At 68.3% G+C, this 110188-nt stretch carries 109 protein-coding genes and 1 riboswitch (2 of these 110 only partly in view); of the genes, 50 read left to right on the top strand and 59 right to left on the bottom strand.

Going from position 1 to position 110188, the window contains the following annotated elements:
* On the bottom strand, window positions 1–391 hold the beginning of the coding sequence (locus NOV65_RS14405; RefSeq protein ID WP_257307266.1) for a CsgG/HfaB family protein. It extends 794 nt beyond the left edge of the window; only the first 391 of its 1185 coding nucleotides appear in the window; it begins with the start codon at window positions 389–391; the stop codon falls past the left edge of the window.
* Window positions 392–469: 78 nt separating this feature from the next.
* On the opposite strand from NOV65_RS14405, the gene NOV65_RS14400 reads away from it, so the two are divergent.
* The 8 genes from NOV65_RS14400 to NOV65_RS14365 all read left to right on the top strand — a co-directional run bounded on the left by NOV65_RS14400 (window position 470) and on the right by NOV65_RS14365 (window position 9208).
* Window positions 470–916, top strand: a complete 447-nt coding sequence (locus NOV65_RS14400) for an OsmC family protein (RefSeq protein ID WP_257307264.1) — start codon at window positions 470–472, stop codon at window positions 914–916.
* Between the two features lie 19 nt (window positions 917–935).
* On the top strand, window positions 936–1511 hold the full coding sequence (nrdR, locus tag NOV65_RS14395) for a transcriptional regulator NrdR (RefSeq protein WP_257307263.1): 576 nt from the start codon (window positions 936–938) through the stop codon (window positions 1509–1511).
* An 80-nt stretch (window positions 1512–1591) separates the two neighbouring features.
* A complete protein-coding gene (gene lon / locus NOV65_RS14390; protein WP_257307262.1) occupies window positions 1592–4057 on the top strand; it encodes an endopeptidase La in 2466 nt (821 codons plus the stop codon).
* 7 nt (window positions 4058–4064) lie between these two features.
* Window positions 4065–4916: a tetratricopeptide repeat protein gene (locus NOV65_RS14385; RefSeq protein ID WP_257307260.1), complete on the top strand. Its 852-nt coding sequence runs from the start codon at window positions 4065–4067 to the stop codon at window positions 4914–4916.
* 49 nt (window positions 4917–4965) lie between these two features.
* Window positions 4966–5343: a hypothetical protein gene (locus tag NOV65_RS14380; protein WP_257307258.1), complete on the top strand. Its 378-nt coding sequence runs from the start codon at window positions 4966–4968 to the stop codon at window positions 5341–5343.
* A 73-nt stretch (window positions 5344–5416) separates the two neighbouring features.
* Entirely contained in the window at window positions 5417–6346 is a 930-nt protein-coding gene (ftsY, locus tag NOV65_RS14375; RefSeq protein ID WP_257307256.1) for a signal recognition particle-docking protein FtsY, read from the top strand.
* Window positions 6339–7466 carry a bifunctional diaminohydroxyphosphoribosylaminopyrimidine deaminase/5-amino-6-(5-phosphoribosylamino)uracil reductase RibD gene (gene ribD, locus NOV65_RS14370; RefSeq protein ID WP_306672143.1) on the top strand — a complete coding sequence of 376 codons (1128 nt, stop codon included), beginning with the start codon at window positions 6339–6341 and terminating at the stop codon, window positions 7464–7466. Before ftsY ends, ribD begins: the two co-directional genes overlap by 8 nt.
* 65 nt (window positions 7467–7531) lie before the next feature.
* Window positions 7532–9208, top strand: a complete 1677-nt coding sequence (locus tag NOV65_RS14365; RefSeq protein WP_257307252.1) for a hypothetical protein — start codon at window positions 7532–7534, stop codon at window positions 9206–9208.
* A 9-nt stretch (window positions 9209–9217) separates the two neighbouring features.
* Here the strand turns inward: NOV65_RS14365 and thiS are convergent, their stop codons facing one another.
* From thiS to rpmH, 9 genes are all read right to left on the bottom strand, one after another.
* On the bottom strand, window positions 9218–9418 hold the full coding sequence (gene thiS / locus NOV65_RS14360; RefSeq protein ID WP_257307250.1) for a sulfur carrier protein ThiS: 201 nt from the start codon (window positions 9416–9418) through the stop codon (window positions 9218–9220).
* Window positions 9415–10608: a trans-sulfuration enzyme family protein gene (locus tag NOV65_RS14355; protein ID WP_257307248.1), complete on the bottom strand. Its 1194-nt coding sequence runs from the start codon at window positions 10606–10608 to the stop codon at window positions 9415–9417. Before NOV65_RS14355 ends, thiS begins: the two co-directional genes overlap by 4 nt.
* Window positions 10609–10680: 72 nt before the next feature.
* A complete protein-coding gene (locus tag NOV65_RS14350; RefSeq protein WP_257307246.1) occupies window positions 10681–10968 on the bottom strand; it encodes a hypothetical protein in 288 nt (95 codons plus the stop codon).
* Between the two features lie 21 nt (window positions 10969–10989).
* Window positions 10990–12450, bottom strand: coding sequence for an Asp-tRNA(Asn)/Glu-tRNA(Gln) amidotransferase subunit GatB (gene gatB / locus NOV65_RS14345; RefSeq protein ID WP_257307245.1), 1461 nt, complete (start codon window positions 12448–12450; stop codon window positions 10990–10992).
* A gap of 34 nt (window positions 12451–12484) precedes the next feature.
* Window positions 12485–13789, bottom strand: coding sequence for a tRNA modification GTPase (locus NOV65_RS14340; RefSeq protein ID WP_341849970.1), 1305 nt, complete (start codon window positions 13787–13789; stop codon window positions 12485–12487).
* Window positions 13790–13798: 9 nt separating this feature from the next.
* Complete coding sequence (locus NOV65_RS14330; protein ID WP_257307243.1) at window positions 13799–14263, bottom strand: hypothetical protein; 465 nt, start codon at window positions 14261–14263, stop codon at window positions 13799–13801.
* 10 nt (window positions 14264–14273) lie between these two features.
* Window positions 14274–15830 (bottom strand): YidC/Oxa1 family insertase periplasmic-domain containing protein, encoded by a 1557-nt coding sequence (locus NOV65_RS14325; protein WP_257307241.1) that lies wholly within the window; start codon window positions 15828–15830, stop codon window positions 14274–14276.
* Window positions 15827–16195 carry a ribonuclease P protein component gene (locus tag NOV65_RS14320; RefSeq protein ID WP_257307239.1) on the bottom strand — a complete coding sequence of 123 codons (369 nt, stop codon included), beginning with the start codon at window positions 16193–16195 and terminating at the stop codon, window positions 15827–15829. The genes NOV65_RS14325 and NOV65_RS14320 overlap by 4 nt, the downstream gene beginning before the upstream one ends.
* A gap of 10 nt (window positions 16196–16205) precedes the next feature.
* Entirely contained in the window at window positions 16206–16340 is a 135-nt protein-coding gene (gene rpmH / locus NOV65_RS14315) for a 50S ribosomal protein L34 (protein ID WP_026852422.1), read from the bottom strand.
* Window positions 16341–16573: 233 nt separating this feature from the next.
* Between rpmH and dnaA the strand changes: the two genes are divergently transcribed.
* The 4 genes from dnaA to gyrA all read left to right on the top strand — a co-directional run bounded on the left by dnaA (window position 16574) and on the right by gyrA (window position 24578).
* Window positions 16574–17950, top strand: coding sequence for a chromosomal replication initiator protein DnaA (dnaA, locus tag NOV65_RS14310; protein WP_257307237.1), 1377 nt, complete (start codon window positions 16574–16576; stop codon window positions 17948–17950).
* Window positions 17951–18164: 214 nt separating this feature from the next.
* Window positions 18165–19298, top strand: coding sequence for a DNA polymerase III subunit beta (dnaN, locus tag NOV65_RS14305; protein ID WP_257307236.1), 1134 nt, complete (start codon window positions 18165–18167; stop codon window positions 19296–19298).
* Window positions 19299–19352: 54 nt separating this feature from the next.
* Window positions 19353–21917, top strand: a complete 2565-nt coding sequence (gyrB, locus tag NOV65_RS14300) for a DNA topoisomerase (ATP-hydrolyzing) subunit B (protein ID WP_257307234.1) — start codon at window positions 19353–19355, stop codon at window positions 21915–21917.
* A 54-nt stretch (window positions 21918–21971) separates the two neighbouring features.
* The gene (gene gyrA, locus NOV65_RS14295) at window positions 21972–24578 is read left to right on the top strand and encodes a DNA gyrase subunit A (protein ID WP_257307233.1); all 2607 of its coding nucleotides are present in this window, start codon (window positions 21972–21974) and stop codon (window positions 24576–24578) included.
* Between the two features lie 141 nt (window positions 24579–24719).
* On the opposite strand, the gene NOV65_RS14290 is transcribed toward gyrA, so the two are convergent.
* Window positions 24720–25151: a gamma-glutamylcyclotransferase family protein gene (locus NOV65_RS14290; protein WP_257307232.1), complete on the bottom strand. Its 432-nt coding sequence runs from the start codon at window positions 25149–25151 to the stop codon at window positions 24720–24722.
* Between the two features lie 75 nt (window positions 25152–25226).
* On the bottom strand, window positions 25227–26465 hold the full coding sequence (locus tag NOV65_RS14285) for a serine hydroxymethyltransferase (RefSeq protein ID WP_257307230.1): 1239 nt from the start codon (window positions 26463–26465) through the stop codon (window positions 25227–25229).
* Window positions 26466–26583: 118 nt separating this feature from the next.
* Between NOV65_RS14285 and purB the strand changes: the two genes are divergently transcribed.
* The 4 genes from purB to NOV65_RS14265 all read left to right on the top strand — a co-directional run bounded on the left by purB (window position 26584) and on the right by NOV65_RS14265 (window position 31918).
* Window positions 26584–28035: an adenylosuccinate lyase gene (gene purB / locus NOV65_RS14280; protein ID WP_257307228.1), complete on the top strand. Its 1452-nt coding sequence runs from the start codon at window positions 26584–26586 to the stop codon at window positions 28033–28035.
* Window positions 28036–28052: 17 nt separating this feature from the next.
* Window positions 28053–28883, top strand: coding sequence for a hypothetical protein (locus tag NOV65_RS14275; RefSeq protein ID WP_257307226.1), 831 nt, complete (start codon window positions 28053–28055; stop codon window positions 28881–28883).
* 7 nt (window positions 28884–28890) lie between these two features.
* Window positions 28891–29538 carry a 4Fe-4S dicluster domain-containing protein gene (locus tag NOV65_RS14270; RefSeq protein WP_257307225.1) on the top strand — a complete coding sequence of 216 codons (648 nt, stop codon included), beginning with the start codon at window positions 28891–28893 and terminating at the stop codon, window positions 29536–29538.
* A gap of 565 nt (window positions 29539–30103) precedes the next feature.
* Entirely contained in the window at window positions 30104–31918 is a 1815-nt protein-coding gene (locus NOV65_RS14265; protein WP_257307224.1) for a Kelch repeat-containing protein, read from the top strand.
* Window positions 31919–32018: 100 nt separating this feature from the next.
* On the opposite strand, the gene lipA is transcribed toward NOV65_RS14265, so the two are convergent.
* Window positions 32019–32945: a lipoyl synthase gene (lipA, locus tag NOV65_RS14260; RefSeq protein WP_257307223.1), complete on the bottom strand. Its 927-nt coding sequence runs from the start codon at window positions 32943–32945 to the stop codon at window positions 32019–32021.
* Between the two features lie 432 nt (window positions 32946–33377).
* Here lipA and NOV65_RS14255 point away from each other — a divergent pair, with 432 nt between their 5' ends.
* The 3 genes from NOV65_RS14255 to NOV65_RS14245 are packed head-to-tail and all read left to right on the top strand — an operon-like array spanning window position 33378 to window position 37647.
* The gene (locus NOV65_RS14255; protein ID WP_257307221.1) at window positions 33378–33788 is read left to right on the top strand and encodes an EamA family transporter; all 411 of its coding nucleotides are present in this window, start codon (window positions 33378–33380) and stop codon (window positions 33786–33788) included.
* 16 nt (window positions 33789–33804) lie between these two features.
* Window positions 33805–35694, top strand: a complete 1890-nt coding sequence (locus NOV65_RS14250) for an APC family permease (RefSeq protein ID WP_257307219.1) — start codon at window positions 33805–33807, stop codon at window positions 35692–35694.
* Window positions 35695–35715: 21 nt separating this feature from the next.
* On the top strand, window positions 35716–37647 hold the full coding sequence (locus NOV65_RS14245) for an APC family permease (RefSeq protein WP_257307217.1): 1932 nt from the start codon (window positions 35716–35718) through the stop codon (window positions 37645–37647).
* Window positions 37648–37665: 18 nt separating this feature from the next.
* Here NOV65_RS14245 and NOV65_RS14240 read toward each other — a convergent pair whose 3' ends face one another.
* Window positions 37666–38385, bottom strand: coding sequence for a hypothetical protein (locus NOV65_RS14240; RefSeq protein ID WP_257307216.1), 720 nt, complete (start codon window positions 38383–38385; stop codon window positions 37666–37668).
* Between the two features lie 97 nt (window positions 38386–38482).
* Window positions 38483–40153 carry a M4 family metallopeptidase gene (locus tag NOV65_RS14235; protein WP_257307215.1) on the bottom strand — a complete coding sequence of 557 codons (1671 nt, stop codon included), beginning with the start codon at window positions 40151–40153 and terminating at the stop codon, window positions 38483–38485.
* Between the two features lie 189 nt (window positions 40154–40342).
* Here NOV65_RS14235 and NOV65_RS14230 point away from each other — a divergent pair, with 189 nt between their 5' ends.
* From NOV65_RS14230 to NOV65_RS14220, 3 genes are read left to right on the top strand one after another with little or no spacing between them, the layout of a single operon-like run.
* Window positions 40343–41638 carry an MFS transporter gene (locus NOV65_RS14230; protein ID WP_257307213.1) on the top strand — a complete coding sequence of 432 codons (1296 nt, stop codon included), beginning with the start codon at window positions 40343–40345 and terminating at the stop codon, window positions 41636–41638.
* Between the two features lie 34 nt (window positions 41639–41672).
* Window positions 41673–42083, top strand: coding sequence for a guanyl-specific ribonuclease (locus tag NOV65_RS14225; RefSeq protein WP_257307211.1), 411 nt, complete (start codon window positions 41673–41675; stop codon window positions 42081–42083).
* Complete coding sequence (locus tag NOV65_RS14220; RefSeq protein WP_257307208.1) at window positions 42083–42529, top strand: barstar family protein; 447 nt, start codon at window positions 42083–42085, stop codon at window positions 42527–42529. The genes NOV65_RS14225 and NOV65_RS14220 overlap by 1 nt, the downstream gene beginning before the upstream one ends.
* A 4-nt stretch (window positions 42530–42533) precedes the next feature.
* On the opposite strand, the gene NOV65_RS15520 is transcribed toward NOV65_RS14220, so the two are convergent.
* From NOV65_RS15520 to NOV65_RS14195, 4 genes are read right to left on the bottom strand one after another with little or no spacing between them, the layout of a single operon-like run.
* Window positions 42534–43172: a YceH family protein gene (locus tag NOV65_RS15520; RefSeq protein WP_306672141.1), complete on the bottom strand. Its 639-nt coding sequence runs from the start codon at window positions 43170–43172 to the stop codon at window positions 42534–42536.
* A 7-nt stretch (window positions 43173–43179) separates the two neighbouring features.
* On the bottom strand, window positions 43180–43749 hold the full coding sequence (locus tag NOV65_RS14205; protein ID WP_257307207.1) for a DUF3501 family protein: 570 nt from the start codon (window positions 43747–43749) through the stop codon (window positions 43180–43182).
* A gap of 2 nt (window positions 43750–43751) precedes the next feature.
* Complete coding sequence (locus NOV65_RS14200; RefSeq protein ID WP_257307205.1) at window positions 43752–45146, bottom strand: heterodisulfide reductase-related iron-sulfur binding cluster; 1395 nt, start codon at window positions 45144–45146, stop codon at window positions 43752–43754.
* 16 nt (window positions 45147–45162) lie between these two features.
* Complete coding sequence (locus tag NOV65_RS14195; RefSeq protein ID WP_257307203.1) at window positions 45163–45582, bottom strand: rubrerythrin family protein; 420 nt, start codon at window positions 45580–45582, stop codon at window positions 45163–45165.
* Between the two features lie 144 nt (window positions 45583–45726).
* Between NOV65_RS14195 and NOV65_RS14190 the strand changes: the two genes are divergently transcribed.
* Window positions 45727–46635, top strand: a complete 909-nt coding sequence (locus tag NOV65_RS14190) for a LysR substrate-binding domain-containing protein (protein ID WP_257307200.1) — start codon at window positions 45727–45729, stop codon at window positions 46633–46635.
* Here NOV65_RS14190 and NOV65_RS14185 read toward each other — a convergent pair.
* From NOV65_RS14185 to rhlP (NOV65_RS14170), 4 genes are all read right to left on the bottom strand, one after another.
* Entirely contained in the window at window positions 46632–47408 is a 777-nt protein-coding gene (locus NOV65_RS14185) for a thiazole synthase (RefSeq protein ID WP_257307198.1), read from the bottom strand. The genes NOV65_RS14190 and NOV65_RS14185 overlap by 4 nt on opposite strands.
* Before the next feature lie 186 nt (window positions 47409–47594).
* Window positions 47595–48077 (bottom strand): rhomboid family intramembrane serine protease, encoded by a 483-nt coding sequence (locus NOV65_RS14180; protein WP_257307197.1) that lies wholly within the window; start codon window positions 48075–48077, stop codon window positions 47595–47597.
* Window positions 48077–48937 (bottom strand): rhombotarget lipoprotein, encoded by an 861-nt coding sequence (gene rhlP / locus NOV65_RS14175; protein WP_257307196.1) that lies wholly within the window; start codon window positions 48935–48937, stop codon window positions 48077–48079. Before rhlP (NOV65_RS14175) ends, NOV65_RS14180 begins: the two co-directional genes overlap by 1 nt.
* A gap of 22 nt (window positions 48938–48959) precedes the next feature.
* Window positions 48960–49778, bottom strand: a complete 819-nt coding sequence (gene rhlP / locus NOV65_RS14170) for a rhombotarget lipoprotein (RefSeq protein ID WP_257307194.1) — start codon at window positions 49776–49778, stop codon at window positions 48960–48962.
* 84 nt (window positions 49779–49862) lie between these two features.
* On the opposite strand from rhlP (NOV65_RS14170), the gene NOV65_RS14165 reads away from it, so the two are divergent.
* The 12 genes from NOV65_RS14165 (at window position 49863) to NOV65_RS14110 (ending at window position 61703) form a co-directional block, all read left to right on the top strand.
* Window positions 49863–50468, top strand: coding sequence for a TetR/AcrR family transcriptional regulator (locus NOV65_RS14165; protein ID WP_257307193.1), 606 nt, complete (start codon window positions 49863–49865; stop codon window positions 50466–50468).
* Between the two features lie 46 nt (window positions 50469–50514).
* Window positions 50515–51039, top strand: coding sequence for an RBBP9/YdeN family alpha/beta hydrolase (locus tag NOV65_RS14160; protein WP_257307191.1), 525 nt, complete (start codon window positions 50515–50517; stop codon window positions 51037–51039).
* A 37-nt stretch (window positions 51040–51076) separates the two neighbouring features.
* Window positions 51077–51256, top strand: a riboswitch (Lysine riboswitch).
* 57 nt (window positions 51257–51313) lie between these two features.
* Window positions 51314–52348: a M20/M25/M40 family metallo-hydrolase gene (locus NOV65_RS14155; RefSeq protein ID WP_257307189.1), complete on the top strand. Its 1035-nt coding sequence runs from the start codon at window positions 51314–51316 to the stop codon at window positions 52346–52348.
* Window positions 52349–52351: 3 nt separating this feature from the next.
* Window positions 52352–53407, top strand: a complete 1056-nt coding sequence (gene asd / locus NOV65_RS14150) for an aspartate-semialdehyde dehydrogenase (RefSeq protein WP_257307188.1) — start codon at window positions 52352–52354, stop codon at window positions 53405–53407.
* Window positions 53404–54744, top strand: a complete 1341-nt coding sequence (gene lysC, locus NOV65_RS14145; protein WP_257307186.1) for a lysine-sensitive aspartokinase 3 — start codon at window positions 53404–53406, stop codon at window positions 54742–54744. The genes asd and lysC overlap by 4 nt, the downstream gene beginning before the upstream one ends.
* Entirely contained in the window at window positions 54741–55463 is a 723-nt protein-coding gene (locus tag NOV65_RS14140) for a 4-hydroxy-tetrahydrodipicolinate reductase (RefSeq protein ID WP_257307185.1), read from the top strand. Before lysC ends, NOV65_RS14140 begins: the two co-directional genes overlap by 4 nt.
* Window positions 55460–56362 (top strand): 4-hydroxy-tetrahydrodipicolinate synthase, encoded by a 903-nt coding sequence (gene dapA / locus NOV65_RS14135; RefSeq protein WP_257307182.1) that lies wholly within the window; start codon window positions 55460–55462, stop codon window positions 56360–56362. Before NOV65_RS14140 ends, dapA begins: the two co-directional genes overlap by 4 nt.
* Window positions 56362–57183, top strand: coding sequence for a 2,3,4,5-tetrahydropyridine-2,6-dicarboxylate N-succinyltransferase (locus NOV65_RS14130; RefSeq protein ID WP_257307181.1), 822 nt, complete (start codon window positions 56362–56364; stop codon window positions 57181–57183). The genes dapA and NOV65_RS14130 overlap by 1 nt, the downstream gene beginning before the upstream one ends.
* Before the next feature lie 28 nt (window positions 57184–57211).
* Window positions 57212–58327, top strand: a complete 1116-nt coding sequence (locus NOV65_RS14125) for a pyridoxal phosphate-dependent aminotransferase (protein WP_257307179.1) — start codon at window positions 57212–57214, stop codon at window positions 58325–58327.
* Window positions 58328–58388: 61 nt separating this feature from the next.
* Window positions 58389–59615, top strand: coding sequence for a DUF2314 domain-containing protein (locus tag NOV65_RS14120; protein WP_257307177.1), 1227 nt, complete (start codon window positions 58389–58391; stop codon window positions 59613–59615).
* Between the two features lie 31 nt (window positions 59616–59646).
* Window positions 59647–60804, top strand: a complete 1158-nt coding sequence (locus tag NOV65_RS14115) for a type III PLP-dependent enzyme domain-containing protein (protein ID WP_257307175.1) — start codon at window positions 59647–59649, stop codon at window positions 60802–60804.
* 62 nt (window positions 60805–60866) lie between these two features.
* Window positions 60867–61703 carry a bifunctional transcriptional activator/DNA repair enzyme AdaA gene (locus NOV65_RS14110; RefSeq protein WP_257307173.1) on the top strand — a complete coding sequence of 279 codons (837 nt, stop codon included), beginning with the start codon at window positions 60867–60869 and terminating at the stop codon, window positions 61701–61703.
* Window positions 61704–61705: 2 nt separating this feature from the next.
* Here the strand turns inward: NOV65_RS14110 and NOV65_RS14105 are convergent, their stop codons facing one another.
* The 5 genes from NOV65_RS14105 to NOV65_RS14085 all read right to left on the bottom strand — a co-directional run bounded on the left by NOV65_RS14105 (window position 61706) and on the right by NOV65_RS14085 (window position 66435).
* Window positions 61706–62335 carry a flavin reductase family protein gene (locus NOV65_RS14105; protein WP_257307171.1) on the bottom strand — a complete coding sequence of 210 codons (630 nt, stop codon included), beginning with the start codon at window positions 62333–62335 and terminating at the stop codon, window positions 61706–61708.
* 111 nt (window positions 62336–62446) lie between these two features.
* Complete coding sequence (locus NOV65_RS14100) at window positions 62447–64255, bottom strand: tetratricopeptide repeat protein (RefSeq protein ID WP_257307169.1); 1809 nt, start codon at window positions 64253–64255, stop codon at window positions 62447–62449.
* A gap of 36 nt (window positions 64256–64291) precedes the next feature.
* Complete coding sequence (locus tag NOV65_RS14095; protein WP_257307167.1) at window positions 64292–64930, bottom strand: FHA domain-containing protein; 639 nt, start codon at window positions 64928–64930, stop codon at window positions 64292–64294.
* A gap of 34 nt (window positions 64931–64964) precedes the next feature.
* Window positions 64965–65645, bottom strand: coding sequence for a LolA family protein (locus tag NOV65_RS14090; protein ID WP_257307165.1), 681 nt, complete (start codon window positions 65643–65645; stop codon window positions 64965–64967).
* 10 nt (window positions 65646–65655) lie between these two features.
* On the bottom strand, window positions 65656–66435 hold the full coding sequence (locus NOV65_RS14085) for an MBL fold metallo-hydrolase (RefSeq protein WP_257307164.1): 780 nt from the start codon (window positions 66433–66435) through the stop codon (window positions 65656–65658).
* A gap of 28 nt (window positions 66436–66463) precedes the next feature.
* Here NOV65_RS14085 and NOV65_RS14080 point away from each other — a divergent pair, with 28 nt between their 5' ends.
* Complete coding sequence (locus NOV65_RS14080) at window positions 66464–66964, top strand: GNAT family N-acetyltransferase (RefSeq protein WP_257307162.1); 501 nt, start codon at window positions 66464–66466, stop codon at window positions 66962–66964.
* On the opposite strand, the gene NOV65_RS14075 is transcribed toward NOV65_RS14080, so the two are convergent.
* From NOV65_RS14075 to NOV65_RS13985, 19 genes are all read right to left on the bottom strand, one after another.
* Complete coding sequence (locus NOV65_RS14075; protein WP_257307160.1) at window positions 66930–67796, bottom strand: CPBP family intramembrane glutamic endopeptidase; 867 nt, start codon at window positions 67794–67796, stop codon at window positions 66930–66932. The two genes, NOV65_RS14080 and NOV65_RS14075, sit on opposite strands and share 35 nt — an antisense overlap.
* 19 nt (window positions 67797–67815) lie before the next feature.
* Complete coding sequence (locus NOV65_RS14070; RefSeq protein WP_257307158.1) at window positions 67816–68937, bottom strand: hypothetical protein; 1122 nt, start codon at window positions 68935–68937, stop codon at window positions 67816–67818.
* A 60-nt stretch (window positions 68938–68997) separates the two neighbouring features.
* On the bottom strand, window positions 68998–70536 hold the full coding sequence (locus NOV65_RS14065; RefSeq protein WP_257307156.1) for an acyl-CoA carboxylase subunit beta: 1539 nt from the start codon (window positions 70534–70536) through the stop codon (window positions 68998–69000).
* A 149-nt stretch (window positions 70537–70685) separates the two neighbouring features.
* Window positions 70686–72545, bottom strand: a complete 1860-nt coding sequence (locus tag NOV65_RS14060) for an aspartate ammonia-lyase (protein WP_257307154.1) — start codon at window positions 72543–72545, stop codon at window positions 70686–70688.
* Window positions 72546–72606: 61 nt separating this feature from the next.
* Complete coding sequence (locus tag NOV65_RS14055) at window positions 72607–73836, bottom strand: beta-ketoacyl-ACP synthase (RefSeq protein WP_257307152.1); 1230 nt, start codon at window positions 73834–73836, stop codon at window positions 72607–72609.
* On the bottom strand, window positions 73836–74582 hold the full coding sequence (gene fabG, locus NOV65_RS14050) for a 3-oxoacyl-ACP reductase FabG (protein ID WP_257307151.1): 747 nt from the start codon (window positions 74580–74582) through the stop codon (window positions 73836–73838). Before fabG ends, NOV65_RS14055 begins: the two co-directional genes overlap by 1 nt.
* Window positions 74579–75007 carry a hotdog family protein gene (locus NOV65_RS14045; protein WP_257307149.1) on the bottom strand — a complete coding sequence of 143 codons (429 nt, stop codon included), beginning with the start codon at window positions 75005–75007 and terminating at the stop codon, window positions 74579–74581. The genes fabG and NOV65_RS14045 overlap by 4 nt, the downstream gene beginning before the upstream one ends.
* Window positions 75004–76200 (bottom strand): beta-ketoacyl-ACP synthase, encoded by a 1197-nt coding sequence (locus NOV65_RS14040; protein WP_257307147.1) that lies wholly within the window; start codon window positions 76198–76200, stop codon window positions 75004–75006. Before NOV65_RS14040 ends, NOV65_RS14045 begins: the two co-directional genes overlap by 4 nt.
* Window positions 76197–76613, bottom strand: a complete 417-nt coding sequence (locus tag NOV65_RS14035) for an acyl-CoA thioesterase (RefSeq protein ID WP_257307145.1) — start codon at window positions 76611–76613, stop codon at window positions 76197–76199. Before NOV65_RS14035 ends, NOV65_RS14040 begins: the two co-directional genes overlap by 4 nt.
* Before the next feature lie 9 nt (window positions 76614–76622).
* Window positions 76623–78332, bottom strand: a complete 1710-nt coding sequence (locus NOV65_RS14030; RefSeq protein ID WP_257307144.1) for a glycosyltransferase family 2 protein — start codon at window positions 78330–78332, stop codon at window positions 76623–76625.
* On the bottom strand, window positions 78329–78676 hold the full coding sequence (locus NOV65_RS14025) for an ApeI family dehydratase (RefSeq protein ID WP_257307142.1): 348 nt from the start codon (window positions 78674–78676) through the stop codon (window positions 78329–78331). The genes NOV65_RS14030 and NOV65_RS14025 overlap by 4 nt, the downstream gene beginning before the upstream one ends.
* Window positions 78673–78915: an acyl carrier protein gene (locus tag NOV65_RS14020; protein ID WP_425250863.1), complete on the bottom strand. Its 243-nt coding sequence runs from the start codon at window positions 78913–78915 to the stop codon at window positions 78673–78675. Before NOV65_RS14020 ends, NOV65_RS14025 begins: the two co-directional genes overlap by 4 nt.
* Before the next feature lie 23 nt (window positions 78916–78938).
* The gene (locus tag NOV65_RS14015; RefSeq protein ID WP_257307139.1) at window positions 78939–79211 is read right to left on the bottom strand and encodes a phosphopantetheine-binding protein; all 273 of its coding nucleotides are present in this window, start codon (window positions 79209–79211) and stop codon (window positions 78939–78941) included.
* A complete protein-coding gene (locus NOV65_RS14010; protein ID WP_257307137.1) occupies window positions 79159–79965 on the bottom strand; it encodes a lysophospholipid acyltransferase family protein in 807 nt (268 codons plus the stop codon). Before NOV65_RS14010 ends, NOV65_RS14015 begins: the two co-directional genes overlap by 53 nt.
* A gap of 4 nt (window positions 79966–79969) precedes the next feature.
* Window positions 79970–80662, bottom strand: coding sequence for a beta-ketoacyl synthase chain length factor (locus tag NOV65_RS14005; RefSeq protein ID WP_257307136.1), 693 nt, complete (start codon window positions 80660–80662; stop codon window positions 79970–79972).
* A gap of 39 nt (window positions 80663–80701) precedes the next feature.
* On the bottom strand, window positions 80702–81328 hold the full coding sequence (locus NOV65_RS14000; RefSeq protein ID WP_257307135.1) for a hypothetical protein: 627 nt from the start codon (window positions 81326–81328) through the stop codon (window positions 80702–80704).
* Window positions 81329–81488: 160 nt separating this feature from the next.
* Window positions 81489–81989 carry a histidine triad nucleotide-binding protein gene (locus NOV65_RS13995; RefSeq protein ID WP_257307134.1) on the bottom strand — a complete coding sequence of 167 codons (501 nt, stop codon included), beginning with the start codon at window positions 81987–81989 and terminating at the stop codon, window positions 81489–81491.
* Entirely contained in the window at window positions 81986–82633 is a 648-nt protein-coding gene (gene fsa, locus NOV65_RS13990; RefSeq protein WP_257307133.1) for a fructose-6-phosphate aldolase, read from the bottom strand. The genes NOV65_RS13995 and fsa overlap by 4 nt, the downstream gene beginning before the upstream one ends.
* A 242-nt stretch (window positions 82634–82875) precedes the next feature.
* On the bottom strand, window positions 82876–84876 hold the full coding sequence (locus NOV65_RS13985; protein WP_257307132.1) for a fibronectin type III domain-containing protein: 2001 nt from the start codon (window positions 84874–84876) through the stop codon (window positions 82876–82878).
* 136 nt (window positions 84877–85012) lie between these two features.
* Between NOV65_RS13985 and thyX the strand changes: the two genes are divergently transcribed.
* The 3 genes from thyX to NOV65_RS13970 all read left to right on the top strand — a co-directional run bounded on the left by thyX (window position 85013) and on the right by NOV65_RS13970 (window position 87485).
* Window positions 85013–85693 carry an FAD-dependent thymidylate synthase gene (gene thyX / locus NOV65_RS13980; protein ID WP_257307131.1) on the top strand — a complete coding sequence of 227 codons (681 nt, stop codon included), beginning with the start codon at window positions 85013–85015 and terminating at the stop codon, window positions 85691–85693.
* Window positions 85690–86904, top strand: a complete 1215-nt coding sequence (locus NOV65_RS13975; RefSeq protein WP_257307130.1) for an aminotransferase class V-fold PLP-dependent enzyme — start codon at window positions 85690–85692, stop codon at window positions 86902–86904. The genes thyX and NOV65_RS13975 overlap by 4 nt, the downstream gene beginning before the upstream one ends.
* Window positions 86905–87002: 98 nt before the next feature.
* On the top strand, window positions 87003–87485 hold the full coding sequence (locus tag NOV65_RS13970; protein ID WP_257307129.1) for a DUF192 domain-containing protein: 483 nt from the start codon (window positions 87003–87005) through the stop codon (window positions 87483–87485).
* A 7-nt stretch (window positions 87486–87492) separates the two neighbouring features.
* Here NOV65_RS13970 and NOV65_RS13965 read toward each other — a convergent pair whose 3' ends face one another.
* Window positions 87493–88263: a metallophosphoesterase family protein gene (locus tag NOV65_RS13965; RefSeq protein ID WP_257307128.1), complete on the bottom strand. Its 771-nt coding sequence runs from the start codon at window positions 88261–88263 to the stop codon at window positions 87493–87495.
* Window positions 88264–88323: 60 nt separating this feature from the next.
* Here NOV65_RS13965 and NOV65_RS13960 point away from each other — a divergent pair, with 60 nt between their 5' ends.
* The 3 genes from NOV65_RS13960 to NOV65_RS13950 are packed head-to-tail and all read left to right on the top strand — an operon-like array spanning window position 88324 to window position 90339.
* Window positions 88324–89169: a CE1 family esterase gene (locus tag NOV65_RS13960; protein ID WP_257307127.1), complete on the top strand. Its 846-nt coding sequence runs from the start codon at window positions 88324–88326 to the stop codon at window positions 89167–89169.
* Window positions 89166–89954 carry a sulfite exporter TauE/SafE family protein gene (locus NOV65_RS13955; protein WP_257307125.1) on the top strand — a complete coding sequence of 263 codons (789 nt, stop codon included), beginning with the start codon at window positions 89166–89168 and terminating at the stop codon, window positions 89952–89954. Before NOV65_RS13960 ends, NOV65_RS13955 begins: the two co-directional genes overlap by 4 nt.
* 37 nt (window positions 89955–89991) lie before the next feature.
* A complete protein-coding gene (locus NOV65_RS13950) occupies window positions 89992–90339 on the top strand; it encodes a hypothetical protein (protein ID WP_257307123.1) in 348 nt (115 codons plus the stop codon).
* A 98-nt stretch (window positions 90340–90437) separates the two neighbouring features.
* Here NOV65_RS13950 and queA read toward each other — a convergent pair whose 3' ends face one another.
* From queA to NOV65_RS13900, 10 genes are read right to left on the bottom strand one after another with little or no spacing between them, the layout of a single operon-like run.
* Window positions 90438–91508: a tRNA preQ1(34) S-adenosylmethionine ribosyltransferase-isomerase QueA gene (gene queA / locus NOV65_RS13945; RefSeq protein ID WP_257307121.1), complete on the bottom strand. Its 1071-nt coding sequence runs from the start codon at window positions 91506–91508 to the stop codon at window positions 90438–90440.
* A complete protein-coding gene (locus tag NOV65_RS13940; RefSeq protein ID WP_257307118.1) occupies window positions 91508–93313 on the bottom strand; it encodes an ABC transporter ATP-binding protein in 1806 nt (601 codons plus the stop codon). Before NOV65_RS13940 ends, queA begins: the two co-directional genes overlap by 1 nt.
* Window positions 93314–93362: 49 nt before the next feature.
* Window positions 93363–94181 (bottom strand): tetratricopeptide repeat protein, encoded by an 819-nt coding sequence (locus NOV65_RS13935; protein ID WP_257307116.1) that lies wholly within the window; start codon window positions 94179–94181, stop codon window positions 93363–93365.
* Window positions 94178–94867 (bottom strand): hypothetical protein, encoded by a 690-nt coding sequence (locus NOV65_RS13930; protein ID WP_257307114.1) that lies wholly within the window; start codon window positions 94865–94867, stop codon window positions 94178–94180. Before NOV65_RS13930 ends, NOV65_RS13935 begins: the two co-directional genes overlap by 4 nt.
* Window positions 94864–95457: an RNA polymerase sigma factor gene (locus tag NOV65_RS13925; protein ID WP_257307112.1), complete on the bottom strand. Its 594-nt coding sequence runs from the start codon at window positions 95455–95457 to the stop codon at window positions 94864–94866. The genes NOV65_RS13930 and NOV65_RS13925 overlap by 4 nt, the downstream gene beginning before the upstream one ends.
* Window positions 95454–96464, bottom strand: coding sequence for a hypothetical protein (locus tag NOV65_RS13920; protein WP_257307111.1), 1011 nt, complete (start codon window positions 96462–96464; stop codon window positions 95454–95456). Before NOV65_RS13920 ends, NOV65_RS13925 begins: the two co-directional genes overlap by 4 nt.
* Window positions 96465–96506: 42 nt before the next feature.
* A complete protein-coding gene (locus NOV65_RS13915; protein WP_257307109.1) occupies window positions 96507–98291 on the bottom strand; it encodes a hypothetical protein in 1785 nt (594 codons plus the stop codon).
* Window positions 98292–98302: 11 nt separating this feature from the next.
* On the bottom strand, window positions 98303–99019 hold the full coding sequence (locus NOV65_RS13910) for a HisA/HisF-related TIM barrel protein (RefSeq protein WP_257307107.1): 717 nt from the start codon (window positions 99017–99019) through the stop codon (window positions 98303–98305).
* Window positions 99020–99063: 44 nt separating this feature from the next.
* Window positions 99064–99771: a ribonuclease III family protein gene (locus NOV65_RS13905; RefSeq protein ID WP_257307105.1), complete on the bottom strand. Its 708-nt coding sequence runs from the start codon at window positions 99769–99771 to the stop codon at window positions 99064–99066.
* Between the two features lie 2 nt (window positions 99772–99773).
* Window positions 99774–101444: a serine/threonine-protein kinase gene (locus NOV65_RS13900; protein WP_257307103.1), complete on the bottom strand. Its 1671-nt coding sequence runs from the start codon at window positions 101442–101444 to the stop codon at window positions 99774–99776.
* A gap of 159 nt (window positions 101445–101603) precedes the next feature.
* Between NOV65_RS13900 and NOV65_RS13895 the strand changes: the two genes are divergently transcribed.
* Window positions 101604–103019: a tetratricopeptide repeat protein gene (locus NOV65_RS13895; RefSeq protein WP_257307101.1), complete on the top strand. Its 1416-nt coding sequence runs from the start codon at window positions 101604–101606 to the stop codon at window positions 103017–103019.
* Window positions 103020–103062: 43 nt separating this feature from the next.
* Here the strand turns inward: NOV65_RS13895 and upp are convergent, their stop codons facing one another.
* On the bottom strand, window positions 103063–103689 hold the full coding sequence (upp, locus tag NOV65_RS13890) for a uracil phosphoribosyltransferase (RefSeq protein ID WP_257307099.1): 627 nt from the start codon (window positions 103687–103689) through the stop codon (window positions 103063–103065).
* 488 nt (window positions 103690–104177) lie between these two features.
* On the opposite strand from upp, the gene NOV65_RS13885 reads away from it, so the two are divergent.
* From NOV65_RS13885 to accD, 7 genes are all read left to right on the top strand, one after another.
* Complete coding sequence (locus tag NOV65_RS13885) at window positions 104178–105632, top strand: indole-3-glycerol phosphate synthase TrpC (RefSeq protein ID WP_257307098.1); 1455 nt, start codon at window positions 104178–104180, stop codon at window positions 105630–105632.
* 82 nt (window positions 105633–105714) lie between these two features.
* The gene (gene eno / locus NOV65_RS13880; protein WP_257307097.1) at window positions 105715–106995 is read left to right on the top strand and encodes a phosphopyruvate hydratase; all 1281 of its coding nucleotides are present in this window, start codon (window positions 105715–105717) and stop codon (window positions 106993–106995) included.
* A gap of 12 nt (window positions 106996–107007) precedes the next feature.
* Window positions 107008–107310, top strand: a complete 303-nt coding sequence (locus NOV65_RS13875; RefSeq protein WP_257307095.1) for an FtsB family cell division protein — start codon at window positions 107008–107010, stop codon at window positions 107308–107310.
* Between the two features lies 1 nt (window position 107311).
* Window positions 107312–108103, top strand: a complete 792-nt coding sequence (locus NOV65_RS13870) for a diaminopimelate epimerase (RefSeq protein ID WP_257307093.1) — start codon at window positions 107312–107314, stop codon at window positions 108101–108103.
* Window positions 108104–108217: 114 nt separating this feature from the next.
* Window positions 108218–108997, top strand: coding sequence for a ParA family protein (locus tag NOV65_RS13865; RefSeq protein ID WP_257307091.1), 780 nt, complete (start codon window positions 108218–108220; stop codon window positions 108995–108997).
* Complete coding sequence (locus NOV65_RS13860; protein ID WP_257307090.1) at window positions 108997–109866, top strand: ParB/RepB/Spo0J family partition protein; 870 nt, start codon at window positions 108997–108999, stop codon at window positions 109864–109866. The genes NOV65_RS13865 and NOV65_RS13860 overlap by 1 nt, the downstream gene beginning before the upstream one ends.
* Before the next feature lie 8 nt (window positions 109867–109874).
* Window positions 109875–110188, top strand: partial view of an acetyl-CoA carboxylase, carboxyltransferase subunit beta gene (gene accD / locus NOV65_RS13855; protein WP_257307088.1) — the 5' portion only. The gene runs 541 nt beyond the window's last position; only the first 314 of its 855 coding nucleotides appear in the window; its start codon is at window positions 109875–109877; its stop codon lies beyond the right edge, outside the window.

Raw genomic sequence — 110188 nt, 5'->3', positions numbered from 1 at the left:
CCTTGCTGGACTGGTTCCGGCTCACGTCCGAGCGGTTCACGTTCACGATCACCAGCACGCTGGGGCCTAGCAGCTTGCCCAGGCGCGCGATGGTGGCGGGTTCCACATAGCCGCTGGCCCCCAGTTCCTGTTCCTTCAGTACGGCGTCCAGGTGGGCCCGGTCCACCACCTCCACCTGCCGGCTCTGCACCAGGTCGGCCGTGAGGGCGTCCACCAGCTCCCGGGAGTTGAGGTCGCGGGAGGGCGCAAAGGCCAGACGCTCCACCTTGAGGCCCAGACCCGGCGGATGGACGACCACCACTTCGACCTTGGGGTTGGCCAGCTCACTCCAGAACTGGGCCTGGACGGGCAGCGACAGCAGGGCCAAGGTCGCGGGGATCAGTAGCCGCATGGAAACTCCGGAACGTGGATCCAGGTTAGCAGGAGGGGTGTGTGGCATCCTGGGCGCAGGCTTCCCGAGGAGAACCCCATGGCCCACCGCTATCCCCTCACCCTCTCCTGGACCGGCAGCACCCACGACGCCAGCTACACCCGCAACGCCACCGTCACCACCACCGGCAAGCACTCCCTGGCCGTGAGCAGCGCGCCGGAGTACGCGGGCGATCCCGCCCGCTGGAACCCCGAGGACCTCCTGGGTTCGGCCCTGGCCACTTGCCACATGCTCACGTTCTTGGCCCTTTGCGCGAAGGCCAAGGTGGAGGTGCTGGGCTACGAAGACCATGCCGAAGCGGTGCTCGACACCGTGGACAAGGTCACGCGCATCACCCAGGTGCACCTGCGCCCGGCCATCCGCGTGCCCCGCGGCACAGGCATGGCCAAGGTGATCGAGCTCTTCGAGAAGGCCCACAAGTACTGCTTCGTGGCCAATTCCGTCACCTGCGAAGTCGTGATGGAACCGCGGGTGGTCGAGGTCTAGGACCGGTCCGGGAGCCACTGTGCGCTGTCCCTTCTGCGGGCACATCGAGGACAAGGTGGTGGACTCGCGCGAGTCCCGGGAGGGCGACTCCATCCGCCGGCGCCGGGAGTGCCTGTCCTGCGCCCGGCGCTTCACCAGCTACGAGCGGGTGGAGGAGGTGCCGCTCGTGATCCTCAAGAAAGACGGGCGGCGGGAGCCCTTCGACCGGCAGAAGCTCATGAAGGGGCTCCTGCTGGCCTGCCAGAAGCGGCCCGTCTCCCTGGCCCGCATCGAGGAGCTGGTGGCGGATGTGCAGGCCCGGCTCATGGAGCGGCCGGACCGCGAGATCCGCAGCCGCGAGTTGGGGGAGCTGGTCATGGACGAACTGAAGGCCCTGGACCAGGTGGCCTATGTGCGCTTCGCCAGCGTCTACCGCGACTTCAAGGACCTGCCCGACTTCGTGAAGGCCCTGGAGGGCCTCATGCACAAGGAGGCCCATAAAGAAGCGGTGGAGCGGGGCGGGGCGGTGGCGGCGCCGGAACCCGCCAAACCCATCTCCCCGGCCCTGTTTCCCGGCGAGGCCGAGGTCCCGGTGCTGAGGACCCGCAAGAAGTAAGAGCATCTAACGACATCGCACGACGCCGCGCGTGAGGTCTTGTTGGGCACTCTGGGGGTATCCTGGAGAACGAGGTTTCCGTGGCCGACGACGTTCTTTTGCCCACCCCCACCGAGGAACAGCCCAAGCTGCCTGAAGAATTGCCGGTCCTGCCCCTGCGGGACGTGGTGGTCTATCCCTACGTGATCCTCCCGCTCAGCGTCAGCCGGGAGAAGTCCATCCGCGCCGTGGATACGGCCCTGGTGGAGAACCGCATGATCCTGCTGCTGTCCCAGAAGCAGACGGAGATGGACAACCCGCGCCCCGAGGACCTGTACCAGGTGGGCACGGCGGCCCTCATCATGCGCGTGCTGAAGCTGCCGGATGGCCGCATCCGGGCTCTGGTGCAGGGCCTGCAGCGGGTCCGCGTGGAGTACTTCACCGAGACCGAGAACCTCTTCAAGGCGCGGGTGGAGCCGCTGGGCGAGCCCGACATGAAATCGCCGGATCTGGAGCAGGACGCCCTGCTGCGCAGCGTGAAGCAGACACTGGAGAAGGCCGTGGCCCTGGGCAAGACCCTGCCCCAGGAGGTGCTGGTCATCGCCGGCAATTTGGACAACCCGGGCCGGCTGGCGGACCTGGTGGCTTCCAACCTGGACCTCAAGCTCCAGCAGACCCAGGAGGTGCTGGAGATCGCCCATCCCGGCCTGCGGCTGAAGCGCGTGAACGAGCTGCTCCAGCGGGAGATCCAGCTGCTGGAAGTGCAGCAGAAGATCACCATGGAGGCCCGCGGCGAGATGGACAAGAGCCAGCGGGAGTACTACCTGCGCCAGCAGCTCAAGGCCATCCAGCAGGAGCTGGGCGAGGGCTCGGAGCTGGCCGAGGAGATCCAGGCCTTCCGCGACAAGCTGGCCAAGCTGACCGTGCCCGAGGATCCCCTCGTGGAGATCGAGCGCAACCTCAAGAAGCTGGAGCGCATGCATCCGGATTCCAGCGAGACCGCGGTGACGCGGACCTACCTGGAGTGGATGACGGAGCTGCCCTGGGGCACCTTCACCGAGGACAACCTGGACCTCAAGCAGGCGCAGACCGTGCTGGACGAAGACCACTTCGGCCTGGCGAAGATCAAGGACCGCATCCTGGAGTTCCTGGCCGTCCGCAAGCTGAAGCCCGACCTCCGTGGCACCATCCTCTGCTTCGTGGGCCCCCCGGGCGTGGGCAAGACCTCACTCGGCAAATCCATCGCCCGGGCCCTGGGCCGCAAGTATTCACGCATCTCGCTCGGCGGCGTCCACGATGAAAGCGAGATCCGGGGCCACCGGCGCACCTACGTCGGCGCCATGCCGGGCCGCCTCGTGCAGGCCCTCCACCAGGTGAAGAGCATGAACCCCGTGATCATGCTCGACGAGGTGGACAAGATCGGCCGCGACCAGCGGGGCGATCCCAGCGCGGCCCTGCTGGAGGTGCTGGATCCCGAGCAGAACCACACCTTCCGCGACCACTACCTGAACGTGCCCCTGGACCTCAGCCAGGTGCTCTTCCTGGCCAACGCCAACGAGCTGGAGCCCATCCACCCGGCCTTCAAGGACCGCATGGAGATCATCTACCTCAACAGCTACACGCTGGAGGAGAAGCTGGGCATCGCCGAGCAGCACCTGCTCCCCAAGCAGCTGGAGAAGCACGGCGTCACGCGGCAGCAGCTGTCCATTCCGAAGAAGGCGCTGAGGGCGATCATCACCGGCTACACCCGCGAGGCGGGCCTGCGCCAGCTCGAGCGCGAGATCGGCGCCGTCTGCCGCAAGGTGGCCCGCCGGGTCGCCGATGGCGCGCTGAAGAAGAAGCTCGTGCTCACGGACGAGGCCATCCACGAGCTGCTGGGGCCCGTGAAGCTCCTGCAGGACGAGCGCCTGAAGGCTCCCCGCGTGGGGGTCGTGACGGGCCTGGCCTGGACCTCCGTAGGCGGCGACGTGCTCTTCGTGGAGGCCCTGAAGATGCCGGGCAAGGGCCTGCTTACCCTCACGGGCCAGCTGGGCGACGTCATGAAGGAAAGCGCCCAGGCGGCCCTGAGCTACATCCGGAGCCGGGGCGAGGCCTTCCAGATCGATCCCGAGGTCTTCCAGAAGCAGGATCTCCACATCCACTTCCCCGAGGGCGCCATCCCCAAGGACGGCCCCAGCGCGGGCCTGGCCATCGCCACCGTGCTGCTGTCCGTGCTCAAGGACATCCCGGTGAAGAACACCCTGGCCATGACCGGGGAAATCGATCTCCGCGGCGAGGCCCTGGCCATCGGCGGCCTCAAGGAGAAGGCCCTGGCGGCCCTCCGGCTGGGCATCAAGGACATCCTCATCCCCCACGCCAACCAGAAGGATCTGGAGGAGATCGATCCCGAGCTGCGCAAGCAGCTGCACTTCCACCCCGTGAAGCACGTGGAGGAAGTCTTCGAGTTGGCCCTGGTGGGTTGGAAAAGACCCGAGACCGTGATATCAAAATCCAAGTCCGGGCTGAAGGTTAAGGCCAGTTCCAAGTCCAAAGCCAAGCCCAAATCCAGGTCCAGATCCAGGCATTGAGGTCCCCATGTTCTTGTTGTTCGCCGCGGTCCCCCCGCCCAAGCCTCCGGCTGTCCAGACCCAGGTGCTCGAGATGGGCTCCCAGGGGCTGCCCTCCGCCATGGAGACCCTGATCCAGGCGGACAACTGGCCGGGCCTGGCGGACTGGTTCGAAAAGGCCTCCCCCAAGGTCCGGCGGCAGTACTACGAGTACTGGCTCCAGTCCCTGAACCGGAGCCAGCGCTGGGCTCGCCTGGCCGAGGCCTGCAAGACTCTCACGCCCCAGCTCGAGGGCCAGGGGAAACCCCGCCTGGGCACCTACCGGCTCTACCGGGCCCAGGCCCTCAGCCAGCTCGGCAGACACCGGGAGGCCATGGCGGCCCATGCGGAGAATGGCCGGCTGGGACAGCCCGAAGGCTACGCCAACGCCTGCGTCGAGGCCCGGCTGGCCGGGGACTGGAAGGCCCTCCTCGCCCATGCGGGGACGCTGCTCGCCCGCAAGCCCCAAGATGCCGACGCCCTCGGCTGGAAGGGCGAAGCCCTCGCCCACCTGGGGCGCTTCGATGAGGCCACCACGGTGCTCCGGCAGGCGGTCCAGGCCAATCCCAAGGCCGCCTATGCCTGGAACAACCTGGGGCGCGCGGCCCTGCAGCACAAAGCCTGGGCCGACGCCCAGGCGGCCTTCGACCAGGCCCTGAAGTTGGAGCCGGGCCAGATGGAGGCCTTGTTCAATCGCGGGATCGCGCGGTTCAACCTGAAGCAGTACGCCGCCAGCCGGGACGACTTCAAGGCCGCCCTGGCCCTGCGCCCCGGCGACCCCGTCCTCCAGGAGAACCTGCGCCAGGTGGAAAAGATGGCCGCCGCCTACCCGCAGCCCTGAGGTCCTTGTCCGCTCTGATTCGGGAGCCCATGCTTCCGCAGGGTGGTCCATGCTCACCGAAGCCTTCGCCCTCGTCCTCCAGCTTCCACCCCTGGCCTTCAATCCAGACGCTCCCCCCGCCTTCCGGCCGCCGCGGGAACTGACCTGTCCGGTCGCGCAGCTGGGCCGGCCCTGGTTGCCGCCTTCGCCGAGACCCCTGTGGACGGCCCGGCTTTCCGTGGATCCCCGCGACCTGCGCCTCCGGGAACCCGCGCACCTCGTGAACCCCCTGGCGGACCTCCTGCTGCTCTTCGCCCTGGCGGGCTGGGCCTCGAGCACGGGCGGAACGGTGGATTTCCGCACCTGGCCCGAGCGGAATCCGGGCCTGGCCGTCCCTCCGGTCCCGCCCTTCTCGCCCGCGACCTCCTGGGCAAATCCTCGACTCTAGGCCGGTTGTTCCACGTGGAACGCTGTTCTGGGGGCCGGGAAACCCGCCCCCTTCGGTAGACTGGAGCCGCGAGGTGGACGTGGGTCTTCTGGGTGGCCTGTTCGACAAATTCAAGCAGGGGCTGAAGCGCACCCAGGATCTGGTGTTGGCGCCCATGGGCCGCCTGCTCGGCCTGCGGCGCCTGGACGAGGACCAGCTCCAGGAACTGGAGGATCTGCTGCTCCAGGCCGACCTGGGCGTGAAGGCCGTGGACCAGCTCATGGTCCGTCTCCGCGCCGAACTAAGGGGCGGGTCGGACATTGATCCCAAAGCCATCCTCAAGGACGAGCTTCTGAAGCTCCTACGCCAGCATCCGGCCCGGCCCTTCGCGACCCCTCCCACGGGCGACCCCACCCAGGTGGTGCTCCTGGTGGGCGTCAACGGGGTGGGGAAGACTACCACTTTGGGCAAGCTGGCGGCCTACCTCAAGGCCCGGGGCGAGGGCGTGCTGGTGGTGGCGGGGGACACCTTCCGCGCCGCCGCCATCGATCAGCTCGAGCGCTGGGGGGAGCGGGCCGGGGTACCGGTCATCCGCAACCACATGGGCGGCGATCCGGCGGCCATCGCCTTCGACGGGGCCACCAGCGCCAAGGCCAAGGGCACGCCCTGGGTGCTCATCGACACGGCGGGGCGGCTCCACACCAAGGACCACCTCATGAAGGAGCTGGACAAGATCCGCCGCAGCCTCCAGAAGGTGATCCCGGACGCACCCCACCGGGTGCTGCTGGTGCTGGACGCCACCACGGGCCAGAACGGCCTGCAGCAGGCGGAGGTCTTCGCCCGGACCGCCGGTGTCACGGATCTGGTGCTCACCAAGCTGGACGGCAGCGCCAAGGGGGGCGTGGTGGTGCCCATCCTGGACCGGCTGCGCCTCCCCATCACCTTCGTGGGCGTGGGCGAAGGCGTGGACGACCTCATCCCCTTCGACGCCGAGGCCTTCGTGGACGGGCTGCTGGATGCGTGAACTGGACTTGACCCCCGAGGTCGCCTGGGCCCTGGCCACCGGCGGCCCCTGGCCGGATCCGGAGGTCCTGGCGGGGGATGCCCGGTTCATGGCCCTGGCCCTGCGGGAGGCCCTCAAGGGCGTGGGCCTGTCAAGCCCCAACCCTCCGGTGGGCTGCGTCCTGGTGAAGGAAGACCGGGTGATCGGGGCCGGAGTCCACACCCGGGCCGGGGATCCCCACGGCGAGATCATGGCTCTGCGCGACGCCGAGTCCCGGGATGAGGATGTCCGCGGCGCCACAGCCTACGTGACCCTGGAGCCCTGCTGCCACCAGGGCCGCACGGGGCCCTGCACCCTGGCCCTCCTCCAGGCGGGCGTCTCCCGGGTGGTGGTGGGCGTGCGCGACCCCAACCCCCGGGTGGACGGGGGCGGCCTGGCCATCCTGCGCGCCCAGGGCGTGGCGGTGGACGAGGGCGTGCTGGGCGAGGCCTGCGCCCGGTTCCACGCCCCCTTCTTCAAGCTCATCCACCTGGGCCTGCCCTGGGTGAGCCTCAAGCTGGCTGTGGGGTCGGATGGGGCGCTGGGCCCGGCGGGCCGGACCACCTCCATCACGCCGCCGGAAGTCCAGCGCCTGGGCCACGCCCTGCGCAGGGCCTCGGAAGCCATCGTGGTGGGGCGCCACACCGCAGAGGTGGACGATCCCCAGCTCACGGACCGCTGGGCCGCGCCCACGGCCCCTCATCGGACCTTCCACCGGGTGGTCATGGACAATGCGGGGCTGGTGCCGGCCCAGGCCCGGGTCTGGCAGCCCGTGGCGGGGCAGCCCGCCCTCCGGGCCGTCACGGGGGATCCCGAGCCGCTGCGCGGGGTGGAGGATCTCCGGCTGCCCCCGGAACCCCAGGGATGCAGTTTGCGTCACCTGTTGCACGAACTCGCCGCCCGCGGCGTGAGCCGGGTGCTTGTGGAGGGAGGCGGGACCCTGGTCCGGGCCTTCCTGGAGCAGGGGCTCGGCAACGAATTCCACCGCTTCGTCAGCGTTGCCCCGGCCGGGGGAACCCCGCTGGACCTGCCTCTCCCCCCCACCTGGCAGATCCAGGCTCTGGCCCGCTGGCCAGGCGGGCGCTGGGAGGTCTGGCGCTAGGGTGGCACCCGTCCCCTCCTGGCACGACCCTTGATCCATACGGGGTTCCCTCCCCTGGAGTTCCCATGCGCCTTCCAACTTGGCGATTCCTCATCGGCTTCACTGGCCTCCTGCTCATGGCGGCCTGCGGCGGGGGCGGGTCCAACTCTTCCTCTTCTCAAAACGCCCAGATCACCCTCCAGGCCCAGTTCGAGAAACGCGCGCTCAGCATCTCGGGATTGGGTGCCACCAGCCTGCGCCCCGCCCGCTACTGCTGGGCCGAGGTGCGGGACGTGGCCTCGGGCGCCCTGCTGGCCTCGGGCTACCTGGGTAGCGATGGCACGGGCGTGACCAGCGTGCCCCGGGGCTCGTCGGTCTATGTGCAGGTCTTCGCCCAGTACCAGGTGCCCAGCGCGGATCCCAACAGCTTCTTCATGCAGGGCAGCGTGAAGAACGCACCCATGCCATCCACCTACGTCAGCGGCGCGGCCTTCGATGCGATTCCCGCCTGGAGCGTCACCAGCAGCGCCTTCCTGGCGGATCAGGACGGCACCCTGTCCGTCAAGGCCCTGGCCAGCAACCGCATCGCGGGGGCCTTCAACATCGCCGACCAGGCCGTGGCCTTCGCGGCTACCGTGCGCGACATGGACGGTTCTGGAACCCTGCGCTTGCCGAGCCTCCACACCTTCTGGACCACCAGCACCAACCCGGTGGACCAGCAGCGGACCTACCCGGTCGTGACCCGGAGTTCCTCGAGTTCCATCCTCACCGGCAGTGGCCGGGCCCTCTTCAGCCAGCAGGTGTACGGCCTGGACACGGGCGCCGCCAATACGGAAACGGACGAATGGGACGATGGCGTGCTCCAGGAGACCTTCGCCCGCCTGCTCTTCGCGGACTACAGCTACCAGGCGGACGGGAGCAGCAGCCTCTCCCTCCTCCGCCGGGATAACGACAACGCCTGGGTGGATCGCGGCGTGCAGAGCGAATCCACCCTCGCCTTCGTGGCCGGGTTCTCGGACTTCCTCTCTGCCGCCGTCCGCAACAACAGCCAGATCCTCGACAGCTATGTGGACACCGGCGGCGTGCCCCGGGTGGATGTCTTCGACCTCACCGACCACACCTACGTGCCCACCGCCACCAAGGGCGAATTCGCCCGCGGTTCCGTCGCCGTGAGCCTTTGGGGCATCTGGAAGAACGTGCTGGGCGGTGGTTCCACCGGTCTGAATACCCTTTGGGCGGCCGTGCGTTCGACCGCAGCCTACCCCAATGGCACAGGCGAGTATGAGCAGGCCACCCTGGGCTGCTACCCCACTTACCTGCAGGGCGTGGCCAGCCGGGTCTCGGCCCTCACGTGGCAGTCCGCCCTCAATGAGCTGGCGCTTGAATTCGTACCGAGCCCCGACGCCACCTACTTCGCCGGTACGGCCCTCTGGCAGACCTCCACCCTACCCCTGAACGCCAGCGGCACCCTCCAGACCTACGTCTCCAGCGCCAACATCTACTACGACCGTGACCAGAGCCAGGCCTGGCGCTTCGTCCACATCGGCGGCGCACGCACCATCACCATGACGCCCACCGGCGGCCAGGACTTCTACCTGGAGCTCCTCGGCCCGGGCGGCTGGGTGGCGGGCAGCTATGGCACCCCCGGCAGCACCCGGACCTTGAGTCTTGGCAACCTGCCCGCAGGCACCTACGCGGCCCGCGTTCGCGCGGGTGCCACCACAGCCACGGGAAGCTACGGGTACACGATCACCATCAACTGAACCGTCGGGTCAGCCTCCGCCCACCAGCCGCACCACCTCCAGCCGGTCACCCTCCTTCAGGGGGGTGGCGGCATGGTCGGCGCGCCGGATGACTTCGCCATTCAGCTCCACGGCGCTGCCGTGGACGGGCAGGTCCAGCCAGGCGGCCAGGTCGGCCAGGGTCACCAGATCCGGTGTCTCCCGGACCTCGCCGTTGAGGTGCAGTTTCACCGGCCCCCCGCGGCGGCCTGGAAGCCCTGCTCCAGGTCCGCGACCAGGTCGGCCTGGTCCTCGATGCCCACGGAGAACCGCAGCAGACCGTCCGTGATGCCCAGCCGGGCTTTCACCTCGGGTGGGGTCTTCAGGTGGCTCATGCTGGCCGGGTGCTGGATGAGGCTTTCCACACCGCCCAGACTCACGCCCCGGGTGATGATCTCCAGGGCCTCGCAAAAGCGGCGGCCCGCCTCCAGCCCCGCCCGCAGCTCGAAGCCGATCATGGCGCCGAAGCCGGTGTCCATCTGCCGGGCCGCGATCTCGTGGCCCGGGTGGGTGGGGAGGCCGGGGTAGTCCACCCGCGCCACGTGCGGCTGCCAGAGCAGCCACTGGGCCAGGGCCTGGGCGTTGTCCGAGGCGCGGCGGACCCTCAGGGCCAGGGTCTTGAGGCCCCGGTGCAGCAACCAGGCCGCCATGGGATCCAGCGTGGGGCCCATGACCTTGGTCAGGTGCCAGCAGGCCACCACGTCGGCATCGGAGCCGGCGATGACGCCCGCCACCACGTCCGAGTGGCCCGCGAGGTACTTGGTGGCCGAAGCCACGCTGAGGTCGATGCCAAAGCGCAGGGGCTTCGTATGGATGGGGCTGGGGAAGGTGTTGTCGGCCACGGTGCGGATGCCGTGCTTCCGGCCGAGAGCCGCCACGCCAGCCAGGTCGGTCAGGGCCAGGGTGGGGTTGGAGGGGGTCTCCACCCAGAGCATGCGGGTGGTCGGCCGGATGGCCGCCTCCCATTCGCCCAGATCCAGGGTGTCCTGCACCCAGGTGACCTGCAGGCCCCGTTCCGCCTCCCAGCGACGGATGAGTTGCTCCGTGCCGAGGTAGATGGCGGCGGGGGCCACCACGTGGTCGCCGTTCTTCAGGAAGGCTTCGAACACGAGGGCGAAGGCCGCCATGCCCGAGGCGGTCACCAGGGCCCGCTCGGCACCCTCCAGTTGGGCCAGCACGGCCTCGACTTCGCTGCTGTTGGGATTGCCCCAGCGGGTGTAGAAGGCCGGGGGTTCGATGCTCGCGGCGAACTCGGCGCCCTCCCGGTTCTCCATGAGCTGGAACACGGACGTCTGGAAGATGGGCGTGGTCACGGCCCGGGTGGGGTTGAAGCGTCGTCCGGCATGGATGGCGGTGGTGGTGGGTCCCCAGGATGTGGGCATGTGGGCCTCAACGGGAACGGCGGAACGCCGTGGCTCCCGCCATCCAGCATAGGCGCGGAAGCCCTGCCTGGCCTACCACTTCCAGAAGACCAGCGCGAGAGCCACGACCGCGAAGGCGATGACCGCCACCAGCCGCCACACCGTGGGCTGCCCCTTGGGCGGCGCGGTGGGCTCCTGGTCCGCCAGGGCCGCGCGGGTCAGTTCCTCTTCCGGGGCCGGATTGGAGGGTCGACAGTCCGGGCACCGGAACGCTTCGCCGGGGACTTCCACCGCGTCCACGATCACCCGGCCACAGCCCTGACAGACATGACCCACGCCTGGGAGGTACGCCGAAAGGGAAGGGGGGATCTCGTTGCTCATGGGCCCAGCATGCGGTGGGAATCACTCCCTGGCCAGCCCCTCGGTCAACACTTCATGGACCACCTTGGGATCCAACCGCCCACCCCCGGCCTTCAGCACCTGGCCCACCAGGAAGCCCTGGAGGCTGGTCTTCCCGGCCCGGAACTGGGCCACGGGGCCGGGGTTCGCCGCCAACACCTGGGTCACCAGGAGCTCGATGGCGCCGCGATCACTGACCTGGGCCAACCCCTTCCGAACCACGATGGCTTCGGCGCTGCCGCCGCCCGCCAGGAGGTCGGGATAGACCTGGTCCTTGGCCGCGCCGAAGCTGATCTGCCGCGCCTCCACGAGGCGCACCAGCTCGGCCAGGGCCTCCGGGGGCACCGGGAAGGATCGGATGCCTACGCCGCGCTCGTTCAAGGTGCGGCTCACCTCCCCCAGCATCCAGGTGGCGGCCGCTTTGCCATTCCCGCAGGCGGCGGCCAGGGCCTCGAAATAGTCGGCGAAGGCCGGGTCGTGAAGCAGTGTGGCGACCTCCTCCTCGCCAAGCCCGAAGGCCGAACCCCAGCGGCGGCCCCGGGCCTCCGGCAGCTCCGGCAGGGCCGCCCGGATGGCGGCAACCTCGGCCTCGGTCACTTCGAGGGCCGGCAGGTCCGGCTCGGGGAAGTAGCGGTAGTCCATGGCGGCTTCCTTGGTCCGCTGGGACCGGGTCTCGCCGGCCTCGGCATCCCAGCCCCGGGTCTCCTGGGCCACGCGTTTCCCAGCGGCCAGGAGGGCGGCCTGCCGCTCGATCTCGAAGGCCAGGGCCTGCTTCACGAACCGGAAGGAGTTGAGGTTCTTCACCTCCACCCGGGTGCCGAAGGTTGTCTCTCCGGTCCGCCGGAGGCTCACATTGGCGTCGCAGCGGAAGCCGCCCTCCTCGAGGTTGCCTTCGCAGATGCCCAGGAAGACCACCAGGCGGTGCAGGGCCTTCAGAAAATCAGAGGCCTCTTGCGGGCTTCTCAAGTCCGGTGCTCCCACCACTTCCAGCAGAGGAACTCCGGCCCGGTTTAGGTCCACCAGGGTGGCGTCCGGCCGCTGATCGTGGCTGCTCTTGCCGGCATCCTCCTCCAGGTGGGCCCGCTCCAGGCCGATGCGTACGGGTCCAGTGGCCCCGCGCACGGCGGGATCCCCGGGCACCTCCAGGGCCCCCCCTTCCACCAGGGCCACCGGCCCCTGGGTGATCTGGTACCCCTTGGGCAGGTCCGGATAGAAGTACTGCTTCCGGTAGAAGGTGCTGCGGTCGCTGATCCGGGCTCCGACCGCCAGGCCCAGGGTGATGCCCAGGCGGACGGCCTCGTCGTTGAGAACGGGCAGGGCCCCGGGCAGGCCGAGGCAGACGGGGCAGGTCTGGGTGTTCGGCGGAGCGCCGTAGGCATTGCGGCAAGCGCAGAAGAGCTTGGACTGGGTCCGCAGCTGGATATGGACCTCGAGTCCGATGATGGCTTCCAACCCAGGCTTCACGCGCCCCCCTTCGGGCCAGTCTACTTCGGCGGCCCTATTTCCCGAGACAGAAGCCGCTGAAGAGTTCATCCAGGGTGCGCTCGGCCCGGTCCTCCCCCGTGAGCCGGGCCAGGAGGCCCCAGGCCCCCTGCAACAGGGAGGCGGGCAGTTCGGGAGGGCCCCCGGGTTCCAGCTCGGCCAGCAGATCCAACTGACGGGCCAGCTCGTCCAGGAGGGCCACCTGCCGGTCGGTGGCCAGGGCCCCCAGACAGGCATCCGGAGCTAGGCCCCCCAGGATCCGTTCCTTGAGGGCCACCTCCAGGGCATCCAGCTCCCCCCGGTGCGCGGCGATGGCCACGCCCGGGACTTCCGCCAGATCCGCGAAGGTGCGCACCTCCAGGACCTTTCCCGTGAAGGGGGCCAGGGCCGCCTGGAGGACCGGGTCCGGGTCCTGGTCCTGGGTCGGCCAGAGATGCAGGACTAGGTCCGCGCCTTCCAGGACGGGGCGCACCCGGGCCACGCCGAGGCGCTCCACGGGATCCTCCGTGCTGCGCAATCCGGCGGTGTCGTACAGGCGGAGGGGCAGGCCCCGCCACTCGCAGCGCACCTCCAGCACATCCCGCGTCGTCCCGGGGATATCGGTGACGATGGCGCGATCCTCCCCGGCCAGAGCGTTGAAGAGGGTGCTCTTCCCGGCATTGGGGCGGCCCACCAGGGCGAGGCGGAGACCATCCTGCAGGTGCCGGGCCGCCCGGGCACGGGATTGTTCCACGTGGAACCGCTGCCGAACGGCGGCCAGACTTTGATTCAAGGTCAAGAGATCCAACAAGATGCCCTCTTCCTCGCCATAGTCCACCGCCGCCTCGGCCCGAGCCACCCAGGGGGCCAGCACCTGGCGCGCATCCTGGAGCCAGGACGGCAGGGCCCCGGCCCGGGCCTGGGCCAGTCGGATCTGCGTGTCGGTCTCGGCGGCCACCAGGTCCCGCAGGGCCTCGGCCTCCAGCAGCCCCTGCTTGCCGTTCAGGAGCGCGCGTCGGGTGAACTCGCCCGGTTCCGCCAGGCGGATCCCCAGGGTGCCGAGGTGGGCCACCAGGCGCCGCACCAGCAGCGGATTCCCGTGCACCTGCAGCTCCACCAGATCCTCGCCCGTATAGCTGGCGGGGGCAGGAAAGGACAACACCAGGGCCTTCTCTTGGAACCCGCCCCAGCGCAGGGTGCGCAGCGAGGCCACGCGGGGCTCGGGGAGGCTCAGGAGGGGCCGGAGAACCGCCGCCAAGCCGACGCCGGAGATGCGCACCAGCGCCACCGCCGACGGGATGGGCGGGGTGGCCGGAGCGCAGATGGGATCGGTGGTGGGCACCGGGCCAGTCTACTTCCGGAACACCTTCACGGGTTTGAAGGTGCCGGTGCCTTCGCTCTCGGTGCCCAGGCCCTCTTCGCGGCTCACCACCAGGTGCACCCAGCGGCGTTCGCGGGCGCTCAGGGCACCCAGGGTGTGGCTGCCTAGTTCGCGGGCCTTGTCGGCGGCAAAGCGGCCCATGGCCATGACCTCCTGCATGCGGAAGAGGCGCGCGCCCTTCACATCCAGGTAGGCCAGCCGGGTGTCGTCGCGCTCGCCCTGGGCTTCGTGGACCAGGAACTGGAGGGCGTCCAGGCCCGCGCCCCGGTCGGCGGCGAGCCAGCCGGCATCGGGACCGGAGACGGCCAGGCGGTTGGGGAAGGCCTCCTCGTCGCCCGAGGGCGCGGGCTTCGCCTCCACGGACAGGCCGAGCTGGGCCATCCAGCGGGTGATGAGTTCGGGTACGGATTCCAGGCTGGCGCTGCTCTTCCGCATGGCTGGACTCCTAGACCTTGATGGGCTGGGGCTGGTAGGTCCGCATGATCCACCAGGTCTGGCCGAGGCCGATCATGTTGAACACGAAGTAGTAGATCGTAAGCCCGGCGGGGCTCTGCGCGAAGAAGAAGGTCATCATCGCGGGCATGAGCACCAGCATCATCTTGCGCTGGGCGGGATCGCCCACGGCGGGCGTCATGGCCTGCTGGGCGAACATGGACGCGCCCATGAGCACCGGGAAGATGTAGTAGGGATCCTTGGCGGACAGATCGGTGATCCAGCCGAAGAAGGGCGCGTGGCGCAGCTCGAAGACGGCGTTCAGCATGGACCAGAGAGCCAGGAAGATGGGCATCTGCAGCAGCATGGGCAGGCAGCCGCCCATGGGGTTGTGGCCATTCTTCTTGTAGAGGGCCATGAGCTCCTTCTGCATCTCGGCCTTCTTCGTCATATCGCCGCCGAACTTCTCGTACTTGGCCTGGAGGGCCTTCTGGTGCGGCTCGAAATCCTTCATGCGCAGCATGGAGATGGTCTGCTTGGTGTTCAGGTGCCAGGTGGCCAGGCGGATGATCACCGTGAAGAGCACGATGGCCCAGCCCCAGTTGCCCACCACGCGGAAGACCATGCGGAGCATCCAGAAGAGCAGCTGCGCCACGGCCCCGAAGAAGCCGTAGTCGATGACGCGCGTGAAGGGCTTCTCGAAGGCGAGCAGCGGCTCCGCCTGCTTGGGGCCCAGGTAGAGGGAGGCTTCCAGGCGCCCGTTCTGGGGCAGCAGCTGGTAGCCGGAGGCGTCGCGACCCGCCGGGACGGGCAGCTTCCACAGGGCGGCGAAGTAGTGGTTGCGCTGGCTCTTGGCATCCTTCTCCACGCCCGCGTCCAGGCCCAGACGGGCGGCGGTGGGCGGCAGTTCCTTGCGCTTGGCGCCCAGGAAGCTGAAGAAGGGGTCGTGCAGCGTCTCGGCCCAGGTCACGGCGTTGACGGATTTCTCGGAGAGGGTGAAGACGCGGCCTAGGTGCTTCACGGGCTCGTCGCTGGTGGGGTTGGCCACCAGCTGGAGGGCGGCCTTCCCCGGGGAAAGTCCCTCCACGCGGAGCTCGAAGCCCTTCTGGGGCACGTGGTAGGCCAGGCGATCCCCGCTGGCGTTTTCGAAGACGACCGCGGTGCTCTCGGCGCCCTTCTCTTCGCGCACCGTCTCGAAGCCCGCGCCCTGGAAGGCGCCGAGGCCCGCGAAGGCGTCCGGGAAGAACTGGGTGCCGTCCTGGAGCCAGGTGGCCTGCTTCAGGGCGCCCGTGGCCACCTGCCAGGTCAGGCGGAAGTCCGTCGTGACCAGGGTGTGCACGGCGGCCGGATCCGCGGCCTTGGTCCCGGGCTGGAGGGAACCCTGGGCGGCAGGAACGGCGGGGGTCGGCGCGGGGACCTGGGGCTTGGCGGCCTCGGCGGGGGTCGGCTGGGTCTGTGTTTGCGCCTGCGCGGCCGGCACCGGCTTGGCGTAGCGCGAGCTGAGCCAGAACTGGGCGGCCAGCAGGATCACGCTGCCGATGACGAAGTAGAGGACATTGCGGTTTTTCATGGCGTGTCCGTGGGGGGGAGACGGCGCAGGGCCAGCGCAAGCTGGCCCTCGATATCCCGGAGGGTGAGCCGGTCAAGGGGCGGGGCGCTGCGTGCGGGGCGCACCCAGACGACCCAGGGCTGGTCGGCGAGGCGCCCGGAAAGCGACAGGAAGGCCATGCGGACCTGGCGGCGGAAGCGGTTGCGGCGGACGGCCGGACCGGTCTTCCGGGGGGAGGTCACGAGCAGCAGGGGCCCGGTTCCACTGGACTGGCGCCAGGCGCGGATATCCAGATACGCATCATGCCCCAGCAGGGGCCGGGGCAGGGGCGTGGGCACCGCATGGTCCTTGTGGCGGACCGTGCGGAAGTGGCCCTTGAAGATCACGGGACCCGCGTTAGACCGCCAGGACGTGGCGGCCCTTTGCGCGGCGGCGCTTGAGCACCAGACGGCCGTTCTTGGTCTTCATGCGGCTCAGGAAGCCGTGGGTCTTCGCGCGGCGGCGATTGTTGGGCTGAAAGGTGCGCTTCATGGTTCCACCTCGGGGGTCCCCTCCCGGGGAGGAGGACGAACCTTCGAGGGTATCAGCGGAGGACCCGCCGCTCAAGGGCATTTCCATCCTCCCATCCACCCCTGGGGGTGCTAGATTTGGGGTCCCCCCCGCGAGTCTCCCGTGGCCGGTGGCGAGCGAAGCCCGCCCCCGAGGTTGCGTGCCTGCGCCCCCCTTGCCACGTCTGTCGCTCCACCACCGCACCCGGTGAACTCATGCGCTCCGCCGATCCCACCGCCCTTTGGGACACCATCCGCCTTGGACTGTCCAAACTCCTCCCCGAAGCCAGCTTCAAGGAGTGGATCGCGCCCTGCTCGCCCGTGAAGGTGGAGGACGGAACCCTGTGGATCCAGGTTCCGAGCGCGGCGGCGAAGCTCTGGATCGAGCAGCAGCTGCCCGAGGAGTTCAACGATGCCCTGGCGCAGGGCGGCCTCGCGGATCTGCACCTGGTGTTCCTGGTCTCGGGAGCCCCGGCTGTGGAGGCGCGGCCCCAGCCGAGGAAGCACGAATCCGGCAGCCATCCCGCGGTGGAGGCGCCCACCGCCTTCCCCTACCTCTTCAACCGGTACACGCTGGACCGTTTCGTGGTGGGCCCGGGCAGCCAGCTGGCCTTCGCCGCGGCCAAGGCCGTGGTGGACAGCTATGGCAAGGCCGCCACGCCCCTCAGCATGAACCCGCTGTTCATCTACGGCGGCGCCGGCCTCGGCAAGACGCACCTCATGGTGGGCATCGGCAAGGGCCTGTTGGCGCGGGATCCCCGGCTCCGGGTGGCCTACCTCAAGGTGGACAATTTCTTCAACGAACTCACCGTGGCCATCAAGGCCAAGAACACCGAGCCGATGCGCAAAAAGTACCAGCAGAACGATGTGCTGCTGCTGGATGACGTGCAGACCCTCGGAAAGATGGAGCGGACCCAGGAGGAGATCTTCTACGTCCTGGAGTACCTGCTCCAGCACGGGAAGCAGATCGTCCTCACGTCGGACAAGCCCCCGCAGCGCCTGGAGGGCTGCCACGAGCGGCTCATCACCCGCTTCAAATGGGGCCTCACCGCCGACATCCAGCCCCCGGATTTCGAGACCCGCATCGCCATCCTGAAGAAGAAGCTGGAGGACGCGGATTTCAAGAGCGTCCCGCCCATCCCCGAGGATGTGCTTACCTTCATCGCCCACAAGGCCAAGGGCAGCGTGCGGGACCTGGAGGGCTTCCTCACCCGGGTCATCTTCCAGGCCAGCCTCATCGGCGTGCCGCCCACCCTCGAGGTGGCTCACGCGGCCTTCCAGGGGCAGAGCGGGGAGGAGCCCACCGCCGCCGTGCCTCCCGAGCGGATCTACCGGATGACCGCGGAGACCTTCAACCTCTCCTTCGTGGATCTGATGAAAAAGCGGTCGCGTCAGCAGGCCGTTCTGGTGCCTCGCCAAGTGGCCATGTACCTCGCCCGGGAGATCGCATCCGCGCCATTCACCGACATCGGGCGTTCTTTCAGCATGCACCACTCCACCGTCATGAACGCCATCGACTCGGTGCGCGAGCGCATGAAGCGGGATCCTGATTTCCACAGGATGGTCCAGGCCCTATTGAATAGCATTCATTGATAAAAAGAGTGTTACATCGTTTTCCGCAGGACGAGGGCGCTCCGAATCCACAAGCCAGCCCGGGCGCTTCCGCAAAGCCGGCACGACCCCTTGGTTCCACACCACCACAGGGGCTCTCCACAGCCTGTCCCGTGCGGGGAAACTCCGGTAGAATAGGGCTTTGAGACGTCATTCCACAGGTTGTCCTGGGCTTCAGCATCATCAAGGGTGATTCATGAGTCTTCAGTTACAGGTTTCCAAGGATCGTCTGGATCGCACCCTGGGGATCCTGAAGCACGCCTTGGACCGCCGGGTCACGCTGCCCATCCTCCAGCACATCCTCGTGGACGTGCGGCCCAAGGAGGTGGTGCTCAAGGCCACGGACATGGAGCTGGCCTTCGAGGCCACGGTGCCCGGCGAGGGGCAGGGCGAGTGGACCATGGCGGTACCCGGCAAGAAGTTCATCGAGACCGTGCGGGTGTTCCCGGAAGGGATCCTCAGCCTGGAATGCCCGGACGCTGGGGGCCGTCTGTGGCTCCGCGCGAAGGGCATGAACTCCGAACACAACATCCAGCCCGGAGAGGGCTTTCCGGAGCTGCCAGGGCCCAGCAAACAGCTTCCTGTCGTGAAGATCCCCGTCCTGCGGTTCAAGCGGGCCATCCAGCTCGGCTCCATCGCCGTCAGCAAGGACGCCACCAAGCCCACCCTGTCCGCGGTGCTCGTGCATCTGTCCAAGCACCATGTGCGCGTGGTCTCCACCGACGGGTTCCGGCTCGCCGTGGCCGAGGTCCCCTGCGACACGAAGCTGAAGGATGAAGTCCGCCTCATCGTGCCCAAGCGGGCCCTGGACCTCATCCCCACGCTGCTCGGCGACGAGGGCGAGGTGGAACTCTGCTGGGATGGCACGACGCTCTTCCTCGATCAGCCGGGCCTGAAATTCAGCACCCGCCTCGTCACGGGCAACTACCCCGCCTACGAAAAGGTGCTGCCGGCCGAACTGCCCAAGCGCGTCATCATGGATCGCGAGGTCTTCCTCCGCACCCTCCGCTTCGTGGGCCTGAAGAAGGATGACTACAACAAGAACGTGCGCCTGTTCTACGAATTCCCCAACCTTCGCACGGTCTTCCAGCACCCCGACGAAGGCGTGAACCAGGCCACACTGCCCTTCACGGGCGAGGAACAGCCCTTCGAGCTGGCCTTCAACATCGACTACCTCACGGAACTTCTGGAGCGGCTCCCGGGCGAGGAGGTCGTCTACCAGTTCAAAGACGAAGTGGGTCAGGGCGTCTTCATGTCCCCCAGCCTCGAAGACTTCAGCTTCCGCTACGTCCTCATGCCCGTCCGTTTCGCCACCAGCGCCACCGCCTGATCGGCGCCCGCAGCACCGCACCGCATCCCACCGTACCCAACCAAGTGAGTTTTGATGTCTGAAGAAGTCTCCCGCGCCCGTGTCCATACCCCCCTGGAAACCGATAGCTACACAGCCGACAACATCACGGTCCTGAGAGACCTCGAGGCCGTCCGCAAGCGGCCCGGCATGTATATCGGCGACACCGATGACGGCAGTGGCCTGCACCACATGGTCTACGAGGTCGTCGATAACGCCGTCGACGAAGCCCTGGCGGGCTTCTGCACCCGCGTGGACGTCATCCTCCACAACGACGGCAGCTGCAGCGTGGAAGACAACGGCCGCGGCATCCCGGTGGACATCCACAAGGAGGAGGGCCGCAGCGCCGCCGAAGTCATCATGACGGTGCTCCATGCCGGCGGGAAGTTCGACAACACCAGCACCGAGGGGAAGAACGCCTACAAGGTGTCCGGCGGCCTGCACGGGGTGGGCGTCTCCTGCGTGAACGCCCTGTCCTCCAAGCTCTGGCTCACTGTCTGGAAGGATGGCCAGGAGCACGCCATGACCTTCTCCCAGGGCAAGGCGGACGCGCCTCTGAAGCTGATGGGACCCACGGCCCGGCGCGGCACCCGCGTACGGTTCCAGCCTGATCCCGAGGTGTTCAACAACGTCCTCGATTTCAGCTTCGAGACGCTCAGCCAGCGCCTGCGGGAGTTGAGCTACCTCAACCAGGGCGTCCACATCCGCATCACGGACGAACGCACCGGCGACACCCACGACTTCATGAACGCGGGCGGCATCAGCGCCTTCGTGGAGCACCTGAACCGCAACAAGCCAGTCCTCCACAAGCCCCCGATCTACATCAAGGACGAGAAGCAGGACACCACCGTCGAGGTGGCCCTCCAGTGGAACGACTCCTACCAGGAGACCCTCTACTGCTTCACGAACAACATCCGCAACCGCGATGGCGGCGCGCATCTGGAGGGCTTCCGGGCCGCCATGACCCGCGTCATCAACAGCTATGCCGAGAAGAACAACCTACTGAAGAGCGCCAAGGTGACCCTCTCGGGCGAGGACGTCCGCGAGGGGTTGACGGCGGTCTTGAGCGCCAAGGTGCCTGATCCCAAGTTTTCCAGTCAAACAAAGGATCGCCTCGTCTCCAGTGAGGTGAAGGGCATCGTCCAGACCATCGTCTACGAGAAACTCTCGGCGTTCTTCGAGGAGAACCCGCGGGAGGCCAAGGCCATCCTGGAGAAGGCCATCGAAGCCGCCCGCGCTCGCGAAGCCGCCCGCCGGGCCCGCGACCTGACCCGCCGCAAGGGGGCCCTGGATGGCGGGGGCCTGCCCGGCAAGCTGGCGGACTGCCAGGAGAAGGATCCGGCCCTCAGTGAGATCTTCCTGGTGGAGGGCGACTCCGCCGGCGGCTCCGCCAAGCAGGGGCGCCACCGGGCCACCCAGGCCATCCTGCCCCTCAAGGGCAAGGTGCTGAACGTGGAGAAGGCCCGCTTCGACAAGATCCTCGGCCACAACGAGCTGCGCGTGCTCATCCAGGCGCTGGGCACGGGCATCGGCAAGGAGGAGTTCAAGGTCGAGAGCCTCCGCTACCACAAGATCGTGCTGATGACCGATGCCGACGTGGACGGCTCCCACATCCGCACCCTCCTGCTCACCTTCTTCTACCGGCAGATGCCGGAGCTGGTGGCGCGCGGCCACCTCTACATCGCCCAGCCGCCGCTCTACAAGGTGAAGAAGGGCAAGACGGAAAAGTACCTCAAGGACGAGCGGGCCCTGGAGGAGTTCCTCTTCCAGAAGGCCCTGGACGGCTGGACCCTCAGCCTGCCCGACGGCACGGAGCACAAGGGCGCGACCCTGGTACGCGAGATGAAGAAGTGGGGCGAGGTCCAGCAGCTCTTCGGCAAGCTGGACCGCCGCGGCTATGCCCGGCCCCTGGTGCGCGCCCTCCTGGCGGATGGCCTGCTGGACGCCGACCGGTTCCAGAGCCGCGAGGGCCTGGAGGAGCTGGCGGCCGCCATCACCCGCGAGAAGCTCGGCACCTGCGAGATCGAAACCGTCGAGGCCATGGAGCTGCCCGGGGAAGGGGAGGGCGCCGACCCCCTGCTGATTCCCGCCACCCACCGCCTGAAGCTGGTGCGCATGCACCTGAGCCGCCCCATCACCCTCTGGATCGACAGCCAGGTGGCCCACTGGGGCGAGTTCCGCCGCCTGGCCACCCTCCAGGTCGAGCTGGCCGGGTTCCGTGGGGGCGAGCTGCGGCTCCGCCGCCTCAAGGACGTCAAGGACACTCCGAAGGACAAGGAAGCCGAGGACGAGGTCGAGGAGGGTGCGCCCAAGCTCAACAAGGAGCACGTGTTCACCGACCCGGAAGAGATGCTGGCCATGGTCCTGGAGGAAGGCAAACGAGGCCTGGGCATCCAGCGCTACAAGGGGCTGGGTGAGATGAACCCCGAGCAGCTCTGGGAGACCACCATGGATCCCGAGCGCCGCACCCTCCTGCAGGTCCGGGTGGACGATGCCGTGGAGGCCGACGAGATCTTCACAGTCCTCATGGGCGACGCCGTGGAACCCCGCCGTCGCTTCATCGAGACCAACGCCCTCCTCGCGGAGAACATCGACATCTAAGTTCTGTTTTTGCAGGATGTCGAGCAGAGTTCCACGTAGAACACCGGGAAACCCATGAGCCTGAATCGTATCGAACCCCTGGAAATCGAAAAGGAAATGCGGAAGTCCTACCTGGACTACGCCATGAGCGTCATCGTGGGCCGGGCCCTGCCCGACGTGCGCGACGGCCTCAAGCCCGTGCATCGCCGGGTGCTGTATGCCATGAAGGAGGCCGGGAACGAGTGGAACCGGGCCTACAAGAAGTCCGCACGCACCGTGGGTGATGTGATGGGTAAGTACCATCCCCATGGCGACTCGGCCATCTACGACACCCTGGTGCGCATGGCGCAGCCTTTCTCCATGCGGCACGTGCTGGTGGACGGCCAGGGCAATTTCGGCTCCATCGACGGCGATTCCGCCGCGGCCATGCGCTACACCGAGGCCCGCCTGTCCCGGGTCGCCAACGAGATGATGGGTGACATCGACCAGGACACGGTGGATTTCGGACCCAACTACGACGGCAGCATGGAGGAGCCCCTCGTCCTGCCCGCCCGCTTCCCCAACCTCCTGGTGAACGGCTCCCAGGGCATCGCCGTGGGCATGGCCACCAGCATTCCCCCCCACAACCTGCGGGAGTGCTGCCGGGCCCTGATCGACCTCATCGACCACCCGACCATCGCCATGGAAGCCCTGATGGCCCACATCAAGGGCCCCGACTTCCCGGGTGGCGGCCTCATGCTGGGCACCGAAGGGGTCGTGGACGCCTACCGGACGGGCCGCGGCCGCTGCGTGGTGCGCGCGAAGTCCCACGTGGAGCAGATCCGCCGGGCGGGCGACCGCGAGCAGCTGGTCTTCACCGAACTGCCCTACCAGGTGAACAAGTCCACCCTCATCGAGAAGATCGCCGAGCTGGTGCGCGACAAGAAGATCGACGGCATCAGCGACCTGCGGGACGAGAGCGATCGCGAGGGCATCCGCCTGGTGGTGGAGCTGAAGAAGAACGAGCCCAGCGACATCGTGCTCAACCAGCTCTACCAGCAGACCCAGCTCCAGAACAGCTTCCCCATCACCATGCTGGCCATCGTGAACGGCCAGCCCCGCGTCTGCACCCTCCGCGAGATCCTGCAGGAGTTCATCGGCTTCCGCCGCGAGGTGGTGACCCGCCGCACCCTGTTCCAGCTGCGGAAGGCCGAAGAGCGCCACCACGTCCTGATGGGCCTCAAGATCGCCCTGGACCACCTGGACGCGGTCATCAAGCTCATCCGAGCCGCCAAGAGCCCCGAAGAAGCCAAGGCCGGCCTCATGGCGGGGGCCTTCGCCACCGCAGCGGCGATCAAGAAGGACCCCAGCCTCTGCCTCTCGGCCGTGCAGGCCCAGGCCATCCTGGACATGCGCCTCCAGCGCCTCACCGGCCTGGAGCGGGAGAAGATCCTCGACGAACTGGCCGAACTGGAGAAGGTCATCGCGAAGCTCAAGGCCATCCTGGCCGACGAGAAGCTGCTCCTGAAGGTCATCAAGGAAGAGCTGCAGCAGGTGGCCGACCAGTTCGGCAACGACCGCCGCACCGAGATCGTGGGCTACTCCGGCGAGATCCGCATGGAGGACGTGGTGCCCGACGATCCCATGGTCGTCACCATGTCCAAGGCGGGCTACATCAAGCGCACCGACCTCAACGCCTACCGCCGCCAGCGCCGGGGTGGCAAGGGCAAGGTGGGCATGAAGACCAAGGACGAGGATTTCGTCGAGCAGCTCTTCATGACCAAGGCCCATGACACCCTCATGGCCTTCACGGACAAGGGCATTGTTTACGCATTGAAGGTCTATGACCTGCCCGAGGCGGCCGCCTCCACCCGGGGCAAGCACATCCGGAACCTGATCTCCCTGAAGGACGGGGAGAACGTGGTGACCCTGATGGCCCTGCGGGAATTCCCCGAGGGCGAGAACCTGGTCTTCGCCACCAGCGACGGCACAGTGAAGAAGTCCAGCCTGGCCGCCTACGCCAACATCCGGGCCAACGGCCTCATCGCCCTCAACATCGACGATGGCAACGCGCTGGTGGCCGTGCGGCGTTCCACGGGCACCCAGCAGATCGTCCTGGCCACGGCCCAGGGCAAGGCCATCCGCTTCCCCGAGGAGGATGTGCGCGCCACGGGCCGCGCCACCACGGGCGTGCGGGGCATGAAGCTGGCCGCCAAGGACCACATCGTGGACATGGAAGTGGCGGATCCGTTGCCGGACCTGCCGGAAGGCGTGGAGCCCGACGAAAGCACCGAGGACCACGGCATGCTGCTTACGGTCTGCGAGAAGGGCTACGGCAAGCGCAGCCTCCTCCAGGACTACCGGCTCCAGGGTCGGGGCGGCACGGGCGTCATCAACATCCGCGCCGGAGTCCGCAATGGCCAGGTGGTGGGCTTCAAGCTCGTCAAGCCCGGGGAAGGGTGCCTGCTCATCAGCCAGGAGGGCATGGTCATCCGCTTCCTCATCGACGAGGTCCGCAAGACGGGTCGCAACGCCCAGGGCGTCGGCCTCCTCAAGCTGGCCAGCGCCGAGGACCGCGTCGTGGGCCTCGCCAAGATCGATGCCAGCGCCATGGCCCTGGACGAGGAGGAAGAGCTCATCGAAGGCGAAGTGGCCCACCCGGGCCCCGACGAGAGCGGCGAACAGCCGAAGCTGGGTTTGTAGGGTGACATTCTCCGGGGGTCCCCCTCGCCAGGCATGCGTTGCAAGGATCTAAGGTCGCGCTGCGCGCACACCCCCGGACCCCCGCGTAAAGGGCCGGCAAAGCCGGTCCTTTACTTGCCCGCACGGAACGTCACTTGGGCCCTACAGGTAGGCCGCCCAGTCTCCATCCGGTAGCTCCACGGCCTCCCGCTCCAGCCGGGGGAGGCGTTCCACATGGAACACATAAACCCAGGCGTGGTACTGTTGCCCCCCTTCGAGGGTCACGGGCAGGAGCTCGCGGCTGAAGAGATCCTCCGCCACGCCCTCCAGGGCATCCAGGTCGGCCAGGGCGCACTCCAGATCGTCGTCGTCCTCATAGCCCACAAAGTCCCCCCGCACCCAGCCGGGGCCGGGCGGTGGCTCCGCGGGATCAGGGCCCGGCACCAGGGCGGGGTAGCCTGTGGGCAGGTGGAAGAGCCGCCCCCCCACCCAGGCCCGGGTGAGGCCCTCCGGGTGGGTTCGCTGCAGCCAGGCGTGGTTCGACCCGCCCTCCCGCAGCGCCCCGTACACGAACAACCCATCCGCCGCGAACATATCCACCCCTGAAAAACATACCGCCAAAACGCGAGGCGTTTTGGCGGCGGTCGAACAGAAGGAGCCGGAGCGGCTCTATTCCGGAATGGGGAACTGGTCGGTGAGGTGGAAGACCTCCTGCCGGACGCGGGCGAAGGTGCTTTCGTCGCCCCGGTGCCGCAGGGTGACATCGAAGAAGCGGGCGATCTGATCCATCTCCTCCTCCTTCATGCCGCGGGTGGTCAGGGCAGGGCTGCCCAGGCGCACGCCCGAGGGCTTGAGCGGCGGATTGGGGTCGAAGGGGATGCCGTTCTTGTTGGTGGTCATGCCGGCCCGGTGCAGGCAGGTCTCGGCCTCATGGCCCAGGAGGTCGTGGTCGCGCAGGTCCACCAGGAAGAGGTGGTTGTCCGTGCCCCCACTGACGATGCGCCAGCCCCGCTCCTGGAGGCCCTTGGCCAGGGCGTGGGCGTTGCGGATGACCTGGCCGCTGTAGGCCTTGAAGTCGGGCTGCATGATCTCGTGCAGGGCCACAGCCTTGGCGGCGATGACATGCATGAGGGGCCCGCCCTGGACGCCCGGGAAGACCGCGCGATCCAAGTCCTTGGCATACTGCGACTTGCAGAGAATCAGCCCACCGCGGGGGCCGCGCAGGGTCTTGTGGGTGGTGGTGGTGACATAATCCGCATGGGGCACGGGGCTGGGGTGATGGCCCGTGGCGACGAGGCCCGCGATGTGGGCCATGTCCACCATGAGCAGAGCGCCCACCTCGTCGCAGATCTCGCGGAAGAGGGGGAAGTTCCAGGTGCGGCTGTAGGCCGAGGCCCCGACCACGATCATCTTTGGCTGGTGCTGCCGGGCCAGGTCGCGGACCTCGTCCATGTCCACCCGCTCGTCCTCCTTGCGGACGTGGTAGGGCACGAACTTGTAGAGGATGCCAGAGCTGTTCAGGGGGTGCCCGTGGGTGAGGTGCCCGCCATGGGACAGGTCGAGGCCCATGACGGTGTCGCCTGGCTTCAGGGCTGCGAGGTAGACGGCCATGTTGGCCTGGGCACCGCTGTGGGGCTGCACGTTGGCGTGCTCGGCCCCGAAGATCTGCTTGGCGCGGTCGCGGGCGAGGTTTTCGACGATGTCCACCTGGCTGCAGCCGCCGTAGTAGCGCTTGCCCGGGTAGCCCTCCGCGTACTTGTTGGTGAAGTGGGAGCCCATGGTCTGCATGACGGCCCGGGAGGCGTAGTTCTCCGACGCGATGAGCTCCAGGTGGTGCCGCTGGCGCTGCACCTCCAGTTCCAGGGCCTGGAACACAGCGGGATCGGAAGAGCGGATCACTTCGTACATGGCGGAGGCTCCAGGGTGATGCCCCTATCCTAGCCGCGGTGGGCCTTCGCCAAGACACCCTCTTCGTGAGCGGAATCACAGGTCTGTGGCTGTGAGACACTGAAGGGCCGGAGTTCCCATGCCCTTCCTCCCGCCCCACGACGGTCCCGAGCTGGAGCGATTCGAGCACCCCCTGGCCAGCCGCTACGCCAGCAAGGCCATGGTGCGCCTGCTGTCCCCGCTGTACCGGCAAAGGGTGTGGCGGCGGCTCTGGATCGCCCTCGCCGAGGCGGAATCCGAGCTGGGCCTGCCGGTGACGGCCGCCCAGATCGCGGAGCTGAGGGCCACCCAGGATGCCGTGGACTTTGAGGTCATCGCGAGGCATGAGTCGGCCCTGCGCCACGATGTCATGGCCGCCATCCACGCCTGGGGTGAGCAGGCGCCCGGGGCCCGGCCCATCATCCACCTCGGCGCCACCAGCTGTTTCGTCACGGACAATGGGGACCTGCTCATCGCCCAGGAGGCCCTGGTCCTCCTCCGTCGCCGGCTGCAGGACGTGATCGCGGCCCTGGCGACCTTCGCGGACCAGTGGAAGGACCAGCCGACCCTGGGCTTCACCCACTTCCAGCCCGCCCAGCCCACCACCGTGGGCAAGCGGGCCACCCTGTGGATCCAGGACCTGCTACTGGACCTGGAGGATCTGGACCACCTCATCCGCACCACGCCGGTGCGGGGCGTGAAGGGCACCACGGGCACCCAGGCCAGCTTCCTCGAACTGTTCGAGGGCGATGGCGACAAAGTGGAAGCCCTGGAACAGCGGTTTTGCGGGAAGGTGGGCTTCCCGGCCATCCCCGTCAGCGGCCAGACGGCCACCCGCAAGCTGGAGGATCGCATCGGCCAGGTGCTCTGCGGCATCGCGGCCTCGGCCTCGAAATTCGCCTGCGACCTGCGCCTGCTCCAGCACCTGAAGGAGGTGGAGGAGCCCTTCGAGTCGAAGCAGATCGGCTCCAGCGCCATGCCCTACAAGCGCAACCCCATGCGCTCGGAGCGCATCAACAGCCTCGCCCGCTTCGTGCTGGGCCTCATGCCCTCCAGCTACCAGACCAGCGCCACCCAGTGGATGGAGCGCACCCTGGACGACAGCGCCCACCGCCGCCTCACCCTCAGCCAGGGCTTGCTGGCGGCGGACGCCATCCTGGTGCTCTTCCGCAATGTGGCCTCGGGCCTCCTGGTCTACCCGAGGATGATCGAGGCCCGGCTCGCCCAGGAACTGCCCTTCATGGCCGCCGAGGTGCTGCTGATGGAGGCCGTGAAGCGGGGTGGCGATCGCCAGGACCTGCACGAACGCTTCCGTGGCGCGGCCCTGGAGGCCGGCCGCCGCATCAAGTCCGAGGGCCGTCCCAACGAGCTGCTGCAGCTCCTGGCGGCGGATCCCGCCTGGGCCATGACGGAGGTCGAACTGGAAGCCCTGCTGGACGCCAGCCGGTTCACCGGCCGCGCCGGGGACCAGGTGCGCCAGTTCCTGGCGGGCCCGGTGGCCGCCGCCCTGCAGGGCCATGCCCCGGCCGAAGAGGCCGCCGTCCGCGTCTGACATCGAAAGGTTTTGACATGCTGAAACTCGCCGTCATCGGCGCCCAGACTTTGCTGGGCCGCGAACTCGTGAACGCCCTGGAGGCGCGGGAGGCCTCGGTGCTGCCGCTGTCCATAGGCGCCCTCACCGTGGAAGAGGAGGTGGGGGATCTGGTGGTCTTCGCGCCGAGCCGCCTCCTGCTGGAGGGGCTGGACGCGGTGATCCTGGCGGATTCACCCGATCCCGAGCTGCTCGAGGGCTTCCCGGGCCGCATCCTGGACCTCCGCTCCGAACCCGAAGCCCGGATTGATCCCATGCCCCTGGCGGGCCCCTGGCCCAAGGGGGTGAAATCGCTGAGGGGCCGCCCGGCCCTGGAGCAGGTGCTGGCCCTCCTGCCTTCCCTGCTCGACGGGTTGGGCGAGGTGGGCGGTACCCACCTGCGCTCCGTGGCTTGGATGGGCGACCGGGGCCTGGACGGCCTCGTGGAGCAGACCCTGGCCGTCCTCAACGGCGAGGACCCCGATCTGGTCAAGCTGGGGTACCGCCAGGCCTTCGAGGTGGTGCCGGTGACACCGGCCGCGGGCAAGGGCCGGCTCATGGAGATCCGGGTGCCCTCCTTCCACGGCGATCTGCTGATCCTCCAGCTCCGCGCCGCGGAAGGGAAGACGCTCGTGAAGAAGGCGGCCCCCGTGGGGGTGGCCTGGGTGGAAGCGGCGCCCAGCTCGCGGGACGTGGCCATCAGCCACGATCTGCTGGCCTACCTGGACCTCACGGGGGGCGGCCAGGCCGGCGTCCTCACCCTGGGCTTCGACCCGGTGCTGTGGGGGACCCTGCGGCCCGCCATGCGGGTGCTGGGGCTGATGGACTGAGGCGACGGTGGCGAAGAAGCTCGATGAACCCCAGGAACGCGGCGACTTCTTCAAGTCCCTGGGGAACCTCTTCGCGGGCTTCGTGGCCAACCGCGTGGAAGAGGCGGTGACGAACCTCGGGCCGAAGCTGCTGCGCCCCCCCGGTGCCCTGGACGAGCTGGAATTCCTCACCAAGTGCACCCGTTGCGACAAGTGCATGCGGGCTTGCCCCGAGAACGCCATCCTCCGGGCCGGTCCCAGCGCGGGCCTGGGCCTGAAAACCCCCTACCTCGATCCGCGGAGCATCCCCTGCTTCCTCTGCACCACGCTCCCCTGCATCGCGGAGTGCGATGACGAGGCCCTCGTGTGGCCCCGGCTCGTCCGGGCGGACGGCACGGTGCTCGAGGGGCCGAAGGCCGTGCGCATGGGCACGGCCCGGGTGAAACCCGGCCTCTGTGTCACCTGGGGCGATCTGGACCGGGAACCGCGCGCCTGTCGAGTCTGCGTGGATCGCTGTCCCTATCCCGAGGAGGCGATCCGGATCACGGCCCCCCGAGAGGGCGAGACGGTGGGCCATCCGGCGGTGGACGCGGACGTCTGCACAGGCTGTGGACTGTGCGTCTTCGCCTGTCCCGCCGAGCCCGCGGCCATCGTCGTGGAGCCCCGGCGGGAGTAGGGGGGCCGACCCCGTCCTGAGCGCCCAAACACGCTTGGATGAGGGGAGCTCAAAAAGGGGCGGATAGCCAATCCCTTATCTTCTGAAACCGAGACAATCGTTTAGGCCACTGATAAACTGGCCCCAATCCTTGTTACATCGTGGATAAAGGTGGGATATGCGATTGAAGACGGGGCTCCTTGCATCCTTGTCTGCACTCCTTTTTGTCCTGGGCTGCGGTGGCGGAAGCGCCACCATGAGCTCATCTGGAACACAGCCTCCACCTCCACCTCCACCTCCACCCCCACCTCCGGCACCCATTGCGAGCCTGAACATCCAATCAAGTCGTCCCAGTCTGGCCCCAGGAGAAAGCCTCACCCTGACAGCGGAGTTCCTGAACACACCAACCGCGCCCATCACGTGGACCGCAACGGCCGGGGCCTTCAGCAGCTCAACTGGGACCAGCGTCCAGTACACACCGCCACCCATGCTGGCGGGCTTTGAAGTCCAAGCCGAGAGCCAGGGTCCACCGGCCCTCAAGGCCACTCTGAAGGTTCCAGTCCAGCCTCCGGCGGTGGGCCTCGTCGTGAGCCCATACCGTGCCACGGTTTACCGGAACACGTCCCCCATCGGCCGGGCCGGTGTTTCCTTCTCCGTCCGCTTTTTCGGTTTGCCCTCCTCTGTGGCCAACGTCGAGGTGGTGGAAGGCCCCGCAGGCGGTTCCATGGATGGTGCCAACTACATCGCACCAACCACCATCGGGACGTACCACATCCGATTTACGAGCGCGTCGAATCCCTCAGTGTCCACCGTGGTCGCAGTCACCGTCGTCGATGATCGGATGCCAGCCTTGGCGCCGTATGCCGTCGAGCGTCGCAATGTGCTCAATGGCGGCACAATCCAACTCCAACCCGTGTTCGATCATCTCAGTGACCATTCTTTGGCCTGGGAGGTGGACGCTGGGAGCGGGGCGGTAGGCAACCGGGGTACTGTCGACCCGCACGGGGTTTTCACGCCCCCGGCGGGGAACCAATTTGGTGGCTCCTCGGTGACCGCCACGAGTGTCGAGGATCCGTCAAAGAAGGCGTCATGGGCTGTCGTCTATTCAAACTTCGTTATCACGCCTGATCAGGTGAATCTCCCAATCGGAACGGGGTTCCAGTTCGGCTACCAATCAAACAGCTACCTCTTGTCGACGCCCAGTTTCGGCTTCACCGATGAGGTCAATGTGTCTTGGGTTCCAGAATTTGGGAACATGAGTCCCCTTGGTTGGCTGCAGGCCGGTGATTACGCGAAGACCCTTACGGTGTGTGCCTATCTACCGGGAAGCGCCGAGGTGACCCGGGCAAAGGCAAAAATCACCGGCAAAGGCCCCTCCACCGTCATCAAGGGTTTTCCAGACTCCCCAAGCGGTTTTCCTTCGGACACCTATGGCGCGCGCTTGAAGGATGGGAGTTTTCTGCTTCTTCCAGCTTTTGACCAGAGGGATCTGGTCAAGTTCGACCCCACCACCCTGACTGCCACGAGTGTTGGCACCCTCTCTCATTACCGCATGGGAGGAAGGGCCACGACTCTGCAGGACGGCCGCGTGCTGATCACGGGGGGACTGCATGGCTATGGCATGGTGCTCTGCGACGAGGCCGAAATCTTCGATCCCGCCACGGGCCTGACCTCCCCGGCTGGAAACCTCATCACCCCCAGGGCCAATCACCAGGCGACCCTGCTCGCGGATGGCCGTGTGCTACTGACCGGCGGGAGGGGCGAGACGTTTCAGTACATGAAGAACGCCGAGGTATTTGATCCTGCCAAGGGGACGTTCTCGGCCCTGGAGCCGATGCATACATACCGGGGGGACCACACGGTGACTCCCCTGGCCGATGGAACGTTCTTGCTTGTCGGCGGTGAAAGCTTCCTTCTCGGGTCAAAGCCTGAGCTCTTTGATCCCATGACGAACCAGTTCATCGAAACAGGGCCAGTCATCTACCCCCGGGGCCTGGGGTCGAGTGCGACACGGTTGGCCGATGGAAGGGTCCTCATCCTCGGCGGTGAAGGTGTCGGCACAAGTGCCTTGCCCTTCGCGGAGATATACGACCCCAGCACCAACACCTTCCTGGATGTTCCGGGTCAGATGGCCTTCCAGCGCCGGAATCATCGGGCTGTGCTCCTGCCCTCCGGCCAGGTGCTCATTAGTGGTGGAGACCCCGTCGGAGCGCCCATCGGTGCTTTGGAGCTTTTCAACCCGCTGACGGGTGCCTTCTCCCGCCAGGGAACCATGGTGCATGCACAACCCAGCCACCAGACAGTGGTCATGGCGGATGGAAGCGTCCTGTTTTTCGGTTCTGGTCCCCGGGTCATCGAGCGACTTCCTGCCTCGACCTTTCCCGTCCCTTCCATCCATTAGACCAGAACCCGGATGAATATCCTTCTATCGCTCACCCTTGTTGGCAGGGGGGCGGCCAATGGTGTCGAGCGGTCGGACCCGCTGAATGCAAGCGCCACGCCTAGGCGATGCTGATGCCTTCCATGCCCGAAACCTCGTGGGCGTTGAAGCTGGAGCGCACGAGGGGGCCGGCGTACACGGTCTGGAAGCCGAAGGCCTTGGCCTTGGCGCCCAGTTCCGCGAACTCCTCGGGGGGCACGTAGCGCTTCACGGGCAGCTGGTGGCGGGTGGGGCGCAGGTACTGGCCCAGGGTGAGGATGTCCACGTCGTTCCTGGCCAGGGCCTCGAAGGTGGTGAGCAGCTCGGCCTCGGTTTCGCCGAGGCCGAGCATGAGGCCGCTCTTCGTGCGGAAGTTCTCGCCGTAGAGTGCTCTTCCCATTTCCTTCGCGTGCGCCAGCACGCGAAGGCTGCGCTCGAACCGGCCCGCGGGCCGTACTTCGGGGTAGAGGCTGGGCACGGTTTCCGTGTTGTGGTTGAACACGGCGGGGCCGGCGGCCACCACCCGGGCCACGGCGTCGAGGTCGCCCAGGAAGTCCGGCACCAGCACTTCCACGCCCACGCCCGGGTTGCGGCGGCGGATGGCGAGGACGGTCTCGGCGAAGTGGGCGGCGCCGCCATCCGACAGATCGTCCCGGTTCACGGAGGTCAGCACGGCGAAGCGCAGGTTGAGGGCCGCCACGCGCTCGGCGGTCTCCTGGGGCTCGTGGGGGTCCAGCAGGCGGGGCTTGCCGCTCTGGATGCTGCAGAAGCCGCAGGCCCGGGTGCAGACCTCGCCCATGAGCAGGAAGGTCGCGGTACCGTGGGTGAAGCAGTGGGTGCGGTTGGGGCACCGGGCCTCTTCGCAGACCGTGTGCAGGTGGGAGTCCCGCAGGTCCTTCTTCATGCCGTGCAGGTCGCCGAGCTTCACCCGCTCCTTGGTGATCCATTCCGGCAGGCGGGGGTGCCCCTCGAGCACTTCGCGGCCCACGCGCTTGGAGAATCGGGCCATCTTAGGACCTGCCTTCAAAATGGATGCGAGCCGCGACGGGCCCAGCCGCGTGATCCAGCAAGGAAGCGCGCGCAGGGCGATGCGGGACATCGTTCAAGCGCGGTGACGCTGCCGGGCGCGCGGCTGGGCCCGTCCCGGAGGGCAAGGGGCGGCGCCCGGCGCGAAACTGCGTCAAACTCCTCGTCAATAGTGCCGCTATTGCCATCGTCGCTTTCCTCGTCTCGCTTGGGCGGCGCCCCTTGCGCGGCCACACCCCATTTTGAAGGCAGGTCCTGATGTCCTGATCCTCCAGTCTCCCTTGGCGGGCCGGAATCGCCAACCATCGTTCTCCCCCCGGGGAGGGCGGCACGGGGTTTCCTGTGGCCTCCGTCAACCCTTGTCCCCACAGGCGGCGCCAACCCCCATAATGGTTCCCCTTGGGGTGAGTCGGGTATGGGGTGGTTCAGTTGGGCACTGGCGTCGATGATCCTCATGGGTCTCGGGAACCTGGGCATGAAGGCAGCGGGCCACCGGGGGCTCAATCCCGCCGCGGTCCTGTTGTGGGTGGTGCTGGGCGAAGTGCCGCTGGCGCTGGCCTACTGGCTGTGGCGCGGACGTCCCGCCGGCTCGCCGGCCGGCACGGCCTGGGCGCTGGCCGCGGGGATCTTCACCGCCGCGGCCCTGGTTTGCGTGAATGAGAGTTTCTTCCGGGGCGCCAAGACCGCCATCGCCATCGGTGTCATGAACGCCAACTTCATCCTCGTCGCCATTCTGGCTTTCGTTCTCTTCCGCGAGCACCTGCAGCCCTCGAAGCTGGTGGGGCTCGCGGCCACCCTTTCCGGCCTCTGGCTGATGGCCCGCTGAACCAGGAGCCCTGAAGATGGCCAATGTCCGACGCTTCCTGCTGGGCCGTCGCCTCGCCAGCGAGGAAAGCCACGAAGCCCGCATCAGCAATCCCGTCGCCCTGGCGGTGTTCAGCTCGGATGCGCTCTCCTCCGTGGCCTACGCCACCGGCGAAATCATGGCCGTGCTGGGCCCCTACATGGCCATGGCGGCCTTCGGTCCGGCGGTGCTGTCCTGGTCCTGGCCCGTGGCCGTGGGCATCGTGCTGCTGCTCACCATCCTGACCGTCAGCTACCGGCAGACGATCTTCGCCTATCCCAGCGGGGGCGGCGCCTACATCGTGGCCAAGGAGAACCTGGGGGAGGTGCCGGCCCAGGTGGCCGGGGCCTCCCTGCTGGTGGATTACGTGCTGACGGTGGCCGTGAGCGTGTCCGCTGGCGTCACGGCCATCACCAGCGCCTTCCCCGCGGCGGACGCCCACCGGGTGGCCCTTGCCTTCCTGGTGGTCACCGTCATCGGGCTGATCAACCTGCGGGGGGTCAAGGAGAGCGGTGCCGTGTTCTCGGTGCCGACCTATGGGTTCGTGATCTCGATGTTCGCGATCATCGGGCTGGGCTTCTGGCGCTACTTCGCGGGCGGCGTATCCGTGGGCGAGCACCACGCCGTGGCGGCTCCGCCCCTCCCGGGCTGGCTGGCCATCTGGGTGTTCATGAAGGCGTACAGCGCGGGTTGCACGGCCTTGACCGGCGTGGAGGCCATTTCCAACGGGGTGTCGGCCTTCCGGGAACCCACGGCGCGAAACGCGGGCAAGACCATGGTGTCCATGGTGCTGATGCTCGGCGCCATGTTCCTGGGCATCACCTGGCTATCCAATCACTTCGGCATCATCTATACCGGCGAGGGCGAATCCCTGCTGTCCATGCTGGAGCACCGGATTCTCGGGAATGGCCCAGGCCTCCCCCACGTCACCTACCTGATCATGCAGGCCTTCACGATGCTGATCCTCTGCCTGGCGGCGAACACGGCCTACGCGGACTTCCCGCGCCTGGCGGCCATGATGGCCCGGGACGGCTTCCTGCCCCGCCAGTTCTCCAGCCAAGGGGATCGCCTGGTCTTCTCGAACGGGATCTTCATCCTGTCGTTCCTGTCAGGGATCCTGCTGTGGATCTTCAACGCCCGTGAGCATCATCTGTTGCCGCTCTACGCCGTGGGCGTGTTCCTGGGCTTCACCATCTCCCAGACCGGCATGGTTCGCCACTGGGTCAAGCTGCGCGGGCACCGTTGGGCCCTCAAGTCGGTCATCAATGGAGCCGGTGCGTTCACTACGATGATCGTGATGATGGTCATCATCGTGACGAAGTTCACCCATGGCGCCTGGGTGGTGGTCCTGGTCCTCCCCCTCATGGTCATGACCTTCTTCAACATCCACCGTCACTACATCCGCGTGAAGTCGATCCTGGCGGGTAGCCGGGCCGACTTCATCAGCCCCCGCAAGAACCGCGTGGTGGTGCTGGTTTCCGGCATCCACTCCGGCGTGGTGCAGTCCCTGAACTACGCCAAGGTTATCGCGGACCATGGCGAGGTCGAGGCCCTCACGGTGGACTTCCCCGACGAGCACGGCCGGGACAGTGCGGCCCTGGAGCGCCTGCGTTCGGACTGGCCGCGGTACTGCGAGGGCATCCCTCTCCGCTCCATCCGCAGTCCCTACCGCAAGATCGTGGAGCCCATCGTGGAGGAGCTGGACCGCATGCGCCGGGCGGAGCCGGAGTACACCATCACGGTGATCCTCCCGGAATTCGTGACGGGCCACTGGTGGGCCAACGTGCTGCACAACCAGACGGCCTGGCGCATCAAGGGCACCCTGCTCATGAAGCCGAAGACGGTGGTCATCTCGATCCCCTACCACCTTGAGCCCATATTGGAGTAGCTTTCTGGCCGGGAGCTACGGATGCAGAGCTTGAGGCGGATCCTGCTGGGCCGGCGGTTGGCCAGCGAAGAAACCCAGCACACCAAGATCAGCAATCCCATCGCCCTGGCGGTTTTCAGCTCCGACGCGCTGTCCTCGGTGGCCTACGCCACCCAGGAGATCATGGCGTCCCTGTCCAGCAGTGTGGGCCACGCCCTCGGGGCCGGGGCCCTGGCCGGAGCCGCGGGCTACGCCATGTTCGGCTGGTCCATCCCGGTGGCCCTGGGAATCGTGGGCCTGCTGGGCATCCTGGCCATCAGCTACCGCCAGACGATCCTCGCCTACCCCGGGGGCGGCGGTGCCTACATCGTCGCCATGGAGAACCTGGGCGACATGGCGGCGCTGACGGCGGGCGCCTCTCTGCTCCTCGACTACACCCTGACCGTGGCGGTGTCCGTCTCCTCGGGCGTGGCCGCCATCACGGCCGCCCTGCCGGCGCTGGAGGGCCACAACGTCTCGCTGACCCTGGCGGCCATCGGGTTCATCGCTCTCATGAACCTCCGTGGGGTCAAGGAGAGTGGCGGCCTGTTCGCCATCCCCACCTACGGCTTCGTCATCAGCATCCTCCTGGTGCTGGGCTACGGCACGCTGAAGCTCGTGTTCGCCGGGGGGCCCGCGCCGGCCCAGGTCCAGCAGGCCGTCAGTCAGGGCACGAACTTGGCCGGCCTCACGATGGCCTGGGTGTTCATGCGGGCCTACAGCGCCGGCTGCACCGCCCTGACCGGGGTGGAAGCCATCAGCAACGGCACCACGGCGTTCCGCGATCCCGCCGGTCCCAATGCCGCCAAGACCCTGCTGTGGATGGTGGGCCTGCTGGCCGTCATGTTCCTGGGGATCACGCTCCTGGCCCACCGGTTCGGCGTGACCTACCAGCACAGCGCGGATCCCTCGATGGTGGCCGAAACACTGCTGTCCAAGCTGAACAAGGCCATCCTGGGGGACGTCAGCCACGGGTTCCCCAAGCTCGTCTACTACGTGGTCCAGGGCTTCACCTTCGCCATCCTGGTGGTGGCGGCCAACACGGCTTTCGCAGATTTCCCCCGCCTGGCGGCGCTCCAGGCCCGGGACGGCTTCCTGCCCCGCCAGTTCGCCAGCCAGGGCGACCGCCTGGTGTTCTCCAACGGCATCCTCATTCTCTTCTTCTTCTCGGGGGTGCTGGTCTGGCTCTTCCACGCCAACACGGACATCCTGCTGCCCCTCTACGCCGCGGGCGTGTTCATGGGTTTCACCATCAGCCAGACAGGCATGGTGGCCCACTGGCGGAAGATCCGGGGCCGCCACTGGCACCTGAAGGCGGCCATCAACGGCCTGGGGGCCATCACCGCCTTCGTGGTGCTGCTGGACATCGCCATCACCAAGTTCATCCACGGCGCCTGGATCGTGATCCTGCTGGTGCCGGTGCTGGTGGTGATCCACTTCAACATCCGCCGCCACTACGTCGGCGTGAAGGGCAAGCTCGCCGCCAGCCGGACGGACGCCTTCCTGCGGACCAAGCACCACGCCCTGGTGCTGGTCAACGGCATCCACCGGGGGGTGGTGCAGTCCCTGCTCTACGGCCGCCATGTCGCCGGGGACCGGGTGGAGGCCCTGACGGTGGACCTGGGTTCCGACGGCGTCCGCGAGAGCCGCGCCATGGAGAAGCTGCGGGCGGACTGGACCATCTACGGCATGGGAGTCCCTCTGCGCTGCGTCCCCAGTCCCTACCGCAAGATCGTGGAGCCCATTCTGGTGGAGGTGGACAACATCCTGGCCGCGGAGCCGGAACTGGTTCTCACCGTCATCCTGCCGGAGTTCATCGCCCCCAAGTGGTGGCAGCAGTTCCTCCACAACCAGAGCGCCTTCCGCATCAAGGCCGCCCTGCTCATGAAACCCGGCGTGATCGTCACCTCCGTGCCCATGCACCTGCCCGAGTAGGGGGCGAAGGGGCGACCCTCAGCGCATCCGGCCCGTGGGCCGGGCCAGTAGTTCCTGGCCGCTGAGCAGCTCCCCCAGGGTGCGGTGGCGGGGGCCCAGCACCATGCAGAGGAAACTGAGGGGGAAGCAGAGCACCGACAGCATGTGAACGAGGGAGAAGGCCATCCGTCGTTCAGGGGAGTTCTCGGGCAGGGTCACACCGAAGGTGGCCATCAGGGGGGACTGCCCCGTGAGCGCCAGGGGGGCCATGAAGAGGATCCAGGACGTCGCCAGCAGGTAGGGCAGCACCAGGGGCCAGGCCCCGGTCAGGAGCCGGGAGGGGGAAATGCCCAGCACCCAGGCCGGAAGGGTCAGGGCCAGACCCTGCACCAGGAGCAGCAGCAAGGCTTCGGTGGCCTCCACCTTCACCAGGGGCCAGAAGCTGGAGACGGGTTCTTGGAAGCCCAGGGCCGGGTGGCCGTGGATCCCGGGCGCGGGTGGGGGCGGCTCGAGGCGGGGCCGCTCCAGCTCTTCCGGGGCCACATCCACCGCCACGGCCGCCACGCGGCCCAGGGCGGGGGCCGTCAGGGCCCGGGGGGGCGCCTCGAGGGGGACATGGGCCAGGGCCGAGGCCTGGAACAGCATGGGCCGCCCCTGTCTCGGCGGCGCCAGGGTCAGGCCGCATTCCGGGCACTCCGCCGCGAGCAGGGAGAGTCGGGTCTGGCAGCTGGGGCAGGTGCGCCGGGTGGAGGTGGTCATCAAGCACCACTATCGGTCAGGGCACTCCCGGGGGGAACCTCCGAAATGGCCAGCGCCCCGGCAGACCGGGGCGCTGGGGTGTTCGAAGACGGGTTGGCTACTTCACGTTCACGGCCAGCCAGGCCTTGTTCACGGTGGCGTATTCGGTGGAGGCGGCGCCGTAGAGGTCCGTGGCGGCGCTGAGGGTGGCGGTGCGGGCGCCGGCGTAGTTGGTGCTGCTGGTCATGTAGACCGTCAGGGCACGGAACCAGATGCGTGCGGCCTTGTCGTTGCCCAGGCCGGCGATGCTGGTGACGCCGTTGGCCATGGGGGACTGGATGCCGTCCGAGAAGGCGTCGATCTGGCTGCCGTGGGACAGCAGGAAGAAGAAGTGGTTGGCCACGCCGGAGCTGTAGTGGACATCCAGGCGGCCGAGGGTCTTGGACCAGGCATCGGGGCTGGAGCCATCCAGGCTGGGCTTGTGCATGAAGCGCAGGGGACGGACGTACTTGGCGGTGGCCAGCTGCTCGCCGATGTAGTAGTTGGCGGCGGGGACGGCCTTGTTGGTGGAAGGCGTGGTGGTGGTGGCGCCCGTCCAGTAGACGTTGATGGTGGAGGTGATGTTGGAGTAGTTCGGCACGGTGGTGGTGCCGCCGCCGTGGGCCATGAATTCCACCATGGTGCCGTTGATATCCGAGTTGGCTTCGTTCAGGCCGCCGGACTCGCCGCGGTAGGTGAGGTTGGCGGTGCGGGCGCAGACGCCATGGCTCATCTCGTGGCCGGCCACGTCGATGGACTCGAGGGACTTGAAGGAGGAGCCGTCGCCGTAGGTCATGCAGAAGCAGCTGTCGGACCAGAAGGCGTTGTCATAGGCGCTGCTGTAGTGGACGCGGCTGTAGGTGGCCGTGCCGAGGCCGTCGATGCCGTTCCGGCCGAAGATGTTCTTGTAGTAGTCGTAGGTGAGACCCACGCCGTAGTGGGCGTCCACGGCCGCCGTCTGGCCGTTGGCGGAGGTGGTGCTCGCGCCGGAGACGTAGTTGGTGCCGTCGCCCCAGGTGTTGTCGGCGTCGGTGTAGGTGGTGCCGTTGCCGGTGGTGGCGTGGTTCAGGTCGCGCGTGTCGAAGTTCATGCCGCGGACGGTGTCACGCAGCTCGTAGCCGCTGGCCAGGCTGTTGGTGTTCAGCGCGACGGTGCCGGAGTACTGGCTGTTGCCGGTGCCGTTGGCGGCCGTGGTGTGCAGGGTGCTCCACTGCTCCAGGATGGCGCCGCTGTGGGCGTCCACGAGGAAATCGGTGTGGCGGGTCTCGGCGGCGCCGTTCTCCAGCTCGGTGTGGATGTGGTAGGCCAGGGTCGGCTGGCCGACGGTGACGACCACGAGCTCGGAGGTCGGCGTCTGGGCGTAGGCGCCCCTGGGGGCCAGGGACTGGTGAGCCACGGCCAGGGCCTCGGAGGCGCCAAGGCTGGGGGTGACGTTCAGGTTGAGGCCGCGGACCAGGGCGTCCGTGCGGCTGGTGACGGCACCGCCGCGCAGGTGGACGATGGTCTCGCCCTCGAACACGCGGACGCCCTTGTAGAACTGGTTCATGCGGACGTGGGCCTCGCCGGTGGCCTCTTCGAAGACGTTCTTGGTGGCGAAGCTGGCGTTCCGGTCCAGGCCCAGCTGGAAGACGCGGGCATCCAGATGGCGGGCCGCCTCGTTGGCGAGGGGGTTGTCCACGGGACGGGCGGCGAAGGCCGGGACCATTAGGACCGCGGCGGCAGCAAGGCGAAGGGCGAGACGGGATGGCAAGGTGACCTCCAGGGAGCTTGAGCTCCAGATGGGTGGATGGGGATGACAAGGACTGAGGTGCGTGGATGAATGCTAGGTGCCAGAAGGTAAAACAGCTCTGTTAAGTGTTATGAATTTTTATGAGAATCAATTCTATTTGAGGGTTGAAAGCCGGCCCTGTCACCATCGGAGGAAACGCCCGGGAGCTGCATGACCTCCGAATCCCCCCTCCGTACCCTTCCGCCTCCTCCGCCGGCCTTCCGCTGGCTGGTTCTGGTGGTGATCAGCCTGGCGATGTTCGGCAACTACTACGTCTACGACGCCATCAGCCCCCTGGCGGACGTGCTCCAGAAGCAACTGGGTTTCTCGGACGCCAACATCGGCCTGCTCCAGGGCATTTACAGCGTGCCCAACATCGTGATGGTCCTCATCGGCGGCATCCTCATCGATCGCATCGGCGTGAAGAAGGCCACCTTCATCTTCGGCGTCCTATGCTTCCTGGGGGCCCTCCTCACAACCCTGAGCCCGAAACTGTGGGTCATGGCCTCGGGCCGCCTGGTCTTTGGCCTCGGCGCTGAAAGCCTCATCGTGGCGGTCACCGCAGCGGTAGCCCAGTGGTTCCGCGGCAAGGAGCTGAGCTTCGCCTTCGGCATCAACCTGCTCATCGCCCGGCTGGGTTCCTTCGCGGCCTTGAACAGTCCTACCTGGGCCCGCTGGGCCTTCGGTTCCTGGCGGACGCCTCTGCTCATCGCAACCGTCTTTGGCGCGGTGTGCGTCATCGCCGCGGGCATCTACTGGCTCATGGAAAACGGCGCCGCAAAGCGCTACGCGCTGGGCGGACAGGGTGGCACGGACAAGGTCGTGTGGGGTGATCTCTTCAAGTTCACTCCCACCTACTGGTACGTGGTGGCCCTGTGCATCACCTTCTACAGCGGCATCTTCCCCTTCCAGACCTTCGCCGTGAAGTTCTTCCAGGATGCCCACGGCGTGAGCCGCGAGGCCGGCGGTTTCCTGTCCTCGATGCTTACACTCTTCGCCATGATCGGCACGCCGCTCTTCGGCCTCATGGTGGATCGCGTAGGCAAGCGGGCATTGTTCATGATGCTGGGCAGCCTCCTCCTCATCCCCGTCTACCTGCTCATGGCCTATACCCACGTGAGCCTCTTCGTGCCCATGGCCATGATGGGTATCGCCTTCAGCCTCATCCCTGCGGTCATGTGGCCTTCCGTGGCCTACCTGGTGCCGGAGGAGAAGCTGGGCACGGCCTACGGGCTGATGACCCTCATTCAGAACGTGGGCCTGGCGGGATTCAACTTCCTCATCGGCTGGGCCAACGACCACGCGGTGGCGAGCGCCGGGCACCCGACCGGCTATCGGCTGGGCATGTGGATCTTCAGCAGTCTGGGCTTCTTCGGGTTCCTCTTCGCTTACTTGTTGCGGCGGGCGGAGACGGGACCGGGCGCCCACGGGCTCGAGACCATCACCACCGCCAACCAGCCTGGGTAGCAGTACACTTGGGCTCCGCTTCCCTGGAGGCTGCATGACGGTTTGGCGGAGGACCCTCGCGCACTTGGCCGGTGGCCTGGTCGCGCTGGTCGCCTTGCTGGCGCCGATGGCTTGTGGTCCCGAAGCGGCGCCTCCCACCCAGCCCCCGGCCCAGGTGCAGTCGGCACCGATCGATGCGGTCCCCGCCCATGCCCGCGAGACGCTGGCCTATGTCCGCCAGCACGGCTACGCCCCGCCGGGCTACGTGGGCGGGCGCGTCTTCGGGAACTACGAAGGTGTGCTGCCCCGCTACGACACCCGCCGGAAGCGCATCGAGTACCGCGAGTGGGATGTGCACCTCAAGGCCGAGGGCCGCAACCGTGGGGCCGAACGGCTGGTCACCGGCAGTGATGGCCGGGCCTGGTACACCCCGGACCACTACCGCACCTTCACCGAGGTGAAGTGATGGACTGGTCGTTCCTCGCCTCCACCCAGCGGCCGCGCGTACACGTCTGGTCGGGCTCCCCGTCCGGCTTGGTGGATGCGGCGCCGACCGACCCGGGCCGGATGCTCCGCTGGTTGCGGGGCGATCGCATGCGGACCCGCGCGGGGCTCATGGATGAGTGGGCCGCCGCCGCCCAGTTCCCGCCGCACTTCGGCGGCACCTGGGACAGCCTGCGGGATTGCCTGTCGGACCTGCCCGAAGGAGGCACCTTCCTGATCCTGGAGGCGGACCAGTTGCTGCAGGACGCGCCTCCGGACGATGGCGTGACCTTGCTGGCCGTCCTGGCGGACGCCGCCGAGGATCTGACACCCCAGCCCTTCCACCTGGTGCTCCAGGTGGAGCCCGCCCGGCGGGGGGACCTGGTGGAAGGCCTTCGGGCCCTGCAGGTGGCCTTCCGGGATCTGTAGGGAGCTAGAACTGGGCCTTGAACGCCTCGAAGGCGGTGCGCAACTCGGCCAAGTTCCCGCGGAGGGCGGCCACCTCCTCCTCCAGCCGGTCCAGGCGCGGTTCCGGGCGATCCCTCCGGGCACCAGAGGGTTCGGGCGAGGCATCCGCTTCCACGGGGCCGCTCAGCAGGTGGGCCACCCGCGCTTCCCGGGCGCCGGGGGCCCGGGCCAGGCGGAGGGCGAGGGGCGGCTCGGCCTCCAGGAGAGCCTCCAGACAGCCCTCCAGTTCGGCCAGGTCGGGGAAGGCGTACATGCGCCGGGTGTTCGTGCGCAGCTCGCCGGGGGTTTGCGGACCCCGCAGCAGCAGCTCGGCCAGCAGGGCCGCCTCCTGCACGGAGAGGTTCCAGGTGGGCTTGGCGGTGTGGGCGATCTTCAGCACGCGACCCGGCCAATGCTCCGCAAGGCCGCGCGCGATGAGGGTGTCCACGGCCGCCTGCACCTCCGTGTCCGTCACCGCCAGCACGGGGTCGCGGTTGCTGGACTGGTTGCAGGCGTTCAACAGGGCGTTCAGGGAGAGGGGATAGACATCCGGAGTGCTGAGCTGTTTCTCCAGCAGACAGCCGAGGACACGGCATTCCAGGGGGGCGAGGTCCAGGTCGGGCATGAACGCATTATGCCCCGGGCGGGAGGCGGCCCAGGTCTTCGAGAAGGGCCTGCCGGGTGGCAGGGGGCAGGGGGGCGCTGGCGGCGAGATCGGGCAAGTCCACCACCAGGCCCGCGGGGACGCGGGGGCCCACGGGGAAGGTGAGGAACTGCACGGAGGAGAGTTTCTCGTCGTTCATCTGAGCCTCGTCGAAGCGGGCGGCCGCGCGGGTGCCGTCGGTGAAGGTCAGGTACAGGTGGCTCGGCAAGGTCCTCCAGCGCCGGAGGAGGACCGGGCGCAGGGCGGCATCCGGGATCTCGATGAGCAGGGTGCAGCCCAGCTCCCCCTCGCCGCCCAGCACGGCGTTGTAGGTGTCCAGCTCGTGCTGGATGTCGGCCTCGCGCACCATCTGCTCGGCGCGCACCATCTCCTGGATCTGGTAGCGGATGGTCTCCCGGTTCTCGAAGAGCAGGGTGAGGTGTTCGCCCAGGTGAACTCGGCGCAGGTCCTTGGCGGCCATGGCCGCGGCGCGGATGGCCTCCCGCCGGTCGGCGTAGGTGAGAAAGTCCAGGATCTCGGAGCGTTCGACCCGGGCCATGGTCACTCCACCCGTGGATCCACGGCCTTCGGAAACCCGTCCTTGCGGTAGGCCCGGGCCAGGATGGTCATGGGATGCATGGCCCGCCGCCCGGCGTGCTGTTCGAACTGCAGGCCCGCCAGGGGACACTCCGTGGCCCAGACCTCCGCCTCATCCACGGCCTGCATGCCCGTGAAGGCCTTCTGGCCCACGCGCCGGCTGGCCTCGTAGGTCTCGGCGCGCATGGCGTAGGTGCCGTCGTGGCCGCAGCACTCCATCACGGAGACGATGGAGACACCGGGAATCTTCTTCAGCAGGTCGCGGCCCTTGAAGCCGATGCTCTGGGCGCGGAGGTGGCACGGGGCGTGGTAGGAGATGGGACCCGGGCTGGACTCGAAGCTCCAGTTGGCGCGGGGCTCGTTGCGGATGGACCAGAGGAACTCCGCGGGATCCCGCACGGCGGCCGCGAGGCGTTTCGCCCGCTCGCGGTCCGCACCCTCCAGCAGCTCCGGGTACTCCCGGCGCAGCATCATGGCGCAGGTGGGGTTGATGGCCAGCACCAGCGAGCCCGCCTCCACGTGGGGCAAGAGGGCGTCCAGGTTGGCGTGGGCCTGCTTCCGGAGGCTCTCCAGGTCGCCGTGCTCCCAGGCGGGCATGCCGCAGCACTGGAGGCCCTTGACGCAGCCCGCCCGGCAGCCGTTCTTCTCCAGCACCTCCAGGGTGTCCTTGCCGAGCTGGGGCTCGTTGTTCTGCACGAAGCAGGTTTGGAAGAGCACGGCCTCGGCGCCGGGCTCCGTCTGGATGCGCCCGCTCTTCACGGCCCAGGCTTCGAAGGTGGTAGCGGCGAAGTCCGGCAGGCGGGCCTCCCGGTGGATGCCCAGCGTCTTCTCCATGAACCAGCGGTGGATCGCCACCCGGTTCATGGTGTTGGCCAGGCCGAAGGAGGCCCGGGCCAGTTTCGCGGCAAGATCCGGATCGCCCAGGACCTGGTCGCGCAGGGTGCCGCCCCGCCGCTTCCGGCGCTGGGCCTGGTAGCGGTGGACGAGCTTCGGGAAGTCCAGGGCGAAGTCGTGGCCCTCCCGCGGCGTGTAGGGGCACTGCACTTCGCAGAGCTTGCACTGGAAGCAGTCGTCCATGACGCCATCGCGCTCCTCCCTGGTGAGGGCGCGCACATCGCCATGGTGGCGGTTGTCGATGAGGCTGAAGAGGCCCGGGAAGGTGTCGCAGTACTTGAAGCACATGCGGCAGCCGTGGCAGATCTCGAAGGCCCGCTCCACCTCCTCCTTGAGCAGGCCCTCGTCCCAGTAGCGCGGATCCGAGGTGTCGTACACCGTCCCCGGACCCGCGTGGTAGCTGATGCGCCGCCCCGGCGTGGTCTCCGGGCGGCCGGCGCCCTCCGCCGGGTGGAACTCGGCCATGGCATGCCCTCCGGGATCAGCTGATGGACTCGAGCATCTTCTGGAAGCGGCCGGCGTGGCTCTTCTCGGCCTTGGCCAGGGTCTCGAACCAGTCGGCGATTTCGGCAAACCCCTCTTCGCGGGCGGTCTTGGCCATGCCCGGGTACATGTCCGTGTACTCGTGGGTTTCGCCGGCGATGGCGGCCTTGAGGTTGAGGGAGGTGTCGCCGATGGGCAGGTCCGTGGCGGGGTCCCCCACGGCCTTCAGGTAGTCCAGGTGCCCGTGGGCATGCCCGGTCTCGCCGTCGGCCGTCTCCTTGAAGTTGCCGGCCACCTCCGGGTAGCCCTCGATGTCGGCCACCTTGGCGAAGTAGAGGTAGCGGCGGTTGGCCTGGGATTCGCCCGCGAAGGCGTCCTTCAGGTTCTGGTGGGTGCGGGTGCCTTTCAGTTTGGACATGGCTCCTCCGGGATCGGGTCCCCAACATAGGTCCGGCCGTGTCGGGGAGCCGATACTTCTTCCAGATCGTTTTGATAGTCCTGGGCTATCAGACGGGTGATCGGATCTTGGAATCTCCGATCGGGGCTGCCATCCTCCCCCCCGATGACGCGTCCCTCCGACCTCTCCTTCCGGCAGTTGGAATACCTGGTGGCCCTGGCGGACACCCTGGGTTTCCATCGGGCCGCAGAACGGGTCCATGTCTCCCAGCCCTCCCTCAGCGCCCAGATCCAACAGGTGGAGGCCACCCTGGGGCTGCGGCTGTTCGAGCGGGATCACCGCCGGGTATTCCTCACCCCCGCGGGCGAGGAGGTGGTCGCCCGGGCGCGCCGCATCCTGCAGGAGGCCCGGGACCTCCTGGTCTCGACCCAGGCCTGGCGGGATCCCTTCCAGGGCACCTGGCGCCTGGGGGTCATCCCCACGGTGGCCCCGTACCTGTTGCCGGAGGTGCTGCCGGCCCTGGCCTCGGCCCACCCGGGCCTGCGCCTGAAGCTGCGGGAGGAGCGCACGCCCGTCCTGCTGGCGGAGCTGGCTGCTGGGGGCCTGGAGGCGGCCATCCTGGCGGAGGGGACGGACCTGGGCGACCTGGTGCGATCCCCCCTGCGGGAGGATCCCTTTCTGCTCGCAGCCCCGCTCCACCATCCCGTGGCCCGGAAGGCCCGGGTCACCCTCCGGGATCTGGAGGGCCAACCCCTCCTCCTGCTGGAGGATGGCCACTGTCTGCGGGGCCAAGCCCTGGCCTTCTGCGGCGAAGCGGGGGTGCGGGAGGTGGACTTCCGGGCCTCCAGCCTGCCCACCCTGGTGCAGATGGTGGCCGCGGGCCTGGGCCTCACCCTCCTGCCCGATCTTTGCGCGGCCGTGGAAGGGGGCCGGGCGCCCCTGGCCCTCCGCCCCTTCGGCCGCCCCGGACCTGGGCGGACCCTGGTGTTGGCCTGGCGCCGGGAATCCCCCCTGGCCGGGGCCCTGGAGACCTTTGCGGGGGATCTTCGAAGGGCCTGGCCGGAGATCGGCTAGCGGCCAATCACGCCGGTGATGGGGCTGCTGGCGCTGGCGTAGAGGCGCCTGGGCATGCGGCCGCTTTCGAAGGCGAGGCGCCCGGCGATGACGGCGTGATCCATGGCCTGGGCCATCTTGGTGGGCTCGCCGGCCTCGGCCACGGCGGTGTTGAGCAGCACGCCGTCGGCGCCCAGTTCCATGGCCAGGGCGGCGTCGGAGGCGGTGCCCACGCCGGCGTCCACGATCATGGGCAGCTGATAGGACTCGACCACTTCCTTGATGAGCAGGAGCGTCATGGGGTTCTGCACGCCCAGGCCCGAGCCGATGGCGCTGCCCAGGGGCATGACCGCGGCGCAGCCCACGTCGCAGAGCTTCTTGGCGAGGATGGGGTCGGCGTTCACATACGGCAGGACCGTGAAGCCCTCCTTCACGAGGATCTTGGCGGCTTCCAGGGTTTCCTCGTTGTCGGGATAGAGTGACTTCTGGTCGCCGATGACCTCCAGCTTCACCCAGTCGGTCTGCAGGGCCTCGCGGGCCAGGCGGGCCACGCGCAGGGCCTCCTCGCGGGTATAGCAGCCGGCGGTGTTGGGCAGCAGGGCGATGTCCTTGGGGATCCAGTTCAAGATGTTGTCTTCGCCCTTGGCGGCGAGGTCGAAGCGGCGCACGGCCAGGGTCACCATCTCCACCCGCGCGGCCCGGTAGCAGGCCTGCATGGTGGCGAAGTCCTTGTACTTGCCCGTGCCCAGGACGAGGCGGTTGCTGAAGGTCTTGCCGGCGATGACGAGGGACATGGCGCGCTCCGAGGCTCCAGTCTAGCCCCCCCAGCTTCCACTTAGAGGGGCCGCGCGCCTGGACCGACCAGCGCCAAGGCTCGTTCCCCCGCGCGATCCTGGTCGCTCCGGGCGCAGCCCTGGCCTCCCGGGATCACAAGTGGGGCGCAGAGCAGCATTCTCCTGAGTCTCCATGGGAGGTGGAGGTCAGGCGGGACGAGGGCGGGGCCAAGGCGGCAGCGCTGAGGCGAGGCCCAGGACGGTTCCCCACAGGTGGGCGGCGGGCAGGGTCCGCCAGCCTTCAGGGTGGAGCAGGACGCCGCCGCCGAGGGCCGCCTCCATCCCCAGCTTCAGCAGGAGCCCCCCGAGCATCAACTGACCGACGGGGGCGGAGCCCCGCCGCTCGGCCAGGCGCAGGCCCACCAGGGCCCAGAGAGCGCAGGCCAGGCCCGAGGCGCCGCGGTACTCAACTCCGGCCAGGGAGGGCAGCAGCAGCAGGCTCAGCAGGGGCGGGATCAGAAGCATCGCGAAGGCCAGGCGCCGCCGGTCTTGGCTGCCCACCAGGAGCCAGGGCACGGCCAGGGCCACCGCGTTGGCCAGGGCGTGCTCCCAGCCGAAGTGGACCAGGTGGCCCGTCCAGAGGCGCCAGGGCTCCCGAAGGGCCTCGGCGGTGAGAGCAAAGACGTCCATCAGGCCCGCCGGAACCTCAGCGCCAGGCCGAGGAGGATGAGGGCGCCCAGGGCCTCCACCCAGCTGAAGCTGCCGCCGAAGTTCCGCCCGCCGCTCTGGCGGAGGGACACACCCTGGCGGTCCACCACGTCCACGTCCTTGCGCTCGCCCCGGGCCACCTCGGCCTTGAAGGCACCCACCTCGGCGTCGAGGTTCTTGGCGAGGTCGGCCATGGCCAGCTCCAGGCCCTTCGCCGAGTGCTCGCGCAGCTGCTTCTCGCGGTAGGCCCAGGTGGAGCTGCCCTTGACCTGGCTCTGGCCGGGGGCGCGCAGCAGGAAGGTGTGGCTGGCCACATCGTAGACGGCGGCGTCGATGAGGGTGTTCGTGTCGTTGGCGTCGCCGGGCAGCACGTAGGCGCCCACGATGGAGAGGTAGGTGAAGCTGTACCAGCGGGGATCCGTGTTCTGCACCTGGTCCACGCTCACCAGGGCCATCACGTCCACGCCGTACATCCGGGCGACCTGGTCCATGTTCTCGAAGCCGCCGCTGCTGCGGAGGTAGGCGCTGGGCACCGGTTTGATCTCGGAGATCCAGGGTCGGTCCTTGAAGCTCTGCTTCACCACGTCCAGCAGCTGCTTCTCCTGACCGGGGGCCAGGAGGTTCTGGACCCGCCAGGAGGCGTGGCCGCCCGGGACGAAGGCGATGCCCAGCTTCAGGGGCAGCTTGAGGCGGGCGCCGGCGGGGTTGGGCAGGGGTGCGGCCTTCTCCTTGGGATAGAGGTAGTCCATGAGGCTGCTGCGACGGACATGGGTCTCCGGCGTGTTGCAGCCGAGAATGGCCAAGAGGGCCAGGGCGGCGACGAGGATGGGGGTGCGGGGCATCGGAGCTCCTTGGAGAGCGGGTTCAGCGACGGGTGGGGTCATAGGCGGGACTGCCCAGCGGGTTTCCAGCCTTGTCGATCAACTGCACATCCTTCCGGGCGCCCTGGAGGATGTCCTGCTTGAAGGTGGCGACGCCCTGGTCAAGGGAGGTGGAGAGCTGGGTCATGGCGAAGGCGAGGCTGTCCCGGGCCTGTTGTCGGAAGGCCTCCTCCCGCCCGGACCAGGTGGAGCTGCCCTTGACGGTGCCCACGCCCCCGGCCCGGAACAGGAAGGTGCGGGAGGGCACGTGGTAGACGGCTGCGTCCACCAGGGTGGTGGTGTCGTTCTTGTCACCCTTCACCATATAGGCGCCCACCAGGGTCCAGTAGGTCCACGAGTACCAGCGGGGGCTGCTGAACTGGACCTGGTCCACGCTCACCAGGGCGACGACTTCGATCCCGAAGGTCCGGGCGACCTGATCCAGGTCGGCAAACCCGCCACCCTGGGTGAGGTAATGGCTGGGGATGACCTTGAAGGAGGCGGTCCACGGCTTTCCCTGGAAGACCTCGGCCACCTTCTGTTCCTGGAGGAGTTCCTGCTCGGGCGAGAACAACCCGTCGGGGCCTTCCCCCAGCCCACCGCCATGCCCCTTCCGCACGGTCGCTTCCTTCGGTACGAAGGCGATGCCGAGACGGAGGGGCAGTTGCAGGCGGGCTGGTCCGGTGTTTTCAGTGGCGGTGGGGGCCTCCCGGACCCCCAGGTAGGCGGTCAGGCTACTGCGACGCTGGACCGTTTCGGGTGTGGCGCAGCCGGTGATGAACAGGACGAGGGTGGCGAGCAGCGGGAGGAGCGGTGATCGCATGGGGCCTCCGGTCTCAATACGGTTGCGTATGGTTGCCATACGGTATGGTATGGTAAGCTGGCCCGTTCACCTGTCAAGGCGGTCATGTCCACGCCCCGCAAGAAGCGCCCTCGTCCAGCCGTGCCCCTGTCCCCCGAGGCCTGGGTCAAGGCGGCCCAGGCCCTCATCATCCGGGAAGGGGTCTCGGCTGTGGCGGTGGAACCCCTGGCCCAGGCCCTGGGGGTCACGAAGGGGAGTTTCTACTGGCACTTCGACAGCCGGGATGCCCTCATCCGGGCGGCGCTGGTGGACTGGGAGCAGGATCAGAGCGCCGATGTGGTGACCCGCTACGGGGGCATCGCCGATCCCCGGCGGCGCCTGCGGGTGCTGTTGTTCGCCGCCTTCGAGGATGTGGAGAACGGGCTCTTCTTCGCGGCCCTGGCGGTGTCCGGAGAGGACCCCCGGGTGGCCCCTTTTCTTCGACGGGCCACGGAGCGCCGTCTGGCCTTCGGGGCGGAGGCCTTCATGGCCCTGGGGCTGACCGAGGCAGAGGCCCGCCAGCGCGCCCTGCTGGCCTACGCCGCCTATGCGGGCTACTTCCAGCTGCTGCGCGCCACGCCCAAGGCCGTTAAAGAGGTGACGGACCTCAGCGGCTACGTGCACCAGCTGGCCGACGCCTTCGTGCCCGCCCGGCCTTCGCGCAAGGCTTGATCTTCCGGGCCGGGAGGCGTTCCATGGAGGCGACCCCCGGTGATCCATGCCCGCGATCCTGACCGTCCCCGGCTACCAGAATTCAGGCCCCGGCCATTGGCAGAGCCTCTGGGAGGCCAGCCTGAGGGAGGCCAAGCGGGTGGAGATGCCCAACTGGGACTTCCCCCACAAGGTGGACTGGGTCGAGGCCCTGGATGAGGCCCTCGCCACGTGCACCGAACCGCCTATCCTCGTGGGGCACTCGCTGGGCTGTCTGGCCATCGTCCACTGGGCGGAGAGCCACGACCGGGAGATTCGGGGAGCCCTGCTGGCCGTCCCGGCGGACGTGGAGCGGCCCGACGGACTGGAGATCCTGCGGTCGTTCGGGCCGATCCCGCGCTATCGCCTGCCGTTTCCGGCCATCGTGGCTGCCTCGGAGGACGACCCATTCATGGCCCTGGACCGGGCCCGGGCCTTGGCCTGGGACTGGGGAGCCCGCTTCGTGGACCTGGGCCCCTGTGGGCACCTGAATCTCGCCTCGGGGCACGGACCCTGGCCCCGGGGCGAGGCTCTGCTTTCAGAATTCAGCTAGCCGGTTGCGGAAGGGACCGCAGGTGTGGGAAGGTGGACCTTCCGATGGAGGAGCGGTCCCCATCAGTACCAGCGGCGAGGGCGATGAACCCGATGACCCGATGGGAAAGGGGAGGATCGCCGAAGGGTTCGCGAATCATCGGCGCGGCCCCTGGACGTTGCGGCGAAAGCCCGGCGGCTGTCGCGCTGGTCACCCGGCGCGGAGGGCCTGAGGCGCGGCGGCGGGATCCTTCCCTCCGCGTTCCTGATGGCACCGTCGGCCCGCCGAGGTTTCCATGAACGCCACCCCCGCTGATCTCCGAAGCTGGCTCACCGGCAGCCTTCTGCAGCTGTGTGCCGGCGAGACCACGTCGGGTCGGGAGGATGCGGGGTTGGCGGATCTCCGGGCGCTTCTGCTGTCCCTGGGCGCGGCACTGGTGGAACAGCCGGTGGCGGAAGGCCGCACCAATGTGCTGGCTCTCTGGGGCCGGCCACGGGTGCTCTTCTCCACCCACCTCGACACGGTGCCGCCCTACCTGCCGCCGCGCCTGGAGGGCGAGATCTTCCTGGGCCGGGGCGCCTGCGACGCCAAGGGCCAGATCGCGGCCCAGCTTGGAGCCGTGAAGACATTGCTGGCCGAGGGCCGCGAGGGTCTGGCCTGGCTGGGCGTGGTGGGCGAGGAGACGGACAGCGCCGGGGCCACAGTGGCCCTGGACCTGACGGACCGCCTGCGGGAGCTGCGCGTGCTCATCAATGGTGAACCCACGGACCTGAAGCTGGCCACGGGGCAGCGCGGTGCCCAGCACCTCTGTCTGCACTGCGCGGGCCGGGCCGCCCACAGCGGCAGCCCCGAGCTGGGCCACGACGCCACCTGGCCCCTGCTGGACTGGCTCCAGCGCCTGCGCGAGCAGCCCCGCCCCGTGGACGCCGCCCTGGGGCCCGAGGTCTGGAACCTCGGGCTGCTTCGGGCGGGCGAGGCCCTCAATTCTGTGCCCGCCTCCGCGGAGGCCCGGCTCATGGCCCGCACCCTTCCCGGCAGCACCTTCGCCGAAGAGACACGCCGCCTGGCGCCGCCCGAAGGCACGGTGGCCCTCACCCTGGACGAACCGCCAGACCGCTACCCCATCATTCCCGGCTTCGAGCACGCGGCCATGCCCTTCGGCTCGGATGCGCCCACGTTGCGGGCCCTGGTGCCGGACCGCACCGTGGTGCTGGCCGGGCCGGGCAGCATCCGCGTGGCCCACTCGCTGGAGGAGCACCTCACCCTTGCCGAGCTGGAGGCAGGTGTGGAACTCAACCGCCGATTGGCCTTGCACTTCCTGGGAGACTGAACCATGTCCACGAAAATCCCCGTCACCGTCCTGGGCGCCACGGGCGTCGTCGGTCAGCGCTTCGTGCGGCGGCTGGCCAACCATCCCCTCTTCCGCATCGAGCACCTGGCCGCCAGTGAACGCAGCGCCGGCAAGCGCTACCGCGACGCCTGCGCCTGGCGCCTGGATGGCGATCCGTACGGCGGCCTGGGGGACCAGGTCATGGCCGAAGGCACGCCGGAATTCGCGCTATCGCCCGTGATCTTCAGCGCGCTGGATACGGGGCCCGCCAAGGAGCTGGAGCCGGAGTTCGCCCGGGCCGGGGCCATGGTGTTCTCGAACGCCGCGGCCTTCCGCATGTCGCCGGAGGTGCCGCTGCTGGTTCCCGAGGTCAATGCCGATCACCTGGGGCTGCTGGACGTGCAGCGGCACCACCATGGCTGGACCGGCGGCATCGTCACCAACGCCAACTGCACGGCCACCGTGCTGGTGATGGCCCTGGCGCCCCTGCACAAGGCCTTCGGCGTCGAGGCCGTGCTGATGACCTCCATGCAGGCCATCAGCGGCGCCGGCTATCCCGGCGTGGCCAGCCTGGACATCCTGGGCAACGTCATCCCCTTCATCCGCAACGAGGAACCCAAGGTGGAGGAGGAGATCCCCAAGATGCTGGGCCGCTTCGCGGGTCGCGAAGTGGAGCTGGCCCCCACGCTGGTGAGCGCCCTCTGCCACCGCGTCCCCGTCATCGAGGGCCACACGGAGGCCGTCAGCGTGAAGCTGAAGGGCAACCCCTCCCTGGATGCCATCCGCGAGGCCTGGCTGGCCTGGAAGCCCGAGCCTCAGCAGCTCAAGCTGTTCTCCGCTCCCGCCGTCCCCATCCACGTCCACACCCTGGAAGACCGCCCGCAGGTGCGTCGCGACGTGGAGAAGGACGAAGGCATGAGCGTGCACGTGGGCCGTCTGCGGGTCTGCCCCATCCTCGGCGTGAAGTTCGCGCTGCTGGGCCACAACACGGAAAGAGGCGCAGCCGGCGGCAGCATCCTGAACGCCGAGCTGGCCCACGCGAAGGGGTACCTCCGATGATCGTCCTCAAGTTCGGCGGCAGCAGTGTGGCGGACGCGGCCTGCATGAGGCAGGTGGCGGGCCTGGTGAAGGCGGCGCTCCCCCAGTCGCCCCTGGTGGTGCTGTCCGCCATGGGCAAGACCACCAACGGCCTCTTCGACGCCGCGAAGGCGGCGGAGGCCGGGGATCTGGGCGGCGCCATGGAGCGCCAACGGAAGCTCATGGCCGCCCACCGGAAGGCGGCGGAGGACCTGTTCGCGGGCGAGGTGCCCGAGGACCTGGACGCGGCCCTGACGGAGTTGTTCGGGGAACTGGAGCTGCTGCTCCGTGGGGTGGCCATGCTGCGCGAACTCAGCCCCCGCAGCATGGACGCCATCGCCTCCCTCGGCGAACGCCTGTCCACGCGGGTCTTCGCCGCCTTCGTGCAGGGCGCCTGGGTGGACGCCCGGACCGTGCTGCGCACGGACGCGGTGTTCGGCGAGGCCACACCCCAGTCGGAGGCGATCCGCTCGCTGGCCCGGGAGCACCTGAAGCCCCTGCTGGGGCCGGGCCGGGCGGTGGTCACCCAGGGCTACATCGGCGCCACGGAAGATGGCCTCACCACCACGCTGGGTCGCGGCGGCAGCGACTTCTCCGCGGCCCTCTTCGGCGCGGCCCTGGGCGCGGCGGAAGTGCAGATCTGGACGGATGTAGAAGGCGTCCTCACCTGCGATCCCCGCATCGTCCCCGAGGCCCTGCCCATCCCCGAGCTGAGCTTCGCCGAGGCCGCGGAACTGGCCGCCTTCGGCGCCAAGGTGCTGCACCCCGCCACCATTCAGCCCGCCGTGGAAGCGCGGATCCCGGTCACCGTGCGGCACACGCAGAAGCCCGAAGGCCGCTTCACCACCATTTCCGCCGAGGTCCACACGGGCCGTCCCATCACGGCCCTGGCCAGCCGGGGGCCGGTGACGGTGCTCACGGTGAGCAGCTCGCGCATGCTGGCCCAGAGCGGCTTCCTGGCCCGCCTCTTCGAGGTGTTCGGTCGGCGGGGCGTGAGCGTGGATCTCGTGGCCACCGCCGAAGTGAGCGTATCCCTCACGGTCGAGGCGGATATGCCCCTGAAGGCCCTAATCAAGGATCTCTCGGTCTTCGCCACGGTGGAGGTGAACGAGGGCCGGGCCATCATCGCCGCCGTGGGCGAGCGGCTGAAGTCCACGCCGGGCCTGGGGGCCCGGCTGCTCTCCTCGCTGGGCGACATCAACGTGGAGATGATCAGCATGGGCGCCAACGAGATCAATCTGAGCCTCGTGGTGCGCCAGGAGCAGGGCGACGAGGCACTGCGCCGCCTCCACCGCGTGCTGGTGGGAGGGGCCCCTTGACTCTTTTCCGCATCGGTCTTTTCGGAAAGGGCCGCCTGGGCACCGCCATCGCCGCGGAGGCCGCAGAATCCCTGGCCTGGCAGGTGGGCCGTGGCGACACGCCGGAAGCCAAGGCCGACGTGGCCATCGACGCCAGCGTGGCCGAGGCCGTGGAAGCGCACCTGGCCTGGGCGCTGGAGACCGGGACAGACCTGGTGATCGGCACCACCGGCTGGTCGCTGCCCGATCTCGAGACGCGTGTAGCCGGGCGCATCGGCGTGCTTTCCGCCTCGAATTTCTCGATTTCCGTGGCCCTCATGACGCGCTTCGCCACAGTGCTGGGCCGCTTCGCCGCCCTCGATCCCGCCCGGGATCCCTACCTGGTGGAGCATCACCACCGGCTCAAGGCCGATGCGCCCTCGGGCACGGCCAAGACCCTGGCTACGGCCCTGATGGCGGGCTGCCCCCGCAAGACGGAGTGGACCCTCGGCACGCCGGCCCCGCACCAATTGAGCCTCGGCGTGGTGCGGGCCGGGGCGGACTTCGGGACCCACACCATCGGCCTCGACGCGCCTGCCGAAGTGCTGGAACTCACCCACCGGGCCCGTTCCCGGGCGCCCTTCGCCCAGGGTGCCCTGGCGGCGGCCCACTGGCTGCATGGCCGGAAGGGTGTGTTCAGCATGGATGACCTGGCCGCCGATCTGCTCGACCCCCTGTTCGCCTTCGGAGGAAGACCATGACCCTCGATCTCTCCGGCCTCGCGGTCGCGCTGGCCACGCCCTTCACCCCCGCCGGCGAGGTGGACCTGCCCGCCTTCCGGAAGCTGGTCCGCCATGTGGCGGGTGGCGGTGCGAACACCCTGGTGCCCCTGGGCTCCACCGGCGAGGCTGCCACCATCCTCGATGCCGAGCGGGACGCCATCATCACGGCCTGCCTCGAGGAGGCCGGGGGCCGCCCCGTGGTCGTGGGCACGGGCCACAACGCCACCCGCCAGGCCGCGGCGATGACGAAGCGGGCCCAGGCCCTGGGGGCCCAAGGGGCCCTGGTGGTGACGCCCTACTACAACAAGCCCACGCCCGACGGCCTGGTGGCCCATTTCGCCGCCGTGGCAGAGGCGGCGCCCGGTTTCCCCCTCATCGCCTACAACGTGCCGGGGCGCACCGGGCTGAACATGACGCCTCCCGTTCTGGCCCGGCTCTGGGAGAACCCCCAGGTGGTGGCCGTGAAGGAGAGCAGTGGGAACCTGGCCCAGATCGCGGAGATCGCCCGCCAGCTGCCGAGGGGGAAGACCCTGCTTTCGGGCGATGACAACCTGGCCCTGGCCGCCATCGCCGTGGGGGCCTCCGGGCTCATCTCGGTGCTGGGCAATGTGTTGCCCCGGGAGACGGCCGCCATGATCGCCGCGGCCCGCCAGGGGAACGCCGCCGAGGCCCTGCGCCTCCACCAGCAGCTGCTGCCCCTCATGGATGCGCTGTTCCTGGAGAGCAACCCCATCCCCCTGAAGGCCGCCCTGAAGATGCTGGGACTCTGCGGGGATGGCCTGCGCCTGCCCCTGGTCCCCGCCGTCGCGGCCACCCGCACCCGCCTGGCCGAGGCCCTCTGCCTGTCCGCCGAGGGCACCTTTCCCGGAGTCCTCTGATGGTCGTCGACCTGGATACCGTCCACCACTTCTTCAGCCGCCCCCCCGAGGATCTGGCGAACGACCCTGAAGCGCCGGCCATGCACCAGGTGCTCCTGTCCGCCCTGGAGAGCGGCCTCGTCCGGGCCGCCGAACGGCGGCCGGACGGCAGCTGGCAGGCGAATCCCTGGGTGAAGCAGGCCATCCTCTGCGGGTTCCGCCGCACGAACCTGGTGGAGATGCCGGGCCCGGGCTTCCCCATGTTCGACAAGACCGCCTACCCGGCCCGCCACTTCGGTCTGGAGGACGGCGTGCGCCTCGTGCCCGGCGGCTCCTCCGTGCGGCGCGGCGCCCACATCGCCAAGGGCGTGGTCCTCATGCCGCCGGCCTACGTGAACGTGGGCGCCTTCGTGGACGAGGGCACCATGGTCGACAGCCACGCCCTGGTGGGCAGCTGCGCCCAGATCGGCAAGCGCGTGCACCTCTCCGCCGCCGCCCAGATCGGCGGCGTGCTGGAGCCCGCGGGCGCCCGTCCGGTGATCGTTGAGGACGACGCCTTCGTGGGCGGCCTGGTGGGCCTGTTCGAGGGCATCGTGGTGCGCCGCCGGGCAGTCCTGGCCTCGGGCGTGGTCATCACGGGCAGCACCGTGATCTACGACCTGGTGCATGGCCGGGAGCTGCGCCAGGAGGTGCCGGAAGGCGCCGTGGTGGTGCCGGGGTCGCGCCCGGCCTCGGGAGACTATGCCAAGGCTCACGGACTCCAGGTGTCGGCCCCCTGTATCGTGAAGTACCGCGACGACAGGACCGACGCGGCCACCGCCCTGGAACAGGCGCTGAGGTAGCCCCGTTCCGGCCCGACCGAGAGAAGCCATGAAGCCCGCCTCCCGCCTATCGCTGCTGAAGCCGTCGCCCATCCGCGCCATCACGGACGGCACACCACCCGGGGCCATCCCCCTGGGTCTGGGTGAGCCCACCTGGGACCTGCCCGAGGTGGGCCGGAAGGCCCTGCTGCGGAACCCGGGCCCCTGTCCTTACGTGCCGCACGTGGGCCTGCTCGACCTGCGGAAGGCCGTAGCTGCCTTCCACGGCGCCCATGTGGACGAGGTGCTCATCACAACCGGCTCTCAGGGCGCGCTCTTCTCGCTGTTCCAGGCCTGGGTGGAGCCTGGCACCCAGGTCCTCGTGCCCGATCCCGGCTTCGTGGCCTATCCGGCCCTGGCGCGGATGGCGGGTGCCGAGCCCGTGACCTATCCCCTGTCGAGGGATCGCTTCCGCCTGGATGCCGACGCCCTGATCCGCGTGCTGGACGCCACGCCGGAGGCTTCCGCCGTGATCCTCAACCTGCCTTCCAACCCCACGGGTGGGGGCGGGAGCCTGGGGGCGCTCAAGCGCGTGGCGGACGCCTGCGTGGCGCGGGGCGTGCTGCTCATTTCCGACGAGGTCTACCGCGACCTGCACTTCGGCACCCGCTGCCCCAGCCTGCGGGACGTGACCGATCGCGGCGTGGTGACCAGTTCCGTGAGCAAGGGCTGGGGCGCCCCAGGCCTGCGCGTGGGCTGGGCCGTGGGCGATCCCGTCTGGCTCCTTCCCGCCCGCACGGTGCACGGCTACGCGGTGACCGGCACCGCCACGCCCGCCCAGTGGGCGGCGCTGGCCTTGATCGAACACTCCGACGCAGTACTCGCCGAGGCCCGCGCGGCTGTGGGCGAGCGTTGGCAGGCCCTGGCCGCGGCCCTGCGCGAGGAGTTGGGTCAGGTCGTGACGCCCCCGGATGGCACCTTCTACCACTTCATGGCCCTGCCCGAGGCGGCCCATGCGGATCCAGTGGCCTTCTGCCTCAAGCTGCGCGACGAGGCCAAGGTGGTGCTCATTCCGGGCCTGGCTTTCGGCGAGGGCGGCCGCGGCCACGCCCGCCTCAGCTTCGCCGCCACGCCCGAACAGCTAAGGGAAGGCGTGCGGCGGCTGGCGCCGTACTGGAAGGGATGATCGCCTACCCCACCTCTCCAGTCTTCCAACCCAAGCAGGTCATGCTCAAGGGAATGAAGCGATGAAAACGGTACTGCTTTGCGCCCTGTTGTTCTTTTCGCCCCGTGCCACCGCTCAATCCGCGCTCGCACCGAATGCCCCAGTGGATAAGCCTGTTGGTTCCAGCAGTGAGCAACAGCACAAGGAACTCTTGAAGGCGATTGGCCCGTATGTGGAACAGGCCAAAAAAACCTGGCCCGCCGCAAAGGAGAATTACTTAAGGGGACTCCCGCCGCGGCAGGTCTTCTTTGTCACCACCGAGTTGGTGGACGCCCGCGGGAAACGCGAAATCGTTTTCGTGGAAGTCCAGAAAATCGAGAAGGGGATGGTTACTGGACTCATTGCGAATGAGATCTCCACCGTCTCTGGATTTAAGGCGGGGCAGGCACACCGTGTTCCGGAAAACAACATCTTGGACTGGACCATCTCCAAGCCCGACGGCAGCGAAGAGGGGAATCTGGTCGGCAAATTCCTTGAATCGTATCGGCCGACGCCTCCGGTTATTCCGGATCCCGACAAGGCGCAACTGACTTTCCTGGAGAATCGCGGCCGCGAACTAGCCGCGAGAGTCCGGATCGAAGCCGCCGCAAGGGCCTTTCTTGAAGGCCAGGGGTTCAAGACAAAAGGCATCTCCTCCCCGGTGATCGTCTCAGATGGAACCCGCTGGCTGATCTTTTTCGAGAAGGACCTGGGATCACCCTACGTCGTGATGAAAGCCCTGGAATGCCGAATGGGCGATCTCGGCGACATGAAGGGCCTGGAAGGGGTTCCGCTCCCGAAGGCCGCCGAGGGGATGGCGGAAGCTCAATTGACGTTCAAGAGGCAACTCAAGGACCTAGCCAGGGAGATGTACGAGATTCCCGTTGACGATGGAAACAGCGATTTCTCGCTTTACCTTTTCCCGCGGCAGATGGACCCCAATGAGATCACGATTGGCCGGGACATGAAGATGTCCTATATCTCAAGCCAGACAAAGCCATGGGTCGTAACGACCTTTCATCAAGCAGTCCACAAGGTGAGGCCGAAGGACCTGCAAAAGGCGCTTCCCGCTGGGGCAACAGAACCGGGCTTTGTGCACAATCACGCTCTTTCCGACTATCCGACCGAAACGGATGTGGTCCTCGCGATGCTCTTTCCTTCAGTCCAGTGGCACACCCTTGGTAAGCAATGGCACTTCCTGATTGGGCCAGACGGCACGATTCGGCAGGTCCCCATGCCTCAGTCGGATCTCGCGCGTCCCCCCAAATGAAACGCCGAATGATTGGCCCGGAAAGCACGCCATGAACGACCTCTTTGCCCTCGACGATCTGACCTGCCGCGCCCTAGCCGATGCTCACGGCACGCCCTGCTTCGGCTACTCCGCCGCAGTAGCGGCGGAGCAATTCACCGCCTTGCGCCATGTGTTGCCCCAGCGGGTGCGCCTCGCCTATGCGGTGAAGGCCAATCCGCATCCGGACCTGCTGGGGCTCTTCAAGTCCCTGGGCGCCAGCTTCGACTGCGCCTCCATCGGGGAGCTGGAGCGGGTGGCGGCGCTACGCCTGCCGGCGGGCCGCACCTTCTTCGCCGGGCCGGGCAAGCGGATGCCCGAATTGCAGAAGGCCCTGTACATGGGCGTTCGCGTGCAGGCCGAGGGTTTCGAGGATCTGGCCCGCATCGACGCCCTGGCCACCCGGGAGACGGCGGTGAACCTGCGGGTGCACCCGGCCTTCGACATCGACGAGGGCAACCGCATCATTGGCGGCAGCGGTCCCTCGGCCTTCGGCGTGGACGAGGAGGATCTGCCGGCCCTGCTCGAGAAGGCTGCGAGCCTGACGCACGTGCGCATCAAGGGCCTGCACGTCTTCGCCGCCAGCAACCAGCGGGATGCGGTCAAGCTGAAGGCCATCCACGGCGCGGTGCTGGACCTGGCGAAGCGTTTGCACGAAGTCCACGGCCTCGCCCTCGAGCAGATCGATCTGGGCGGTGGCCTGGGGGTGCCGTACGCGTCGAATGAAACACCCCTGGACCTGGCCGTATTTGGACAGGGGTTGTCCGATCTGCTGGCGCGGCACGCCTGGTTCAAGGGCGAGCTGATCCTGGAGCCGGGTCGCTTCCTGGCGGGACCCTGCGGTGTCTACCTGGCCCGGGTGGTACGCCTCAAGGAGAGCCGTGGCACCCGCTTCGCCATCCTGGAAGGCGGTATCAACCACCTCATCCGTCCCCTGCTAACGGGCCAGCCTTTCCCCGTGAAGGCCGTGGGGAAGGGCGAGGGAACCGTGCCGTACACGCTGGCGGGGCCCCTCTGCACCAGCCTCGACCGCCTGGGCGACGTGCGCCTGCCGGAGCTGGCGGCGGGGGACCTGCTGGCCTTCGGGACCGCCGGCGCCTACGGCCTGAACGAGGGCATGACCCACTTCCTGAGCCATCCCGTGCCGCCGGAGGTCTGGGTGGCGGGCTGATCGCCGCAACATCCGGGTGGGAGCGGAACGCTCCCGGGCCCACCCTGATAGCGGAGGTTCCCATGGCCAGGAGCGACTACAGCCGGGTGGAGCAGGCCATCCGTTTCCTCGCGGACCACGCGGAGGAGCAGCCGAGTCTGGAGCGAGTGGCTGAGGAGGTGGGCCTCAGCGCCTTCCACTTCCAGCGGCTCTTCCAGCGGTGGGCAGGGGTGAGCCCCAAGCGGTTCCTGCAGGTCCTGACCCTGGAGGAGGCGAAGCACATGCTCGCCGAATCCCGGAGCCTGCTCGAGGTGAGCCATGCGGTGGGCCTCTCGGGCCCCAGCCGCCTGCACGACCTCTTCCTCTCCCTCGAGCGGATGACGCCTGGGGAGTACAAGGCGCAGGCCGAGGGCCTCACCATCCACTGGGGGGTGGAGGAGACGCCCTTCGGCCCGGCGCTCTTCGCGGCCCTCGACCGGGGCCTTTGCGGCCTGGCCTTCCTCCAGGAGAACGGCCAGGATGGCGCCCTGGCCGAGCTCCAGGCCCGCTGGCCCGGGGCGCGCCTGGAGCGGAAGAGCGCCCTCATCCATCCCTACGCGGAGGCCTTCGAGGCGCGCATGCGGGATGGGGTGGGCCGACCCCTCAGCCTCGTGCTCAAAGGCACGCCCTTCCAGCTCCGGACCTGGGAGGCGCTGCTGCGGGTTCCTCCGGGTCAGGCCGTGTCGTACCGTGACCTGGCCACCCTGTCTGGCGCCCCGGACGCGGTGCGCGCCGTGGGCACGGCCGTGGGGCAGAATCCCATCGCCTGGCTCATCCCCTGCCACCGCGTGATCCAGGCCACAGGGGCCCTGGGCCAGTACCACTGGGGCGCTCCGCGGAAGCAGGCCATCCTCGCCTTCGAGCGGGCGAGGACGGCCTGAATTCAGGAGGCGACCGGCGGGCGCCAGGCCCGGGCCAGGCGGGAGGGCAGGAGGGGCTCCCCGCCCAGGCCGAAGAAGTCGCAGAAGCTCATGATCAGGGGCTGCCAGAGCTGGGGATCGATGTAGTCCCCTTCCCGCGCCATCATCAGGCTTTCCTCGATGTGAACGCGCACCACCTGGGTCTCGATGCTAACCAGATGGCTGTCCTCGTCGCCGATCCGGCGGATCCCGCGGACCCGGGCCTCCAGGTGGACAGGGCACTCCAGCGCCCTCGGCGGCTTCACCAGGTCCGCAGGGACCGGGGTCAGGCCCGCGGCCTCGAACTTCCTGGCTTCATGCCGGTAGCCCATGGCGGCCTTGTAGGGCGGGACCGGATCCCTGCCGGTGAGGAGCGCCAGACGATCCACCGCACCGACCAGATCCTGGGAGGGCAGGTTGAGGACGCACTCCCCCTCCCGGGCGAGGTTCTCCACGGTTCGGGAACGGCTGCTCATCCCCAGCACGCAGTTGTCGCCCAGCCACCAAGCCGAGGACATGGGCGCCAGATTGGGGGAGCCATCAGGATTCAGCGTGCTGATGAGGACCACCGGGGTTCCGAAGTACAGCATCTTTGGACGGACGACCTTGTGCATGACGCACCTCCCAGGCGGGAGACGCAGAGGACTCCCGTGGGCCCAGCATCCGGCGCGCCGGGGGCCACGGACGACCCGGTTCTTGCCGCGAGATGCGAAGAGCCCGGCGGCCTAGCCGAGCAGTGGGAGCCAGGCGGCCTGCTGGGATTTGGGCAGGGTCTTCACGCGCTCGAGGAGGTTGAGCCGGGCCTGCCAGGATTTATCACTCGGGACGAGGGCCCGGCCCCGGCGCAGATCTTCCGCGGCCTCATCCCACTTGGCCTGGCCGGCATGGGCCCCGCAGAAGGTCAGGTACAGCCGGGCGGCCCGGGCCCGGAGGCCGGGGTCATCGGGCTGGGCCCGCAGGAGGGCGTCCATGACCTTGGCGGCGGCGTCCAGGTCGCCGTTCTGGAGGTGCTTCTGGAATTCCGGGAGGCTCGCCCCCGTGGCGCCACCGGGCAGGGCGGCCCGGGCCTTCTCCAGCAGCTGGGCCGCCGCGGCGTCGCCGGGGTTCAGGGCCAGCACGGCCTGGGCCCGGAAGTAGGCCCGCAGGGGTTCCCTATCCAGGGCAGTCTCACCCTCGCGGAGGATCGCCGCCGGGGTTTCGGAGAGGTCCGGCGACTGGGCCTGCTGGAGCACCGGGGCCACCGCTGCCGTGCGGGCGGCCTTCACGGCCTCCTTCAGTTCCTGGTCCTGCTGGTAGGAGTGGATGGCGTAGAGGCCCACCGCCAGGGCCAACGTGCCGCCTCCGGCCATGGCCCACACCTTGGGCTCCCGCAGCCACGGAAGGCTGGAGGAGGCTTCCAGGAGGCGAGCCGGAAGGCTGAGGCCTTCCCGTGGGGCCGGGGCGGTCCGGGTCAGGGAGGCGGGAGGCTCCACCCGGCCCGGGTCGGGGATGATGAGGGTGGCCTCCTCATCCACCATGGCGATGCGGTCCGATGCCTGGTGGTTCGGGAGGTCCAACGCGATGCCGGACCCCGTGGACCCGGCCTGGACCTGGGGCCGCCGGCAGCGCTCGAGACCCGCCAGGGCTTCGCGATTGCCCGGGGCCAACTGGAGGGCCTGCTGGTAGGTGAAGGCCGCCTCATCGGGGCGCTGGAGCCCCAGGAGATGCTCCGCCTGCCGGAGCTTCAGGGCCAAGGCCTCCGCTTCGGGGGCCGGGACGGCGGCGAGGGCCGGGATGGCGGCGGCGGGCGTGGGGCTTGGCCTGGAGGTCGGTGCGGGTGCGGGAACCGCGGCCTGGGTCGGCGGAGGCGGGGCCTCGGCCTGGGTCACCTCCAGCCGTGCCTGGCGCAGATAGCCCCGGATCTCATCCCGGTGGGGTTCCAGGGCGAGGACGTGCTCCCACTTCGAGATGGCCTCCTCCGTGAGCCCCATGTCGTAGAGCTGGACGGCCTCGCGCAGCAGCTTGTCCACGTCCTCGTCGGGCACGGGAGCGGGCTCCTCCGGGGGGGCGGTGGGGGCGGCGGCCTGCAGGGGCGCGAGCCCCAACTCGCGGCGGGCGCCATTGGCATAACCCAGAGCCAGGGTGTGGGTGGGATCGAGGGCCAGCACCTGCTCCCATTTCTGGAGGGCGTCCGGCACCTGGCCCATGTCGTAGAGTGTGCAGCCTTCGATCAGCAGCCGGTCGGGCTCCACCGACGCCGGGACGGAGACCCGGGGGGGCGGCGCCGGCGCTGCGACGCGAACGGGCTCGGGCTCGGATTCCGGAGCTGGCGGGAGGGGGGAAGGGAGCGGAGGAGGCGTCGCCGCGGCGCGCGCCTCGGCCTCACGTTGGACCAGCAGGTGCTCGCGCAGGGCCAGCAGGCGCTCGCGGGCTTCGGCGTGGGCGGGCTGCTGCTTGAGGATCGCCTGCCAGATCTGGCCCGCCTTGATGACCTCCCCCTGGGCGAACAGCTGGTCCGCCTGGCGGAGATGGGGCGCGTAGGGATCTGGCGTCATGGTGTCGCTCGGTTCAGGTCGTTGGGATCACGGGGCTCAGTGCAGCGGGTACTCGTTGGTATTGCGGATCAGCAACATGAAGGTGCTGTTCCCGCAGGTGAATTCCTGCTGGCTGAGGAGCTGGACCGGGCCTGTGATGCGCTCGCCGTTGACCTGCGTGCCGTTGGTGGAATCCTGATCGGTGACCCACACCGTCCCATCCCCATGGATCTCCAGGATCGCGTGGCGGCGGGAGGTTTCAGGATCCTGCGTGATGACGTCGCCCTCCTCGCGGCCGATGACGATCAGGGGCCGATCCAACACCTGCACAGTGGAGGCCTGGGGACCGGTGAGGAAGGCCAGGCTGAACTTGAAACCGGCGGGCAGCCCGGCCCCCTGGAGGCCCGCGGCCACCAGGATGGAATCACGGTCCCTGCGGGCGGTGGTAAAGGCCGAGGCCAGCGTGGCCTCATTGGGCGGCTCCTGCTCGGGCACGGGCATGGAGATGGGCATGGTGAGCGGCATGGTGGGCAGGGTGGGCGGCATGGCGGCCGGGTCGGCCGCGGGCAGGGCCGGGTTGGCCACCTCGAAGAGGTGGGCGCACTTCGGGCACTTGAACCGCTTGGCCCGGGCATGGCCGAACCGGCTGTCGTCGTACTGGAAGCGGGCCTGGCAGGCCGGGCACACCACAATCATCGGGCCCCCGTGGGATCTCTCGTGCAGTCTACCGCTACTTCTTCCGGGTGGCGAAGAAGCTGAACTCGCTCCGGAGGGGGATGCCCTCCGGGAGCTTGAATCCGGTCACCGTGGGGGGCAGGGCCTGGTTGATTTTCAGCGGGCCCAGCTCCACCAGCCAGGAGTCCCCGCTGCGCTCCACCCACTGGACCTGCCGGGGCAGCCAGGTCTCCTTGTCCACCCAGAGGTTCAGGGCCTGCATCCGCTTGCGCATGGCGAGGGTGCGGGGAACCATGGCCAGCAGCCAGGTGCCGGGCAGGTCCCTTGATTCCCCCAGCTGGATCTGGAAGTACTCCGACAGGTAGCTGAGCTTCTGGCCGAGGCCCAGGAACTTCCGGTTGGCGTTCTTGATGAGGCCGATCTTCATGAGCTCGCCGGCCTTCGCTTCCGGGCTGTAGGAGATGAGGGCCTTGGGGGTGAGGTGGAGGATCAGGTCCTCCGGCGGCTGGAAGGCGAAGTGGACGAAGTCGGAGCCCTGGAGGTAGAGGGTCCCCTTCGTCACCGAGGGCGTCTTCAGCAGGGAGCGCCGCAGGGTGAGCGCGAAGGGGCACTGCAGGGTCTGCACCTGGGCCTGGGCGGCGTCGAAACGCTCCACGGCCTCCCGCAGCGTGGGTGGCGTGCCCTGAGCGGCCAGCGGCAGGATCAGGAGGAGAGGGAGCAGGACGCGTCGGAACATTCGGATCCCTTCAGGCCACGGCGGGGGGGAGCGAAAGCGGATCCCGCTGGTGGGCCACGTGCAGGGCCACCTCGGTGCCTCTGAGGATCTCCTCGGCGGCGAAGCGGGCCAAGCCCGGGTCGTTGTTGGCTTCGCTCAGGTGGGCCAGCACCACCTGCTTCAACCGGGGAGAGAACACCCGGCCCAGCAGCTCCGCCATGGCTGCGTTGCTCAGGTGGCCGACCCGGCTGAGGATGCGGGCCTTGAGCTGGGGCGGGTAGTCCCCCTCGCGCAGCATGTCCACATCATGGTTGGCCTCCAGCACCAACAGGTCCAGATCCTGGAGGTGGTCCGCCACCAGGGCCGTGGGGTGGCCCAGGTCGGTCACCACGGCGGTTGCCGTCCCCCCGGCCTCGATCCGATAGGCCACGGGATCTTCCGCGTCATGGGGCAGGGCGAAGGGGAGCACCCGCCAGCCCTCCCAGTCTGTGGGTCGGCCGGCCTCCACCTCGATCCACCGCGAGGGGGGGATGTCGATGCCCTGGATCCGCTCCACGGCCTTGCGGGTGGCGGCAGAAGCGAGGATGGCCCAGTCGGTGCGCCGGAGGACCACACCCACCGCGCCGATGTGATCCGAGTGCTCATGCGTGAGAGCCAGGGCACGCACGGACCCGGAATCCAGGTTCACGGCCTCCAGGCGGCGACGGATCTGGAGCAGGGAGATGCCCGCATCGATGAGCAATGTCAGGCCGCCCTCGGAAAGAGCGTGGCAGTTTCCCTTGGAACCGGAGGCCAGGGCCGCATAGTGCATGGCCCAGGATAGCGCCTACACTGACTCCATGAAGCTCTCTCTCCGACCCTCCTCGACCGCGGATCTGGAGATCCATGTGGCCCATCGCGTGGCCCTGTTCCGGGACATGGAGGCCGGCTCCGAGGAGGGGCTGCGGCGCATGACCGAGACCTTCCGCGTCCAGCTGCGGAACTGGCTGGTGACGGGTCAATGCCGCGGCTTCCTGATGGAGGACGATGGCCGCCCCGTGGCGGGCGTGCTGATGCTGATGAAGGAGGCGCTCCCCACGCCGGTGACGCCGCTCTCCGTGCGGGGCTACCTCTTCAACATCTACACAGAACCCTCGCATCGCCGCCAGGGCCTGGCCGCCCGCCTCACGGATGCGGCCCTGGACCTGGCCCGCGAGCTCGGGTTGGAGATCATGGAGCTGCACGCGAGCCTCGAGGCCGAGGGTCTCTATCAGCGCATGGGCTTCGTGCCCACCAGCGAGATGCGCCTGGTGATGGGCGCCGGGATCAAGACTCCGAAGCTGTGGAAACACCGCCGCTGACGCCACGCCATCCCCATAGCCCCAGGATCGCCACGCCGCAGACGAGGGTGCAGGCCGCGCTGGCCTCCAGGCCGAAGGCGCCCCCCGTGAGCCATTCGGGGCGGCCATGGAAGACGGGGGTCCACCAGCCCGGGGCCTCGGTGCCGCTCACGCCGAACCCGAGGAGGTTGCCCTGGGTCCAGTTCCAGCCCAAGTGTACGCCGATGGGGAGGGCCAGACGGCCCGTGCGCCGCCAGCAGAGGCCCAGCAGCAGGGCTGCCAGGGCGATGTTCAAGGTGGCCCAGGCCCTGGTGGCGCCTACCATGCCCGGGTTGTCCCAGTGCAGGTAGGCGAAGGCCAGGGCGAAGACGGCCTGGGCGCCGCCGAACCCCAGACCCCGCACGGCCCTCTGGAAGGCGTAGCCGCGGAAGAGCACTTCCTCGAAACAGGCCACCGCCAGGAAGGACCACGCGCCCATGGCCAGAGCGGCGGGCCCTGTGCCCGGATCCCGAACCAAGTGGAACCCTCCCAGTCCGTGGATGAGGCCGGCCGTCGCCAACATCAGCGCCGCCCCGCCCAGGGAGCCCAGGGCGACCTCGGCCAGGAACCGCCTATCGAGCCGGAGGCCGACGTCGGCCAGCGGACTCCCTTCCGTCCGCAGGCAGAGCCAGGTGGCGACAAGGCTGATGACGACCTCGAACCAGCGGCCCGGGAGGATGACCAGCCAGGCGGCCGGCCACAGCTGGACGAGGGGGGCGCTGGCGAAGTCGAGGGTGGTGAGCAGGGCGGCGAATTCGAGAACCTTCCACCCGTTGCGTACCGAACCCTGGTCGTCGAGGAACACGTGGCGCATGGGGCGTCCGGAGGGCCGGTCAGGAACCGGATTTCACGGGGATGGATGGAGCCACGGACGGAGACTCGAGGTAGGTTTCAGAAGGGCGCATGTCCCACTCCACATCGAAAATGATGTGAAGCGCGGGCCCGGTTTTCGGATCCGTCCCCGCCCGCCAGGCCGTGAGGGTGTTGGTTCCGCGCCACCGGCCGGAGGCCTGGGGGTCGGGGTGCAGGTCCCAGATCTGTTCCTGGCGACCCGAATCGCTGGGCTCGCCCTGGGTCTCCCGGTAGCCGACGAGATAGAGCCGACCACCGTCGAAAAAACCGGACACAGGCGGCTGGGCGCTGCCCTCGACCCAGTGGGCCGCGGCGCCGACCTGGAGGAGGCCCGCGGTGGCGTCGGGCTTGGCCACCCAGTCCTTGGACCAGGACTCGGATTCCTTGAGGAGGGTCTTGTCGCTTCCGGTGATGCGCTGAATCTTCACCCGCTGCTTCGTGATCCGGAAGCTCCGGACGGCCAGGGGGCCGACGGTCCGCTCGGGACGGCCGGTCTCGACGGCTTTGAGCAGCGATTCGTAGTCGAACATCGTCAGGGTGTTCTCGGCCGCGGCGTGGAGACCCTCCAGCTTCCCGCCCTGGGCCTTGAGCGCCTGGGCGTGCTTCTTCATGGCGGTCCATTCACCGAGGTGGGCGGAGACGAAGAAGCAGTGGACGAGCTCGCGGACATTCAGGTCGGGGCGGGCGGAGACGGCGGCATAGGCGGACCGCATCCGGTCCACGTCCACCAGCCGCCAGGCCAGCTCCAGGCGGATGCTGTCCCGGGAGCGGGTCAGGTCCCCCCCTACGGTCTCAAGCAGGGCCCAGGCCTTCAGCAGGTCGGTTTGGCCACGGGCGGCCTGCAGGTAGGTCTGCTCCTTGCCGTAGTGGAAATCCCGGATCAGGTTGGTGGCCCAGAGCCAGGTGGCGGCGGCATAGCGGTCCTTTTCGGACGCCTTGGCAGGATCCATGGCCAGGGCGGCGGCGCGGAGAGGGCTCTGGTCCTCGAGATCCTTCTTCGCGGCGGGATCCTGCCGCTCGAGCCGGTTCATGGATTCCATGAAGGCCCGTTCGTCCTGCGCGGCGAGGGTGAGCGTGGCGAAGAGGAGGAGGGCGGCACGCATGGGAACTCCCGGGGTGGCGCCATGATAGGACACATCCGGGTCCAACTCCCGCGTGGCTTCCTACAGCGGAATGTTGCCGTGCTTCTTGGGGGGCATGGTGTCGCGCTTCGTTTCCAGGAAGGCGAGGGCCTTGACCAGCTTCTGGCGGGTCTCGCGGGGAAGGATGACCTCGTCCACGAAGCCGTGCTCGGCCGCGATGTAGGGGTTGGCGAACTTCTCGTTGTACTCCGCCACCAGCTCGGCCTTCTTGGCAGTGGGATCCGGCGCGATGGCGATGGACTTGCCGTGCAGCACGTTCATGGCGCCCTCGGCGCCCATGACGGCGATCTCGGCCGTGGGGTAGGCGAAGTTGAAGTCGGTGCGGATGTGCTTGCTGGCCATCACGCAGTAGGCACCGCCGTAGGCCTTGCGGGTGATGATGGTGATCTTGGGCACCGTGGCCTCGCAGAAGGCGAAGAGCAGCTTGGCGCCGTGGCGGATGATGCCGCCGTGCTCCTGGGTGACGCCCGGCAGGAAGCCCGGCACGTCCTCGAAGGTGATCAGCGGGATGTTGAAGGCGTCGCAGAAGCGCACGAAGCGGGCGCCCTTCTCGCTGGAGGAGATGTCCAGCACACCGGCGTAGAAGGCTGGCTGGTTGGCCACGATGCCCACGCTGCGGCCGTCGATGCGCGCGAAGCCCACGACCAGGTTGGGCGCGAAGGCCTCGTGCACCTCGAAGAAGTGGGCGTCATCCACCACGCCGCGGATGATGTCGCGGATGTCGTAGGGCTTGCTGGGATCGTCCGGCACCACCTTGTCCAGGTCCGGGTTCTCCAGGGGCATCTGGTGCTCCGGGGCACGGCGCGGGGCTTCGCCCAGGTTGTTGCTGGGCAGGAAGGAGAGGAGCTCGCGGGTGTGGGCCAGGGCCGCCAGGTCGCTCGGAGTGACGAAGTGGGCCACGCCGGACTTGGCGGCATGGGTGTTGGCACCGCCCAGTTCCTCCTTTGTCACCTCCTCATGGGTGACGGCCTTGATGACATCGGGCCCCGTCACGAACATGTAGCTGGTGCCCTTCACCATGGTGATGAAGTCGGTGATGGCGGGGCTGTACACCGCGCCGCCGGCGCAGGGGCCCATGATGAGGCTGATCTGGGGGATGACGCCCGAGGCCAGGGTGTTGCGCAGGAAGATGTCCGCGTAGCCACCCAGGCTCACCACCCCCTCCTGGATGCGGGCGCCGCCGCTGTCGTTGAGGCCGACCACCGGGCAGCCCACCTTCATGGCCAGGTCCATGATCTTGCAGATCTTCTTGGCGTAGGCCTCGCTGAGCGAGCCGCCGAACACGGTGAAGTCCTGGGCGAAGATGGCCACGGGGCGGCCATCCACGCGGCCGAAGCCCGTCACCACGCCGTCACCGGGGATCTTCTCCACGCCCCAGGCCCGGTGGACCATGAGGGCATCCATCTCTTCGAAGGAGCCCTCGTCCAGGAAGGCGGCGATGCGCTCGCGGGCCGTGAGCTTGCCGCCCTCGTGCTGCTTCTGGATCCGGGCCTCGCCACCCCCGGCCTGGGCCTGGGCGTGCTTGGCCTTGAGGATCTCGATCTTCTTCTCGAGGGACATGGGAACTCCCGGGTACAGAAAACTGGCAGCGGATCGCGTGGGGATCAGCCGCCAGTTTAACCGACCGCCGGGTGGCGGAGGAGGCGCCGCTGGCGCCCCCGGGGCCGGGACCCGGCGAGGAGGTTATGCCATGCCGGGATAGTTCGCCCCTATCGAATGGGCCTGGGCTGGGTCATGGCCTCCAGGCTGAAGGCCTCGTCCAGCTCCGCGGGGGTCAGGAAGCCCTTGCGGAGGATGATCTCTCGGACCGGCCGGCCGGTCTCCAGGGCCTCCTTGGCCACCTCGGTGGCCCGTTTGTAGCCGATGGCGGGCATGACGGCGGTGACGATGCCGATGCTGTGCTCCACCTGGTCGAGGCAGCGCTCCCGGTTGGCGGTGATGCCCACGATGCATTTGGTGGTGAGGACATTCACCGCGGCGGTGAGGTTGCGCATGCTGGTGGCCAGGCTGTAGGCCAGGATGGGCTCCATCACGTTGAGCTGCAGCTGGCCCGCCTCGGCGGCCAGGGTGATGGTGAGGTCGTTGCCGATGACCTGGAAGGCCACCTGGTTCACCACCTCGGGGATCACGGGGTTCACCTTGCCGGGCATGATGCTGCTGCCGGGCTGCATGGGGGGCAGGTTGAGCTCGCCGAAGCCGCAGCGGGGGCCGCTGCTGAGCAGGCGCAGGTCATTGCAGAGTTTGCTGAGCTTCACGGCGGCCCGCTTGACCACGCCCGAGAACATGACGAAGGCGCCGGTATCCGGCGTCGCCTCCACGAGATTCTCGGCGAGGACGATGTCCAGACCCGTGACCTTGCGCAGCTCCTCGACCACGAGCTGGGGATAGCGGGGGTCGGCGCAAATGCCCGTGCCGATGGCCGTGCCGCCCATGTTCACTTCGAGGAAGAACCGGGCGGTCTCCTGCAGGCGCTGGATGTCCTCGCCCGTGGTGATGGCGTACGCCTCGAACTCCTGGCCGAGCGTCATGGGCACGGCATCCTGCAGCTGGGTGCGACCCATCTTGATGACGTCGGAGAACTCGCGACCCTTGGCGTGCAGAGCCGCCTTCAGGCGCTCCATGGCGTCCAGCAGGTTCCTCAGCATGAAGATGGTGCTGAGGCGCAGGGCCGTGGGGTACACGTCGTTGGTGCTCTGCCCCAGGTTCACGTGGTCGTTGGGGTGGCAGTGGGCGTAGTCGCCCCGCTTGTGGCCCAGCAGTTCCAGGGCCCGGTTGGCGATCACCTCGTTGGCGTTCATGTTGGTGGAGGTGCCCGCGCCGCCCTGCACCATGTCCGTGGGGAAGTGGCCGTGCCAGTGGCCGTCGATGATCTCCTGGGAGGCCCGGTCGATGGCGTCCGCGATGGCCGGATCCAGCAGGCCCAGGCGGGCATTGGCGCGGGCCGCGCCCTGCTTGACCATGGCCAGGGCGCGGATCATGGCGGGGAAATGGCTAGTGGGCGTGCCCGTGATGGGGAAGTTGTGGACGGCCCGGAGGGTCTGCACGCCGAAGAGGGCGTCCTCGGGCACGTCCAGGGGGCCGAGGAGGTCCGATTCCCGGCGGGTCCGTCCGCTGGCGTAGGCCTGCTCCCGCCCGGTCCGGGGCGTGGCCGAGTAGAGGATGCGCTGATGGAGGACGTTGGCCACCTTGCTGAGCACGGCGATGGCTGCGGCGCCATCCTGGCTGAGGTTCTGGAGGATCGCCTCGCGGTCCAGATCCAGAAGCACGGCCGAGGTGAGGGTGGTGGCCGTGGCGGAGTGGGTGCTGGGTGCCAGGAAGGACTGCTCCCCCGCCACGTCGCCGGGGCCGAGGATGACCACGGGTTCGGCCCCGTCGCCATTGTCGCGGGTGATCTCCACGCGACCTTCGGCGATGACCGTGGCGCCGTTGCGGCGTTCGCCCTGGGTGAAGAGGCGGGTCCCGGCGGGAGCTTCGCGCCGGCGGGTGGCCTTGGCGATCAGGCCGAGATCCGTGTCGGACAGCCCGGAGAAGATTTCACAGCGGCGAAGGACAGACGTGATGGCATCCATGCAAGACCTCCGGCCCGATCCGAGCCATCGGTCATGGTACCGGGGCCACTTTACGATTCGGTCACGAATCCCCGCACTGGAAGACGAGGGAGGTGTTGATCCCGCCAAAGGCGAAATTATTGGAGATGAAGCAGACCGCTTCCATCTCGCGATGGGCGAACTGGAGGTAGTCGAGGTCGGCGCAGCGGGGATCGGGTTCGACCAGATTCAGGGTGGGGGCGATGCGCCCGGCCCGGGACATCTGGATGCCCATCCAGGCTTCCAGAGACCCGCAGGCGCCCAGGGGGTGCCCCATGTAGCTCTTGAAGGAGGTGATGGGGATCCGCCTCTGGAAGGCGTCCCGGGTGGCGTGGCTTTCGGCGATATCCCCGTACTCCGTGGCGGTGCCATGGGCGTTGACCCAGTCGATGGCGTCGGGATGGAGGCCCGCATCGGCCAAGGCCAGGCGGATGGTCTCGGCCATGGTCGATCGCTGGGGCTGGGTGATGTGCGCGCCATCCGAGTTGGTTCCGAACCCCCGGATCTCGGCGTAGATCGTGGCTCCGCGAGCCAAGGCGTGCTCCCGGTCCTCGAGGATCAGGGTGCATCCACCCTCCCCCACCACCAGGCCGTCCCGGTCCCGGTCGAAGGGGCGGGGTGACTGGTCGGGAGCCTCATTGCGCTGGCTGGTGGCATACAGGGTGTCGAAGACGGCGGCAGTGAAGATCGACAGCTCATCAGATCCACCGGAGATCATGATGGTCTGACGGCCCTCCCGGATGCATTCGTAGGCGTAGCCGATGGCTTGGCTGCTGCTGGTGCAGGCAGTGCTGGTGGGAATGACGCGACCCGTGAGGCCGAAGTACACCCCGATGTTGACGGCGGCCGTGTGGCTCATGGCCTGGATGTAGCCCGTGGCGCTGAGCCCGCCGATCCGCCCCGAAGCCAGGCTGCGGCCAAGGGACACGATGGGGTCGACGCTGCCAAAGGAGGAGCCGTAAGCCACCCCGACGCGCCCGCCCTGCAGGACCGCGTCACCCAGGAGGCCGGCGTCCTGCAGCGCCAGCTCGGTGGCCCGGACGCCCAGGAGAGCCACGCGGCCCATGGAGCGCACCATCTTCCGTGGGTAGTGGCTTGGCACCTCGAAGCCTTCGATGGGCACGCCGAGGCGCGTCTGGATCTCGGGGTACTGGTCCCACTCCGACATGACCTTCACGCCGCTCCGCCCGGCGGAGACCGCGCGGTCGATGGCCTCCCAGGTCTCGCCGAAGGGGGTGACGCCCCCCATGCCGGTCACCACCACACGCCGCATCAGACCATGCCCCCGTTCACCCCGATGACCTGGCGGGTGATGTAGCCCGCCGCGTCCGAACAGAGGAAGCCCGTGAGGGTGGCCACGTCCTCGGGCTGGCCGACCCGGCCCATGGGAATGGCCTTCAGGGCATGCTCGAACACCAGCTCGTCCACCAGCTCCGATTCGATGAGCCCGGGGGCGATACAGTTCACGGTGATGCCGCGACTGGCGACCTCGACCGCCAGCGCCTTGGCGGCACCGATGAGCCCAGCCTTGGCGGCACTGTAGTTCACCTGCCCGCGGTTGCCGACCACGCCGGAGACGCTGGAGATGCAGACAATGCGGCCGCCCTTGCGGGTCTTGATCATGGGGATGAGGAGCGGCTGGACGACATTGAAGAAGCCGTCGAGCCCCACGCCCAGGACCTGGTCCCAGTCCTCGCCGCTGAGGGCCGGGAAGGCGCCGTCCCGGGTGATTCCCGCGTTGCAGACGATGCAGTGGTAGGGGCCGTCGGCGGCGGTCTTCGCTTCGAGGACGCGCCCTGCTTCCGCCCGGTCAGCCACATCAAAGGCGATCCAGTCCGCCCGGCCTCCCTCGGCCTGGATGGCTTCGACCACGGCCCGGGCCTCGTCCGCGCGGCTGCGGCAATGCACGGTCACGCGGTAGCCGTCCCGCGCCAGCTGACGGGCGATGGCCCGGCCGATGCGGCCGCTGCCACCCGTGACGAGTGCGTTTCTGAGGGGCTGGGAGGAGGGTTCGTTCATGGGACTTCGATGGCTTTTAACGTAGCACGGGCGAGGGTCTCAGCCCCGTTCCCCACCCGGCAGGCGAAGGCGCTGGGGCCCGCCTCATCGAGGAAGATGAGCTTGGCCTCGACCTCGAATTCGGAGCCGACGGGGAAGACCGGCACCGTCGTTTCGAAGCGGCGGGAACCCAGCAGGAACCCGATCCGGGGCGCGCCCCCTGCCTGGAGATGGCGGTTCCCGCTGAAGGCCGACGCGGCTTGGGCCATCCATTCGAGGGCGAGCCAGGCAGGGGCGCAGCCTCGCTCGTCCAAGTACCAGGCCCCCGGTTCCACGCGGACGCGGGCGAGGCAGTGCTCGTCGGAGATTTCGAGGATGCGACGCAGAAGCAGTGAGGGCCCCCGATGCGGTAGCAGCGCCTCCGGAGAGAGGGGCTCCGGGTTCATCGGGCGGGCCCCAGGATCAGGCTGAGGTTGTTGCCGCCAAAGGCGAAGGCATTGGACATGCAGACCCGGGTCCCCGGGAAGGTGGCGCCATCAGCGGCGAGCCGGAGGGCGGGAAGGTCGGGATCGGCCTCGCCATCCCAGCGATGGGGCGGCAGGAGGCCCTCGGGGTTCCAGTCCGGCTGCGCCAGGAGCCAGCAGAACGCCAGTTCCGTGGCCGCGGCGGCGCCGAGGAGGTGACCGGTGAGCGGCTTGGTGCCGCTGCAGGCCATGCCATCAGGGAAGATGGCCGCGGTGGCGCGGCTTTCCATTTCGTCATTCTTCGGTGTGGCCGTGGCATGCAGGTTGAGGTAGCCCACCTCCAGACCCGGACCCGCCTCGGCCAGAGCCGCGCGCATGGCCGCCTCTGCGCCTGCGCCGGAGGGATCCGGCGAGGAGATGTGGTGGGCGTCGCTGGAGGCGCCGGCCCCCAGCAGGGCCACCGCCGCCGGTTCCTTCCGGAGGATGAAGAAGGCCGCCCCTTCACCCACGTTGATGCCAACACGGTTCCGGCTCATGGGATTGCACAAGGCCGGGGAGACGGATTCCAGGGAGGCGAACCCGTTGAGGGTCAGCCGGCAGAGGGAGTCCGCGCCGCCCGTGACCACGGCATCGCAGAGGTCGAGGCGGAGCAGGTTCCGGGCGGTGACCAGGGCCTTTCCGCCGGAGGTGCAGGCCGTGGAGACGGTGAGGGCGGGGCCCTGGAGCCCCAGATACTCCGCCAGGAAAGGGGCCAGGCGACCGATCTCCTGCTGACGGTAGTGGAAGTCGTCGGGGAGGGCGTGGTGCTGCCGATGATGGGCGATGGCCCGTTCGGCGGCTTCGATGCCCGAGGTGCTGGTGCCGAGCACCACCCCGACGCGATGGGCACCGTGGCGGCGGATCTCCCGGTCGACCTCTTCGCGGATCTCCTCCAGGGCCAGCAGGGCCAGGCGGGTGTTTCGCGAATCATCCGCGGCGAAGCGGCTGGGCAGCGGTTCCAGGGGAGCCCGGACCCGGCCCACCCGGGCCATCCGGCCCGGCAGCCAGCCCGCCTCCTCGACCATTCCCGAGGTGTCTCCGCGCAGCAGGCCGGCGGCCACGTCGCGCTTCCCCCGGCCCAGCGCGTTCACGAGACCCAGGGCGGAGAGGTAGCAGGGCGCGGCGGTCGATATCATCCGAGCGCCCGCTCGATGGCGGCAATCATGCCGGGAGGGGTGCCCGGGCAAAGCTCTCCGGTGGTGGAATCGATGGGCAGCTGGCGGGTGCGGCCCCGCGTGAGGCGCTCGCCGGTGGCCTCGTCGCGCACGGTGTAGGCGATGCCGATGCGGAACTCGTACTCCTCGAGGCGGGCCTCCACCAGGATCCGCTGACCGTAGCGGAGGGGGCGGATGTACTTCACCTCGCAGGTGACCACGGGCCAGGCGCACCCGGTGGCCAGCATGTCCGCCACATCCAGGCCGGCGCGGCGCATGAGGGCGGTGCGCGCGATCTCGAAGTATTTCAGGTAGTGCCCATGCCAGACGATCCCCATGGAATCCACATCGTGGAAGGGGATTTCCAGGGGCACGGAGGTCTGCAGGAAGGTCATGGTCGAGGATCAGGCGGGCGGTGCGGTCGGCGGGGGTGGAAGGGGCCTCGCCTCTCCCCAGAAGTCATAGAAATTAAACCACTGGAACGGCGTCTCCCGGCAGCGGGCCTCGACGGCCTGGGCATAGCGCTCCAGCCAGGTCCGGAGCGCGGCCTCCCTGCCCTTGCGGGGCAGGTCCACGCGCTCGGCGAAGGGCTCCATGTGGATGCGGTACCGTGTGCCCTCCTTGACGCAGAAGAAGAGGTAGACGGGGCACTGGAGCAGGTGCGCCAGGAAGAGGGGGCCGATGGGGAAGGGGGCCTCGCGGCCCAGGAAGGGGATGTCCAGGGTGCGCCCGTTCTCGGAGGCCGGGGGGCGATCCCCGACGATGAAGAGGCTCTCTCCGCGGGCGATGCGTTCCTCCAGCAGCATCGCGGTCTCGGGCCCGGCCTCCGCCACGTGGATGAGGTTCGCCGTGTAGCGGGGATTAATCCGGCCCAACAGTTCCTGGAAGCGGATGACGTGCTCGGAGTAGATCACGGCGTTCAGGCCGGGGACGCCGCGGGCGGCGCCGAGCCCCCGCAGCATGTCGAGGTTGCCCAGATGGGCGCTGAGGAAGAGGGCGCCGCGGCCGGAGTGGATGAGCGCCTGGAAGGCCTGTTCTTCAGGGAAGACCAGCTCGGCATCGCTGGCGTCCATCCAGGCCAGGAAGCGGTCCACGTAGGACAGGGCGAAGGTCCGGATGTGCCGGTACTGGGCGTGAAGGCCGGGCTTCGCGGGCAGGCCCGGGAGCGGCCCCGCATGCCGGAAGAGGCGGTCGAGGTACTGACCCGAGGCCCGGCGCGCGGCACGGCCCGTCAGGAAGAAGTAGACGGCCAGGAGCTCGGTGAGCCAGCGGAGGCCGCGGGCGCCGGTCAAGCGGAAGACCAGGTGGGCGGCCCGCAGGCCGAGGGCGGTGCCCCGTTCCTGGATCCTGGTCCACTGGTGGTCCTGGGGGGTGCCTCGGCGCAAGCGCCGTGCGACCAGGGTTGGCAGGCGGCGGAGCATGCCCAGCACCAGCCGAGTGTGCATCCGGGTCAGCCGCAGGTTGTCGCGAAGCAGGTGGAAGTGGGAGACGCCGTCTTCCGGGTAGACCACCCGGACCGGGGCGTTCACCACCGGCACGCCCTCCCAGTGGAGGCGCACGATGGCGGCCGTATCGAAGTCCATGCGGGCGGGCAGCGCGGTGCGCGAAAGGAGCCGGCCCATGGCTTCGAGGGGGTAGAGGCGGAAGCCGCAGAGGGAGTCCCCGATGTCGAAGGAGAGGGTCTCCAGCCAGACCCAGGCGTGGGTGAACCACCGCCCGTACTTCCGCGCCGCGGGCACGGAGCCGTCGTAGACGGGAACCCCCGCGATGACAGCCTCGGGGCGCGCCTCGCCCAGGGTCAGGAAGGCGGCGATGGCGCCCACGTCGTGCTGGCCGTCCGCATCCACCTGGAGGGCATGCGTGAAGCCTTCCGCCTGGGCTCTGCGGAAGGCTTCCACCACGGCGGCACCCTTGCCCCGGTTCCCGGCCCACCGGGACAGATGGAGGCCTGGATGGGCCGTGGCGGCGTCCTCGAGCTGGCGTCGGGTAGCCTCATCGCTTCCGTCGTCGTGGACGAAGAGCGGGTGCCCGCAGGCCAGGAGGGCATCGAGGGTCCGGCCCAGGGCAGGGCCCGGGTTGTACACCGGGACCACGAGGCAGGGGCGGAAGCTCATGGGGCCGCGGTGAAGACGAGGGTTCCCCGGGATTTTTGTCCGTGGGTTCCGTGGTACCTGAATCGCAGCAGCCCAGTCGTCGGAACCCAGTCCAGATGCAGTTCCAGGGGCTCGTCCGGAAGGATGGGGGCCTGGAACTTCAGGTGCTCCAAGCCCTGGAAGGTGCCCAGGGGGCCGAAGGCCTCCTGCCCGAGGCGGGCGGCCCAATCGACCTGGATGAGGCCGGACAGGACGGGCTGGCCAGGGAAGTGGCCGGAGAAGGCCGGGTGCCCGGGTTCCACAAGCAGCGAGTATCCCCCGGGGGTGGAAGGCAGCGCCTTCAGCGCCTGGGGGAAGGGGATCACGACAGCATCTTGTGGATCGCCGCCACCACGTCCCCCACGGTCCGCACATCCTTGAAGTCCTGGGCGCTCACGCGGCGACCCGTGAACTCCTGGAGCTGGATGGCGAGCTCGACGGCGTCGATGCTGTCCAGGTCGAGGTCCTTGAACAAGTGCGAATCGAGGTGGATGGCTTCGGGATCGAGTTCGAAAGAGTCCGAAAGGACTTCGCGCAGCTTGACGAGGATGTCCTGCTCGGTCATCACCATGGGGGGTACTCCGGAGTTCAGATGGTCACCTGGCGGTGGCTCGAGACGAATGCCGCGAGGCTGGCGGCCGTGCGGAAATGGTGGGCGAAGGTGGAGGTCTCCTCGCTTTCGAGGTTGAGCCGGTAGGCCTTCTTCAAGGCCAGGCCCAGTTCGAAGGCGTCGATGGAGTCGAGGCCGAGGCCATCCTTGAACAGGAGCTGCTCGTCGCCGATTTCCTCGGGCCGGATGTCTTCGAGGTCAAGGGTCCGGACGATGAACTGCTTGATCTCGATCGGCGTGATGTCCTGCATGGGATGTTTCCTGGTTGAACCGGCCTTCGAGCCAGCGGGTCAGCTTCCGGGCTGCCAGGGGGGCGGGTAGACCCTCAAGGTCCGACCAGGGTAGGTCCAGCGGCTCGGCGGCTCGAATGCAATAATCGCATGATTCCCGGGGGATCTCGAACCAGCGGTGACCCTTGACCAGCAAGGGCGGGCTGCAAGTGATGAAGAGGGGAAGTATGGGGGTGCCGCGCCGCAGAGCCAGGTGGGCCGCCCCCCGATGGAAGACATGCGGCTGACCCGGATCGGTCCGGGTGCCTTCGGGGAAGAGCAGCAGGGCCTCGCCCCGCTCCAACGCCCGGGTGCCCAGGTCGATGGCGGATTCCGGCCCCAGAGCGGGGATGTACCCCGCGGCCCGCACCACTCCGCCGAAGAGCGGGTTGGTCCAGATGCCGACCTTCACCACACAGGTCAGCTGCTCGAGGAGGGAAAGCAGCAGGACGACGTCGAGGTAACCGGGGTGCGTAGCCAGGATCAGGGTGCCGTCCAGGGCCTGGCGCTCCGGCAGACCCTCGGTCCGGAGCTGGAACAGCCCCGCCGTGGAGAGGAACCAGACCATCGCCTTGAAGAACCGGTGGATGACCCAGCGCGTGCGTCTCTGCAGGGCGGAAGGTCCGCCGGGGCACAGCCGCAGCAGAGGGAGCCCCAGCAGCGAGAAGAGGATCCCGCCGACCCCCAGGGCCGTGAACCCCACGGCGCTGGCGGGGATCTTGATGAACCGGCGCATGGTGCTACTCCACGCGCCAGGCCCAGGCGCCATCCGCCGTGGCCCAGGGCCCCCCGGGTGCCTCGAAGTCGAGGGCGCTGGGACCCTCTCGTGGTCCCGGCGGGCGGGCTTCGGGCGACCAGGTCAGGATCAGGTGGTGGACCGCGGGGAGGCCGATCAGCAGGGCCAGAGCGTGGAGGGGGAGGGGATTCTCGTCGAAGGTGGCGAGCAGGGGGGGCAGCGGGGCATCCCCGTGGACGAGAAGCACGGGCGTTCCCGGCTTCGCGACATGGATGGCGTGGGCTTCGACCAGCCCACAGCCGAAGGTCTCGGGGCCGGCGGCCAGCGAGAGGGAGGGGCTCGGGTCCCGGCGCGCGATGGACCAGATGCCGGCCGTGGCGTTGTGGACATTCATGGAGAACTGCGTGGGCGAGGGGGGAAGGCCCTCGGCCAGATCCTCCAGCACGGGCAGAGTGCGGACCGCCTCGCCGTGCCGGGAGGTGAACACCGAGGGCATCGGCCCCAGGTCGCCCGTGACCCGGTGCGCGCAATGCAGCATGGCCCGACCCAGGGGACTGAGACGCCGCCGGATCAGGGGGTCGAGGAAGGCCACGTCCGGGGGCCCCGCGGCCCGGTCCAGGAATGGAGAGGAGGTGCCCGGCCCCTCCTGAGACCAGACCGAAGCCCTAAGGAGGGGGATCTTGAAGGTGTGGGGCATCGGTGGTCCCCGGGGGCCGGGCGGCGGGAATGGGTTTGCTTAGGGAATGGCCACGACCATGGCCTTGCCGGCCAGGACGCTCATGAAGACCTCGTCCGACAGGAGGCGGGTGAGGACATCCATCACGGTGTCACTGAGCACTTCGTGGTAGTTCTCCAGCTTGTAGGAGCGGCCGAACCGAGTGGCCTTGCCCGACACCATGCCCCGCCAGACCACCTTCTCTCCGGCCTTCACCTGGACGATGAGCCTCAGCTCACCCTGGTAGGTGCCGGTCTCGATGACGGAAAACCGGACCAGTTCACAGCTGACGACAGGGCTGCCCGCGGTGGGCTTGTCCACGACCGGGAGGCCGACGCCTTGCATCTGCTCGAGCATCTGCTTGGCCAGGTAGGCCGGGACATCATCCGAGGTGCTCACGTAGCGCACCTGGGCCTTCTCCTGGTTCTCGCCGATCACGGCCTTGTCCTTGCGGGTGTCCGTGATGGGCAGGAAGACGATCTTCTTGCCCGTGAAGGGCGTGAGGTTGAGGGTTCCCGTGGAATCCAGGAGCTTCGACGTCGGCTTCCACACCAGGGGCGTGGTCAGGGTGGGGCCGTCGGCGGCCAGGAGCCCGGGCATCAGGCCGGCGCAGAGGAGGAGGGAACGGAGGGGAGTGCGGAGACGCATGGAGGCTCCTGGGTGAAGGGCGAGGCTCCGGACCAGGGGACGAACAAGCTGGTGACTCGCACCTGGGTCCGGACCCAAGGGTCAGGAAAGGACAGATGGAGGAACAATACCCCGTGACACAAGGGCTTGGCTACAGGTTGGGCGAACTTTCCGGGCGGGCTCAGCGGCCGACCGGATCCTTCGTGATGGCGTCTTCCCGGAGCCGCTCCCCGCCCACCACATGGAAGTGGAGGTGGAAGACGCTCTGGCTGGCGTTGGTGCCCGAATTCGAGATGAGCCGGAAGCCGTCCTCGAGGATGCCCTGGTCCTTGGCCACCTTCACGCAGGCGCTGAGCAGGGCCGCCCGGGTTTCCACGGACAGATCATCCAGTTCCTTGAGGCTGGCCACGTGCTGCTTGGGGATCACAAGCAGGTGGACCTTCGCCCGGGGCCGGATGTCCCAGAAGGCCAGCACGTACTGGTTCTCGTACACCTTCCGCGATGGGGCCGTGCCCGCTACGATGCGGCAGAAGACGCAGTCGGGGTGCGGGGCAGGAGTGGCCACCACGACCGGGGCGGCGACCGCCAGGGTGGCGGCAGGCACGGGGGGCGCCTGGGCCAGCAGTGCGGTGGCGCCCAGCGCCAGGAGGGCGGCGATGGCCAGCCGGTTGGGGCGGATCATCGCCCGCTCTTTTTCCAATCAGCGAGGAAGCCTTCCACGCCCTTGTCCGTGAGGGGGTGCTTCAGCATCTGATCGAAGACCTTGGTGGGGATGGTGGCCACGTGGGCGCCTGCCAGGGCCGCGTCGGTGACGTGGCGGGGCTGGCGGATGCTGGCGGCCAGGCACTGGGTGTCGAAGCCGTAGTTGTCGAAGATGGCCACGATCTCCCGGATGAGCTCCATGCCGTCCAGGTTGATGTCGTCCAGGCGGCCCACGAAGGGGGAGACGTAGGTGGCGCCGGCCTTGGCGGCCATGAGGGCCTGGGTCGCGCTGAAGCAGAGGGTCACGTTGGTGTGGATGCCCTCGGATGAGAGCGCCTTGCAGGCCTTGAGGCCCTCAGCGATCAGGGGCAACTTCACCACGACGTTCTTGTGGATCTTCGAAAGGCGGCGGCCCTCCTCGATCATGCCGGGGGCCTCCAGGCCGATGACCTCGGCGCTGATGGGGCCGTCCACGATGCCGCAGATCTCCGCGATGATCTGCTCGAAGGGCTTGCCCGTCTCCTTGGCGATGAGGCTGGGGTTGGTGGTCACCCCGTCCAGCACTCCCAAGGCGTTGATGCGCTTGATCTCGTCGATGTTGGCGGTGTCGATAAAAAACTGCATGGATGACTCCGGAAGAGGATGGCTGAATGCGAGACAGGCTGGTGAAGGAGCCAGTGGCTTACGGCTCTGAGCCCTGAGGGGCGAAGAAGAACTGTATCCGTGTCTCCGGGGAAAGAGCCCGCACCTCCTGGCTGGTGCAAGTCAACCGGCGGTTTCACGGGGCCGAGGGTTCATTCTCCCATGGCTGCGCAGAAAGCCGAAGGGCCCGGTTTCCCGGGCCCTTCGGGATCGAACCCTTCGGATCAGGGCTGTTCCTGGTAGAGGACGAAGGGGTAGGTGTTTGAACTGCTGCCCCAGCCTGCATGCACCAGGAGGTAGAGCTTGTTGGCCGCGCCGAACCCGAGAAGTGGCGTGCCATAGTTGTTGGGTCCGACCAAGGTGGAGGCCCAGATGCCATCTGTCCATACGCGCAGCATGGCGCCACCGTTGGTCTGGTAGTAGAGCCCGAAGCGGGTGCCGTCATTGCTGGCCGCAAGGGTCCCGTTGAAGGATGAATAGCCGGACGTGGTCAGGGCGATCTCTTCGGGCAGCCAGGTGCCGGCCTTTTTCCGGTACACCATCAGGTCGTAGCTCCCGTCGTAGGGTTGGTGGGCCCTGCTTGCAAGGACCATGATGGAGTCAGGCCCCGCGGCCACGCCGCCCAGGAAATCGTACCAGCCGACGCTGACCCCCGGGGCTTGAATGGATTCCGAACTCCAAGTGCCGGCGGCACGGGTGAGGTGGAAGAGTTCCTGCCAAGCCCCCACCAGGACATGCGGCTGGCCTGTGGGGTCCAGGACTAGCCGGTAGGTCCCAAGGCTGGATTGGGTGGTGAAGGTGACCGGGGCTTCGGGGACCCAGGTTCCGCCGTTGTCCTTGGTGGCGTATTCCAGGTCGGAGGCATTTCCGCCCGAGTTCAGCCAGAGGACATGCAGCCGGTCGCCCGCATCCAAGGCGAAGGTATAGCCGCCCATGGCGGAAGAAGAGTAGAGGGTCCGGCGGGCGATCTCCTCGGACTGCCAACCCGCCGCGCCCCTCCAGGCGTGCATGAGGGCGACTTCCGGGGCCCCCTGGACTACGGGACGCGTGTAGACCAAGTGGGGCCTGTCCTGACTGTCCAGCAGGAAGTAGGGAGAGGCCCACGACTGGGCGTTGCTGGGCACATAGTCGACCCAGCCCGTGCCCGAAGGCTCCCGGACCGCGACGTTGTAGGAGTACGAACCGGAAAGGAACCACGCGCCCTGGCTGCTGCGACGGATGATGTCCGCTTGGGGTAGGGTCAGGATCATGGGGGCGACCGACGCCCCGTTCTGCGGCGGGAGGGTGACGACCTGCACCGGATCTGAAAAGGCGGTGCTGGCCCCCGTCTTCCGGTTCTCCAGGCGGTAGGTGTAGTAGCCCGTGGCGAGCTGAGAGTCGGTGTAGGTCTGGGTTCCAACCGGAAGGAGCGCGACCTGCTGATAGGACGCATAGGAATCCAATCCCGTGGCCCGCATGACGGCGACATCCGTGGCCACCTTGCTGGGGTTCTGCCAGGAGAGCGTGACCCCCTCCACCAGGGGCGTGGCCGTGAGCTGGGTGGGGGCGACCATGAGAGTGGTCACCGGCGAGGATGTGGCCTGGGCCGAATCCTGGCCCTTGCTGTAGGTCACACGGTAGGAGCAGGAGGCGCCCTCCGGGGTGTTCCGGTCGAGCCATGAAGTGGTTCCGAAGGGCACGTTCAGGATGACCGTCCAGGTGGTGCTTCCGCCATTCCCGACCCCACGTTCGAGCTTGAGGGTGTCGGCCACCTTGCTGTTGTTGGTCCAGGAGACGCCGACCCCGGTTCCAGAGGCATAGGGATAGTTCATATAGGGCGGCAGGAGGCCGGTCCGGATGCTCGCCTCATTGCTGTAGGCGGAGGGCACCCCCTCCCGCATGACCCTGGCCCTGAAGGAGAGGGACGCTAGTTCGGTCAGGCTGGAGCCGGCGTTGTAGTAGGCCTCGACCCAGGTGTTCGGAATCAGCCCGTCGTGGATTTTGGCGTAGGTACCAGCATCCAGTCGGCATTCGAATTCGTACCCGTCGAAGGCTGTCGCAGGCCGGGTCCAGGTCAGGTGGAAGCTGGCCGGAGGTTGGTTGAGGGCCACGGCCAGGGACGTGGGAGCGTCCTGCACGGGGGCCGCTGGCGCGCTCGATCCACCTGACCCTCCGCCGCCGCAGTGGGCCAGCGCCAAGGTGGCGGCAAGAATGCCGGCTCTGAAGAACCAGGGGTGGCCTTTCATTGTTGACCTCGCGGGAAACATCGAAGCATAACGCCACCGGGGCCAACGTGGATGGAATTTAACCGCGCGTGGAAGTGGGACCGCCTGGGCCGTCGGCGAGGACGGCTACACTGTCCGGATTGCGGAGTGAAGCTGAATGGCCAGCCCAGAAATTCGAGTCCTCGACAAAGGTTTCGTCCGCCTCATCGACCACATGGGGTCGGACTTGTCCGTGGTGAACGCCGCGCGGGTGTCCTTCGGCAAGCGGAAGGAGGCCTTCGAGGAGGGCGATGCCAAGCTGATCGGCTACCTGGCGGAGCATGAGCACACCTCGCCCTTCCGGCACACGGCGCTGACGCTGCACGTGAAGGCGCCCATCTTCGTATTCCGCCAATGGATGAAGCACCGCATCGGCTCGGAGTTCAACGAGATCAGCGGCCGCTACGTGGAGTTCCCCGAGGACGAGTTCTTCGTGCCCGCGGCCTTCCGGAAGCAGGCCAAGGTCAATAAGCAGGGCAGCGAGGGGGAGATCGACGAGGCGAACCGCGCCCGGGCCATGGCGAGCTACCTGGAAAGCTGCCGGGGGGCCGTGGCCCACTACAAGGAGCTACTCTCGCTGGGCGTCTGCCGCGAGCAGGCCCGCTGCGTGCTGCCCGTGGGACTCTACTCCGAGGTCTACTGGACCGTGAGCCTCCAGGCCGTGGCCCACTTCATCCGCCTGCGGACGGACAGCCACGCCCAGTGGGAGATCCAGCAGTACGCCGCCGCCGTGCGATCCGTGGTGGAGCCGATCTATCCCGTGGGCCTCAAGGCCCTGCTGAGCTCCGGGAAGGGATGAGCGCGCCTCCCCTCAATCCCGCCCTGTTCCACCTCGATCGGGAGCATCTCTGGGTCATGCACTGCTCCGAGGGGCCGGTGCCCCGAGCCACCCTGCGCGTGGTGAGAGCCTTCATGCACAAGGAGCTGCGGCCCTGGGAAGTGCGCTGGCAGGAGGACTTCCAGGGGATCCCCGCGGCGGTCCGTGCGGAGGCCGCGGCCCTGCTGGGCGGCCGCCCCGAAGACATCAGCCTGAGTCCCAGCACCTCCACGGGACTCGTTACCGTGGCGCAGGGTTTTCCATGGCTACCGGGCGACGAGGTGCTGGCGCCCCTGGGGGAGTTCCCCTCCAACGCCTGGCCCTGGCTGGCCCTGAAGGCGCGAGGTGTGGCCTTCCGCGAGGTTCCTCTCTGGGAAGGGCACCAGTCCGGAGCGGACGCCTGGTCGAGCCGGCCGCCCAGGGCCGATGCGGACCCCGAGGCCCGGCTCATCGCGGCCCTCGGCCCCCGCACCCGCATCCTGGCACTCTCCTGGGTGCGGTTCCAGGATGGCCTGAAGCTGGACCTTCAGCGCCTCGGGAACGCCTGCCGTGAGCGTGGGGTCCACCTGGTGGTGGACGGCATCCAGGCGGCAGGCACGGTGCCCGTGGACCTTGCGGGCCTCTCCGCCTTCGCCTCCGGCGGCCACAAGGGCCTGCTGGCGCCCCAGGGCATGGGCTTCCTCTGGACGGACGAAGGGTTCAGGCAGGCCCTGGCGCCCTCCGGCACCTGGTTGTCGGTGGAGCAGGCCACGGACTTCTCGCGGCCGTCCACGGATTTCGCCCGGGCGTGGCTGCCGGACGGCCGGGCACTGGAGCCGGGCGGGCCGAACCTGCTGCAGGCCTCGGCCCTCCTGGAGTCCCTCCGCCTGATCAACGGGGCGGGGGTCCCGGCCATCGCCGCCCATGTCGCCACGCTGCAGGCCCGGCTCCTGGAGGCCCTGAAGCCCTCGGCCTGGGCCGGGGAATGCGACCGGCTGCAGGGTCTGCTGGAGGCGGGCCGGCTGGGCTCCTTCCTGGCCCTCCACCACGAGGGGGGCGGAGCCGGGCGCCTGGAGGCCGTGCTGAAGGCAGGCTTCCGCCAGGGCATCTTCGCCTCCGTGCGCGAGGGCTACCTGCGGGTGGCCTTCCATGGTTTCCACACGGAGGCGGATGTGGCGCGCATCGCGGACTGGCTCGGCGGAGCCGCCGGCTGACCCGGGCAGAAGCCGGTGGAGGCCGGGGTATCATGGGCTCCGGGAGCTTTTGCGCGCCACCGGACACTTCATTGGATAATGAGCTTCAAGGAGTTCCCATGCGCCTGCTGTTCGCCGCCCTGCTGTCCCTGCCCCTGCTGGCGGGCGGCGGGGGTACCGTGGCCTTCAAGCAGACGGCCTTCATGGCCGAGGTGGCGGCCACGGATCAGGAGAAGGCGAAGGGCCTGATGTACCGCCAGAGCCTAGCCAAGGATCGCTGCATGTTCTTCGTCTACGGCGAGGACGGCGACCACGCCATCTGGATGAAGAACTGCCTCATCGCCCTGGACGTGGCCTGGGTGGACGCCGACGGCCGCGTGGTGGAAACGGCCGAACGTGTGCCTCCGTGCAGTCCCATGCGCGGCGATGACTGCCCGACCTACGGGGGACATGTCTCCGCGCGGCATTTCATCGAGTTTGCCGCGGGCACCTTCAAGCGCATCGGCCTCAAGAAGGGCGACCGGCTGGGCTGGGAACTGGTCCTGGACGATGGCCGCAGCCTTCGTGGCGGAGCCCCCATGCCCAAAGCGAAGAAGAAGTAGCCCGCCGCTATTCCCCGCTCTTGGGAGCGCCCTTGCGGGGAGGGCGGGTGAGGGTGCGCAGGTGTTCGGGGGCCGGGGGGAGCTCCGCCAGTTCCAGGGGGCTCAGGCGGTCCGCCAGCAGTTTCCAGGCCCGCGCCTGGCGGGGCAGACGCTCGGCCTGGATGACCTCGAAGCCCTGGGCATAGCTCACGAAGGGCGGCATCACCAGGGCGAAGCCCGTGTAGAGGAAGGCGGGGAGCCGCATCCAGTCCGCCTCCGCCGCCGGGCCGGGATTGGGCACGGCAAAGAGGGGATGGACGCCACCGTTGATCCAGAAGCCCTGGGGCGAGTCGTGGCGGGGATAGACGAAAATGCGGCGGCGGTGCATCAGGGTGAAGGGGCCCACCCGGTGTTGCTCCACGGGCTCGATGCCGGTGCCTTCCAGGGCGGGGCCCATGCTGCGGTCCGGGTGGCCCACCACCTGCACCACCTGCCGTCCGCCTCCCTTGAGCTTGCGGAAGATGGTGCGCAGCTCGTCGGCCTCGTCGCCTTCCACGGTGCCCTGGCTGGGCTTGAGATCGCCCAGCAGGGCGATCTGGGCGGGGGCGTAGTCGTCGATGAGGCTGAACACCCGCTCCCAGATCTCCGTCTGCTGCGGGGGGGGCAGAGGGTCCGGACGGCGGCGGCGGGCGGCCCCCATGCCGAAGAAGAGGTCCGCCAGGACCAGCGTCTTCTGCCGGGGCAGCCACACGGCCCGCCGGCTGTCGAGCACCACATCCTGGTTGAGCTGAACCTGCACCGAGGCCTCCCTGGCTTCCATTGGAACACAGGGGGGCCCAGAATCCGGGGAGGGGGGACCTTGCAGCAGGGCCGGAGCCACCAGCTGAAGCTCGAAGGGGAGGGCGGGCCCAGGGGGATCCTGGTCCACGATCCTCCAGGATCTCCGGGGCGCGAGCTGCCCCTGGTGCTGGCCCTCCATGGCACCGGCGGCACGGGCCGCCTCATGGCCGCCTTCTCGGGTCTGAGCCGCCTGGCGGATGAGCGGGGCTTCCGGGTGGCCTACCCCCAGGCTCTGGGTGAGGCGGGCACGGAGGATCCGGCCCGGGGGGCCGCCTGGAACGTGGGGCCGGGCCTGGGCTGCGCCAGACACACCGGCACCGACGACGTGGCCTTCCTGACGGCGGCCGTGGAGCGGGTGCGCCGCCACGCCCCAGTGGACCCCCGGCGCGTCTTCGTGGCGGGCTTCTCCAACGGGGCCCGCATGGCCTACCGGCTGGCCCTGGAGGCGCCCTGGGTGGCCGCCATCGCGACCGTCGCCGGGGCGCCGGTCTGGGGCCCGGCTCCGGCCCGGCCCGTGCCCACCCTCAGCTTCCACGGCACGGAGGACCAGCACATTCCCTACGGCGGCGGTGTGGGCTCCCGGGGGCGCCCGGTCCCGGCCCTGCCGGCGCCCGAGGGCGTGGCCCGATGGGCCGCCCTCATGGGTTGTTCAGAGGGCCCCTTCCGGGATGCCCTCGAGGCGCACACCCTGGACCTGTGGTCGGGCGGAGGCTGCGAGGTGGGCTTCTGGACGGTGCGGGGCATGGGCCACGCCTGGCCCGGCGGGCGGCGCTATGCGCCGGATGCGGATCTCCCCGCGAAGGATCTCTCCGCCTCCCACCTCATCTGGGCCTTCTTCGAGGCCCACCCCTTGGAGGCATCGTGAGCCCGGATGTGAATCACCTGGTGGCGGGCCTGGGCACCGGCCTCTGCGGAGGCCTGCTGTCGGGTCTCTTCGGGGTGGGGGGCGGCGTGGTGATGGTGCCTCTGCTGGGTCTGGTGCTCCACCTGGATCAGCACCGCGCCCAGGGCGCCACCCTGGCGGCCATGCTGCTGCCCACGGGGCTGCCCGCGGTGCTCCAGTACCGCAGTCGCGGCATCCATACCAGCCTGCGCCTGGTGGGGGTGCTGGTGCTGGCCTTCCTCTTCGGCATCTACGGCGGGGCCCGGGTGGCGAACCTCATCCCCTCGGAGCCCCTGCGCTGGAGTTACGCCGCCTTTCTCGTGTTCCTGGCCTTCAAGACCTTCTTTCGGCATGAGCCCCCGCCCGTGGATCGGACCGTGGCGCCGCTGGACCTCTCCTCGGGACTCTGGACCGCCGGGTTGCCCATCGGCCTGCTGGCGGGGGTGGTGTCGGGCCTCACGGGGCTGGGCGGGGCGGTGGTGGTGATCCCCCTGTTGGCCTCCCGCTTCCGCATGACCCAGCACGAGACTCAGCTTACGAGCCTCATGATGCTGCTGCCGCCCATCGGCCTGCCCGGCGTGTACGTGTACGCCAAGGCCCAGGGGGGCCTGCCCTGGGTGGTCATCGCCGGCGTGGCCGTGGGCTTTGCCGTGGGCGCCCTGGGGGGAGCCCGCGTGGCCACTCGCGTCCAGGGGGTGAAGCTGAAGCAGAGCTATGCCGTGGTGGTGCTCCTCATGGCGTTGCTAGTGGTCCTGCGGGGACGGTAGCCTCCCCTCTTGCGCTATCCTCGTTCCGGAGGTTGCCGTGCCCCTGGATGCCCCGACTCCCCTCTATGTAGGGGAGCGCCTGCGAGACCTGATCCTATGCTACGCGGGGCCCTGGGCCTTCCTGCCCTACATGCGGAACCGCGAGGATTCGGAACTGCTCTGGCACGCCCGCCAGGGCGTCATCCTGGCCTTCGCGGAATGCGCTGTGACGCTGGCCATGCTCATCCTGGGGCTGTTCCCCATCTTCGGGACCATCTCGGTGCGTTTCTTCATGCCCCTGTGGCTGCTCTGGTGCCTGGGCATGTCCGTGACGAGCATCCTCCAGGCCACGAAGGGCAAGAAGCACCGCATCCCCGTGATCCACCAGTTCGTAGACTACCTCTAGTCAGGTGGGACCGCCCGGCCGCCAGCGGCCTCTGCGTCCCCCCTGGCCCCCGCGCCAGACGCGGGCAGAGCCCACATCCGACGCCAGGCCTCCGACCATCAAAGAGAAGGGCCCGGGCGGGCATTCAGGATCAGCATTGCGTCGCCATAGCTGAAGAACCGGTACCGCTCGCGGACGGCCTCTGCGTAGGCGGCCTGGGCGAGCTCGAGGCCCAGCAGCGCCGACACCAGCACGAAGAGGGTGCTTTCCGGTAGGTGGAAGTTGGTGAGCAGGTGGTCCGCGGTGCGCAGCCGGTAGCCGGGCGTGATGAACAGCCGGGTGGCGCCTTCCCTGGCGAGGCGGGAGCCATCCCAGGCTCCTTCGAGGGTGCGCAGCGAGGTGGTTCCCACGCACACCACGGGCCGTGACCGGTCCCGGAACACGGGCTCCAGGACGGCCGCAGTGGCCACGGGGATCTCGAAGCGCTCCTCGTGCATGGCGTGATCCTCGAGGCGCTCGGCGGTCATGGGCCGGAAAGTGCCCAGGCCCACGTGGAGCCGCACCGGGTGCCACCCGCAGCCGCGGGCCTGCAGCGCGTGGATGAGCTCCGGCGTGAAGTGGAGGCCCGCGGTGGGGGCGGCCACCGCTTCGCCCTCCCGGGCCGCGAAGACCGTCTGGTAGCGGGTTTCGTCCTCCGCTTCCGCCAGGTGTTCGATGTAGGGCGGGAGCGGCAGGCGGCCGATGCGGTCGATCTCGTCCCAGTCCAGGCCGTGCTCGGCGTGGACCCGTGCGGCGCGCAGACCCTCGGGCAGGGTGCCCACGATATCGAGGCGGGCCAGCTCCACGCCGGAGACGGGATCCACCACGGCGGCCGAGGCTCCGGGCTTCAGGCGCGCGCCGGGCTTCACCATGGCCTCGAAGGTGCCGCCGCCGAGGCTGCGCAACAGCAGAGCCTCGCCCGCTCCGCCGCCGGCCCGCCGCAGGAAGAGGCGCGCGTGGCGGACCCGCACGTCGTTGGGCACGCAGAGGCTGCCAGCAGGCACGAGCTCCGGCAGATCGCGGATGGCGCGGTGGGACCAGGTGCCCGTCCGCGCATCCACCACCAGGAGCCGCGCCCCGTCCCGGTCCGGGGTCGGGTGTTGCGCGATGAGTCCCGGGGGCAGGTCGAAGTGGAAGGCGGAACGGAGCATCAGGCTTCAGCGAACTGCAGCCTGTGCAGGCGCGCGTACTCGCCATGCCGGGCGAGCAGATCGTCGTGGGTACCCTGCTCGACGATGCGGCCCTGCTTCATGGCGCAGATGCGGGTGGCCCGCTGGATGGTGCTGAGGCGGTGGGCGATGACGAGGGTGGTGCGGTCCTGCATGAGGGTTTCCAGGGCGGCCTGCACGGCCCGCTCGCTTTCGGTGTCGAGTGCGCTGGTGGCCTCGTCGAGGATGAGGATGGGTGGGTCCTGCAGCAGGGCCCGGGCGATGGCGAGGCGCTGGCGCTGGCCGCCACTGAGGCTGGAGCCGGTCTCCGCCAGGGGGGTGTCGTAGCCATGGGGCAGGCTCACGACGAAGTCGTGGGCGTGGGCCTTCTTGGCGGCCACGATGACCGCCTCGCGGCTGGCCTGCTTGCCGTAGGCGATGTTGTCGTGCACCGTGTCCATGAAGAGCAGGGTCTCCTGGGTGACGATGCCGATGATCTTGCGGAGTTCACGGGGATCGAGGTCGCGGAGGTCGAGGCCGTCGAGGGTGATGCGTCCGGCGGTGGGATCGAAGAAGCGGGGCACCAGGTTCACGAGGGTGGTCTTGCCACCCCCGCTGCCGCCCACCAGGGCCACGGTCTCGCCCGCGCGCACTTCGAGGTCGATGCCGCGCAGGACCGGGTGCTTGTCATCGTAGGCGAACTCCACGCCCTCGAAGCGGAGGAGGCTCGGCCGCGCAGGCACAGGCTTCGGGTTGGGGCTCACGGGCAGCTCTGGCTTCCGGTCCAGCATGGAATAGACTCGGTCCAGGCTGGCGGAGGCCACCTGGATCTCGTTGTTGAGCTTGGTGAGCCGGCGGAGGGGATCGTAGAGGGCGTAGATGGCCAGGATATAGGTGAGGAAGTTCTCGGTGGTGAGGGTGCCGGCCTTGAAGCGCCCTGCGGCGTAGGCGGCGAGGCCCGCCAGCAGGAAGCCCCCCACCAGCTCCATGATCGGGGTGGAGAGAGCCGAGGCCCGGGCGCTCTTCATGCCCAGCCGGTAGAGTTCGTGGTTCTGCACCTGGAAGCGGCTCACCTCGTAGGATTCGCGGGCGAAGGCCTGGACCACGCGGATGTTGCTGAACACTTCCTTCAGGCGCTGGAGCAGGCGGCTGGAGGCCTCCTGGTTCCGGTGGTTCACCTTGCGGATGCGCTGGCTGAGGCGCTTCACGGGCAGCACCACCAGTGGGCCGGCCAGGAACAGGGTGAGGCTCAGCTTCCAGTCCATGTAGAGGACGGTGGCCAGCATGGTGAGGGCCACGCAGATCTCGCGGACCGCCTCCGCCAGCTGGTTGCTGGCGATGCCCTGCACGGCGCCCACGTCGCTGATGCTGCGGGTGATCAGCTCGCCCACGGGATGCTTCTGGAAGAAGGCCGGCTCCTGGGTCAGCAGGTGGGCGAAGAGCCGCTCGCGGAAGGCCTGGGTGGCGCGGATGCCGCTGCGGACCATGAGCAGGGTGCCGGCATAGGTGAAGAAGCCCTTCAGGGCGAAGAGCAGGACCAGCACCAGGGGCACCAGCAGTCCCGTGCGCAGGGCGGAGGCCTCGGGCAGGTGGGCCAGGACCCAGGCCCGCAGGTGCTCGAGCTGGCCGAAGAGGCCCCCCTGGGCGATGCCCATGGCGTGGGCCTTGCCATCATCGAACACGAACTTGATGGAGGCGATGAGGGCGCCCTGGCAGAGGCCTGCCAGCAGCAGCAGCAGCGAGGCCCCCGCGATGAGGGGCGCATGGGCACGGAGGTGGTCGTTGAAGAAACGCAGGAGTCTCGACATGGTCAGCGACCAGCTTATCCGACCCCGCCTACTCCGCCGTCACGGAGGGCTATTCGACGGTCACCGTGACCGTGCTCTTGCCGTCATCGAGGCTGAAGAGTTCCGTGCCCTTGGGGGAGTTGATGGCCTGGTCCATGAGGCGCTCCAGGTCCACGCCCTTCTTGCGGGCCTGGCGCAGCTGCTCGTCCGAAAGGTAGCCGCCCACGGCCCGGGCGAGGCCCAGGGTCAGCCGCACAGTCAGAGCCTCGGACTTGGCCCGCTCCTTCACGCGGATCACCAGGAAACGACCCTGGGCGGGGCCCGCGGCCTGGGGCTGGATGCCCATGGCCTGCAGGGCGAGGCGGCAGGCCTCGGAGGAGACATCCGCGCGAAGGCCGGCCTGGAGCACGGGCACGGCGCGGGTGTCTCGGCGCTTGGCCAACTGGAGGGCGGCGGCGATGCGGACCTCCTCGCGCTCATCGGACAGGGCCCCGGCCAGGCCGGCCTGGGCCGTGGCGCTGTCCCACTGGCGGATGCCCCAGCAGCGCACGCGGTTCAAACGGGCTTCCTTGCCCAGCATCCGCTGGTCGGGATGCTTCGCGAGAAATTCGGTGTAGGCGTCGGCGGCTTCGTCCCATCGCTGGTCCTGCTCCAGGCTGGAGGCCAGCCAGTAGCGTGCGTCCGGCACCCGGGACGAGCCGGGGAATTCCCGGATCAGCGAACGGTAGGCCTGGGCTGCCTGGTACCAGCGCTGGGCGTAGCGAAGGTCACGCCCTTGGCGGAACAGGGCCTCGGCGTGACTTTCCGGGGCCACCAGCACGAAGGCCACAGGCTCAGGTGAGGCGGGCGTCATCCATGCGGCCACGGCCAGCAGAAGAGCCAGGGTCATGCGCCGTCTCCCCTCAGGCGACGCTCCATGCGCTCAGCCTGGCCCTCCAGGTTGTGGGCGGCGGCCCACTGGCGGAGCTCGCGAGCGCGCTCGACGCTGAGGCAGTCCTCCTCGAAGGCCACTTCGGACAGCCAGGTGTGCAGGCTGGCGCGGATGGCCTCGGCTTCCTGGAGGGGGGCGCCCTGGGCGGCGAGCTGATGGCTGGCCTCCAGCAGGGTGAGGGCGGTTTCACGTTCCTGGCGGCGGTCCTCCTCGCCCTTCTTGCAGAGGGCCGGATTCTGCTCGAAATCCTGAAGCAGGGTGGAGCTCTGGCGGAAGAAGGCGATCCAGGCGCGGTCCTGGGTGCGCTTGCGGGCCAGCTGCTCCAGGCGGGCGGTATCCCGGGCCTGGGCCCGGAGGCTCTGGGTGCGCTGCATGGTGTAGGCGGCCGGGATCAGGGCCACCAGGAGGACGGCGGCGGCGGTCAGAGTCCATGCGCCGGTCCAGCGGGTGCGGGGTGCGGGGGCCAGGCTCTCGGCCAACGCCGGGCCGTGACTCCCCAGGGCCAGGTGGAGTTCCAGCAGCTCGGCCAGCTCGGCCTGCCGCGCCGGATCCTCCGGCCAGAGCTCGGGCTGCTCGAGCAACTCGAAGCCCCGGGCCTCGTCCAGGAGGCAGGGGTCGGTTCGATGGAGGTCGGCGGGAGTCATGGCTGGGGTCCAAGGGTCTTGCGGAGTTTCTGGAGGCTTTGGAACAGGGTGGCTTTCACGGTGCCTTCGGCGCAGCCCAGATCCTGGGCGATCCGTTTCACCGGGTGTTCGTGGACGTAGTAGGCAAGCACCATGGCCCGCTGGCGGGGGGTGAGGCCGTCCAGAGCTCCGCGAAGGGCCTGGATGCGCCTGCCTTGGTCCACGGATTCCCAGGGTGAAGCCTGGTGGGGGTCCGGAGCGTCAAAGGTCTCGGGAGGGGATACCTCTCGCCCCCGTCTACGCAGATGGTCCGTCGCCGCATTAGCCGCCAGCGTAAAAAGCCAGGCAGCCACGGGACGACCCTCCTCAAACCGCTGGCAATGCTGGAGACACTTGAGAAAAACCTCCTGGGCCAGCTCCTGGACCACCCCGGCCTCGCCCTGGAGGCGCCGGTGGAGGAAGGCGCAGAGGGGCCGCTCGAAGCGGGCCATGAGGTGGGCCAAGGCCTCCTCCCGGCCGGCCTTGAGCTGGGCCATCCAGTACTCGGGGGACTCCGTCTCCGCCGGAAGGGAGCCGGGTGCGCCCGCGGGCTGGGATGGGGCCGTGCTCATGCCTTGGGAGTCCTGGCCGGGAGGGTGAGGGAGAAACCCGGCTGACCCAGCTTCTCCATCACCAGCTTGAGCTGCTCGGGGGTGAGGGCGCAGCGCAGGCCCACCCGGTGTTTCTCCTGCATCAACTGGGGGGCCGCGCCGGGGGCGGCCTGCACGGCGTTGGCCGCGGCCACCAGACGTTGCAACCACGGGCTGACCTGGTTGATGCCCTCGGCCGAGCCGGCCAGCGCCAGTTCGAAGCGGATGGCCTGGTCCTTCCCGGTGGGCGGGGTGATGCTCCAGAAGAGCGCGTTGACGCCCTGGGGCAGATCCTTGATGAAGCTGCCCTCCAGGTTCCTGCGCAGGCCGCTCAGCAGGGCCTCGGGTTGAAGGTAGCCCTGGAAGGGAGCCCGGGCGCTGATCCACTCGGCGGCGAGTGCGGCGTCCGGCTGGCTGGCGAGGCTGTCCTTGGCGGCCATGCGCTGAAGGGCCTCCAGCGACCCGATCCAGATCTGGCCCTTCTCGTCACTGGCGGCCCGGATGTGAGCCTTCGTCCCCTGGGTTTCCAGGTCGAGAATCACATGCAGAGGCCAGTCCCGACCCTGAAGGCGCAGGCTCCCCTCCTGGGGAAAGGACTCGGCAAGAGCCGCCACGAGGGCCGTCGGATCCGCGAACTGGTTCAGCTGGATGAGGACATGCTCGAGGCCTTTGCGGAGATCCTGCTCGCCCTGCTGCGGCATGCCGATGACATGGAAGGTCACCCGGCCGGTCTCGGTGCGCGGATTGATGTGGGCCTTCTGGAGGAAGAGGTCCAGGGCCCGTTCCACCATGGGATCCCGGGAAATGAGGGACTGGACCTCCTTGTGGGTGAGCATCCAGGCCGCTTCGCCGGAGAACGCCGCCACGCTATCGGTCGGTGCCGCTTGCACCCAGCCTGGAACGCGCGGCTTGGGTCGGCAGGAGACGGCGAAGGGCAGGCAGAGCAGAACCACCGCGGCGGGAATCAGAATGGCGGCGGGGCGGCGCATGGGGGCTCCTGGACTTGGGCTACGGGGTGGTGCCTCCGCCGTTTACCCGAGGGTCCGCAGGGTCGCGGGAAGGTGCGGGCTGCGGAGGAGTTGCTGCTGCTCGGCCTCGGAGAGCAGGCCCCAGATGCGGGCGGAGGCTTCCCGGGGTGTCTTGGGGTTCAGCAGCAGCTCGGACATGATCGCCGCGTGGGCCAGGAGTACCGGGTGGCTGGCGATCTGCTCCAGCACGGCGCGGGGGGTCAGCTTGTTGCGGGCCAGCCGGAGGAGGATGCCCGGATCCAGCTGGCGGTCGGACACCATGCGGCGCAGGGTCTCCTCGTCCTGGAGCACCTCCTGGGGCAGGTGGCGCATCAATTCGCCACCGGAGGTGCGGAGGGCCGTGATCCGCTCAGTGACATCCATGCCCTGGTAGAGGGTGCGGAGGGTTTCCAGGGCCCGGCGCTTGACCTCCAGGTGCTGGAGCCGGGGATCCCGCAGGATCTCGATGGCGGGCTTGAGGCCGGGCAGGTTCGTCAGGAGGCGGAGGGCCGTGGCTTCTGTCAAGTGAGGATGGTGGATCAGGGTCTCGGCCACCAGCGGGTCGGCCTGCCAGGTGGCGTGGGCGGCGATCACCTCGGCCCGGCCGCGGTCCAGGATGGGCAGGGTGGAGGCCAGCATCCGGGACGTGAGGGCGGGGTTCTCCAGAGCCAGGCGGAAGACCTGCGGGTCGGGGTCTTTGAGCACCTGGATGATCTGATCCTCCTGGGTGGCCTGGGTGGCGAGGAACACCCGCTCCTCCATGCTGGCCCAGCGGCCATCCTCGCCGCGCTCGGGCAGGGTGGACGAAAGCCCGGACCGCTGGCGCGCCAGACGGTCGTAGAAGTACTTCACCACCCGCAGCAGATGCGGGGACTGCCGCTTGGCCCAGTAGGTGACGAACTGGTACTCGCCTTCTTCCAGCTGGGTGAAGAGGCTCACGATGCGGCGGAGGGAGGCCGGGGTCGCCGCACCTTGCTCCAGCGCCGCCACGAGATGGCTGGAGAGGGCCAAGCGCCGGGAGAGGTCCGCGGGGCAGCCGGGTGCTTCCTGGATGCTCTCCCGCACGGGCTCCCGGAAGTACCAGCGGGCCTCGGCGTAGACATCCTCGAAGAATTCCGGCACCGGGCTTTGGCTGAGGGCACGGCAGATGAGGTCCTCGGAGATCAGCGGGTTCTGGAGGGCGGCCATGCGCAGCTCGCCATCCGCATCCAGGAGGAAGCCCAGGAGCTCATCCGGCTGGGCCGTCTGCTGGGCCCGGGTGAGGCGATCCTCTTTGTGCAGGACAGGGGCCGAAGCCTGCGGCGGAAGGGGCGCCGGCAGGACCGCCAGGGCCTCCCAGTCAGGCTCCTCGCCCGGCAGTGGCGGCAGCTCCATGGTGTTGCCGGTGGCCGAGACGGTCTTGGCGATCTGCTTCGCCAGCAGCTTGGCCACGGGCTTCAGTTCGGGTTTCAGCTGGGAGTAGAGGGTCTTTACCGCCTCGGCCCGGTCGTCCTTTTCGGCTGCAGGGGCCTTGTCCATCTCCCGCATCTGGTCGAACAGGGAGACCACCATCTCCAAGTCGCGGCGGATGGCTTCGGGTGTGGCTTCGTTTTCGGCCAGGCCCAGGAGGATGGGCCAGTGGGCCAACCAATGCGGCGTGCGGGCCATGAGGGTCAGCAGGCGCGGGGAAGCCAGGGACCGGGCCAGCCCCTCGAGCATGTAGACCTGGCTTTCCGTGGGCAGCTGGGGCCGTACCAGAGCCAGATGACGGAAGTGGATCAGCTCGGATTCCGTGAGACTGGCGAGGAACGCGCCTTTCGCTTCCGTCACGGTCCCTCCAGTCAGGCGCAGGCGGCTTGGAGGAGGGCCAGGAGTCCAGGATCTTCACGGAAAAGAAGGGCGTCCACCAGGGCGCCCTTGAGGCCGAGGTGGGCGGGGGCCGCATCCAGGTGCCGGAGGGAGGTGATGCTGCCGCCCATGACCAGAGGCAGTCCCGTGGCCAGGGCCAGGGCTTCGGCGGTGGCGAAGTCGGGATCGGCGCCGGGCACTTCGGGAATGTCCACGAAGAGCAGCCGCTTGAACCCGTAGGCCTTGGCCCGCAGGGCGAGATCAAGGGCGCTCAGGTTGGCGGTGTCCACCCAGCCTGAGCGGTGCACTTGGCCCCCGCGGGCATCGATGGCCGCGGTGAGGAAGGGCTGGAAGCGCGCCATGAGCTGCTCGGAGACGAGGGAGGACTTGTGGAGGATCGTGCCTGCCACGAGCCAGACCGCGCCCTGGTCGATGAAGAACTGGGCCTGGTCCGAGCTGCGGATGCCCCCGGCCACCTGGATGCAGACCTTGCGGTCCCGGGCCTGGCAGCGCTGGAGGATCTGGGCGATGAGGTCGCGGTTGTTGCCCTTGCCCATGGCGGCGTCCACATCCACCAAGGCCATGCGGGTGGCGCCCTCGTCGAGAAGGCGGGCCGCGAGGTCCAGGGGAGCTTCCGCAGAGGGGCCGCCCTGCCCCGTGGTGGGGATGACACGGCCATGCTGGAGGTTCAAGGTTGGGTAGATCTTCAAGCGGACACCCCGGTAGACCGGTAGATGGGAGTGTAACGCAAGGGTCAGGCCTGTGAGGATTCCGTCAACAGATCGAGGAGCCGGCGGGCGGCATCGCTTTCTGCCCGCTTGCGGGAGGAGCCCTGCGCCTCGATGCCGAGATCGCCCACGGTGACGCGCACCGTGAAGAGGGGCGCGTGGCCCGGACCGGACTGTGCAATCTGGGTATAGACCGGGGCAGGCAAACCCAGCCGGGCGGCGGCTTCCTGGAGGGTGGTCTTGGGGTCCAGGCGGGACCAGGCCTCTGGGTGGGCCTGGCGGATGGGTTCCAGAAAACGGGCCTCCACCAGGGCCATGGTGGCGGCGCTCCCATCCCGGCCGGAGGCCTGGGCGTCCAGGTAGACTGCGGCCAGCAGGGCCTCCAGGGCGTCCGCCAGGGGCTTGGGGCCCATGGGTGGGGCCTTCCGCGGATGGACGGCGCTCAAGGCGCGGTCGAGCCCCAGATCCAGGGCCCACTGGTGCAGGGAGTCCGTGCGCACCAGCACGCCGCGGAACTTGCTCATGGGGCCTTCCTGCCAATCCGGTCGCTCCCGGTGGAGCAGCAGGGCCACCGAGAAATTCAGCAGGGCGTCCCCGAGGAATTCCAGCCGCTGGTTATCTCGGCCCTTGGCGGCGGAGGTGTGCGTGAGGGCCTCCTGGAGGAGGGAGGTGTCCGAGAACCGGTAGCCCAGCCCGGCCTCCAGGGCGGCCAGCTCATCGCTGCGTTTCACCATGGTCAATCCGCCAGGTCCGGGGGAAGTTTCCGGTTGAACCGCGCCTGGTTGAGGGCGGTCCGGAACCGGATGTTCCGCGCGGCCATCTGTCCCAGGAGGCCCTGGCGGCGGGCCTCGCGAAGCTCCTGGACGAACTCTCCGGTGCGGCCCTGATCATGGAGCACCGTCGCCAGCCAGGCGTGGGCGTTCACATTGTACGGGTCAGCCTTGATGGCTTGCCGGAAGCCGTGGATGGCCTTGTCAGGGTCCTTGTCGGCGAGCTGGATGGCCTCGCTCATGGAGACATTGCCGAGGTTCAGCCGTTCGTGGGTCTGCAGCTTGTCGAGCTTCTCGGGCTGGTAGAGCTCGGGCTGGTCGATGGCCCGGGGCTCCGCGGCGCGGCGTTCCGCTGGCTTGGCTCCGATTGGCCCAGTGTCCTGCTTGCGGGCTTCTGCCACCCCGGCCTCCGCGCCCAGGGATGACCGTGAAGACTCGGGTTTCCCCTTCGTCTCCTGCTGGGCCGTGCCGCCTCCGGTGGCAGGGTTGGCGGCTCCAGCCGTCGGACGGGAGGCCTCGGTGGCGGGTTCGGCCGGGCCGGGGAGGGTGGGCGCGGCGTCGGTAGCCGGGGCGCTGGTCCGGTGGAGGGCCCACCAGCCGGTGCCAGCGGCGCCCGCCAGGAGCAGGGCCGCGAGGCCCAGCCAGACTCCGCGCTTCCCACCGGCGGGCCTGGCCGGGGCGGCCGCGACCACCGGGGAGGCCGGAACCACCGGAGCCGGCAGGGTGGGGGCCGAAGGGGCGGGCATGGCCGGCCTGGCGGGCGCGGTGGGCGCGGCGGCCTGGAGGAGGGAGGTAGCCTCTTCCAACTGGCCGGTCCAGGAGGGGTCTTTCGCGGCGCGCAAGGCCTTGGCGAGGTCTTCCGCGGTCTGGAAACGCTCGTCGGGATTTTTGGCCAGGGAGCGGTCCAGCACCGAACGGATGGCGGGGCCGATGCCCTGGAGCTTCTCGGTCTCGATGGGATCCGGGGGTTCGTTCACGATCTTGTAGAGGACGGTGGGGGTGGTGTCGCCCGAGAAGGGCTTGCGCCCGCTGAGGGACTCGTAGAGCATCACGCCCACGGCGAAGAGGTCGCTGCGGGGATCGGGCTTCCCCGTGCGGATGTACTCGGGCGCCATGTAGCTCACGGTCCCCATGACCATGCCGGTGGCCGTCATGTCGGAGTTGCTGATCTTCGCCACGCCGAAGTCCATGACCTTGGCGTGCAGGCGCCGCCCGTCGCGTTGCACGCGGACATTCGTGGGCTTGATGTCGCGGTGGACGATGTGCTGGCGGTGGGCGAAGCCGAGGCCATCACAGACCTGGGCCAGCACCTCAAGGGCCTCGGAGCGGCTCAGGGACTGCTCCTGGAGCAGCTCGTCCAGGTCGTGGCCCTTCACATACTCCATGGCGATATAGAGCACGCCCTGGTCTTCTCCGAACTCATAGATGGTGACAAGGTTCGGGTGATTCAACACGCCGGCGGCCCGCGCCTCCCGCGCGAACCGCTCCTTGGCCTCGCCGCCCTGGGCGGCCGCCGGGAGAATGGTCTTGATAGCCACCTCCCGACCGATGGAGGGATCGACGCCGAGGTAGACCTCGCCCATGGCGCCGTTCCCAAGGACGCGCCTGATCTCGAATTTGCCGAGCTTCTCGAACATGGGAACGTCCCCCGGGAGGTAATGAGGATGGAGGGACAGCATAGGTCCTGTCCTCTCCTGGGCCAAGGGACTAGGGATAATGCGGCATGCCGGGCCTCCGTTTGGGCTGGCGCCCTGGCAAGGAACATGCAAACTTGAATCCATCCTCCGGAGCCACCGGTGCCCGAAGTCCGCCTTCGACACTTCCTGCCAGCCCTCATGGGATCGCTGCATCAGCAGCGGGCCGAAGGCGAGCTGGTGCTCGAACAGAATGACGGCACCCGCAGGCTCTACTGGCGCGGGGGTGATCTTGTCTACCTGCGCAGCGATGCGGTCGGAGAGCAGTTCGGGAACTTCCTCATCCGCCGGGGGGTGCTCGACATGGCCTCCCTCAAGGAGATGCTGGCCGACGGTGAAGGCTCCCGCATGGGGGACCGTGTGGTGCAGGGCGGGCTCATGACCGTGGTCGAGCGGGACAGGCATCTCCACGAGCTGCTGGAGTCGGTCCTGCTCCACGCCATGGAACACACGATCCTCAAGATGACCTGGGTTCCCGGCGTGCTGGAAGACAACCTCAGCGGGGATCTCCAGTTCTGGCTGGATCACCGGCGGCTCGTGTGGGACATCTTCCAGAGCGCCAAGATCGATCGCGAACTGGTGGAGATGTTCCGCAGCGAGCCGGACTGGCGGTGGGAGGCGCCGGCCGATCTCCTGGAATCCCTCAGCGACCTGCCGCTCACGCCCACCCTCGCCTACGCCCTGTCCCTGTTGGGCTCAGAGCCCCTCGGCTACGAGACCATCGGTTCAATCTCCGGTCTATCCCCCGAAGAATCCGCGCGGCTGGTCTCCACCCTGTGGGCTCTGGGCGGCTTGAACCTCGTTCGGGGCGAGCTTCCGCTGCTGCCGAAGGAACCTGCCGCACCCACACCGGCGCCCGAACCCCAGGAGGTATCGGAGCCCGTGTTCGAGCCCATCCCGGTGGCCGAGGCGGATTCAGAGCCGATCCTGCTGATCGAGGAAGAAGCCTTTCCTCCTCCCCGGGCGCGGACGCCGCGCTCGCTGCCGCCGCTACCGCCGGAGGACATGGAGCGGGCCTTTTCCGAACCCACCCCCTCGGTCCTGCCCCTGCTTCATTCCACGGCCGACGAGGATTCGCTTCCATCGCTGGATCGGGCTCACCACCTGCTGGTGAAGGCCAAGTCCTATGTGATGCAGGATCGGACGAGCGAGGCCATCCGGGCCCTGGAGCAGTCCATCAAGCTGGACGGGGATTCCCCCGCGGCGTACGAGACCTGGCTGCTGCTCGGTCGGTTGCGGCTGGGGAATCCAGCGTGGTCCACGCGCGCGGTCGAGGCGCTCCAGGTGGCCTCACGCATCCGGCCGCGAGCCGCCGAGCCTTGGGCCCTCATGGGCGAGCTCTATCACCGCAAGGGATTCCACGCCAACGCCCAAGGCTGCTTCCGCCGCGCGCTCGAGTTGGATCCCTCGGTGGCGGTCCCTTCCGATCTGGAAGGAGAAAGCAGCCCGGATACAGCCCGCAGTGAAGGCGGGATCATGGGGCGCCTGCGGGCCATGCTCGGGCGCGAAAAGGCTTGATGGCTGATGGTGCGGTGGTTCGAGGGCGTTCCTCCAGCACCGCCTAGGCCGTTCCGAACAGCCGATCCCCCGCGTCGCCGAGTCCCGGAAGGATGTAGCCCTTCTCGTTGAGCTGGCGGTCCACGGCGCCGACGACGATGGACAGGTCCGGATGGTCTGCATGGAGCCGCTCCAGGCCCTCGGGGGCCGCGAGCAGGGAGACGAGGGTCAGGTTCACCGCTCCCGCACTCTTGAGCTGCCGCACGGCCTCGGAGGCGCTGCCGCCGGTGGCCAGCATGGGATCCAGCACGAAGACCGGGCGGGCTTCAAGCATGGGGGGGAAGTTTCGGTAATAGGGGACGGGCACGAGCGAGTCGTGGTCACGGTAGAGCCCGAGATGGCCCACCTTCGCCGTCGGCAGCAGCTTGAGGAACGATGGAAGGAGGCCGAGGCCCGCCCGCAAGACTGGCACCAGCACGGGATCCAGCGACTTCAGTCGAAGCGTGCCCGTGCGTTCCAGCGGTGTCTCCACGACAACCGATTCCACGGGAAGGTTGCGCGTCGATTCGGTCGCGAGGATCAGTCCCACCTCTTCAATGAGCGACCGGAAGAGGCTTCCCGGGGTCTTCCGGTCACGGATGAGGGAGAGCTTGTGATGCACCAGGGGGTGGTCGAGCACGTGGATCGTCATGGGAGCCTCTCGATGCTTCCGGTGGGGCCCCAAGGGCCGTGTGCACTGGGCCCCGGGGTGGAAGGCGCGGGCTGAAGGATAGCAGGCGGAGGCGGCGACGCGGGGCACGACCCCTCGGGCAGGCCCATCGCCTTGCGGTGCGTTTCCCGCCCCGGGATTCGCGCGGAGTGGAGGCGGGGTGTTCCCGCACTGAACGACGCGAAGTGAGTGTTGGAGCGGTTTCACGAAGATACAGGTCAACGGGAGTTCGAGCGCGATTCTGGATTGGCGGCACCGTTTGCGGAGAACGGTCATCCGGATCCGGGTTCACGAAGGCGGAAACGAATGGGGTGAAGGTGGGGAGGTAGCGTCAAAAAAAATGAAGATTTTGAAGATTTCTCTGTTGACCTCATCCAAATCACTGGTTTGATGTTGAATCAGAGGAAAAACGACCGATCATCTTCCCCATAGGGCCAGCAGCGAGGTATCTGAGATTTGGAGCGTGGGAAATGCTAAAGAAAGTCGCCATCTTCAAGGCCCTCGATGTGGAAATCAAGAAGCAGAGGGGCCCCGTGGCGGTGAAAGATGCCTACAAGGGTCATCATTCCTTGAAGGAAGAGCTCAGCCAGCCTGGAATCACTATTTTGGGTGAAGTTGCCGGGGGCGATCCGGGCCGGGGACAGGTCCGGGAGGCGTACAAGGCCTCCACTCACGCCAAGAGCCTGGCCGAAAACGGGGCACGGGCCCTGTCCATCGCCACGGATAAGTTCCTCTATCACGGCGAGGACAAGCACCTGTCCGAGGTTCGCAGCCAGGTGAAGCTGCCCCTGATCCGCCGCGATTTCATCTTCGAGGAATACCAGGTCGAGGAAAGCAAGATCCTCGGCGCGGACGCGATCTACCTCATGCCCGCCCTCCTGAGCCAGGACCGGCTGGAGACGCTTCTGAAGTTCGCCACCAGCAAGGGTCTCGACGTGGTGGTTGAAGTGACTTCCGAAGGCGAGCTGCAGCGGGCGGTGGAGGCCGGGGCCGACATCATCTGCGCCGTGGGGCGCAACCTCGATACCTGGGAAGCGTCCTGGGACCAGGCCGTGGCCCTGGTGAAGAAGATCCCCAAGAGTTGCCTGAAACTGGTCGAGGGCGGCATCCACCGGCTGGATCAGATCAAGCAGATGGAGGCCCTGGGCATCCATGGGCTGCTGATCGGCGACGCCCTCCTTGATGACTATTATCCCGGCAAGCGCCTGGCGCAGATCCTGGCAGGTGTCGAGCCTCCGAAAAAAGCCGCGAAGCCCAAGGGCAAGACCGGCTCAGCCGCCGATGCGGCGCATCCCCCCGCGGCTGCTGCCGCAGCCAAGGAACGCATATCCACCCAGCGGAAAGACGCGACCCAACTTGGCACAAAAGGTGCTACTGGCAAGCCATCTTCCCGCACGACCCCTTCCAACCTCGCCCAAAAGGGCGTAAAGGAGCCACCCATGGCCGAACTGACCAACATGGTCGCCACCCCTGCCGCCCCCGCGGCCGCGAAGCCCGCCGCCAAGAAGCCGGCTGCGAAGAAGGCTGCGCCCAAGAAGAAGGCCGCCGCCAAGAAGCCGGCCGCCAAGAAAGCCGTGAAGAAGGCCGCGCCGAAGAAGGCCGCCGCCAAGAAGCCGGCCGCCAAGAAGACCGTGAAGAAGGCCGCGCCGAAGAAGGCTGCCGCCAAGAAGGCCGCGCCGAAGAAGGCCGTGAAGAAGGCCGCGCCGAAGAAGGCCGCCGCCAAGAAGGCCGCGCCGAAGAAGGCCGCTGCCAAGAAGGTCGTCAAGAAGGCCGTGAAGAAGGCCGCGCCGAAGAAGGCCGCTGCCAAGAAGCCGGCCGCCAAGAAGGTCGTGAAGAAGGCCGCGCCGAAGAAGGCCGCCGCCAAGAAGCCGGCCGCCAAGAAGGTCGTGAAGAAGGCCGCGCCGAAGAAGGCTACGAAGAAGTAGACGGTTTCCACGGAACCCATCTACACAACCTGGCTAACATCAGAGAGGCGCGCCAGCGCGCCTCTCTGAGCCGGGTGCCGCCATGATCACCATCGAACGCGTCTCTGCCCTCGAAGTCCTCGACAGCCGGGGGAACCCCACGGTTCTGGCCCGGATCGAGCTCTCTGATGGGACCGTTGGCCAGGCCCTCGTCCCCTCCGGTGCCTCGACAGGCAGCCGGGAGGCCCTGGAGCGGAGAGACGGCGACAAGAAGCGCTACCTCGGCAAGGGGGTGCTCGGCGCCGTGGATGCGGTCAATGTGGAGCTGGCCCAGGCCCTCCAGGGCATGGATCCCTTCCAGCAGGCCGAGCTCGACGAGCTGATGTGCGACCTGGACGGGACCGACAACAAGGGCCGCCTGGGCGCGAACGCCATCCTGGGCGTGTCCATGGCCCTGGCGGATGCCGCGGCGAAGACCTCTCGGCTGCCCCTGTACCGGTACCTCGGCGGCGCCTCCGCCCGACTGCTGCCCGTGCCGATGATGAACATCCTCAACGGGGGTGCCCACGCGGACAACAACGTGGACATCCAGGAGTTCATGGTCCTGCCTGTGGGCGCGCCCAGCTTCCGGGAGGCCCTCCGCTGGGGGGCCGAGGTCTATCACGCCCTGAAGGGGGTCCTGAAGGCCCGCAAGCTATCCACCGGCGTGGGGGATGAAGGCGGTTTCGCCCCGAACCTGGCTTCCAACGAAGAAGCCCTCGAATTGATCGGGGAAGCCGTCAAGAAGGCCGGCTACAAACTGGGGAAGGACGTCTTCCTGGCGCTGGATTGCGCCGCCAGCGAGTTCCTGGTGGGCAAGACCTACACCCTGGATGGAACCCAGAAGACCCCGGCCCAGCTGGTCGAGTACTACGAGGGCCTCGTCTCCCGGCATCCGATCATCTCCATCGAGGACGGGTTCGCCGAAGGCGACTGGAAGGGCTGGAAGGCCCAGACGAATGCCATGGGGGCCAAGACCCAGCTGGTGGGGGATGACATCTTCGTCACCAACCCCGTCCTCCTCGCCAAAGCCATCCAGGAGGAGGTGGCCAACGCCATCCTCATCAAGCTGAACCAGATCGGCACCGTCACCGAGACGCTCCGGGCTGTGGACATGGCCCACAAGGCCGGCTACCGGGCTGTCATCAGCCACCGTAGCGGTGAGACCGAGGATAGCTTCATCGCGGATCTGGCGGTCGCCACCGGTGCAGGACAGATCAAGACCGGCGCGCCCTGCCGCACGGATCGGATCGCCAAGTACAACCGCCTGCTCCAGATCGAGTGGGAGCTGGGAGCCGCGGCCCGCTATGCGGGGCGTGAGGCCTTTGGATCCCGCCTCAGCTAGGAGGACCTCGGCATGAACGCCAACTGGCTCCTGAAGTCCTCCACCCTGTGGGGCGTGCTCGGAGCCTCCGGCTTCCTGTCCCTGATGGCTCTGCTGTTCTCCCAGGGGGGTCTGCCCGAGCTGCGGAAGCGTGAGGGCGAGCTGGTCGCGACTCGCGCGCGCCTGGTGGAACTCAACCGGCGCAACCGCGAGTTGCTGGAGGAGGTCCAGCGCCTCGCCGCCAAGGACCCCGAACTGATGGAGGCCCTGGCCCGCCGCCAGGGCTACGCACGGCCCGGCGAGACCGTGTACACCTTCGGAAGCCGCGAGAAATAGGTTGGATCTCTTCCTCGCCTCCGCGGCCGGCAACGTATTCGGCTACCTCTGGGTGGACGAGGTTAAAGACTGTACAGGCTCGGATTGGGCCAAGGTGCTCTGTCCTCGGGGGCGGGGGTTCGGTTTAGATGGCCTTTTTTTGATGCAAAGGCCGGAAAAGGGTCCCTGGATCCTCGAACACTGGGACACAGATGGTGCTAAGTCATTTTGTTCCAATGGTAGCAGGGCGGCCCTGGTCGTCCCCGGAGCTCCGCAGGCGGCTCTGCTCGAGGTGATCTCCAACGGCGAGCACATTCTCCTTCGCCGACGGGGCCAGGACGTGGGCATCCACATGCCGGAGGGCGAAGGCTTCGGTTTGCGTTCCGTTCCTCTCGCCATGGATCTGCCCGCGGGCTTCGGGTGGATCGGCAATCCTCAGCTCGTGCTGCGGGTGGCTTCGGTGGCGGACGTGGACCTTCCGGTCTTCGCCCCTCCATTGCGCCACCACGCCGCAATCCCCGGCGGCACGAACGTGAACGTGATCGAGGTGATCGCGCCAGGCGAGGCGAAGATCCGATCCTGGGAGCGCGGCGTCGAAGGGGAGACCCTCTGCTGCGGAACTGGATGTGCCGTCGCCGCCGCCTGGCTGGCCCACACGGACGGACCCTCCGAGTGGCGTCTCCACACGGCCAGCGGCGAGGACGTTTCCGTGACCCTCGTCCCGGAGGCGGGTGGCGGGTGGCGCGACTTGTGGCTTTCCGGCCCGGTCCGGCGGCTGGGCCACGTGCAACCTGATCCCTCGCTCCGGCCCTGACCACACGGCCTCTTCGCCGTGGAACCCGACCTGCTAGACTGGCATGTTCCACACCCGAGGGGATGTCGAGATGCGTGGTTTGATCAGCGCCTGCGCGAAGATGAGGGCCGCCTGATGCGCGCCCGGGTGGTGGCTCTGGCGAACCAGAAGGGCGGGGTGGGCAAGACCACCACGGCCATCAACCTCGCCGCGTCCCTCGCGATGATGGAGAAGATGGTGCTGCTGGTGGACTTCGATCCCCAGGGCCACAGCACCACGGGCCTGGGCTTCCCCAAGCCGGATCATCGCGCCGGTGCCTACGCGCTGATGAAGGGCGCGCCCGCCGAAGCACTGCTGTTGAGCACCGAGGTTCCCATGATGCAGGTGATTCCTGCCGGGAAGGATCTCGCGCAACTGGAGTTCGAACTCTTCGAGCTGCCCCAGCTCCAGGTGCTGAAGCAGGGTCTGGCCCCACTCATGGACCGCTTCGATTACATCCTCATCGATCCGCCCCCCAGCCTCGGCATGATCACTCTGAACGCGCTGACAGCCGCGGACGAGGTGATCGTCCCCATGCCCTGCGAGTTCTTCGCCCTCGATGGCTTGGCGGAATTGACCGAGACCCTGCGCCGCATCCAGGCCGGGCCGAATCCCCGTCTGCAGCTCGGCGGGATCCTGCTCACCATGGCCGAGGAGCGCACCAACCTGGGTGCCGCGGTGGCCAACGAGGTGCGCCACGCCTTCCCGGGCAAGGTCTTCCAGACCATGATCCCCCGCAACATCCGGCTCGCCGAGGCGCCCAGCCACGGCAAGCCGGTGGCCTTCTATGACCTGCGCTCCAAGGGCGCCCAGGCCTACCTCAGCCTCGCGAAGGAATGGCTGGGTCTGGAGATCCCCGCGAGGAGGGAAGCCTGATGACCCAGCTGAAGCGTCCGGCCCTGGGCCGGGGACTCACTTCGCTCATGAGCCAGATGGCCCCCGAGGATGCCAACCAGCGGGAGTTGCCCCTGGGCAGCATGGTGCCGAACCGTGCCCAGCCCCGCACCCATTTCGACGAGGCGGCGCTGTCCGAACTGGCGGAAAGCCTGAAGCAGCACGGCATGGTGCAACCCATCGTCGTGCGCAAGGTCGGCGAGCAGTTCGAGATCATCGCCGGCGAGCGCCGCTGGCGGGCCGCGCGTCTGGCAGGACTCGCCATGGCCCCCGTGGTCATCAAGGAAGTGCCGGACGACCGGTTGCTGGAGTTCGCCCTGGTGGAGAACATCCAACGGCAGGAGCTCAACCCGATCGAGGAGGCCACCGCCTACTGGCAGCTGGGTGAGCATCTGCGCCTCACCCAGGAGCAGGTGGCGGATCGGGTGGGCAAGTCCCGCCCGCAGGTGGCCAACACCCTGCGCCTGCTGCGCCTTCCCGCGGAGTTGAAGGCGGACGTGGCCCATGGTCGCCTCAGCACCGGCCATGCGAAGGTGCTGCTTGGCGTTCCCGAGCCCCGACTCCAGGAGCAACTGGCCCACGAGGTCGTGGCGCAGCAGCTCAGCGTGCGCGCCCTGGAGGCCCGCATCCAGCAACTCCTGAAGCAGGCCAAGGCCAAGGGGGGAAGGAAGAAGCATCCCCAGGAGTTGTTCATCAAGGCGGCCGCCGAGGAGCTGACCCAGTCCTGGGGCACCCGGGTTGAAATCAAGGCCAAGGGCAAGGCCGGTGCCCTGGTGATGCACTATGGCAGCGAGGCGGAGCTGGACCGGCTCTTCGAGGCCCTCAAGCAAGGTCCGGCCAAGGGCCGGTAGGAGTTTTCATGTCCTGGTTCGTCAAGAAGCGTCAACAGAAGACCGCCGTCGAAGAAAAGACCGTCCGGGTGCCCGAGGGCCTCTGGATCAAGTGCGAGGCGTGCAAGGAGTTGATCTACCGCAAGGAGCTGGTCAACACCCACAACGTCTGTCCCAAGTGCGGGTACCACTTCCGGATCGGCGTGGAAGAGCGGCTCGAGAATCTGATGGACGAGGGCTGGACCACGCTCTTCAGCCACTTCCGGAGCGGGGATCCCCTCGGGTTCGTCTCGACCAAGAGCTACAAGGACCAGCTGAAGAAGCTGGAACAGGCAGGCCAGAC

The sequence above is a fragment of the Geothrix campi genome, from assembly GCF_024609265.1.
Lineage (GTDB): Bacteria > Acidobacteriota > Holophagae > Holophagales > Holophagaceae > Geothrix > Geothrix campi.
Note: the sequence above shows the minus strand (reverse complement) of the source record. Positions and strands in the feature narration are given on the sequence as shown.

Coding starts and splice junctions, on each gene's coding strand:
- rhlP (WP_257307196.1), bottom strand. CDS start 48,937: ATGCCCCGCACCCCCATCCTCGTCGCCGCCCTGGCCCTCTTGGCCATT.
- NOV65_RS13930 (WP_257307114.1), bottom strand. CDS start 94,867: ATGACTCCCGCCGACCTCCATCGAACCGACCCCTGCCTCCTGGACGAG.
- thyX (WP_257307131.1), top strand. CDS start 85,013: ATGGCCAGCCCAGAAATTCGAGTCCTCGACAAAGGTTTCGTCCGCCTC.
- NOV65_RS14080 (WP_257307162.1), top strand. CDS start 66,464: ATGAAGCTCTCTCTCCGACCCTCCTCGACCGCGGATCTGGAGATCCAT.
- NOV65_RS14185 (WP_257307198.1), bottom strand. CDS start 47,408: ATGTCCCTCGTCATCGCCGGCAAGACCTTCAGCAACCGCCTCGTCCTG.
- NOV65_RS14090 (WP_257307165.1), bottom strand. CDS start 65,645: ATGTTCCGACGCGTCCTGCTCCCTCTCCTCCTGATCCTGCCGCTGGCC.
- NOV65_RS13970 (WP_257307129.1), top strand. CDS start 87,003: ATGCGCCTGCTGTTCGCCGCCCTGCTGTCCCTGCCCCTGCTGGCGGGC.
- NOV65_RS14055 (WP_257307152.1), bottom strand. CDS start 73,836: ATGCGGCGTGTGGTGGTGACCGGCATGGGGGGCGTCACCCCCTTCGGC.
- dnaN (WP_257307236.1), top strand. CDS start 18,165: ATGAGTCTTCAGTTACAGGTTTCCAAGGATCGTCTGGATCGCACCCTG.
- NOV65_RS14205 (WP_257307207.1), bottom strand. CDS start 43,749: ATGGCCCGGGTCGAACGCTCCGAGATCCTGGACTTTCTCACCTACGCC.
- NOV65_RS14355 (WP_257307248.1), bottom strand. CDS start 10,608: ATGCCCACATCCTGGGGACCCACCACCACCGCCATCCATGCCGGACGA.
- NOV65_RS14095 (WP_257307167.1), bottom strand. CDS start 64,930: ATGATTGTGGTGTGCCCGGCCTGCCAGGCCCGCTTCCAGTACGACGAC.
- NOV65_RS14020 (WP_425250863.1), bottom strand. CDS start 78,915: ATGACCGAGCAGGACATCCTCGTCAAGCTGCGCGAAGTCCTTTCGGAC.
- lipA (WP_257307223.1), bottom strand. CDS start 32,945: ATGGCCCGATTCTCCAAGCGCGTGGGCCGCGAAGTGCTCGAGGGGCAC.
- NOV65_RS14385 (WP_257307260.1), top strand. CDS start 4,065: ATGTTCTTGTTGTTCGCCGCGGTCCCCCCGCCCAAGCCTCCGGCTGTC.
- NOV65_RS14200 (WP_257307205.1), bottom strand. CDS start 45,146: ATGGCCGAGTTCCACCCGGCGGAGGGCGCCGGCCGCCCGGAGACCACG.
- NOV65_RS13995 (WP_257307134.1), bottom strand. CDS start 81,989: ATGATCCGCCCCAACCGGCTGGCCATCGCCGCCCTCCTGGCGCTGGGC.
- NOV65_RS14195 (WP_257307203.1), bottom strand. CDS start 45,582: ATGTCCAAACTGAAAGGCACCCGCACCCACCAGAACCTGAAGGACGCC.
- NOV65_RS14350 (WP_257307246.1), bottom strand. CDS start 10,968: ATGAGCAACGAGATCCCCCCTTCCCTTTCGGCGTACCTCCCAGGCGTG.
- NOV65_RS14240 (WP_257307216.1), bottom strand. CDS start 38,385: ATGACCACCTCCACCCGGCGCACCTGCCCCAGCTGCCAGACCCGACTC.
- fabG (WP_257307151.1), bottom strand. CDS start 74,582: ATGAACGAACCCTCCTCCCAGCCCCTCAGAAACGCACTCGTCACGGGT.
- purB (WP_257307228.1), top strand. CDS start 26,584: ATGCCCTTCCTCCCGCCCCACGACGGTCCCGAGCTGGAGCGATTCGAG.
- asd (WP_257307188.1), top strand. CDS start 52,352: ATGTCCACGAAAATCCCCGTCACCGTCCTGGGCGCCACGGGCGTCGTC.
- NOV65_RS14015 (WP_257307139.1), bottom strand. CDS start 79,211: ATGCAGGACATCACGCCGATCGAGATCAAGCAGTTCATCGTCCGGACC.
- NOV65_RS14190 (WP_257307200.1), top strand. CDS start 45,727: ATGACGCGTCCCTCCGACCTCTCCTTCCGGCAGTTGGAATACCTGGTG.
- NOV65_RS15520 (WP_306672141.1), bottom strand. CDS start 43,172: ATGCCCGACCTGGACCTCGCCCCCCTGGAATGCCGTGTCCTCGGCTGT.
- NOV65_RS14330 (WP_257307243.1), bottom strand. CDS start 14,263: ATGCGGAAGAGCAGCGCCAGCCTGGAATCCGTACCCGAACTCATCACC.
- NOV65_RS14060 (WP_257307154.1), bottom strand. CDS start 72,545: ATGGATGCCATCACGTCTGTCCTTCGCCGCTGTGAAATCTTCTCCGGG.
- NOV65_RS14155 (WP_257307189.1), top strand. CDS start 51,314: ATGAACGCCACCCCCGCTGATCTCCGAAGCTGGCTCACCGGCAGCCTT.
- NOV65_RS14400 (WP_257307264.1), top strand. CDS start 470: ATGGCCCACCGCTATCCCCTCACCCTCTCCTGGACCGGCAGCACCCAC.
- NOV65_RS14075 (WP_257307160.1), bottom strand. CDS start 67,796: ATGCGCCACGTGTTCCTCGACGACCAGGGTTCGGTACGCAACGGGTGG.
- NOV65_RS14045 (WP_257307149.1), bottom strand. CDS start 75,007: ATGAACCCGGAGCCCCTCTCTCCGGAGGCGCTGCTACCGCATCGGGGG.
- NOV65_RS14165 (WP_257307193.1), top strand. CDS start 49,863: ATGTCCACGCCCCGCAAGAAGCGCCCTCGTCCAGCCGTGCCCCTGTCC.
- gyrA (WP_257307233.1), top strand. CDS start 21,972: ATGAGCCTGAATCGTATCGAACCCCTGGAAATCGAAAAGGAAATGCGG.
- NOV65_RS14285 (WP_257307230.1), bottom strand. CDS start 26,465: ATGTACGAAGTGATCCGCTCTTCCGATCCCGCTGTGTTCCAGGCCCTG.
- dnaA (WP_257307237.1), top strand. CDS start 16,574: ATGCGCTCCGCCGATCCCACCGCCCTTTGGGACACCATCCGCCTTGGA.
- NOV65_RS13860 (WP_257307090.1), top strand. CDS start 108,997: ATGACCCAGCTGAAGCGTCCGGCCCTGGGCCGGGGACTCACTTCGCTC.
- rhlP (WP_257307194.1), bottom strand. CDS start 49,778: ATGCGATCACCGCTCCTCCCGCTGCTCGCCACCCTCGTCCTGTTCATC.
- NOV65_RS13865 (WP_257307091.1), top strand. CDS start 108,218: ATGCGCGCCCGGGTGGTGGCTCTGGCGAACCAGAAGGGCGGGGTGGGC.
- rpmH (WP_026852422.1), bottom strand. CDS start 16,340: ATGAAGCGCACCTTTCAGCCCAACAATCGCCGCCGCGCGAAGACCCAC.
- gyrB (WP_257307234.1), top strand. CDS start 19,353: ATGTCTGAAGAAGTCTCCCGCGCCCGTGTCCATACCCCCCTGGAAACC.
- NOV65_RS14180 (WP_257307197.1), bottom strand. CDS start 48,077: ATGGACGTCTTTGCTCTCACCGCCGAGGCCCTTCGGGAGCCCTGGCGC.
- NOV65_RS13920 (WP_257307111.1), bottom strand. CDS start 96,464: ATGCGCCGCCCCGCCGCCATTCTGATTCCCGCCGCGGTGGTTCTGCTC.
- queA (WP_257307121.1), bottom strand. CDS start 91,508: ATGCTCCGTTCCGCCTTCCACTTCGACCTGCCCCCGGGACTCATCGCG.
- NOV65_RS14290 (WP_257307232.1), bottom strand. CDS start 25,151: ATGTTCGCGGCGGATGGGTTGTTCGTGTACGGGGCGCTGCGGGAGGGC.
- NOV65_RS14325 (WP_257307241.1), bottom strand. CDS start 15,830: ATGAAAAACCGCAATGTCCTCTACTTCGTCATCGGCAGCGTGATCCTG.
- dapA (WP_257307182.1), top strand. CDS start 55,460: ATGACCCTCGATCTCTCCGGCCTCGCGGTCGCGCTGGCCACGCCCTTC.
- NOV65_RS13935 (WP_257307116.1), bottom strand. CDS start 94,181: ATGACCCTGGCTCTTCTGCTGGCCGTGGCCGCATGGATGACGCCCGCC.
- NOV65_RS13905 (WP_257307105.1), bottom strand. CDS start 99,771: ATGGTGAAACGCAGCGATGAGCTGGCCGCCCTGGAGGCCGGGCTGGGC.
- NOV65_RS14065 (WP_257307156.1), bottom strand. CDS start 70,536: ATGTCCCTCGAGAAGAAGATCGAGATCCTCAAGGCCAAGCACGCCCAG.
- NOV65_RS13875 (WP_257307095.1), top strand. CDS start 107,008: ATGAACGCCAACTGGCTCCTGAAGTCCTCCACCCTGTGGGGCGTGCTC.
- NOV65_RS14000 (WP_257307135.1), bottom strand. CDS start 81,328: ATGCGTCTCCGCACTCCCCTCCGTTCCCTCCTCCTCTGCGCCGGCCTG.
- NOV65_RS14030 (WP_257307144.1), bottom strand. CDS start 78,332: ATGAGCTTCCGCCCCTGCCTCGTGGTCCCGGTGTACAACCCGGGCCCT.
- NOV65_RS14125 (WP_257307179.1), top strand. CDS start 57,212: ATGAAGCCCGCCTCCCGCCTATCGCTGCTGAAGCCGTCGCCCATCCGC.
- NOV65_RS14120 (WP_257307177.1), top strand. CDS start 58,389: ATGAAAACGGTACTGCTTTGCGCCCTGTTGTTCTTTTCGCCCCGTGCC.
- NOV65_RS13900 (WP_257307103.1), bottom strand. CDS start 101,444: ATGTTCGAGAAGCTCGGCAAATTCGAGATCAGGCGCGTCCTTGGGAAC.
- NOV65_RS14040 (WP_257307147.1), bottom strand. CDS start 76,200: ATGATATCGACCGCCGCGCCCTGCTACCTCTCCGCCCTGGGTCTCGTG.
- NOV65_RS14245 (WP_257307217.1), top strand. CDS start 35,716: ATGCAGAGCTTGAGGCGGATCCTGCTGGGCCGGCGGTTGGCCAGCGAA.
- NOV65_RS13925 (WP_257307112.1), bottom strand. CDS start 95,457: ATGAGCACGGCCCCATCCCAGCCCGCGGGCGCACCCGGCTCCCTTCCG.
- NOV65_RS14230 (WP_257307213.1), top strand. CDS start 40,343: ATGACCTCCGAATCCCCCCTCCGTACCCTTCCGCCTCCTCCGCCGGCC.
- NOV65_RS14105 (WP_257307171.1), bottom strand. CDS start 62,335: ATGCACAAGGTCGTCCGTCCAAAGATGCTGTACTTCGGAACCCCGGTG.
- NOV65_RS14255 (WP_257307221.1), top strand. CDS start 33,378: ATGGGGTGGTTCAGTTGGGCACTGGCGTCGATGATCCTCATGGGTCTC.
- ribD (WP_306672143.1), top strand. CDS start 6,339: ATGCGTGAACTGGACTTGACCCCCGAGGTCGCCTGGGCCCTGGCCACC.
- NOV65_RS14160 (WP_257307191.1), top strand. CDS start 50,515: ATGCCCGCGATCCTGACCGTCCCCGGCTACCAGAATTCAGGCCCCGGC.
- NOV65_RS14010 (WP_257307137.1), bottom strand. CDS start 79,965: ATGCGCCGGTTCATCAAGATCCCCGCCAGCGCCGTGGGGTTCACGGCC.
- NOV65_RS14115 (WP_257307175.1), top strand. CDS start 59,647: ATGAACGACCTCTTTGCCCTCGACGATCTGACCTGCCGCGCCCTAGCC.
- NOV65_RS14380 (WP_257307258.1), top strand. CDS start 4,966: ATGCTCACCGAAGCCTTCGCCCTCGTCCTCCAGCTTCCACCCCTGGCC.
- lysC (WP_257307186.1), top strand. CDS start 53,404: ATGATCGTCCTCAAGTTCGGCGGCAGCAGTGTGGCGGACGCGGCCTGC.
- NOV65_RS14085 (WP_257307164.1), bottom strand. CDS start 66,435: ATGCACTATGCGGCCCTGGCCTCCGGTTCCAAGGGAAACTGCCACGCT.
- NOV65_RS14100 (WP_257307169.1), bottom strand. CDS start 64,255: ATGACGCCAGATCCCTACGCGCCCCATCTCCGCCAGGCGGACCAGCTG.
- NOV65_RS14225 (WP_257307211.1), top strand. CDS start 41,673: ATGACGGTTTGGCGGAGGACCCTCGCGCACTTGGCCGGTGGCCTGGTC.
- NOV65_RS14250 (WP_257307219.1), top strand. CDS start 33,805: ATGGCCAATGTCCGACGCTTCCTGCTGGGCCGTCGCCTCGCCAGCGAG.
- eno (WP_257307097.1), top strand. CDS start 105,715: ATGATCACCATCGAACGCGTCTCTGCCCTCGAAGTCCTCGACAGCCGG.
- NOV65_RS14130 (WP_257307181.1), top strand. CDS start 56,362: ATGGTCGTCGACCTGGATACCGTCCACCACTTCTTCAGCCGCCCCCCC.
- NOV65_RS13885 (WP_257307098.1), top strand. CDS start 104,178: ATGCTAAAGAAAGTCGCCATCTTCAAGGCCCTCGATGTGGAAATCAAG.
- fsa (WP_257307133.1), bottom strand. CDS start 82,633: ATGCAGTTTTTTATCGACACCGCCAACATCGACGAGATCAAGCGCATC.
- NOV65_RS14110 (WP_257307173.1), top strand. CDS start 60,867: ATGGCCAGGAGCGACTACAGCCGGGTGGAGCAGGCCATCCGTTTCCTC.
- NOV65_RS14275 (WP_257307226.1), top strand. CDS start 28,053: ATGCTGAAACTCGCCGTCATCGGCGCCCAGACTTTGCTGGGCCGCGAA.
- upp (WP_257307099.1), bottom strand. CDS start 103,689: ATGACGATCCACGTGCTCGACCACCCCCTGGTGCATCACAAGCTCTCC.
- NOV65_RS14035 (WP_257307145.1), bottom strand. CDS start 76,613: ATGACCTTCCTGCAGACCTCCGTGCCCCTGGAAATCCCCTTCCACGAT.
- NOV65_RS13940 (WP_257307118.1), bottom strand. CDS start 93,313: ATGTCGAGACTCCTGCGTTTCTTCAACGACCACCTCCGTGCCCATGCG.
- NOV65_RS13975 (WP_257307130.1), top strand. CDS start 85,690: ATGAGCGCGCCTCCCCTCAATCCCGCCCTGTTCCACCTCGATCGGGAG.
- NOV65_RS14365 (WP_257307252.1), top strand. CDS start 7,532: ATGCGCCTTCCAACTTGGCGATTCCTCATCGGCTTCACTGGCCTCCTG.
- NOV65_RS14220 (WP_257307208.1), top strand. CDS start 42,083: ATGGACTGGTCGTTCCTCGCCTCCACCCAGCGGCCGCGCGTACACGTC.
- NOV65_RS13985 (WP_257307132.1), bottom strand. CDS start 84,876: ATGAAAGGCCACCCCTGGTTCTTCAGAGCCGGCATTCTTGCCGCCACC.
- NOV65_RS14070 (WP_257307158.1), bottom strand. CDS start 68,937: ATGCGTGCCGCCCTCCTCCTCTTCGCCACGCTCACCCTCGCCGCGCAG.
- NOV65_RS14005 (WP_257307136.1), bottom strand. CDS start 80,662: ATGCCCCACACCTTCAAGATCCCCCTCCTTAGGGCTTCGGTCTGGTCT.